This is a genomic window from Caulobacter sp. FV2ps19, assembly GCF_058681035.1.
Genome location: NZ_CM178729.1, coordinates 3,767,748 through 3,882,442 on the forward strand (window position 1 = coordinate 3,767,748; position 114,695 = coordinate 3,882,442).

100 protein-coding genes, 3 tRNA genes and 1 pseudogene (2 of these 104 cut by a window edge) are annotated in these 114,695 nt (G+C 66.2%); 53 read left to right on the forward strand and 51 right to left on the reverse strand.

Features of this window, described 5'->3' with window-relative positions:
• Both ACW18B_RS17930 and ACW18B_RS17935 read right to left on the reverse strand, forming a co-directional pair.
• A protein-coding gene (locus ACW18B_RS17930) for a methylglyoxal synthase (protein ID WP_492048367.1) crosses the window boundary here: on the reverse strand, positions 1-107 show its beginning. 286 nt of this gene lie to the left of the window's left edge; only the first 107 of its 393 coding nucleotides appear in the window; it begins with the start codon at positions 105-107; its stop codon lies beyond the left edge, outside the window.
• 105 nt (positions 108-212) lie between these two features.
• Positions 213-1,679 (reverse strand): alpha/beta hydrolase, encoded by a 1,467-nt coding sequence (locus tag ACW18B_RS17935; RefSeq protein WP_492048368.1) that lies wholly within the window; start codon positions 1,677-1,679, stop codon positions 213-215.
• A 111-nt stretch (positions 1,680-1,790) separates the two neighbouring features.
• Here ACW18B_RS17935 and ACW18B_RS17940 point away from each other — a divergent pair, with 111 nt between their 5' ends.
• Positions 1,791-3,233 carry a LytTR family DNA-binding domain-containing protein gene (locus tag ACW18B_RS17940; protein WP_492048369.1) on the forward strand — a complete coding sequence of 481 codons (1,443 nt, stop codon included), beginning with the start codon at positions 1,791-1,793 and terminating at the stop codon, positions 3,231-3,233.
• Positions 3,234-3,367: 134 nt separating this feature from the next.
• Here the strand turns inward: ACW18B_RS17940 and ACW18B_RS17945 are convergent, their stop codons facing one another.
• Positions 3,368-4,969, reverse strand: a complete 1,602-nt coding sequence (locus tag ACW18B_RS17945; RefSeq protein WP_492048370.1) for a peptide chain release factor 3 — start codon at positions 4,967-4,969, stop codon at positions 3,368-3,370.
• A gap of 89 nt (positions 4,970-5,058) precedes the next feature.
• Positions 5,059-7,458 carry a TonB-dependent receptor plug domain-containing protein gene (locus tag ACW18B_RS17950; RefSeq protein WP_492048371.1) on the reverse strand — a complete coding sequence of 800 codons (2,400 nt, stop codon included), beginning with the start codon at positions 7,456-7,458 and terminating at the stop codon, positions 5,059-5,061.
• A 249-nt stretch (positions 7,459-7,707) separates the two neighbouring features.
• On the opposite strand from ACW18B_RS17950, the gene ACW18B_RS17955 reads away from it, so the two are divergent.
• The gene (locus ACW18B_RS17955) at positions 7,708-7,839 is read left to right on the forward strand and encodes a hypothetical protein (RefSeq protein ID WP_492048372.1); all 132 of its coding nucleotides are present in this window, start codon (positions 7,708-7,710) and stop codon (positions 7,837-7,839) included.
• Between the two features lie 113 nt (positions 7,840-7,952).
• Here ACW18B_RS17955 and ACW18B_RS17960 read toward each other — a convergent pair whose 3' ends face one another.
• Both ACW18B_RS17960 and ACW18B_RS17965 read right to left on the reverse strand, forming a co-directional pair.
• Positions 7,953-8,333, reverse strand: a complete 381-nt coding sequence (locus ACW18B_RS17960) for a hypothetical protein (protein ID WP_492048373.1) — start codon at positions 8,331-8,333, stop codon at positions 7,953-7,955.
• A 145-nt stretch (positions 8,334-8,478) separates the two neighbouring features.
• A complete protein-coding gene (locus ACW18B_RS17965; protein WP_492048374.1) occupies positions 8,479-8,808 on the reverse strand; it encodes a DUF1491 family protein in 330 nt (109 codons plus the stop codon).
• A 224-nt stretch (positions 8,809-9,032) separates the two neighbouring features.
• On the opposite strand from ACW18B_RS17965, the gene ACW18B_RS17970 reads away from it, so the two are divergent.
• The gene (locus tag ACW18B_RS17970; RefSeq protein ID WP_492051775.1) at positions 9,033-9,854 is read left to right on the forward strand and encodes a hypothetical protein; all 822 of its coding nucleotides are present in this window, start codon (positions 9,033-9,035) and stop codon (positions 9,852-9,854) included.
• Between the two features lie 292 nt (positions 9,855-10,146).
• On the opposite strand, the gene ACW18B_RS17975 is transcribed toward ACW18B_RS17970, so the two are convergent.
• A complete protein-coding gene (locus ACW18B_RS17975; protein ID WP_492048375.1) occupies positions 10,147-10,368 on the reverse strand; it encodes a hypothetical protein in 222 nt (73 codons plus the stop codon).
• Positions 10,369-10,529: 161 nt separating this feature from the next.
• Positions 10,530-12,290 carry a sensor histidine kinase gene (locus tag ACW18B_RS17980; protein WP_492048376.1) on the reverse strand — a complete coding sequence of 587 codons (1,761 nt, stop codon included), beginning with the start codon at positions 12,288-12,290 and terminating at the stop codon, positions 10,530-10,532.
• Between the two features lie 199 nt (positions 12,291-12,489).
• Between ACW18B_RS17980 and ACW18B_RS17985 the strand changes: the two genes are divergently transcribed.
• Complete coding sequence (locus ACW18B_RS17985; protein ID WP_492048377.1) at positions 12,490-13,275, forward strand: sensor histidine kinase; 786 nt, start codon at positions 12,490-12,492, stop codon at positions 13,273-13,275.
• 39 nt (positions 13,276-13,314) lie between these two features.
• Positions 13,315-13,740 (forward strand): SufE family protein, encoded by a 426-nt coding sequence (locus ACW18B_RS17990; RefSeq protein WP_492048378.1) that lies wholly within the window; start codon positions 13,315-13,317, stop codon positions 13,738-13,740.
• Between the two features lie 23 nt (positions 13,741-13,763).
• On the opposite strand, the gene ACW18B_RS17995 is transcribed toward ACW18B_RS17990, so the two are convergent.
• Positions 13,764-13,925, reverse strand: coding sequence for a hypothetical protein (locus tag ACW18B_RS17995; RefSeq protein WP_492048379.1), 162 nt, complete (start codon positions 13,923-13,925; stop codon positions 13,764-13,766).
• A gap of 80 nt (positions 13,926-14,005) precedes the next feature.
• Here ACW18B_RS17995 and trhO point away from each other — a divergent pair, with 80 nt between their 5' ends.
• The 3 genes from trhO (at position 14,006) to ACW18B_RS18010 (ending at position 15,854) form a co-directional block, all read left to right on the forward strand.
• A complete protein-coding gene (gene trhO / locus ACW18B_RS18000; protein ID WP_492051777.1) occupies positions 14,006-14,968 on the forward strand; it encodes an oxygen-dependent tRNA uridine(34) hydroxylase TrhO in 963 nt (320 codons plus the stop codon).
• Between the two features lie 64 nt (positions 14,969-15,032).
• Positions 15,033-15,341, forward strand: a complete 309-nt coding sequence (locus ACW18B_RS18005) for a hypothetical protein (RefSeq protein ID WP_492048380.1) — start codon at positions 15,033-15,035, stop codon at positions 15,339-15,341.
• A 60-nt stretch (positions 15,342-15,401) separates the two neighbouring features.
• Complete coding sequence (locus ACW18B_RS18010) at positions 15,402-15,854, forward strand: PA2169 family four-helix-bundle protein (RefSeq protein ID WP_492048381.1); 453 nt, start codon at positions 15,402-15,404, stop codon at positions 15,852-15,854.
• A gap of 78 nt (positions 15,855-15,932) precedes the next feature.
• Here the strand turns inward: ACW18B_RS18010 and ACW18B_RS18015 are convergent, their stop codons facing one another.
• The 6 genes from ACW18B_RS18015 to ACW18B_RS18040 form a co-directional block, all read right to left on the reverse strand.
• Positions 15,933-16,682: a DUF6456 domain-containing protein gene (locus ACW18B_RS18015; RefSeq protein ID WP_492048382.1), complete on the reverse strand. Its 750-nt coding sequence runs from the start codon at positions 16,680-16,682 to the stop codon at positions 15,933-15,935.
• Positions 16,679-17,050 carry a helix-turn-helix domain-containing protein gene (locus ACW18B_RS18020; RefSeq protein WP_492048383.1) on the reverse strand — a complete coding sequence of 124 codons (372 nt, stop codon included), beginning with the start codon at positions 17,048-17,050 and terminating at the stop codon, positions 16,679-16,681. Before ACW18B_RS18020 ends, ACW18B_RS18015 begins: the two co-directional genes overlap by 4 nt.
• Positions 17,051-17,196: 146 nt before the next feature.
• On the reverse strand, positions 17,197-18,003 hold the full coding sequence (locus tag ACW18B_RS18025; RefSeq protein ID WP_492048384.1) for a hypothetical protein: 807 nt from the start codon (positions 18,001-18,003) through the stop codon (positions 17,197-17,199).
• 132 nt (positions 18,004-18,135) lie between these two features.
• A complete protein-coding gene (locus ACW18B_RS18030) occupies positions 18,136-19,068 on the reverse strand; it encodes a sugar kinase (protein WP_492048385.1) in 933 nt (310 codons plus the stop codon).
• A gap of 1,266 nt (positions 19,069-20,334) precedes the next feature.
• A tRNA-Gly gene (locus tag ACW18B_RS18035) sits at positions 20,335-20,409 on the reverse strand.
• Between the two features lie 45 nt (positions 20,410-20,454).
• Positions 20,455-20,529, reverse strand: a tRNA-Gly gene (locus ACW18B_RS18040).
• 149 nt (positions 20,530-20,678) lie between these two features.
• On the opposite strand from ACW18B_RS18040, the gene ACW18B_RS18045 reads away from it, so the two are divergent.
• On the forward strand, positions 20,679-21,539 hold the full coding sequence (locus ACW18B_RS18045; protein WP_492048386.1) for an SDR family oxidoreductase: 861 nt from the start codon (positions 20,679-20,681) through the stop codon (positions 21,537-21,539).
• A 3-nt stretch (positions 21,540-21,542) separates the two neighbouring features.
• Here ACW18B_RS18045 and ACW18B_RS18050 read toward each other — a convergent pair whose 3' ends face one another.
• Genes ACW18B_RS18050 through ACW18B_RS18060 form a run of 3 tightly spaced genes read right to left on the reverse strand, consistent with a single transcriptional unit; the run spans position 21,543 to position 23,023 of the window.
• Positions 21,543-21,827 (reverse strand): type II toxin-antitoxin system RelE/ParE family toxin, encoded by a 285-nt coding sequence (locus ACW18B_RS18050; RefSeq protein WP_492048387.1) that lies wholly within the window; start codon positions 21,825-21,827, stop codon positions 21,543-21,545.
• A 2-nt stretch (positions 21,828-21,829) separates the two neighbouring features.
• Complete coding sequence (locus tag ACW18B_RS18055) at positions 21,830-22,099, reverse strand: CopG family ribbon-helix-helix protein (protein WP_492048388.1); 270 nt, start codon at positions 22,097-22,099, stop codon at positions 21,830-21,832.
• Positions 22,100-22,153: 54 nt separating this feature from the next.
• Positions 22,154-23,023: an alpha/beta fold hydrolase gene (locus tag ACW18B_RS18060; RefSeq protein ID WP_492048389.1), complete on the reverse strand. Its 870-nt coding sequence runs from the start codon at positions 23,021-23,023 to the stop codon at positions 22,154-22,156.
• Between the two features lie 53 nt (positions 23,024-23,076).
• Between ACW18B_RS18060 and ACW18B_RS18065 the strand changes: the two genes are divergently transcribed.
• The gene (locus tag ACW18B_RS18065) at positions 23,077-24,258 is read left to right on the forward strand and encodes a glycosyltransferase family 4 protein (protein ID WP_492048390.1); all 1,182 of its coding nucleotides are present in this window, start codon (positions 23,077-23,079) and stop codon (positions 24,256-24,258) included.
• A complete protein-coding gene (locus ACW18B_RS18070) occupies positions 24,255-25,226 on the forward strand; it encodes a glycosyltransferase family 9 protein (RefSeq protein WP_492048391.1) in 972 nt (323 codons plus the stop codon). Before ACW18B_RS18065 ends, ACW18B_RS18070 begins: the two co-directional genes overlap by 4 nt.
• On the opposite strand, the gene ACW18B_RS18075 is transcribed toward ACW18B_RS18070, so the two are convergent.
• A complete protein-coding gene (locus ACW18B_RS18075) occupies positions 25,223-25,822 on the reverse strand; it encodes a YitT family protein (RefSeq protein ID WP_492048392.1) in 600 nt (199 codons plus the stop codon). The genes ACW18B_RS18070 and ACW18B_RS18075 overlap by 4 nt on opposite strands.
• 225 nt (positions 25,823-26,047) lie before the next feature.
• Between ACW18B_RS18075 and infC the strand changes: the two genes are divergently transcribed.
• The 12 genes from infC to ACW18B_RS18135 all read left to right on the forward strand — a co-directional run bounded on the left by infC (position 26,048) and on the right by ACW18B_RS18135 (position 39,546).
• Complete coding sequence (infC, locus tag ACW18B_RS18080) at positions 26,048-26,569, forward strand: translation initiation factor IF-3 (protein ID WP_492048393.1); 522 nt, start codon at positions 26,048-26,050, stop codon at positions 26,567-26,569.
• Between the two features lie 466 nt (positions 26,570-27,035).
• Complete coding sequence (locus ACW18B_RS18085; protein WP_492048394.1) at positions 27,036-28,970, forward strand: alpha/beta hydrolase family protein; 1,935 nt, start codon at positions 27,036-27,038, stop codon at positions 28,968-28,970.
• Between the two features lie 184 nt (positions 28,971-29,154).
• Positions 29,155-31,080, forward strand: a complete 1,926-nt coding sequence (locus ACW18B_RS18090) for an alpha/beta hydrolase family protein (protein WP_492048395.1) — start codon at positions 29,155-29,157, stop codon at positions 31,078-31,080.
• 74 nt (positions 31,081-31,154) lie between these two features.
• Entirely contained in the window at positions 31,155-31,883 is a 729-nt protein-coding gene (locus ACW18B_RS18095) for a 2OG-Fe(II) oxygenase (protein WP_492048396.1), read from the forward strand.
• Between the two features lie 129 nt (positions 31,884-32,012).
• Positions 32,013-32,213, forward strand: coding sequence for a 50S ribosomal protein L35 (gene rpmI / locus ACW18B_RS18100; protein ID WP_007672148.1), 201 nt, complete (start codon positions 32,013-32,015; stop codon positions 32,211-32,213).
• A gap of 13 nt (positions 32,214-32,226) precedes the next feature.
• Positions 32,227-32,586, forward strand: coding sequence for a 50S ribosomal protein L20 (gene rplT / locus ACW18B_RS18105; RefSeq protein WP_035042428.1), 360 nt, complete (start codon positions 32,227-32,229; stop codon positions 32,584-32,586).
• Positions 32,587-32,708: 122 nt separating this feature from the next.
• A complete protein-coding gene (pheS, locus tag ACW18B_RS18110; protein WP_492048397.1) occupies positions 32,709-33,797 on the forward strand; it encodes a phenylalanine--tRNA ligase subunit alpha in 1,089 nt (362 codons plus the stop codon).
• A 160-nt stretch (positions 33,798-33,957) separates the two neighbouring features.
• On the forward strand, positions 33,958-36,393 hold the full coding sequence (pheT, locus tag ACW18B_RS18115; RefSeq protein ID WP_492048398.1) for a phenylalanine--tRNA ligase subunit beta: 2,436 nt from the start codon (positions 33,958-33,960) through the stop codon (positions 36,391-36,393).
• A gap of 1,333 nt (positions 36,394-37,726) precedes the next feature.
• Complete coding sequence (locus tag ACW18B_RS18120; RefSeq protein WP_492048399.1) at positions 37,727-38,023, forward strand: hypothetical protein; 297 nt, start codon at positions 37,727-37,729, stop codon at positions 38,021-38,023.
• Positions 38,020-38,289 carry a hypothetical protein gene (locus ACW18B_RS18125; protein WP_492048400.1) on the forward strand — a complete coding sequence of 90 codons (270 nt, stop codon included), beginning with the start codon at positions 38,020-38,022 and terminating at the stop codon, positions 38,287-38,289. Before ACW18B_RS18120 ends, ACW18B_RS18125 begins: the two co-directional genes overlap by 4 nt.
• Positions 38,290-38,356: 67 nt before the next feature.
• Positions 38,357-38,959 carry a peptide-methionine (S)-S-oxide reductase MsrA gene (gene msrA / locus ACW18B_RS18130; protein WP_492048401.1) on the forward strand — a complete coding sequence of 201 codons (603 nt, stop codon included), beginning with the start codon at positions 38,357-38,359 and terminating at the stop codon, positions 38,957-38,959.
• Between the two features lie 59 nt (positions 38,960-39,018).
• Positions 39,019-39,546: a TIGR00645 family protein gene (locus ACW18B_RS18135; protein WP_492048402.1), complete on the forward strand. Its 528-nt coding sequence runs from the start codon at positions 39,019-39,021 to the stop codon at positions 39,544-39,546.
• Here the strand turns inward: ACW18B_RS18135 and ACW18B_RS18140 are convergent.
• Positions 39,543-40,151: a DUF1134 domain-containing protein gene (locus ACW18B_RS18140; protein ID WP_492048403.1), complete on the reverse strand. Its 609-nt coding sequence runs from the start codon at positions 40,149-40,151 to the stop codon at positions 39,543-39,545. The genes ACW18B_RS18135 and ACW18B_RS18140 overlap by 4 nt on opposite strands.
• A 162-nt stretch (positions 40,152-40,313) precedes the next feature.
• Here ACW18B_RS18140 and lepA point away from each other — a divergent pair, with 162 nt between their 5' ends.
• On the forward strand, positions 40,314-42,122 hold the full coding sequence (gene lepA / locus ACW18B_RS18145) for a translation elongation factor 4 (protein WP_492048404.1): 1,809 nt from the start codon (positions 40,314-40,316) through the stop codon (positions 42,120-42,122).
• 154 nt (positions 42,123-42,276) lie between these two features.
• On the opposite strand, the gene ACW18B_RS18150 is transcribed toward lepA, so the two are convergent.
• Positions 42,277-42,573: a nucleotidyltransferase family protein gene (locus ACW18B_RS18150; RefSeq protein ID WP_492048405.1), complete on the reverse strand. Its 297-nt coding sequence runs from the start codon at positions 42,571-42,573 to the stop codon at positions 42,277-42,279.
• 138 nt (positions 42,574-42,711) lie between these two features.
• Between ACW18B_RS18150 and ACW18B_RS18155 the strand changes: the two genes are divergently transcribed.
• The 3 genes from ACW18B_RS18155 (at position 42,712) to ACW18B_RS18165 (ending at position 46,588) form a co-directional block, all read left to right on the forward strand.
• On the forward strand, positions 42,712-42,909 hold the full coding sequence (locus tag ACW18B_RS18155) for a DUF2283 domain-containing protein (protein WP_492048406.1): 198 nt from the start codon (positions 42,712-42,714) through the stop codon (positions 42,907-42,909).
• Between the two features lie 287 nt (positions 42,910-43,196).
• Positions 43,197-45,188 (forward strand): type I restriction-modification system subunit M, encoded by a 1,992-nt coding sequence (locus ACW18B_RS18160; protein ID WP_492048407.1) that lies wholly within the window; start codon positions 43,197-43,199, stop codon positions 45,186-45,188.
• Positions 45,189-45,190: 2 nt separating this feature from the next.
• The gene (locus tag ACW18B_RS18165) at positions 45,191-46,588 is read left to right on the forward strand and encodes a restriction endonuclease subunit S (RefSeq protein WP_492048408.1); all 1,398 of its coding nucleotides are present in this window, start codon (positions 45,191-45,193) and stop codon (positions 46,586-46,588) included.
• A gap of 56 nt (positions 46,589-46,644) precedes the next feature.
• Here the strand turns inward: ACW18B_RS18165 and ACW18B_RS18170 are convergent, their stop codons facing one another.
• Complete coding sequence (locus ACW18B_RS18170; protein WP_492048409.1) at positions 46,645-46,980, reverse strand: hypothetical protein; 336 nt, start codon at positions 46,978-46,980, stop codon at positions 46,645-46,647.
• 764 nt (positions 46,981-47,744) lie between these two features.
• Here ACW18B_RS18170 and ACW18B_RS18175 point away from each other — a divergent pair.
• Positions 47,745-48,650 (forward strand): hypothetical protein, encoded by a 906-nt coding sequence (locus tag ACW18B_RS18175; RefSeq protein WP_492048410.1) that lies wholly within the window; start codon positions 47,745-47,747, stop codon positions 48,648-48,650.
• 162 nt (positions 48,651-48,812) lie between these two features.
• On the opposite strand, the gene ACW18B_RS18180 is transcribed toward ACW18B_RS18175, so the two are convergent.
• Both ACW18B_RS18180 and ACW18B_RS18185 read right to left on the reverse strand, forming a co-directional pair.
• On the reverse strand, positions 48,813-49,643 hold the full coding sequence (locus ACW18B_RS18180; RefSeq protein ID WP_492048411.1) for a protein NO VEIN domain-containing protein: 831 nt from the start codon (positions 49,641-49,643) through the stop codon (positions 48,813-48,815).
• Positions 49,644-49,716: 73 nt separating this feature from the next.
• Complete coding sequence (locus ACW18B_RS18185) at positions 49,717-50,256, reverse strand: hypothetical protein (RefSeq protein ID WP_492048412.1); 540 nt, start codon at positions 50,254-50,256, stop codon at positions 49,717-49,719.
• Positions 50,257-50,348: 92 nt separating this feature from the next.
• Here ACW18B_RS18185 and ACW18B_RS18190 point away from each other — a divergent pair, with 92 nt between their 5' ends.
• Positions 50,349-50,507, forward strand: coding sequence for a hypothetical protein (locus ACW18B_RS18190; RefSeq protein WP_492048413.1), 159 nt, complete (start codon positions 50,349-50,351; stop codon positions 50,505-50,507).
• Between the two features lie 6 nt (positions 50,508-50,513).
• On the opposite strand, the gene ACW18B_RS18195 is transcribed toward ACW18B_RS18190, so the two are convergent.
• Positions 50,514-51,269, reverse strand: coding sequence for a class I SAM-dependent methyltransferase (locus tag ACW18B_RS18195; protein ID WP_492048414.1), 756 nt, complete (start codon positions 51,267-51,269; stop codon positions 50,514-50,516).
• Positions 51,270-51,443: 174 nt separating this feature from the next.
• Here ACW18B_RS18195 and ACW18B_RS18200 point away from each other — a divergent pair, with 174 nt between their 5' ends.
• From ACW18B_RS18200 to ACW18B_RS18215, 4 genes and pseudogenes are all read left to right on the forward strand, one after another.
• Complete coding sequence (locus ACW18B_RS18200) at positions 51,444-53,546, forward strand: acylase (protein WP_492048415.1); 2,103 nt, start codon at positions 51,444-51,446, stop codon at positions 53,544-53,546.
• A 90-nt stretch (positions 53,547-53,636) separates the two neighbouring features.
• Positions 53,637-53,744 (forward strand): annotated as a pseudogene (locus tag ACW18B_RS18205) (hypothetical protein); the annotation flags it as partial.
• Positions 53,745-53,983: 239 nt separating this feature from the next.
• Positions 53,984-54,550, forward strand: a complete 567-nt coding sequence (locus tag ACW18B_RS18210; protein WP_492048416.1) for a beta/gamma crystallin-related protein — start codon at positions 53,984-53,986, stop codon at positions 54,548-54,550.
• Positions 54,551-54,646: 96 nt separating this feature from the next.
• The gene (locus tag ACW18B_RS18215; protein WP_492048417.1) at positions 54,647-54,784 is read left to right on the forward strand and encodes an entericidin A/B family lipoprotein; all 138 of its coding nucleotides are present in this window, start codon (positions 54,647-54,649) and stop codon (positions 54,782-54,784) included.
• Between the two features lie 7 nt (positions 54,785-54,791).
• Here the strand turns inward: ACW18B_RS18215 and ACW18B_RS18220 are convergent, their stop codons facing one another.
• Positions 54,792-54,956 (reverse strand): hypothetical protein, encoded by a 165-nt coding sequence (locus tag ACW18B_RS18220; RefSeq protein WP_492048418.1) that lies wholly within the window; start codon positions 54,954-54,956, stop codon positions 54,792-54,794.
• Between the two features lie 304 nt (positions 54,957-55,260).
• Between ACW18B_RS18220 and ACW18B_RS18225 the strand changes: the two genes are divergently transcribed.
• The 4 genes from ACW18B_RS18225 (at position 55,261) to ACW18B_RS18240 (ending at position 58,066) form a co-directional block, all read left to right on the forward strand.
• Entirely contained in the window at positions 55,261-55,593 is a 333-nt protein-coding gene (locus ACW18B_RS18225) for a DUF983 domain-containing protein (RefSeq protein ID WP_492048419.1), read from the forward strand.
• 114 nt (positions 55,594-55,707) lie between these two features.
• Positions 55,708-55,863, forward strand: coding sequence for a DUF3309 family protein (locus tag ACW18B_RS18230; protein ID WP_492048420.1), 156 nt, complete (start codon positions 55,708-55,710; stop codon positions 55,861-55,863).
• 113 nt (positions 55,864-55,976) lie between these two features.
• Positions 55,977-57,284, forward strand: coding sequence for an MFS transporter (locus ACW18B_RS18235; protein ID WP_492048421.1), 1,308 nt, complete (start codon positions 55,977-55,979; stop codon positions 57,282-57,284).
• 32 nt (positions 57,285-57,316) lie between these two features.
• Positions 57,317-58,066, forward strand: a complete 750-nt coding sequence (locus ACW18B_RS18240; protein ID WP_492048422.1) for a DUF599 domain-containing protein — start codon at positions 57,317-57,319, stop codon at positions 58,064-58,066.
• A 35-nt stretch (positions 58,067-58,101) separates the two neighbouring features.
• Here the strand turns inward: ACW18B_RS18240 and msrA (ACW18B_RS18245) are convergent, their stop codons facing one another.
• Positions 58,102-58,755 (reverse strand): peptide-methionine (S)-S-oxide reductase MsrA, encoded by a 654-nt coding sequence (gene msrA / locus ACW18B_RS18245; protein WP_492048423.1) that lies wholly within the window; start codon positions 58,753-58,755, stop codon positions 58,102-58,104.
• A gap of 152 nt (positions 58,756-58,907) precedes the next feature.
• Here msrA (ACW18B_RS18245) and ACW18B_RS18250 point away from each other — a divergent pair.
• A tRNA-Ser gene (locus ACW18B_RS18250) sits at positions 58,908-58,997 on the forward strand.
• A 154-nt stretch (positions 58,998-59,151) separates the two neighbouring features.
• Here ACW18B_RS18250 and ACW18B_RS18255 read toward each other — a convergent pair.
• The 13 genes from ACW18B_RS18255 to ACW18B_RS18315 form a co-directional block, all read right to left on the reverse strand.
• Positions 59,152-60,120, reverse strand: coding sequence for an aspartyl/asparaginyl beta-hydroxylase domain-containing protein (locus tag ACW18B_RS18255; protein WP_492048424.1), 969 nt, complete (start codon positions 60,118-60,120; stop codon positions 59,152-59,154).
• 3 nt (positions 60,121-60,123) lie between these two features.
• Positions 60,124-61,992 (reverse strand): sulfotransferase, encoded by a 1,869-nt coding sequence (locus tag ACW18B_RS18260; protein WP_492051779.1) that lies wholly within the window; start codon positions 61,990-61,992, stop codon positions 60,124-60,126.
• A 47-nt stretch (positions 61,993-62,039) separates the two neighbouring features.
• Positions 62,040-62,660: an aspartyl/asparaginyl beta-hydroxylase domain-containing protein gene (locus ACW18B_RS18265; RefSeq protein WP_492048425.1), complete on the reverse strand. Its 621-nt coding sequence runs from the start codon at positions 62,658-62,660 to the stop codon at positions 62,040-62,042.
• Entirely contained in the window at positions 62,657-63,295 is a 639-nt protein-coding gene (locus ACW18B_RS18270) for a sulfotransferase family 2 domain-containing protein (protein WP_492048426.1), read from the reverse strand. Before ACW18B_RS18270 ends, ACW18B_RS18265 begins: the two co-directional genes overlap by 4 nt.
• 75 nt (positions 63,296-63,370) lie before the next feature.
• Entirely contained in the window at positions 63,371-66,157 is a 2,787-nt protein-coding gene (locus ACW18B_RS18275; protein ID WP_492048427.1) for a TonB-dependent receptor, read from the reverse strand.
• A 311-nt stretch (positions 66,158-66,468) separates the two neighbouring features.
• Entirely contained in the window at positions 66,469-68,205 is a 1,737-nt protein-coding gene (gene ggt / locus ACW18B_RS18280; RefSeq protein WP_492048428.1) for a gamma-glutamyltransferase, read from the reverse strand.
• Between the two features lie 114 nt (positions 68,206-68,319).
• Positions 68,320-71,586: a TonB-dependent receptor gene (locus ACW18B_RS18285; protein WP_492048429.1), complete on the reverse strand. Its 3,267-nt coding sequence runs from the start codon at positions 71,584-71,586 to the stop codon at positions 68,320-68,322.
• A gap of 130 nt (positions 71,587-71,716) precedes the next feature.
• Positions 71,717-72,697 (reverse strand): FecR family protein, encoded by a 981-nt coding sequence (locus ACW18B_RS18290; protein ID WP_492048430.1) that lies wholly within the window; start codon positions 72,695-72,697, stop codon positions 71,717-71,719.
• A complete protein-coding gene (locus ACW18B_RS18295) occupies positions 72,661-73,251 on the reverse strand; it encodes an RNA polymerase sigma factor (protein ID WP_492048431.1) in 591 nt (196 codons plus the stop codon). The genes ACW18B_RS18290 and ACW18B_RS18295 overlap by 37 nt, the downstream gene beginning before the upstream one ends.
• 180 nt (positions 73,252-73,431) lie before the next feature.
• Positions 73,432-74,955: a CehA/McbA family metallohydrolase domain-containing protein gene (locus ACW18B_RS18300; protein ID WP_492051781.1), complete on the reverse strand. Its 1,524-nt coding sequence runs from the start codon at positions 74,953-74,955 to the stop codon at positions 73,432-73,434.
• 141 nt (positions 74,956-75,096) lie between these two features.
• Positions 75,097-78,009, reverse strand: coding sequence for a TonB-dependent receptor (locus tag ACW18B_RS18305; RefSeq protein ID WP_492048432.1), 2,913 nt, complete (start codon positions 78,007-78,009; stop codon positions 75,097-75,099).
• A gap of 115 nt (positions 78,010-78,124) precedes the next feature.
• Positions 78,125-79,057 carry a FecR family protein gene (locus tag ACW18B_RS18310; RefSeq protein WP_492048433.1) on the reverse strand — a complete coding sequence of 311 codons (933 nt, stop codon included), beginning with the start codon at positions 79,055-79,057 and terminating at the stop codon, positions 78,125-78,127.
• Positions 79,054-79,560 (reverse strand): RNA polymerase sigma factor, encoded by a 507-nt coding sequence (locus tag ACW18B_RS18315; RefSeq protein ID WP_492048434.1) that lies wholly within the window; start codon positions 79,558-79,560, stop codon positions 79,054-79,056. Before ACW18B_RS18315 ends, ACW18B_RS18310 begins: the two co-directional genes overlap by 4 nt.
• Positions 79,561-79,734: 174 nt before the next feature.
• Here ACW18B_RS18315 and ACW18B_RS18320 point away from each other — a divergent pair, with 174 nt between their 5' ends.
• The 9 genes from ACW18B_RS18320 (at position 79,735) to ACW18B_RS18360 (ending at position 90,874) form a co-directional block, all read left to right on the forward strand.
• Entirely contained in the window at positions 79,735-80,961 is a 1,227-nt protein-coding gene (locus ACW18B_RS18320) for a PQQ-dependent sugar dehydrogenase (RefSeq protein ID WP_492048435.1), read from the forward strand.
• Positions 80,962-81,054: 93 nt separating this feature from the next.
• Positions 81,055-81,402 (forward strand): hypothetical protein, encoded by a 348-nt coding sequence (locus tag ACW18B_RS18325; RefSeq protein WP_492048436.1) that lies wholly within the window; start codon positions 81,055-81,057, stop codon positions 81,400-81,402.
• 398 nt (positions 81,403-81,800) lie between these two features.
• Positions 81,801-82,010: a cold-shock protein gene (locus ACW18B_RS18330; RefSeq protein WP_062148160.1), complete on the forward strand. Its 210-nt coding sequence runs from the start codon at positions 81,801-81,803 to the stop codon at positions 82,008-82,010.
• A gap of 117 nt (positions 82,011-82,127) precedes the next feature.
• Positions 82,128-82,487 carry a DUF6481 family protein gene (locus tag ACW18B_RS18335; RefSeq protein ID WP_492048437.1) on the forward strand — a complete coding sequence of 120 codons (360 nt, stop codon included), beginning with the start codon at positions 82,128-82,130 and terminating at the stop codon, positions 82,485-82,487.
• A gap of 185 nt (positions 82,488-82,672) precedes the next feature.
• Positions 82,673-84,985, forward strand: coding sequence for a glycoside hydrolase family 3 N-terminal domain-containing protein (locus ACW18B_RS18340; protein ID WP_492048438.1), 2,313 nt, complete (start codon positions 82,673-82,675; stop codon positions 84,983-84,985).
• A complete protein-coding gene (locus ACW18B_RS18345; protein ID WP_492048439.1) occupies positions 84,985-86,325 on the forward strand; it encodes a GntP family permease in 1,341 nt (446 codons plus the stop codon). The genes ACW18B_RS18340 and ACW18B_RS18345 overlap by 1 nt, the downstream gene beginning before the upstream one ends.
• Positions 86,326-86,519: 194 nt before the next feature.
• Positions 86,520-87,254: a response regulator transcription factor gene (locus ACW18B_RS18350; protein WP_492048440.1), complete on the forward strand. Its 735-nt coding sequence runs from the start codon at positions 86,520-86,522 to the stop codon at positions 87,252-87,254.
• Complete coding sequence (locus ACW18B_RS18355) at positions 87,251-88,588, forward strand: FecR family protein (protein ID WP_492048441.1); 1,338 nt, start codon at positions 87,251-87,253, stop codon at positions 88,586-88,588. Before ACW18B_RS18350 ends, ACW18B_RS18355 begins: the two co-directional genes overlap by 4 nt.
• Before the next feature lie 57 nt (positions 88,589-88,645).
• A complete protein-coding gene (locus ACW18B_RS18360; protein WP_492048442.1) occupies positions 88,646-90,874 on the forward strand; it encodes a CHASE2 domain-containing protein in 2,229 nt (742 codons plus the stop codon).
• A 159-nt stretch (positions 90,875-91,033) separates the two neighbouring features.
• Here the strand turns inward: ACW18B_RS18360 and ACW18B_RS18365 are convergent, their stop codons facing one another.
• From ACW18B_RS18365 to ACW18B_RS18375, 3 genes are read right to left on the reverse strand one after another with little or no spacing between them, the layout of a single operon-like run.
• Positions 91,034-91,534, reverse strand: coding sequence for a hypothetical protein (locus ACW18B_RS18365; RefSeq protein WP_492048443.1), 501 nt, complete (start codon positions 91,532-91,534; stop codon positions 91,034-91,036).
• A 55-nt stretch (positions 91,535-91,589) separates the two neighbouring features.
• The gene (locus ACW18B_RS18370) at positions 91,590-91,784 is read right to left on the reverse strand and encodes a hypothetical protein (RefSeq protein WP_492048444.1); all 195 of its coding nucleotides are present in this window, start codon (positions 91,782-91,784) and stop codon (positions 91,590-91,592) included.
• On the reverse strand, positions 91,781-92,128 hold the full coding sequence (locus ACW18B_RS18375; protein ID WP_492048445.1) for a hypothetical protein: 348 nt from the start codon (positions 92,126-92,128) through the stop codon (positions 91,781-91,783). The genes ACW18B_RS18370 and ACW18B_RS18375 overlap by 4 nt, the downstream gene beginning before the upstream one ends.
• Before the next feature lie 267 nt (positions 92,129-92,395).
• Between ACW18B_RS18375 and ACW18B_RS18380 the strand changes: the two genes are divergently transcribed.
• Entirely contained in the window at positions 92,396-94,054 is a 1,659-nt protein-coding gene (locus ACW18B_RS18380) for a M10 family metallopeptidase C-terminal domain-containing protein (RefSeq protein WP_492048446.1), read from the forward strand.
• Between the two features lie 113 nt (positions 94,055-94,167).
• Positions 94,168-95,364, forward strand: coding sequence for an acetyl-CoA hydrolase/transferase family protein (locus ACW18B_RS18385; protein WP_492048447.1), 1,197 nt, complete (start codon positions 94,168-94,170; stop codon positions 95,362-95,364).
• Here ACW18B_RS18385 and ACW18B_RS18390 read toward each other — a convergent pair whose 3' ends face one another.
• Positions 95,365-96,642: a pentapeptide repeat-containing protein gene (locus tag ACW18B_RS18390; protein WP_492048448.1), complete on the reverse strand. Its 1,278-nt coding sequence runs from the start codon at positions 96,640-96,642 to the stop codon at positions 95,365-95,367.
• 222 nt (positions 96,643-96,864) lie between these two features.
• Here ACW18B_RS18390 and ACW18B_RS18395 point away from each other — a divergent pair, with 222 nt between their 5' ends.
• Positions 96,865-99,618, forward strand: coding sequence for a M14 family metallopeptidase (locus tag ACW18B_RS18395; RefSeq protein WP_492048449.1), 2,754 nt, complete (start codon positions 96,865-96,867; stop codon positions 99,616-99,618).
• 164 nt (positions 99,619-99,782) lie between these two features.
• Here ACW18B_RS18395 and ACW18B_RS18400 read toward each other — a convergent pair whose 3' ends face one another.
• The 4 genes from ACW18B_RS18400 to ACW18B_RS18415 all read right to left on the reverse strand — a co-directional run bounded on the left by ACW18B_RS18400 (position 99,783) and on the right by ACW18B_RS18415 (position 106,535).
• On the reverse strand, positions 99,783-101,312 hold the full coding sequence (locus ACW18B_RS18400) for a tryptophan halogenase family protein (RefSeq protein ID WP_492048450.1): 1,530 nt from the start codon (positions 101,310-101,312) through the stop codon (positions 99,783-99,785).
• Between the two features lie 36 nt (positions 101,313-101,348).
• On the reverse strand, positions 101,349-102,896 hold the full coding sequence (locus ACW18B_RS18405; RefSeq protein WP_492048451.1) for a tryptophan halogenase family protein: 1,548 nt from the start codon (positions 102,894-102,896) through the stop codon (positions 101,349-101,351).
• A 149-nt stretch (positions 102,897-103,045) separates the two neighbouring features.
• Entirely contained in the window at positions 103,046-106,120 is a 3,075-nt protein-coding gene (locus ACW18B_RS18410) for a TonB-dependent receptor (RefSeq protein ID WP_492048452.1), read from the reverse strand.
• 178 nt (positions 106,121-106,298) lie between these two features.
• Entirely contained in the window at positions 106,299-106,535 is a 237-nt protein-coding gene (locus tag ACW18B_RS18415; RefSeq protein WP_492048453.1) for a hypothetical protein, read from the reverse strand.
• Between the two features lie 249 nt (positions 106,536-106,784).
• Here ACW18B_RS18415 and ACW18B_RS18420 point away from each other — a divergent pair, with 249 nt between their 5' ends.
• The 3 genes from ACW18B_RS18420 (at position 106,785) to ACW18B_RS18430 (ending at position 111,281) form a co-directional block, all read left to right on the forward strand.
• The gene (locus tag ACW18B_RS18420) at positions 106,785-107,828 is read left to right on the forward strand and encodes a LacI family DNA-binding transcriptional regulator (RefSeq protein WP_492048454.1); all 1,044 of its coding nucleotides are present in this window, start codon (positions 106,785-106,787) and stop codon (positions 107,826-107,828) included.
• Between the two features lie 102 nt (positions 107,829-107,930).
• Entirely contained in the window at positions 107,931-110,186 is a 2,256-nt protein-coding gene (locus ACW18B_RS18425) for a beta-glucosidase family protein (RefSeq protein WP_492048455.1), read from the forward strand.
• Positions 110,187-110,360: 174 nt separating this feature from the next.
• Positions 110,361-111,281, forward strand: a complete 921-nt coding sequence (locus ACW18B_RS18430; protein WP_492051782.1) for a Gfo/Idh/MocA family protein — start codon at positions 110,361-110,363, stop codon at positions 111,279-111,281.
• Positions 111,282-111,400: 119 nt separating this feature from the next.
• Here the strand turns inward: ACW18B_RS18430 and ACW18B_RS18435 are convergent, their stop codons facing one another.
• From ACW18B_RS18435 to ACW18B_RS18445, 3 genes are all read right to left on the reverse strand, one after another.
• Positions 111,401-113,002, reverse strand: coding sequence for a fatty acid--CoA ligase (locus ACW18B_RS18435; protein ID WP_492048456.1), 1,602 nt, complete (start codon positions 113,000-113,002; stop codon positions 111,401-111,403).
• Positions 113,003-113,126: 124 nt separating this feature from the next.
• The gene (locus tag ACW18B_RS18440) at positions 113,127-113,993 is read right to left on the reverse strand and encodes a copper resistance protein B (protein WP_492048457.1); all 867 of its coding nucleotides are present in this window, start codon (positions 113,991-113,993) and stop codon (positions 113,127-113,129) included.
• Positions 113,990-114,695 carry the final stretch of a copper resistance system multicopper oxidase gene (locus ACW18B_RS18445; protein WP_492048458.1) on the reverse strand. The gene runs 986 nt beyond the window's last position, so 706 of the gene's 1,692 nt are visible here — the last part of the coding sequence; its start codon lies off the right edge, out of view — the gene reads right to left on this strand; the stop codon is at positions 113,990-113,992. The genes ACW18B_RS18440 and ACW18B_RS18445 overlap by 4 nt, the downstream gene beginning before the upstream one ends.

Consider the following 114,695-nt stretch of genomic DNA (forward strand, 5'->3'; position numbering starts at 1 on the left):
GCCAGGAACCTCGCATGGTTCAGGCACCAGGCGACCAGCGCCGCCTTGCGGTCGTCATGGGCGACGAGGCCGATCGTAAGGGGGCCGATCGTGAGGGGCGCGGTCATGGGCGGGTTCCGGGACGGAGAGGAGAACGCACTCATTTCGCGCCCGCGCGCCGATGACAAGGCGCCGGCCTCTCTCCCTGAAGCTTTAGGCGCAGGCGAGCCCCATCACGCCAGCTTGAACGTCGGCGGCGGCAGGGACAGCCGGGTGTCGGCCACGGCCTCGCCGCGGAAGAACCGCACCAGCAGGGTCTGCACGTCGGGATGGGCCTCGAAGACGTTGTGGCCGGCGTTCTCGACGATCACCCGCGACTTGTGCTGGAACTGCGCCGCCACCTCGTCCTGCTCGGACATCGGCGTGCGGCCGTCCAGCGTCCCGGCGACCAGCAGGGCCGGATGGTCGATACGGATCGGCGCCCGAAAGCCTTCGCCCAGGTCGACGCCCGGGACGGCGCCCAGCAACTGCGGCATCGGAAAGTTCAGCGCCTCGCCCAGCACGGCGGTCTTCGCCTCGCGTCGCACCAGGGCCAATCGGGCGGGCGAAATCCCCGACGCCAGGTCCGTGGCCTCGGGCATGCCGGCGATGCCCGGAATGTTCGCGAATTCGCCCACAAAGGGCTGCAGAACCTCCGTCTTGCCGGCGTCGAGCGCCAGATAGAGTCCCGGCAGCATGGCCAGGGTCTGGGGATTGGCGATCATCCCGCCCGCCATCAACTGAATGGCGAAGCCGCCCAGCTTCAGCTCGACTGGCGCGCCGTTCAGCGTCGCGGACATCGTCACCGGCGCCGCCTCCATCCGGGCGTGCACCCGCCGCATCAGGGCCGGCAGGTCGGGGATCGCCGCGCGGACGGCGGGGTCGGCGTCCAGCAGGCCGTCCACCTGGCGCAGAAGCGCGTCGACCGCCGCCGGCCGCTTCACGGTCTGGTCCTGGCCCTCCAGGCTGGCCAGGGCCACGCGGTTCACACGGTCGCCGTGCCGCTTGAGCATGCTCAGCGCCAGGTGCGTGCCGTAGCTGATGCCCCACAGAGAGACCTGTTCCGCGCCCAGGTGGCGGCGCAGATCGTCGATGTCGTCGGCGTTCTGTTCGGTGTTGTAGCCGCTCATGGCCACGCCGGCCCTGGTCCAGTCGAGCCAGGCCTCCTGGAAGTCCTGGCGGAAATAGGCCGTCAGCCCCGCCTGGGTGAAGTCCGGCAAAGGTCGCGTCGACACCGGCCGGTCCGGGATGTGGTTCGACAGGCCCGTGCCGCGCTGGTCGAAGGCGATGACGTCGGCCCCCTCGCGCAGGGCCATCATGATCGGAAAGCGCGGTCCGGCCAGCGCGCGGGTCGCCGTGCCGCCGGGGCCACCGGCCAGATAGACGATCGGCGGGCCAGGCTTGGCCGCCGTCGAGGCGAACCGAACATAGCTCAGCCGGATCTTTCGCGAGCGGGGATCGCGGCGATCCTCGGGAACCTCGAAGACGCCGCGCTCGGCCTCGACGTCCTGACCCTTCCAGCCCTTGAAGCGGAAGGGGCCGGGTTGCGGCGGCGCCGGAGCCGGGGCCTGGGCGAACGCCCCGCCGGAGAGGGCGAGACCAGGGAGGACGAGGCCGGCGGCGGCGAGCACGGCGCGGCGGTTGAGCGATGCGTGGGTCATGCCGACACCTGATCCCGCCGCCACGCCGTTCGCCACACCGCTTCGGTCAATGGCGCCGTCTGATCGGCGAGTGGTGGCGCTTCTCGGCGAACGACGCTCTAAAGTGGCGGCATGTGGCGAACCCTGTTCCTGACCCTCCTCCTGACGAGCCTTGCGACCCTGGCGCGGGCCCAGGATACCGCCTGGCAGGCCTGCCAGGGCGCGATCGGCCCCGCCGGTCCGGTGCTGAGCGACTGCCGCCCGATCCGCGATTTCGTTGATCCCCAGGGCCGCGAGCTCTGGATCCGTTCAACGCTCGACGCCCCAAACTTCGCCTTGGGTGACACTCGGCCCCGCGCCCTTTATGTGGCGGGCGTCGCCTCGTCGCAGGCTTGGCTCAACGGCCAGCCCCTCGGCGTCAACGGCCAACCCGGCGCCACGGCGCAGGAGGAAGTCCCCGGACGCTACCAGGCGATCTTTCCCATCCGCGAGACCGCCTGGCGGCCCGGCGGCAACAGCCTGGTGCTGCGTCTGTCGTCCTTCCATGGCGGCCTGCGCTTCGCCCGTCCGATGAGCGCCATGGTCGTCCTGCCCTACCCCTATCCGCAGCGCACCGCGCTGCTGGCGGTCACCTTCGTAGCCGCCGGAACGCTGCTGGCGGCGGCGTTCGGCTTCGGCGTGATCCACGCCATGCGGCGCACGGGCTCCAGCCTGGTCCTGGCCGGCATGGCCGGGGTCGCGGCCCTGCAGGCCATCGTCGAGAGCCTGCGGCCGGTGTTCAACTATGCCTATCCCCTGCACGCCTGGCGGATGGGCGCCATCTGGGGTCTGGCGGCGGCCTTCGCGGTCCTGCTGGCGGCCTATGTCACCAGCCGCTTCCTGCCCAAGGCGCGCCGGCTGATGATCGGGGTCGCCCTCGTCGGCGTCGGGGCCACGGTCCTGCTGCCGGGCTTCGACTACAAGACCGTCTGGGCGCTGATCCTCGGCGTGGCGCTCGCCGTTCTGCCGGCTGCCGCGGGCGTGCGACAACGGGTTCCCGGCGCGCGTCTGACCCTGGCCTATCTGGCGCTGTTCCTCGCCCTGGCTCTGGGGTTCCCCCAATGGCTGGCCGACTTCTCCTACTTCCTGCTCGCCGCCAGCCTGGTGCTGCCTTTGCTGATGGTCGAGGTGGTGCGACTGGGCCGCGACGACCGCGGCCGCGAAGCCGCCCTGACCCGCGCCGCCAGTCGCCCCGACCGCCTGACCGTCGCCTCGGCGCGCGGCGTCGAGCTGGTTCCGATCGCCGAGATCCTGGCCGTGGTGGGGGCCGACGACTATGTCGAACTGCGGCTGGTCGGCGGCCGAAGCCTGCTGCACGCCGCGCGCCTGGAGGGCCTGGCGACCCAGCTTCCGACGGGCTTTTTACGCATCCACCGGTCGGTGATCGCCAACCTGGCCCAGGCTCAGCGCCTTGAACGCGACGGCGACCGCTGGCGGCTGCATCTCAGCGAGGGCGCGCCCCTGCCCGTCAGCCGCTCGCGCCAGCCCGCCCTGCGCGAGGCTCTGGACGCGCCTCCCGTTGGGCTGTCGGCCTAGGGGGATCGTTAGCTCGATGCCTTCGCATGGGGCCCGCCCTCGTCCTTCGACAAGCTCAGGATGAGGGCTACTTCAGCGACGGCGTATTCGAAAACCTCATCCTGAGCTTGTCGAAGGACGAGGTTTTCGCACCCCTAGCCCCGCTCGCGCGTGCGCTCGAAGCGGATCTTGGGGAATTTCTCGGTGACGTAGCCGATCTCCCAGGACGACTTGCCCAGGAACACCGGCTGGTCGTCGATGTCGGTGGCCATGGCGGTCTTGTGCTTGTCCTGGAAGTCCTCGACGTCGACGCGCGTCCCGCTGATCCAGCGGGCCTCGGCATAGGGCGAGGGCTCGAACATCACGTCCAGCTGGTATTCGCCGCCCAGCCGGTCGGCCATGACCTCGAACTGCAGCTGGCCCACGGCGCCGACGATGAAGTCGGAACTGCCCAGCATCGGCCGGAACAGCTGGGTGACGCCTTCCTCGGCCAGGCCTTCCAGCGCCTTCTTCAGGTGCTTGGCCTTCAGCGGATCCTTGACCCGCACGCGGCGCAGGATTTCCGGCGCGAAGTTGGGCAGGCCGGCGAAGCGCAGGGTTCCGGTTTCCGACAGGCTGTCGCCCACCCGCAGCACGCCGTGGTTGGGAATGCCGATCACGTCGCCGGCGAAGGCGTCCTCGGCCAGTTCGCGGTCGCTGGCGAAGAACATCACCGGCGCATTGACGCTCATCGACTTGCCGGTGTTCTGGGCCTTCAGCTTCATGCCACGGGTAAAGCGGCCGCTGGTCAGGCGCAGAAAGGCGATCCGGTCGCGGTGATTGGGGTCCATATTGGCCTGGACCTTGAAGACAAAGCCCGACACCTCGGGATCGCCGGGCGCGACATGGGTCTCGACGCCGCTGCGCATCGCCCGGGCCGGATGCGGCGCCGGCGCATAGGCGCCGATGCCGGCCAGCAGTTCGGCCACGCCGAAATGGCGCAGAGCCGAGCCGAAGAACACCGGCGTCATGTGGCCTTCCAGGAAGCTCTGCACGTCGAACGGCTTGGCGGCTTCGGAGACCAGCATCGCGCCCTCCTCGACCTCGGCCTGCTCCTCGGGGTCGAGGAAGCGGCTGATGGCGTTGGAGTTCAGGGCCACCGGATCAGGATGACCCTCGTCGTCGTTCGAGCTCTTCTTGGCATAGGGGATGAAGGTCTGCTTGCGCAGATCCAGCATGCCCTTGAAGCGTCCGCCCGAGCCGGCGGGCCAGTACAGCGGCGCCGGATCCAGGGCCAGCTTGGACGACACCTCGTCCAGCAGCTCGAACGGGTCCTGGGCCTCGCGGTCCATCTTGTTGATGAAGGTGATGATCGGGATGTCGCGCAGGCGGCACACCTCGAACAGCTTCAGGGTCTGGGGCTCGATGCCCTTGGCGGCGTCCAGCACCATGATCGCCGCGTCGGCGGCCGTCAGGGTGCGATAGGTGTCTTCCGAGAAGTCCTCGTGGCCCGGGGTGTCGAGCAGGTTGAACATCAGACCGTCGTGGTCAAACGTCATCACCGAGGCCGACACCGAGATCCCGCGCTCGCGCTCGATCTTCATCCAGTCCGACTGGGTGCGGCGGGTTTGGCCTCGGGCGCGCACCGCGCCGGCCGCGCGGATAGCCCCGCCAGCCAGCAGCAGGTTTTCGGTCAGGGTCGTCTTGCCGGCGTCAGGGTGGCTGATGATGGCGAAGGTGCGCCGGCGGGCGGCCTGGGCGGCGGGGGAGGTGCTCATGGCGCGCAACTAGCGGTCCGGGCGCGATTTGTCACCTTCCGGCTTGGGGGACGAGCCGGACAGCCCGCCCCCCGCAGCAGAAAGGATCCTTAGAACGCCACCGCCACGCGGGCGTACCAGAGGCCGCCGTCCGTGTCGTAGGGCGCGTTGCGCGAATAGATCAGACCGCGTGACGCCTGGAAGGTGGCTTCGTCGGGATAGGTGTTGAACACGTTTTCCCCGCCCACCGTCAGCTTGACCGCATCGGTGACCTGCGCCGTCGCCGACAGGTCCAGGAAGGTCTTGGCCCCGAAGGTCTGGATCAGATTGGTCGTGCCGTTCAGCTGGGCGTCGGTCCATTCACCGCTGTAGCGGACGCGGGCCATCAGGCTGTAGCGGCCGCGGGCATAGTCCAGCGTCACATTGCCCGCATATTCCGGCAGACTGTCTTCGATATTGATCTTGGACAGGGTGCTGACCTGGGCCGGATCGGCGCGGCGCACCTTGGTGTCATTCCAGTTGACGGCGCCGGTCACGCCGACCTTGCCGCCCAGCCAGTCGCCCTTCCAGGCCGCCACGGCGTCCAGACCCTGGGTGCGGGTGTCAAAGGCGTTGGTGAAATAGGACACCGTGGTCAGGGAGTCCGCGCCCGCCACGCCCTGGGCCAGAAGCTGCGCCTTGATCGCCGCCGTCACCGTATAGCTCTGCGAGGAGGCGAAGCGGTTGTCGACGTCGATGCGGTAATAGTCGAGCGAGGCGGTGAAGCCGGCGTGACGATAGACGCCGCCGAACGACAGGTTGGTCGACTCTTCGGGCTTCAGGGGCTTGGCGCCGAAGAACACCGCCACCGGATTGGTCGTCGCCAGACGGCCCGACGTCTGGAGCAGCAGGGTCGTGGTGTTCAGGCCCTGCGAGGTGCGGGTGCTGTAGATCTGGCCCGGTGTCGGGGCGCGGAAGCCGGTCGAAGCCGCGCCGCGCAGGGCGAAGTTCGGCGTGAATTCGTAGCGCGCGGTGATCTTGCCGTCGGTGGTCGAGCCAAATTCCGAGAAGTCTTCATAACGGATGGCCACCGCCGTGGTCAGCTTGTCGGTGACGGGCATGTCCAGATCGACATAGGCGGCATAGCTGGTTTGATCCCACGACCCCGCCTGGGTGGGGCTGTAGCCCGGGAAGCCGTTGGAGCCGCTGGGCAGGCCGCTGGCCGCGCCGGGCCCGACATCCCAGGAATAGCGATCGCCGGCCGAGATCTCGTAGGTTTCCTTGCGGGCTTCCGCACCGAACGCCAGGTTGGCCGGCTGGGCCAGGAACGACCAGGCCAGGGGCCGGGTGACGTCAAGGTTCAGCGACTGCTCTTCCTGGGCCAGGGTCCCGGCGTCAAACGACGTGGGCGACTCGGGGCCGAACGAGGCGTTGATGCTGTTGTTCAGGACATAGTTGATCTCGTCGCGGCCAAAGCCGGCGCTCAGATCCCAGTGGTACGCGCCCACGTCGCCGCGAACCCCGCCATTGAGCTGATAGTCCTTCTCGTCCTGGCCGAACTTGGGCGAGAAGCCGGTCGGATAGACCGAGTTCAGGGTCCAGCCCGGGAAGGCCGTGCTGGTCTTGTAGGAACTGTCGGTCGACGGATTGCGCCAGTTGAAATCGGTCTCGCCCTGGCTGTCGGTATAGGTGGCGAAGCCATAGGCCTCGATCGCGTCGGTCAGCGGCAGGGCGGCGTTGAGGCTGGAGCGCCAGACCTTGCGGTCCGGCTGACCCCAGCGCTGCACGGGGTTGGGAACCTTCAGGGTCGGATTGGCGGCCTGGAAGGCGATGGCGTCCGGACGCTGACGGGTGCGCGAGGTGGCCTCGGCGTTGGTATAGTCGAGCGCGGCGACCAGATAGCCGGCCTCGCCCAGCTTGAAACCGTAGCGGCCGCCGATCTCGGTCTTGGCGCCGTCGCCTTCGAAATACTGGCCGGTCTGGGCATAGCCCGAAAAGCCGGCCCGGCTGCTGAGAATGACATTGATCACGCCGGCGATGGCGTCGGACCCGTATTGCGCCGAGGCGCCGTCGCGCAGGACCTCGATGCGTTCCATGCCGCCGGCCGAGAACTGGGCCATGTCGACGCCCTGCTGACCGCGACCGCCCAGGGCCGCCGAGCGGTGGCGGCGCTTGCCGTTGACCATCACCAGGGTCTGGTCGGGCGACAGGCCGCGAAGGGTCGCGGGACGCACAAAGGCCTGGCCATCGGCGGCCGGCAGGCGCTGAACATTGAACGACGGCGTCGTGGCCTGCAGCTTGTTCATGATCTCGTCGGACGCGATGCTCTCCAGAACATCATGCGAGATCACATCGACGGGCGCCGCCGACTCGAAGGCGGTGCGGTTCACCCGGCGCGTGCCGGTGACGATCACGGCCTCGACTTCGGCGACCGCCGCGCCAGGAGCCGCTGCTGCAGGCGCTTCCGCCAGGGCGGGCGACGCGATCGCCAAAGCCAGAACTGTCCAGGCCGTCGAAGTCATTAGGTTCATGAGTCCAGATCCCCGTTTCTCGTTGAGGCGGGGCATAGGCAGCACGCATGACGGAGACGCGACGGGGCCATGTTGCTTAAATGACGATCACCGTTATCCAAAACGGTGGCAGATAAATCACGGATTTGCGACAACGCGCCTCACCGCCGCCTGCAAATATCCCTTTTCGAAAAGAGGGATTAGAGTCATGCTTCGAACCTCAGATATGTGGCGCCCATTGAGAGCGTCCGGTCTGCAGAGGAAACGAAGATGGCTCTCTGGGATGAACCTCGCACTTCGAAGGCCCCGCGCGCGGAAGCGAGCTTCCTGTGCATGGGTGTAACCGTCGGTGGTCTTGTCGCCCTGGCTGTTGCGATCAAGTGGCTGATCGCCCTGATCTGAAGTCAGCCTGAAGCATTTTCGAACGAGCCGGATCCCGGCTCGCGCAAAGAACGTGCGTCAATACAGAGATCTGGAGCTCCAGCCCGATACCGTCTGGGCGGAGAAGGCTCTCGTCAGGCCGCCAGTCGGCGCCAGACTTGGCGGTCCGCCTCGACATTGGTCAGTGAGCCGGCCTTCTGGCGCTGCATCAGCGCGCCCATCACTTCGAGACCAATCTGCGCATAGCGGACCTGAACCTGATCCGCCAGGCACCCGCGGGCCGGCGCCACAAACAGCGCGGCGTTGATTTCCGGCGACTTGGTGATGATCAGCGCCGCCAGTCGCTTGGCGCGCTCAGGATCCTTCATCTGCAACAGCGGCTCTTCGGCATAGAGCTCGCGGCCCAGTTCGCTGACATAGCCCAGCGACAGCTTCGCGAAACGATCGCGCGCCATCGGCGGCGCCAGTTCGGCGGCGTCAAAGCTGAAAACGACATCGTTCATGAGGAAAAGCATGGCGGTTCGGGCAATAATCTCTGGAAGCGGTTACACGCCCAGACAATGCCGCAGCGAACTTTAGGTCCGGTTTAGGAGCGAGGTTAACGCCGCCGAAAACCGGTGTTTTCGGTCGTCGATTGGCCGCGACATCGCGCCAATCGCCCTACGCCTCGACGGCCTCGGTGAGGAAGTGACGTCCGTCTCGATCCTCGATCTCGATCACCCAGATGTCGGGATCGATTCGCGCCGCGCGCTCGGCATAGGCGTCCAGGTCGGGCTCGAAATCCGACTTGGTCGGCTGCATCCAGAACCGCTCGCCATCGCCGCGCGTCGCCTCGGCGAACAGCCGCGCGGTGTTCTGGCGACGGTCGACCACCTTGACCAGAACCGCGCCCGCCTTGGCGTCGCCCTTGCGGACCACCGTGGCGAAGGCGCCGCCCAGTTCGGCCCGGCGGATCAGCGCCCCGGCCCAGATATCCGTCGACAACAGCATGCTAACCGAACCGCAACCCTGAGGCGCCTAAGATGCCCCTTCATCTCGCAGCATACGAGAAAAAGACGCGCCCGAGCCTGTTCTTTCGAACCGGACCGGGGTCCAGGAGTAAAAACCCGATGGCCGTCGAGACCGGCTCCCCTCTTCGGCGATCGCGGGTCGCGACGTTCCGCCCCGCCCACAACTGGCGATGGGCGGGTTTCCTGGCGGGAGCGGTCTGCCTGATGTCGCCCAGCGTCCTGCTGGCCGCCAACGCCGCCGACCAACTCTATGAACGCACCCTGATGACGGCCGCGGACGCGCGCTGCCAGCTGTTCGCGCGCACCGTCGGCTCGGCGCTGGACGCCGCGCGGGCCCAGGCGCGCGGCGCGACCTTGCGGTCGGGCGCGTCCCAGGCCGATGTCGAAGCCCTGGAACAGCGGGCCCGCGCCAAGGCGGCCCAGGCCTCGTGCCGATCCAAGGACATGACCACCGCCGCCGATCGGGTGCGCTCGGCCTTCGAAGCCTATGCCACCCTGCAGCGCATGCACTATCCGGGCGATGTTTCGGCCTGGCAGGCCGAGCGCGGGGTTTCGGCGACCATCCCGCTGTGGCGACTGTCGCAACCCAGCAGCTTTGGCCCGGATCGGCTGATCTTTGGCCTGGTGGGCAAAAGCAACGCCGTCGCAACCGTGGCGACCTTCGCCGACGGCGCCCAGCCCTATGCGGCCCGGCTGGTGATGCGTGACACGGCCAGAACCCAGGGCCCCTACATCAATATGCGCGGCGGCGCGGGCCTGTCGTCCAAGGTGGCCCCGCGGTCGGCCAGCCAGGTGTTCAACGCCGAGACCCGCGAGGAGGCGCCCGTCACCCTGCTGCCGACCGGCGCCAAGACCGGCCTGGGCTTCCGCTTCCCGATCGCGGCGGCCGAGGCCATTTCAAAGCTGGATCCGCGCGAGGCGGTGACGATCGAGTTCACCTTCGCCGACAGGAGCGGCCGCGACGCGGTGCGCAAGGCCTATGTCGAGGTCGGCGACTTCGCGGCTGGGCGCGCGTTTTTGCGCTAGAGGCAGCCGGTCAGCGCCGGCGGCCAGGCTGGACAGGTGGGGCCGGACGGCGGCATGGGGTGGCGAGCGGGCGCCAGCCTACTGACCTCTGCGGTTCATGAAGACGACGATTAGCCCCCCACTGATCGCCAAGAAAATCGCGATCCAACTAGCGGGTGTGAAGTCGGACATCGGAGGCTCCAGCGTTGGTGGCGAGAACGTGCGGTCTTCTATCACGCTATGCAAGTGCGGAGGCCCCGCCCGACAGCGGACCTTCGGAACGTCTCTGAAGGGTGGTGAGCGGACCTAGCCGTCAATCGGTGAAGCGGCCGTCTCTCAGCGCCTTGGCGCTCTTGGCGCGTCGCATCTTCTCCATACGGAGGGCAGCCCACATCCCGATGAAACAAGCCAAACCCATGAACGGGTAGACGGCCAGAGCCGGTAGGCGAAAACCTGCCTTCAAGCCGCCCAAGATGACAATCAAGCAAAAACAGACGGCAAAAATAATCTTGGTAGTCTTGAGCGTGGCAGGCATGGGGCGGTTCCGTACAGCTAGGTCACACTACGGACGCATGAAAGGTCCGACTAGGGTCGCGCGCGGAAATTAGAGGCCGTCCAGAATTCAGACCTTGAGCTCACCACCCGTCGTTCTCAACCAGACCTGCCGATCGAAACCGCCGCCAAGCCCTCCTCTGCCTAGCGCGGCGAGAAGGCCACGACATTGTCGCCCAGATTGACGGGCGGCTCGGGCTCGGACGCCTCAGGCTCGGAGGCCTCTGGCGGCGGCGGCTCGGGCGGCGGGGTCTGGGCCTTCAGCGGGGCCAGCAGCACCGGCAGGCGCACCGAAACGCTGGTGCCCGCGCCCAGACGGCTCTCGATATGCATCTCGCCGCCATGCAGCTTGGCGAAGGCGCGCACCAGCGACAGGCCAAGCCCCGTGCCCATGGCGCGCTGGTCGACACCGCCGGCCTGCTCATAGGGGCGACCCAGACGTTCCAGGTCTTCGGGGCCGATGCCGACGCCGGTGTCGGCGACGATGATCTCCAGAACGCCGTCATAGCCGTCGGCGGTGACCGTCACCTGGCCGCCGCGCGGGGTGAATTTCAGGGCGTTGGAAATCAGGTTCAGCACGATCTGCTTGAGCGCCCGGCGGTCGGCGTCGACCTCCAGATCATTGGGCGGCAGCACGCCGCGCAGTTGCACCCCGGCGCCATCGGCCTGGACCCGCATCAGCCGCATGGCCGCCGTCATCGCCTCGCGGGCGTCGAACACCCCGCGCGACAGCTCGAACCGCTCGGCCTCGATCTTGGACATGTCCAGCACGTCATTGATCAGGTCCAGCAGATGACCGCCGCTTTCATGGATCAGCTCGGCATATTCGCCGTAGCGATCGGTCAGGGGGCCGAACATGCGCGAACGCATGATGTCGGAAAAACCCATGATGGCGTTTAGCGGCGTGCGCAGCTCGTGGCTCATATTGGCCAGGAAACGGGCGCGCCCCGCCGCCAGGGCCTCGGCGTCGGCGCGGGCGCGGTCCAGCTCGCTCTCCCGCGTGCGTTCAACGGTCACGTCGCGCAGAAGCCCGACCAGCAGCACCGGCGAGACCCGGCGCAGATCGAGGGCGACGATCCGCTCCACGCCCAGAGCGGGATTGAAGGTCAGGCTAGCCTGACCGTCGCGCAGGGCCTGCGTGATTGCTGCGCTCACCTTTTGCCGGTCGTTCGGCGCCGCGGCGCCGGTCAGGCCGCGATTGACGATGTCGGCGATGGTGACGCCCGGGGGCGGCGCGCCGCGCACGGCGCTGATCTTGCCCTTGGGGTTCACGGCCAGGGCCAGTTGCGGCAGACCGTCGAGCAAGAGGTCCAGCGACGCCATTTCCGCGCTGTGGCGCACATCGCGCACCCCAACCCGTCGGTGACTGATCAGCAGGCCCGTGGCCAGGCCAAGCCCGGTGGTGGTCAAGGCCAGAAAGCCCAGGATAAAGGCCAAAGCGCCGGTGGGCGCCGCCGGCGCCAGACCTGACAGCTGGATCAGCGCCGCAACGCAGCCGCCGATCAGGGACAGGGCCGCGCCTTCCGCGAGGCGGCGCGACGCGGTCAGGGTCGAGGCGGCGGCCACCGGGGCCAGGCACCAGGCGCTCATCGCGCCGGACACCCCGCCCGTCAGCACCGCTGCGGCAGATCCGCCCACAGCCCACAAAACCAGCATCAAGGACTGCATCCGATCGTCTTCGCGCGAGGTTTCACCCGCCAGAGGATAGGAGGCCAGAGCCGGCGCCGCGCCGGCGATAAACGCCGTCCAGATCGGCCAATCGACGGTTTGGTTCAGAAAAGCCGTCGCGCCCGCCGCCAGAAAGATCGCCGCCAACCAGCCCAGACGCCAGACGCGTGCAGCGTCCAGGCCACGCTTTGGGCGTGCGGGCCGCAAGAACGGGTCCGGAAGCAGTTCGAATTCCAAGAGCGGGCGACTTCCTTCAAACACGACGTCATCCGTCGCCGTCTTCAAACCTTAACGCGACTGAGGCCCTCGCTCCAGACCGCTCAATCATCAAGCGATCATTCGTCGTGGAGGGCTTGTGGACGGAAACGGAATGGTAAGCGCAATCCGCCTAGGTTCCGACTGTTAAATGCGGACAGAACGTCCGGGAGCCCACCCTATGCCTCAATCCGCGTCCCTCGACGCGCCACCCTGCCAGGACACATCGGCCGCGCGTCGCGCTGCGGCCCATGAACGTCGTCGCGCCGCGCTGGACGACCGCAAGCGCTCGTTCCTGCGCATGGTGAGCCATGAGTTGCGGACGCCGCTGAACGCCGTGCTGGGTTTTTCCGAAATCCTGTCGCGTGAACTCTACGGACCGCTGGGGGCGCCTCAGTACCGCGAATACGCCCAGATCGTGAATGACAGCGGCCTCAAGCTCCTGAAGCTGGTCAACCAGATCGTGGAAATCGCGCGCCTGGAGGGCCATGTCACCGACCTGGACCTGGCGCCCGAGTCCCTGGATGAGGCCCTCGAGGATGCGACCGAGCAGTTGAAGTCCGAGATCGACCAGCGCCAGATCGCCATCGAGATTCCCGGCGCGGGCGCCCTGCCCTCGGTCCTGGCCGACAGCCGCGGGTTGCGCACCATGCTGGGCAATCTGCTTCAGAACGCCATCACCCATTCGCCGGTCGGCGGCCGAATCTGTGTGTTCGTGCAGAGCCTGCCGGGGGGGCTGGCCGAGATCTCCATCGTCGATCAGGGACCCGGTGTGGCGCAGGAAGAGCTTCCGCGCCTGCTGCGCCCGTTCGAACAGGGCGGCTCAGCGCTGACGCGCACCGGCGAAGGGGCGGGCCTGGGCCTGCCGATCGTTGATCTGCTGGCCAGGGCGATGAACGGGTCCTTGCGCCTGACCTCGCGGCCGGGCTCAGGCCTGACGGCGCAACTGACCCTGCCAGAAGGCTGATCGCTTGCCAGCGGCCGACAGGCCTCTTAAGCAGCGGCCATGACACGCCCCATCGACGCCGCGCTCTCCGAACTGGCCGACGAGTTCGAACTGCTGGGGGACTGGGAAGAGCGCTATCGCTACGTGATCGAGCTGGGGCGCGACCTGGCCCCGCTCAGCGACGCCGAGCGCTCGCCCGCCAACAAGGTGCTGGGCTGCGCCAGCCAGGTGTGGCTGGTCACGGAGCCTCAGCCCGACGGGACGATCGCGTTTCGCGGTGACAGCGACGCCCACATTGTCAGCGGGCTGATCGCCATTCTGCTGCGGCTCTATTCGGGCCGGCCGGCCAAGGACATTGCGACCTTCGACGCCAAGGCGGCCCTCGACAGGCTGGGCCTGTCGGAGGCCCTGTCCTCGCAGCGCTCGAACGGACTCAAGGCGATGGTCGCCCGCATCCAGCGCGACGCCCAGGCGGTGCTGGGCTAGTCACGCCAGAGGCGTTTGACGGCCTAGAAGAAGCCCGCGCGATTGCCGATGAACAGGATCGCGATGACCACCAGAATGAGCTGGATCATCCAGTTCACAGGGGATGGGATCGGCGACCTCTGAACGACGTAGAGGGCGAGTCCGAGGAGGACGAGGGCGATTAGGATGACGATCAGGATGCTCATGTCAGCTAAACCGCCAAGCCAAAACTTGGTTCCGCCAGCGCTTGAGGCCCGGTTCAGAAACGCCTATGGCCTCGCCCGAGATGACGCCTGACCCCAAAGCCTTCCGCGTGGCCGCCCTTTACCGGTTCACGCTTTTCCCTGATCCGGCCGCCCTGCAGGGGCCGCTGGCCAAGACCTGCTGCGCCCAGGGGGCCAAGGGCACGCTGCTGCTGGCCCGCGAGGGGATCAACGGCACCATCGCCGGAACCGACGCCGCCATCGAGGCGGTGCTGAACCACATCCGCGCCCTGCCCGGTTGCGCCGACCTGACGCCCAAGACCGCCTGGGCGCCCGCCATGCCCTTCCACCGCATGAAGGTGCGGCTGAAGAAGGAGATCGTCACCCTGGGCCTGCCCGACCTGGATCCGGTCGCCAAGGCCGGGACCTATGTCGAGCCCGCCGACTGGAACGCCCTGATCGCCGATCCCGACGTGATCGTCATCGACACCCGCAACGACTACGAGGTGGCCATCGGCGCCTTTGAGCGCGCGGTCGATCCCAAGACCACAAGCTTCTCGGCCTTCCCCGACTGGTTTCGCCAATACCGGAGCGATCTGGAAGACCAGCGCGGCCCAGACGCCCCGCCGCTGAAAGTTGCCATGTACTGCACCGGCGGCATCCGCTGCGAGAAGTCGACGGCCTTCCTGAAGTCCGAGGGGGTGGAAGAGGTCTTCCACCTGAAGGGCGGCATCCTCGACTATCTGGAACAGGTGCCGCAATCACAGAGCCTGTGGCGCGGCGAATGCTTCGTGTTCGACGAGCGGGTGGCGGTGGGCCACGGCCTGTCCTTGGGCACCCACGTCCTGTGCCGGGCCTGCCGACGGCCGCTCAACCCCGCTGAACAGGCCTCGCCGCTGTATGTCGAGGGCGTCGCCTGCCCGGCCTGCCACGACACGCGCGACGACCACAGCAAGGCCCGCTATGCCGAGCGCCAGCGTCAGGTCGAGCGGGCCCGGGAACTGGGCATCTCGCATCTGGGGACCCCTGACCCGCAGCAGGACTGACAGCCCAGGGATCGCCTCGCGATCCGCCGCGTTGTTCGAGGCAACCCTAGCAAGGAGCCTCACGATGGTCGCTTACGACTCCATCCCCGGCGGCCCCGCCGCCGAACCCAAGCGGTCGCGCGCCGCCCGCAAACTCTCCAGCCTGTTGGGTCGCAAGGCCGAGGCCCCCGAGCCTGCGGCGCCCGCACCCGACTATGTCCTCACCCCTGACGGGGACGGCAAGGTCACCCTGGCCGGCCGCAAGATCCCCGTCGCCGTCGCCCTGCTGGGCGCCGGTGTCGTGGGCGTTCTGCTGATCAATCGCCGCACGCGCGGCCCGATGATCACCGCCGCCACGGCGGCCTGGGGTCTTGTCGGAAAGAAGTTCGCCTGACGGAAACCGATCGCGACTTAACGCGTTGATTCTACAAGGTTCAATTCTGAAGGAACACTCATGACCCATACGAACGAAGACCATATCAAGCTCGTCAACGGCCTGGTCGAAACCACCATCGACAGCGCTGACGGCTACGCCACCGCCGCCAAGGACGCCGAGGGCCAGCGCTTCAAGACCCTGTTCGAGCAGCGCGCCCAGGAACGTCGCACGATCGTGTCCGAACTCCAGGACGAGGTACGCCGCCTGGGTGGCGAGCCCAAGGACGACGGCACCGTTCTGGCCTCCGCCCACCGCGCCTTCGTCAATCTGCGCGACAGCCTCAGCAAGGGCGACGAGGCGGTGATCAACGAGGTCGAGTCCGGCGAAGACCACATCAAGGGCAAGTACGAGAAGGCCCTGAAAGACACCGATGTCGACGTCCAGACCCGCGCGGTGATCCAGAAGGCCTGGACCTCCGTGAAGGCCGGCCACGACCAGATGAGCGACATCAAGCACATGATGAAGCACTAGGCTTTCGACCCTCGCGGCCCCGGCCGCGAAGCTTGACGCTGTGAAGGGGCGGGACCGCGAAGTCCCGCCCTTTTGCCGTCAGCCCATGCGGTAGTGCGCCACCAACCGCTGCAGCGCCAGTTTCAGCACCGTCTTGCCGGCCCGGCGCGGCAGGCCCAGGGATCGCTCGGCGGCCGTCAGCGCCGTGCCCGCCAGACAGACATGTTCGAGGATCTCGCGCAGGCCGGGTCCCGCGGCTTCCAGGGCCCGAGCGATACGGTCCTTGGCCGCCCGGGCGCGCTCGGCAGGTTCCAGCCCCAGGCCGCGCCCGCCGTCGACGCGCGGGGCGCCGTCCCAGTTCATGGTCAGACGCCCCACCGTTCCCGCCCTCTGGAACTCCTCGCGCAGTCGCTCGCCGGCGGCGGCTTCAACCGGGGTCAGCCAGGGTCGCCCCTTGCCATCCCGACGCCGCGCCAGCCAGGCGATCGGCGACTCGCCCAGATTGGCCTTGAAGGCGACAAGGCCCAGGCCCGGTTCCTCGATGAGCCGCTCGCCCTCAATCACCCCGGGACAGCCCGCCGGCGGCGCGGGCTTGGGCGGCGGCGGCGCGGGGGCCAGCGACCAGCCGCCCTGGGCGCGCGGCTTCAGCCGGGCCATGCGGACCAGAACCTGAAAGGCGGCCTCGTCGAGCATCAGCATCGGCCGGCGGCGACGATGGGGTCCAAACCGCACCGCATAGCCCAGAGGCGCCGCCTCGATCACCGCGCCGGGACGGGCCAGCAGGCGCGCGGCGCGGGTGGCCCTGTGCTCGGTCTCCAGATCGGACGCCGGGTCCGCAGGCCCGCTCATCGCGCCCACTCCAGGATCTGGCGGGGCGCCTGGCGCATGCAGTCCTCCAGCGCCGCCATCCGACTGTCGAAGGCGGCGTCCTCTCGCAGGTCCTCCACCTTGTGACACGCATGGCCGCAGGTGGTGCGATCGCGCCCGAACGCGAAGGCCACCCGGGCCAGCGGCCAGTGGAAACTGACATGGGTCAGATAGATGGCGATCTGCCGGGCCCGCGCGGCCGCGCCCGAGGTGCGGCGATGCGCAGCGATCTCGCTGGGCGAGACATCGGTCGCCATGGCGACCAGGTGGGTGACGAAAGCGACCGTCAAACGGTCGCGACGGGGATCGGGCGTGATCGCCCAGATATCCTCTAAGGCTTGAACCAACATGGCGTCCTCTCATCGGGATCGCGATCCAGCGACCACACCCCGAATCTAGGTTGATTTTCCGCATATGAGGATAACTTTCCTATCGTGACGCTACAATAGGAATATAAGCCTTTGATTGAATTGCGACCCCAGGGGTCGAATTCCCGTCACGGGACGGGGATTGGCGGCTCTAAACGCTCCAGGTCCGCGATACGCGCCGTGCACCAGTCGGCGTTGAACGCCAGGCGCTCACTGCGCGCCCAGCGACAATGTTCAACGGCCGGCTTTCGCCCCGTCGAGGAATTGGCGGCGAGAAGATCTTCAGGACACCCTGCCCTGATGGCCTCGATGATCGAGAGCGGCGGCGGCGGTCCGCAGATGAGCCAGCTCTCGGAGTCGGCGAATTGATCCTTGCGAAGCATCTCGCTCATGCAGCGCATGGTGGGCTGCAAACAGACCTGACCGTTGGGCCAGACACCGATCATGGGAAACATCGGCGCCAATGACGGGAGCGCGTGGTTGGCGTAGACGCGCATGTCCCAGTAGCGCTCGGCAATCTGCCCAAAATGAGCCATGTCCCGGATCGGCTCGAACCCTGACTGATCGATCGGCAGGATCTCGACCTTGGGCTTGGCCACGTTCACCGTGTCATTGGCGACATCGATATACAGCCCGCCAAACTGCAGCGCGTTCTGAAAATACTGCTCGCGCAGGGCGCCCCATATCCGCTGCCCTGTGCCGCCGTGGTCAAGAAACACCTTGATCGCCCGTTCACCGGCGAGCTGCGGCTTAAGCACTCTTTGACGCAGTCGCGTCAGGACATCCTGAGTGATCTCCAGACAATAGCCGAGCGGATAGGGCTTGCCATAGCGCTGAGCTGCCCCTTGGCCGAGCGCCGCGTCGGTCTCCTGACGAATCTCGAGAAAGGTTTCCTCCAGCGCGGCCACCGCCGGCCGCAAGAAACGCGCGCTCAAGGCAACCTGCTGCCTGGCGCCCCTCATGACACAACTGGAAATGTAAAATTCACAAGGAAAATCAAAACTATAAGATCAAAAAACTGCGGCCATGGCCACGACTTTGATCTACGCTTCAGGAGATGACGGTGACTACGTCAATTCCCAAGTGGGCATCAAGTTCTTCGGCACGATCGCCCCGCGACATGACACCACAGTCGCCGCCAGCCGATGCGCGCGCTCCACCGCCGCCTCGATCGGCAGGCCGGCCAGGCGAGCCGACAGATAGGCGGCGTTGAAGCTGTCGCCCGCGCCGGTGGTGTCGATGGCCTTCACCCGGCCCGGGGCCGGCGTGGCGGATCGGCCTTCAGGGCGATGGACATTGACCGCGTGGCTCTCGTCGCGCGCCACCACCTCGGCGCCGCTCGCCGCCCACTGCGCGGCCAGCTCTTCGGCCTCCCGGCCATACAGCGGACGGGAGTCCTCGCTGCTCAGCGAGATGTAGCGACAGGACGGCACGACGCCGTCGAGGGCGGCGCGGGCCGCCTCCGGGCTGGGCCACAGCGCGGGCCGATAGTTGAAGTCCAGGGCCACGGCCACGCCCAGCGAATGGACATAGGCCAGGATGTCCTTCAGCCGCGCCCGGCCGATATCGCCGATCACCGCCAGGGTGACGCCGGACAGATAGATCAGGTCGCTGGCCTTGGCGGCCTCGATCAGCTGGTCGGCGGTATGTTCGGAAAACAGGTCGCGGATCGGCGCCCGCTCGCGCCAGTAGTGGAATTTCCGCTCGCCGCTGTCGTCCAGCACGATGGCGTACAGGCCCGGCAGGCGGTTTTGCGCCTCGCGCACCAGCCGGGTGTCCAGCCCCTCGCGGCGCATGGCGTCCAGCACGCCCTCGCTGAACGGATCCCCCTGCCCCAGCGCCGTGCAATAGGCCACCGCGTCGCCCAGACGGGCCATGTAGACAGCCGTGTTGAAGGTGTCGCCCGCAAAACCCATCCGATAGCGCGGCGCGCCGTCGTCCGAAACGCCGTCGGGCGACATCTCGACCATGCACTCGCCCAGCACCGTGATCCTGACCATGACACCGGTTTCCTCTTGCCGTTTGCGGCGGTGATAGTCGGTTTTGGCCCGCAGGGTTAGAGGGGGCGCGCCGCAATTGAGACCCGTCGCGAACGCCAGCCGTCCATCGCGGCGCGGCTCCGCCTTTCACCGGGGATGACAACTCTGCTGTCGCGCGGTGAGGTCCAAGGTCCGCATTCCGGACGAGGTCCAATTTCCGTTCCCGACCCTGAGCGGACGGTTGAAAGGTCCGCTTTCCCTTCGGCTCTGGACCAGGTCACCAAAAACCTTGTCATCCCGGCCGTAGCGCAGCGGAGCGCCGGGACCCAGGGGCCACCGCAGCGCGCCGGCTACGGCCTGCTGCCTTAAACGTCGCTCGACGCTATCTTATGTGATCAGGAGCTTGCGGATATCGCCCTATACCAAGAGCCAGCGCATCGCGGCTGCCCTGGGTCCCGGCGCTTCGCTGCGCTACGGCCGGGATGACAAGAGTGTGTTGCTGGTGGGGCTTTTGCTTTCAGCCCGCTCCCCACCCTCAACAGCCTCTCGCCATGTCCGTTGTCGGCGCCGGCGGCCGGGCTTGCCGGTCCCGGCGGCGGGACTGATGGCGAAGGGGTTGATGGAGGACTGGACGACGGGGATTGGGCGCAGTTTATCCCCGTCGTTTCCGTTGTGAAACACAGCAAAATCAACGCTCTACAAATAAAACGAGCGCGCCAATCCTCCGCGTTCAAACCGCCCGCATAATCAATCTCACCTGACAGCACGGGAAGGGCGCACGTACGGCGACCGTTGCGACTGGCAGGGGTGGTCGAGCGGGTAGCGCCCGTCGGCCGTCGTCGAAGGCCCGGCGGGGTATGGCTGAGCGTGGACACCCCTCGAGGACCGTCCCGTGTTGAGGCCAGGCCCGGACCGCCGGGAACTCCCTTTGCCGACGACCGATGACGCGCAACAGGCATGGGCTGAAATCGCCCATGCGGTCCAGGGTGCGCCAACACCCTGCCCGTCGGGGGCCTAGCTACCGGAGCGGGTTAAAACCCCGCCAATCCCGGCGATGCTCCCGAATAACGGCTGCGCGGAGCGTTCGTCTTCGTCGAAACGGTATTCACTACCCAATCCTCCGGGCGAGGCCCGGACGCTCCGCGGCCCTTCCCATCCCTTCAGCGGATTTCCGCGTGAGGTTGCGGCGCCGCGTCCGGCCAAGAGCCGTGAGACCGCGATCGGCGAAGCCCCGGGCGGGCGCTCGCTAAAGCGGCAAACAGGGCGTCTGGGACCTTGAGGAGAAATTGGAGCGGGCGAAGAGATTCGAACTCTCGACCCCAACCTTGGCAAGGTTGTGCTCTACCACTGAGCTACGCCCGCATCCGGATTTCTCGGGTCTCGTTCCACCCTCCGAGTGTGAAGGAATGGAGCGGGCGAAGAGATTCGAACTCTCGACCCCAACCTTGGCAAGGTTGTGCTCTACCACTGAGCTACGCCCGCATCGTGGAAGCGAAAGAACCGCCCCGCGACGAGGAGGCGGCTTATGGCAGAGCGATCTCGCCTTGGCAAGCGCCCTTTGAGGGGTTGGCAAGCGCGGTGTTTCGAGGGCTCATTCGGCCCCTGTTTGTTGAGACGACGGAGTTCTGATCTTGCGTCTGTTCGTGTTCGGTCTGGGCTATGTCGGCGAGGCGTTCGCCCGCGCCTTGCGGCCGCGCGGCTGGACGATCATCGCCTCGGCGCGCTCCCCGGAGCAAGCCGCGACGCTGCGCGCGGCGGGTGTCGAACCGGTCGATCCGAACGATCGCGCCGCCATGGCCAAGGCCCTGATCGGGGTGAAGGCGGTGCTGATCACCTCCCCGCCCGGTCCGGACGGCTGTTATGCGCTGCAGTCGGTGATTCCCGCCCTGGCCCAGGCCCAGGCCTTTCCCGACTGGATCGGCTATCTGTCCACGACCGGCGTCTATGGCGATTTCGACGGCCGCTGGGTGTTCGAAACCTCGCCCCTGAAGGCCCAATCCGTCGAGGGCGCCCGCCGGGTGGGAGCCGAGCGCGACTGGGCCCAGGTCGGCGGCGGCATGGGCCTGACCGTGACCACCTTCCGCCTGCCCGGCATCTATGGTCCCGGCCGCAGCGCCCTGGACCGCCTGCGGGCCGGCGAAGGCCGGCGGATCGTCAAGCCGGGCCAGGTGTTCAGCCGCGTCCATCTGGACGACATCGTCAGCGGCCTGCTGGCCTCGCTGGACCGCCCCCGGGCCGGCGGGATCTACAATCTGTGCGACGACGAACCCGCCCCGCCGCAGGACGTGATGGCCTACGCAGCGGGCCTTCTGGGCGTTCCGACCCCGCCCGACCTGCCGTTCAACGAACTGGGCCTGTCGCCCGCCACCCGTCGCTTCTATGCCGAGAACAAGCGGGTCTCCAACGCCCGGGCCAAGGCGGAGCTGGGCTGGCGGCCCAAGTATCCGACCTATCGGGAGGGCCTGAGGGCGATTTTGGCGGGGGGCGGCTAGCCGTTAAAAGCGCGTGGGCCATCGCCTGGCGCCGTGAAGCAGGCGCAGCACCTCGACCGCGTCCGGCTGAACGCGATAGGCGATCAGGAACGGCGTGCGAGGAATTGCGAGTTCCCGGGTTCCAGCACAACGTCCCGGTCGTCCGGCATGCGGAAAATCAGGGAGCTTGGCGACCGCCTCGACTACTCTCATCACCTGCCCCGCAGCAGCATGGGGACTGTCGGCGGCGATCCAGGCGCGCGCCGCAGCCAGGTCGCGCACCGCTGGCTCCGTCCAAACCAGACGCACGGCTAGCTCCGCTTGGGTATCGGCTTTTCGTTTGGACCGTCCCAGGATGCGACCCAATCGGCGACCTGCCCATGGTCAAAGACATGACCGGCGTCGGCAGCCCGCAAGCCCTCGTCTATGGCGGCGGTTTGCCAGTCACGCACGGCGACAAACTCCCGCACCGCCTGCTCGATCACCCAGGACTTGGGCCGATCCAGGCTCGCGGCAATCGCCGTCACCTGATCGTCGAGATCAGACTGCAACTCGATGATAGACGACGCCGGCGTGGTCATCGAACTCTCGCAATGATGAGATTGAACCCTATCACAAGGGGCCTAAAACCACACCTACTCCTCATCCGGCCCGATATCCGCCGCCGCCCAATGCTCGGCCGAAACGATCGCGGCGTTGCGGGCCCGGGCCGCGCGGGCCAGGCGGCGGGCCACCGGATCCTCATCCATCTCGATCAGCCCTTTCGCCTCCGAGACCACCGCCACCAGCCGCTCCAGATCTTGCGGCCGCGACAGGCGATGGTCGCCGTCCTTGATCAGGGTGAAGACGACATCCTGGCTCACCAGCGCGTTGGCCAGGGCCAGCGCATGGGTCCACGGCACGTCCGGATCGGCGCCGCCCTGCAGGACGCGCACCGGAACATCGATCGGCACGGGCCCCGGCAGGATCGACCACCGCGCGCCGTCCTCGAGAAGCTGGCGGGTGATCGCATAGCCGCCGTCGTCATACTCGGACGGCCGGATCCAGAAGCCGTCGCGGGCGATGGCCGCCCTGGCCTCGTTCGAGAGTTCGGGCTCCATCAGCTTTTCGGTGAAGTCCGGGGCCGGGGCGATCAGCACCAGGGCCTTGACCCGGTCGGGCCGGGCCAGCGCCGCCAGGCAGGCCAGCCAGCCACCCATCGACGAGCCCACCAGCACCAGCGGGCCTTCGGTCAGGTCGTCGAGCACCGCCAGGGCGTCCTCGCGCCAGCGGCTGATGGTGCCGTCGCGAAAAAGGCCGTCGGACTCGCCATGGCCGAAATAGTCAAAGCGCACAAAGGCGCCGCCAGTGGCTTCGGCCTGATCGGCCAGCACCTGGGCCTTGGTCCCGGTCATGTCGGAATGGAACCCGCCCAGCCAGACGACCGTCGGCCCCTCGCCAGCGACGCGGCGATAGGCCATGCGCTGATTGTCCGCACGAACCAGGAACTCAGGGCATTCGGTCATGGCGCGAGCCTGATCCTTTCGCTAACTAAACGGGTCCCCCAGCCGAGAGTCGCGTGTCCGCACTTCCCGCCGATTTCACCTTGCTGCAGGTCACCCCTGAACTGGAAACGGGGGGCGCCGAGCAGACGACGATAGATGTCGCCCACGCCGTCGTCGCGCAAGGCGGCAAGGCGTTGGTCGCGACAAAAGGCGGACGCATGGCCTCGCGGCTGGAAGCCGACGGCGGCCGTCTGGCCCAGATGCCGGCCCAGTCCAAGAATCCCCTGGTGATCCTGGGCAACGCCGCCCGGCTGGTCGACCTGATCCGCCGCGAGAAAGTCAGCCTGGTCCACGCCCGCTCCCGCGCGCCGGCCTTCAGCGCCCTGTGGGCCGCCCACTTCACCAACACCCCGTTCGTGGCCACCTATCACGGCGTCTATAACGCCCGCTCCAATCTCAAGCGCTGGTACAACGCCGTGATGACCAAGGGCGACCTGGTGATCGCCAACTCCGAATATACCCGCGCCCATGTCATCGCCGAACACGGGATCGATCCGTCCCGGGTGGTGGCCATCCCGCGCGGCGTGGATCTGACCCGCTTCGAACCGGGCCTGGTCAGCTGCGACAGGATCGAGGCCCTGCGCCGCGCCTGGGGCGTCGCGACCGAGGACCGGCGACTGAAGGTGGTGCTGGCCGGTCGCCTGACGCGCTGGAAGGGCCAGGCCCTGCTGATCGACGCCATGGCGCGGCTGAAAGCGCTCGGCGAGTCCGGCGTTCTGCTGCTGCTGGTCGGCGACGATCAGGGTCGCAAGGCCTACCGCGCCGAACTGGAAGCCCAGATCGCCGCCGCCGGCCTTGAGAACGACGTCAGGATCGTCGGCCATTGCGACGACATGCCCGCGGCCTATCTGCTGGCCGATCTGGCGATCGCGCCGTCGCTGGAGCCTGAGGCCTTTGGTCGCACCGCCGTGGAGCCTCAGGTGATGGGGCGACCGGTGCTGGCCGCCGACCACGGGGCGGCCCGCGAGACCGTTGCGCCCGGCGAGACGGGCTGGCTGGTGGCGCCCGGCGACGCCGAGGCCTGGGCCAACGCCCTGGCGGCGGCCCGCGACGCCGGGGCCGCGATGCGTCAAACCATGGGACAAGCGGCCCGCGCCCGCGCTCGGCGGTTGTATTCAGTGGACGCCATGTGCGAAGCCACGCTCCAAGTGTATGCGCGCGTGCTTGAAGCCAGAGTTTTGGAGCGGAGACCTTGAGTAAGGAGATCAAGAAGGTCCTGGTGATCAAACTGGGGGCCCTCGGCGATTTCGTGCTCGCGCTCGCGGCGATGAAGAAGATCCGCGAGGCGCACCCGAAGGCCAAGATCACCCTGCTGACCACCCCGCCCTTCGAGGCGCTGGCCAAGCTCAGCCCCTATTTCAACACGGTCGAGACCGACGGGCGTCCCGAGGACTTCGGCGATCTGAGCCGGATGCTCGGCCGCCTCCGCAAGGCGCGCTACGACCGCGTCTACGACCTGCAGACCAACAGCCGCACCAACTGGTACTTCCAGGCCCTGCGCCCGTTCGCGCCGCAATGGAGCGGCGTCGCCTGGGGCTGCGCCTTGCCTCAGCGCGGCGCAGCGCGCCTGCACATGCACACCCTGGAACGTCAGGCCGACCAGCTGAAGGCCGCAGGCATCTGGCCGGACGCGCCGACCGAACCCGGCAACGCCCCGCCGCCGGACCTGTCCTGGATTCTGCGGCGTCAAAAGGAAGCCCGCCCCGTGGCCGGCGCCGCGGCGCCACGGCCCTATGTGCTGTTCGTGCCTGGCGGCTCGGCCCATCGGCCCGAAAAGCGCTGGCCGGTCGAGGCCTTCGCGCAACTGGGCTCATTGCTGAAGGCCCGAGGCCTCGACATCGTGATCATCGGCGGTCCGCAGGAAAGCGCCATGGCCCGCCAGATCCAGAAGTCGGTCGGCCAGGCCCGTGACCTGACCGGTCGCACCGACTTCGCCCAACTGGCCGTGCTGGGCGCCAAGGCCGCCCTGGTGGTCGGCAACGATACAGGTCCGACCCATCTGCTGGCGGCCTCGGGCGCACCGACCATCGCCCTGTTCTCGGACGCCTCCAATCCCGACCTGTGCGGCCCGCGCGGCCACGTGGCGGTGATCAAGTCGCCCGACCTCAAGGCCCTGCCCGTCTCGACCGTGGCCAGCGCGGCGATGAGCCTGCTGCCACACTAATAGCCCGCGTACCGTCCTGGCCGGTGATTGGCGATGATCACCATGCTCAGCGCTACGGCGGAGAGAATCGATAGCAGCAGCTTGGCTGGGCTGATGACGGTGAAAGCCGCAATCACCACCAGACAGTCGGCTCCCATCTGCACCTTGCCGGCGCTGATCCCGCGCTTCTCGTGCAGATAGAGCGCCAGCACGCCGACGCCGCCGACGCTGGACCGGTGACGCGCCAGGGCCAGAATGCCCATGCCGATGATGGTGCCGCCGAACACGGCTGCAAACACGGGGTCAACACGGGTCAGCGTCAGCCAGTGCGGCATGCCGAACGCCAGGCCCGCCAGCAGCAGATTGGTGGCCAGGGTCTTGCCGGTAAAGGCCCAGCCCAGGGTCCGCTGAGCCAGAACGTAGAAGGGAATGTTGAGCAGCAGGAACACGGTGCCGACGGGCCAGTTGGTCAGATACGAGATGATCAGCGCCACCCCGGCGACGCCGCCGGTGACGAGTCCGGCGGCCTTCAGAAGGGTCAGGCCAACGGCGATGAAGCTGGAACCGATCAGAAGGGCGTGAACGTCTTCGATCAGGGTGTGACGATGCGGGGTCATAGCGTAGGGCGACAACTATCTGCAGGCAAAGAACAGGGTTCCCGCCGGACCGTTTCCAACCCCTTTGCCGCCTTGGGCCCGAAAGGATCGGGTTTGCGGACGTCTCATTATCTCGCGCCGCTTGATAGGGGGCGCCCGACAGGTCATATATCATTTTCTCGCAGCGCGCCGTCGCGCCGCGCGATGACCTTCAACTGTACCGGAGCCGCCCCTATTCGCCGTCCTATGCAAACGCCTCCCGTCAAAGACGGACCGCGTATCAACGATGAAATCCGCGTCCCGCGCGTCCTGCTGATCGACCAAAACGGCGAGAAGCAAGGCGAGATGCCGACCGCGTCCGCCCTTGAAGCGGCCGAGGAAGCCGGCCTGGACCTGGTGGAAATCGTTCCGAACGCCAATCCTCCCGTCTGCAAGATCCTGGACTACGGCAAGTTCAAGTTCCAGGAGCAGAAGAAGAAGAACGAGGCGCGCAAGCGGCAGAAGATCGTTGAGCTCAAGGAAATCAAGCTCCGGCCCAACATCGACATCCACGACTACGAGGTGAAGGTGAAAGCCATGCACCGGTTCTTCGAGGAGGGCGACAAGGTCAAGGTGACCCTGCGCTTCCGGGGCCGGGAAATGGCCCACCCGGAACTGGGCATGAAGCTGCTGATCAAGGTCAAGACCGACTTCGACGAAGTGGCCAAGGTCGAATACGAGCCGCGCATGGAAGGCCGGCAAATGATCATGATCCTGGCGCCGCGCTAAACGGCGACCTGCGATCCTGACCTAGCGATCAACGCCTCGGCTTCCGCCGGGGCGTTTTTCGTTTGAGTGCGGTACGCAACCGCTTCGCGGCGCGCAATACGCGGAATGAGCTTATGTCCAAATACGGCAAGTCGTTGCGCGATATCTATCGCACGCTCGGTCTTCCCGGCGATCAACTAGGCCGGCCTCAGGAACAAAGTCCTGAGCCCCCTCATCATCTCCAGCCGAGCGCGCCCCGGCCGGCCGGCCCTTGTTCCACAACCCGGCGTCCGCTTCAGGCCGGAACCGCGCGGAGCGCGGCCGGCTCTCTGGGAGATGGGCAAACTGCCCTCGCCGGCCAGGGCGGCGTGACAGCCGCACGCAGAAGCGTGACCTCCAGACCCAAACCGCCGAGCACAACCTCAGGAAACAGTCGACAGCGGCACTCTCTTTGATAGGCTCGGTCCGAATTCGGGGGAATTTGGACTTGATCAAGTTGAGTTTGGCCGCCGCTGCGGCATGGATAGCGTTGCTTACCGCCGGCGCACACGCCGGTGAATTGCCCGCCTTGGCCACCTATGGTCAGCTTCCCAATGTCGAGCGGATCGAGATTTCGCCGGATGGAAACCTGCTGGCCCTAACCCTCTCGGACGGCGAACAACGCGCCCTGGCGATCCGAAAAACCGACACTAAGCTGGTCACCGGCATCAACATGGGCGTGGTCAAGGTTCGCGGCGTGCAATGGGCTGGACCTGAACACGTGCTGATCATCACGTCTTCGACCGCCGAGGTGTTTGGCCTGTCTGGCCCCAAGCGCGAATATTACCAGGCTTTGGACTTCAACATCACCACCGGCAAGCAGACGCCGCTGTTGAAGAACCAGCAGGACGCCATGAACATAATCATCGGCCAGCCGATGGTGCGAACGGTCGATGGCGTGCTCCAAGTCTTTGTGGAGGGCGTGCACTTCGTCAACAATATAGGCGAGGACACCCTGTACCGCGCCAATCTGCGCACCGGCTTCACCAGCATGGTGAACGCCAATGGCGACCGTAATACCGATGGCTGGCTGGTCGACCTCGACGGCGCCCCGGTCGCGCAGTCCCTTTACAATCAGAAGACCGGCCAGTGGTCGCTGAAGCTCAAGATCAACAGGAACTGGAAAACGGTCGACACCGCGATCTCGCCGATGGGCTCCTACGGGATTTCCGGCTTTGGCCGCGATGGCAAGTCGGTGCTGGTCTGGAAACGCGACGAAGACGCCAACACGATCCTGCGCGAGTACAGTTTCGACGAAACCCAGCTTGATCTGCCCAAGGGCGTCGAACTGGACGGCCTGCTGCATGATCCGGCCGATCTGAGTTTGCTGGGCGGGGTCAGCCTTATCGGGGACGATCTGCGCTATACCTTTTTCGACCCCAAGAGCCAGGCGACCTGGAACGCTGTCACCAAGGCGTTCAAAGGCGAGCGGGTCAGGCTGGCGTCCTGGTCGGAAGACCGGCGCAAGGTGGTCGTGAACGTCGACTCGCCCACCGAAGGGCCCGCCTACGCCCTGGTCGACCTCGACGCCAAAACCGCCAGCTGGTTGGGCTCCGACTATAGCGGACTGACGCCCGAACATATCTCCCCGGTCCGCTCGATCCGCTACAAGGCCAAGGACGGCCTGGAGATCAGCGGCTACCTGACCCTGCCGCGCGGCAAGGCCGCCAAGTACCTGCCGCTGGTGGTTCTGCCGCATGGCGGACCGGAAGGCCGCGACACCCCAGGGTTCGACTGGTGGAGCCAGGCCCTGGCCTCGCGCGGCTACGCCGTGCTGCGACCCAATTTCCGCGGTTCGGAAGGCTTTGGCTGGGACTTCGTGAAAGCCGGGTTTGGCGAATGGGGCAAGGCCATGCAGACCGACCTTTCGGACGGCGTGCGCGACCTCGCGGCCCAGGGCCTGATCGACCCCAAGCGGGTCTGCATCGTCGGCGCCTCCTATGGCGGCTATGCGGCCCTGGCCGGCGCGACGCTCGACAAGGGCGTCTATCGCTGCGCCGTCTCGGTGGCGGGCCCTGCGGATCTCAAGCGCATGCTTGCCGACAATCAGAAACGCTTCCTCACCTCCAGCAATTCCGCCCTGCGCTACTGGCTGCGGTTCATGGGCGCCGAGGGCCTGAAAGACCCCGACCTGGCGGTGATCTCTCCCGCACAGCTCGCCGACACGGTGGATATTCCGATCCTGCTGATCCACGGCAAGGACGACACCGTGGTCCCCTATGTCCAAAGCCAGATCATGGAGAAGGCCTTGAAAAAGGCCGGAAAGCCCGTCGAATTCGTCACCCTGAAGGGCGAGGATCACTGGCTGTCCAGCGGCGCCACCCGCCTGACCATGCTGACCTCGACGGTCGAGTTCCTGGAAAAGCACAATCCGCCGAACTAGGACGCTACTTCAGCATGTGACCTGTCGCAGCCGTCAGCGGTCTTGCCTGTTGGTTGGCCTACTGGCGCTGTGTGCGGTCTGGATGGAGATAACAATCGTTCAACGCGCCATGCTTGAGACGTGAGAGTCTCGACAGGCCTAGACCGCTCCACTAGCCTCAGGGGTGTCGAGTTTGGGGAACTTCATGCTTAAGTTGCTGACGGGTGTTCTGGCGGCGCTGATAGTTGGGATAGGCGGCGTGAACGCTGCGCCCGTCGAAGCCTATGGCCGTTTGCCGGCTATGATGGGTGTCGACATTTCGGCCAGTGGCGAACAGCTGGCCTATATCATCCAAGAGGGCGGCTCTGCCCATATCGTGGTGCAGGGCGTGGATGGAACCGTCCATCACTCTCTCAACATGGGCGATCGCAAGGTGCGGAGCGTGTCGTGGATCGGCGACAGCCATGTCGTCATCCAGGTGTCCTCGACCGTCGGCATCTCGGGCGTCGCCTTTGTTGGCGAATATTTCCAGGCGCTCAGCCTCAACGCCAAGACCGGCGCGATCGTGCAATTGCCCAATGGCTCGGAGGAGAGTGTTCTCAATGTGATGTGGGAGCAGCCGTACGGCGGCGTGTGGGGCGGCAAACCGGTGATCTGGGCGGGCCTCTACGCCAAGGAAGCCTATGCCGATCAGGACGGCCACTACGACCTCTATCGCTTGGACCCCGACACCGGCATCGCCCGTCGCCAACAGATGGGCGACAAGGATACGCAGGGCTATCTGGCCAAGCCCGACGGGACACTTCTGGCCCGCACAAAGTTCCGGTCGCGTGATGGCCGCTGGAGCCTGGACCTGCGCCGCGACGGCGCCTGGAGCGAGGCCTATTCGGCGATCGCGCCGCTTGATCATCCCTATGTCTCGGGCCTGACCTATGACGAGACGGCGGTCATGCTGTCGATCTGGGATGACACGGCCAAAAAGTGGAACATGGCGCCGGTCTCCCTGGCCGACGGCAAGCTGGGCGCGGATATAACGCCCAAGGGCCTATACTCCATGGTGACTGACGGCGAGAACCGGATCATCGGCTCGACCTATGAAGACGTCTATCGCGAGTACGAGTTCACCGAACCCCGGATCAAGGCGGCCTGGCCCCAGGTGCGCCAGGTGTTCGCGGGCCGGCAGGTGCTGCTGTCGGCGCACACGCCCGATTTCGCCAAGCTGGTGGCCTATGTCGAGGGCACCGGCGAGCCCGGCGGATACTATCTGGTCGATCTGGGCGCCAAGAAGGTCAAGCGGATCGGCGCCGCCTATCCGGCCCTCACCGGCGCGGATATCGCTCAGGTTCAGGCGGTTCAGTACAAGGCGGCTGATGGCCTCGAGATCAACGGATATCTGACCCTGCCCAGCGGCAGGGCCGCCAAGGGGCTTCCCCTGATCGTCCTGCCCCATGGCGGCCCCGAGTACCGCGACAGCGCAGGGTTCGACTGGTGGGCCCAGGCCCTGGCTTCACGTGGTTACGCCGTGCTGCAACCCAACTTCCGCGGATCCAGCGGCTATGGCCGCACCTTCACCGAGGCAGGATATGGCGAGTGGGGCGGCAAGATGCAGACCGATCTGTCTGATGGTGTGCGGATGCTAGCCAAAGCCGGCACGATCGACCCCAGACGCGTCTGCATCGCCGGCGCCAGCTATGGCGGCTACGCCGCCCTAGCCGGGATCACCCTCGACAAGGGGGTCTATCGCTGCGCGGTGGCGGTAGCGGGGGTGTCCGACATGGCCAAAATGCTGGCCAAGGACGTCAGCCAGGGCGGCAACACCAGTTCGGCCGTGCGGTACTGGAAGCGCTATATGGGCGTGACGTCGCCGTCGGATCCCAAGCTTGCCGAAAGGTCGCCAGTGAACTTTGCCGCCCAGGCGGACGGTCCGGTGCTGCTGATCCACGGCAAGGATGACACTGTGGTCTATTACGATCAGAGCACAGACATGCGTCAGGCGCTGGAACAGGCCCGCAAGCCCGTGGAGTTCGTCACCCTGAAGGGCGAGGACCATTGGCTTTCCCGCGAAACAACCCGCCAGCAGATGCTGGCCGCGACCGTGACCTTCCTGGAAAAGCACAATCCGCCGAACTAGGACGCGGGGACGCCTCCGACGACGGAGCCACTTTCGATGTTGGGCGCTGACGCGCGCTGTACTACCAAGCCCCCATGCTGGCCGCCTCCGCCCTGTCCATCGACCCCGCCCTGACGCCGGAAGCCTGGCGCGCGGCCTTCAACACGGCTGGGCGCCTTCACATCCCCGGCTTTCTGACGGCGGATTCAGCGGTCCGCCTGCACAGGTCGCTGGATCAAGAGACGCCCTGGGACAATGTCCTGGGCCTGGGCAAGAAGGTCTGGAGCACGGCCCTGGATGGCGCGCGCCCCCTGCCCTCCGAACAGAGCCTGGCCCTGGACCGTCAGATCGCGCAGGAAACCCGCGACGGCTTCGGCTTTCGGTTCGACAACTGGCGGGTCAGTGACGAGGTCGATGCGGGCCGGCGTCGGGGGCTGCTGGTCGAGGCGGCCTATGACCTTCTCAACGGGCCGGCCTTTCTGGATTTCGTGCGGACACTGACCGGCGACAGCCGCCCCCGCTTCTGCGACTGCCAGGCCACGCGCTACCGATCCGGACACTTTCTGACCGAACACGACGACTACGTCGCGGGCAAGAATCGCCTCTACGCCTACGTGCTGAACCTGACGCCACACTGGCGGGCCGACTGGGGCGGCCTGCTGACCTTTCTGGACGAGGACGGCCATATCGCCGAGGGCTACACGCCCTGCTTCAACGCCCTGAATATCTTCCGCGTCCCGCAAAAACACGCTGTCACCTATGTGACGCCACAGGCCGCAACGCCGCGACTGGCTCTGACAGGGTGGATCCGGGCGCGCGACTGAACCGGCGCCCTTGCCTTCCCCGACTCTTTCCCGTACTAACCCCGCCTTTCCGGAACCGCCTGGCTTATTGGCATGCCATGGCGGTTCGTCTTGCTATCCCAGAGGACGGGGCGAAAGCTCCGACGCGAAATGCCTAAGTTGAAGACCAAGTCGGGCGCGAAGAAGCGCTTCAAGATCACGGCCACGGGCCTGCTGAAAGCCGGCGTCGCCGGCAAGCGTCACCGTCTGATCGGCCACAACGGCAAGTACATCCGCCAAAACCGCGGAACGAAGGTCATGAGCGAATCCGACGCCAAGACCATCCGTTCGTACCTGCCCTACGGCCTTTAAGGAGCGCTGACACATGGCTCGCGTCAAACGGGGCGTTACCGCCCACGCCAAGCACAAGAAGGTTCTTGAGCAGGCAAAAGGCTTCTACGGTCGCCGCAAGAACACCATCCGCACCGCCAAGGCCGCCGTCGATAAGGCCGGTCAATACGCGTACCGCGACCGCAAGGTGCGCAAGCGCGCCTTCCGCTCGCTGTGGATCCAACGCATCAACGCCGGCGCCCGCACCGAGGGCTTCACCTACTCGCAATTTATCCACGGCCTGGACGTGGCGGGTATCGTGATCGACCGTAAGGTCCTCTCGGATATCGCGGGTCAAGACCCGGTCGCGTTCAAGGCCATTGCTGACAAGGTCCGCACCGCCCTGGCCGCCTAAGGTCTTTTTCGGATCCCCGGATCCGATTGCGATCTGAAAAGCCCCCCGGTGCGAACCGGGGGGCTTTTTGCTGCGCGCTCCCCTACTCCGCCCCGCCCGAATGCTCTAGACGGATGCCCGTCATGACCGATCTCAAAACCCTCGAATCCGATGTGCTGGCGCAAGTCGCCGCCGCCGCCGACCTTTCCGCCCTCGACGCCGTGCGCGTCGCGGCCCTGGGCAAGACCGGCTCGATCTCCGGCCTGCTGAAAACCCTGGGCGCGATGAGCCCCGAGGAGCGCAAGACCCAGGGCGCGGCGATCAACGCCCTGCGCGATGTCGCTGCCGCCGCCATCGCCGAGAAAAAGGCCGCCCTCGAGGCCGCCGAGCTCGACGCGCGCCTGGCCAGCGAGACGCTGGATCTGACCCTGCCGGCGCCCTATCGCCGCAAGGGATCGGTCCACCCCACCATGCAGACCATGGACGAGATGGTCGCCATCTTCGCCGAGATGGGCTTCGCGGTGGCTGAAGGTCCGGACATCGACGACGACTTCCACAACTTCACGGCCCTGAACTTCCCGCCCAAGCACCCGGCGCGGGAGATGCACGACACCTTCTTCTTCAACCCGAAGATCAATGCGGACGGCTCGGAAGCCGAGCGCCTGCTGCTGCGCACCCACACCTCGACGGTGCAGGTGCGGACGATGATGTCGCAAAAGCCGCCGATCCGGATCATCGCCCCGGGCCGCACCTATCGCTGCGACAACGACGCCACCCACACGCCGGTGTTCCACCAGGTCGAGGGCCTGGTGATCGACAAGGGCATCCATATGGGCCACCTGAAATGGACCCTGGAAACCTTCCTGGCGCGGTTCTTCGAGACCGACGCGGTGACCACCCAGTTCCGTCCGCACCACTTCCCGTTCACCGAGCCCTCGGCCGAGATGGACGTCCAGTGCGACCGCAGCGGCGGCGAGATCAAGATCGGCCAGGGCACGTCGTGGCTCGAGATCCTGGGCTGCGGCATGGTGCATCCCAATGTCCTGCGCGCCTGCGGCATCGATCCCGACGAGTATCAGGGCTTCGCCTTCGGCCTGGGCGTCGACCGGCTGGGAATGCTGAAATACGGCATGCCCGACCTGCGCGACATGTGGTCCTCCGACAGTCGCTGGCTGGCCCATTACGGCTTCAGCGCCTTCGCCGCGCCGAACGCGGCTTCCGGTCTCAGCTGATGCGTCCATCGCGTCTCCTCTCTCCTTCTCCCCTTGCGGGAGAAGGTGGCCCGAAGGGCCGGATGAGGGGTGGCGCGGACGACGCCGAGAAACCCCTCATCCGTCCTGCTTCGCAGGCCACCTTCTCCCGCAAGGGGAGAAGGAACCGTGAGTTCCAACAATGAAATTCACCCTCTCCTGGCTCAAGGATCACCTCGATACCGAGGCCTCCGCCACCGACGTCGTCGCCGCCATGACCATGGCCGGGCTCGAGGTCGAGCACGTCACCGATCCGGCCACCAAGCTGGCCGCCTTCACGGTCGCGAAAATCATCGAGGCCGTGCAGCACCCCAACGCCGACCGCCTGCGGGTTTGTCAGGTAGAAACGGTGGATGGCATCAAGGAAATTGTCTGCGGCGCACCCAACGCTCGGGCGGGCCTGACCACGATCTACGCTCCGATCGGCGCCTATGTGCCGGGCCTGGGCGTCACCCTGGTCGAGAAGCCAGTGCGCGGCGTGGTCTCCAACGGCATGCTGTGCTCGGCCGCCGAGCTGGAAGCCGCCAGCGAGAGCGACGGCATCATGGAGCTTCCTGACTCCCTGGCCGTTGGTGCGCCCGCCGCGACAGCGCTGGGCCTGGAAGCCGTCATCGACTTCGAGGTCACCCCCAACCGCCCCGACTGGCTGGGCGTGGCCGGCATCGCCCGCGACCTCGCGGCCGCCGGCGTCGGGACGTTGAAGGATCAGTCGATCGCCCCCGTGGCCGGAACCTTCCCCTGCCCGATCAGCATCAAGGTCGACGGCGAGGCCTGCCCGGTGTTCGCCGGCCGCCTGATCCGCGGCGTCCGTAACGGTCCAAGTCCTGGGTGGCTGCAGGATCGTCTGTTGGCCATTGGCCTGCGCCCGATCAGCGCCCTGGTCGACATCACCAACCTGGTGTCCTACGACCGCGCCCGACCACTGCACGTCTATGACGCCGCCAAGCTGGTCGGGACCACGATCGAGGCCCGCCTGGGTCGCGGCAAGGCCGAAGCGACGCCGGGCGACAAGCCGTCGCCGGCCGAGCATCAGGACGAGCAGCTGATCGCCCTGGACGGCAAGACCTATGACATCACGCCCGACATGGGCGTGATCGCCGACGCCGACGGCAATCGCCCGATCGGCCTGGGCGGCGTGATGGGCGGCGAGAGCACCGGCTGCAGCGACGGGACCACCGACGTCTTCGTCGAGAGCGCCTGGTTCGAGCCGATCCGCATCGCCCAGACCGGCCGTACCACCGGCATCAACAGCGACGCCCAGTATCGCTTCGCCCGCACGGTCGACACAGGCTCGATGGTTCCGGGCCTGGAGCTGGCGACCAAGCTGATCCTGGAACTGTGCGGCGGCGAGCCGTCGGAGATCGTGGTGGCCGGCGAGGCTCCGGCTGCGCCGACCGCCTTCCCGTTCGAGCCCGACTATGTCGAACAGCTGTCGGGCCTGGCCGTGACGCCCGAACGCACCCGGCAAATCCTGGCCGACCTGGGCTTCGACATCGTTCTGGGCTCGCCCTGGACCGTGACCCCGCCGACCTTCCGGCGCGACGTGGCGGGCAAGGCCGATCTGGTCGAGGAAGTGGCGCGCATCGCCGGCTATGGCGCCCTGCCCTCGACGCCCCTGCCCGAGGTTCCGCGCGCCGTCGGCGGCGTGCTCACGGCCAAGCAGGCCCGAGTCCGTGTGGCCCGTCGCGCCCTGGCGGCGGCCGGCTATGCCGAGGCCCTGACCTGGAGCTTTACCAACCAGAAGACCGCGGCCCTGTTCGGCGGCGGCGCGGCCGAGCTGGTGCTGGCCAATCCGATCGCCTCGGAGCTGGACTGCATGCGCCCCTCCTTGCTGCCCAACCTGATCGAGGCGGCCGGCCGCAACGCCCGCAAGGGCTTCCCCGACGCGGCCCTGTTCGAGATCGGCCCCGTCTTCCTGGGCGACCGTCCAGAGGACCAGCGCACCACGGTCGCCGTGATCCTGGCCCCCCACGCCCCGCGCGGCTGGGACAAGGCGGCGCAGGACGACCTGTTCTCGGTCAAAGCCGACCTGCTGGCCCTGCTGGAGGAGCTGAACGCGCCGGTCGACAAGCTGCAGACCGTTCAGGGCTCGGCCTCGTCCTGGTGGCATCCCGGCCGCTCGGCCCGGCTGCAACTGGGCCCCAAGGCGGTGATGGCCGAGTTCGGCGAGCTGCATCCGGCGGTCCTCAAGGCCCTCGACGTGGCCGGCCCGGTCTATGGCTTCGAGATCACCCTGGAGGCGATCCCCGAACCCAAGAAGAAGGCCATCAAGTCCAGGCCCGCCTTCACGCCCTCGCCGCTGATGCCCCTGACCCGCGACTTCGCCTTCCTGGTCGACAAGACCAAGGCGGCGGGCGACCTGGTCCGGGCCGCGCTGGGCGCCGACAAGGCCCTGATCACCGCCGCCCGGGTGTTCGACGTCTATGAGGGCCCCGGCGTGCCGGAGGGCTTCAAGTCGATCGCCCTGGAAGTCGTGATCCAGCCCCGCGACGCCACCCTCACCGACGCCGACATCGAGGCCCTGTCGGCCAAGATCGTCGGCGCGGCCGAAAAGGCCGGCGGCAAGCTGCGGAGCTAGGGCCAGGCGCCTTCTCCTCTTCTCCCTTCCCCCATCCAAGGGGGAAGGGAGAAGACACGAGGTCTCGGCCTCACGCGGATCACCGCTGAAGGGATGGGAAGGGCTGCGGAGCGTCCGGACGACGTCCGGATGAGAGATAGAGATTACCGTTTCGACGAAGCCGTGCGCTCCGCGCGGCCGTTATCCGCAAGCGCTTCCGGCTGGGCGGTGTTATCGCCTGACCCTCGACGCCTGCGACGGGCGGACAGGAGCGCGACTCCCACCCGGACCGCGGACCTTTCAGCCCGCCTGCTGCTCGCCCGACCCTCGTGGCCACGTCGTTTTAGTGTTCCACGGCCGACCGCAGCCAGAGACCACGAGGTTGACGGCCCAGAGCGCAAAGCCCTCCTCCCGCCATCGATTGAGCTTCCCGCTCGACCACACCCCGCCGCCGCTTTGGTCGCTGGCCGCGCGCCCTTCCCAACGACGAGGTGGGTTTAGAATACGGCAGGTTTGAACGCCGGGGATTGGTGCGCTCGATTATTTTGTAGAGCGTTGAAAAGGTTGTATTTTGTCGCGGAAACGACGGGGATTGAGCGCGGCTTATCCCCCTTCTCCGCCGTCATTCCCGCCCTTGTGGCGGGAACCCCTCTATCGGCCGCAGGGGCGGGAGGGGCGAAGGGCGCGCGCCCTTCGCTGGCGTCTCACGCGTCAGCTGAACCAGGGGTTCCCGCCACAAGGGCGGGAATGACGATTGAAAGGTTGGGCCTGACCCTTACCCGTTCTCCCCGGCGAAGGCCGGGGAGACGGATGAAAAACGGGCCCGGCGTGGACTTTCTCAGCGTCCGCCCAGGCTTGTGAGCGGAAATTGGCCCTTGGCCCGGCATCGGACCTTCGACATGTCTCATGGCCTGACGCAGCCCAACCCTCCCCGGCCAGCGACAACGGCGTGATCGCCTAGAGATTAGGCGCCCACGCCCTTCCTTCGAACATTTTGCCCCCGGGCGCGACCGATTGCCTCCCGCAGAGGCAGGCCCTTGCGAAAAGCCCACGGCCGCGCTACCTCTAGACAGCTCGCAAGGAGTCACTGGGTCCCAATGGTTTCGCATCTCGCCATCAACATCGTTTTCGCGACCGGCTTTACCGCCGTCGTGGCGATGTCGTGCGCCGCGACCATGATGTGGAACCAAATTAAAACCGTTCCGGTACGGACGGGGCAACGGCGCGCGAGATAATCCAAAACGCAGCCGACGGATCGCAAGATCTTCAAAAGCCCCGCTTCCGAAAGGAGCGGGGTTTTTTGTTGCGCGTTTCGTCGGCCCTTCCAAACACCCAGAGGGGAATGAGAAAACCAATGAGCTACCTGCCTTCACCACCCGCCTTCCACAGTGACGACGACGGCGTCACCGTTCACCAGCTGCTGCTGGCCGCCCAGGACGCCCACAGCGCGCTGGACGCCGTGCGCCAGGGTCTGGCCGACAGCGGCGCCGAGCTGTGCAACCTGACCCTCAAGCCGGTCGGCCAGATCGTCGAGGCCTCGCTGCGCGTCCGCCACCTGGGCGACCAGGCCGCCCGCCTGCTGGCGCGTGATCTCGCCGCCTGGCCCGGCGTCAGCTCGGCCAGCGTCGAGCATCAGTGGTTTCGGCCGTGACACCGGAGCCTGACAAACGGGTCGAAGACCGTCGCCGCCTGTTCCTCGTCACCGCCGAAGACACGCCCGACGCCCTGATGCGGGTGTTGGGCGTGGCCAGCGTGCAGCAGACCCGCCTGCGCGCCCTGACCGCCGCGCCCGACGGCCAGATCCTGGCCATTCGCCTGGAGATCGACGACCAGGGCGAGGATCGCGCCCAGAGCCTGGCCGCGCGCCTGGCGGCCTGTCCATCGGTGCGCGGCGTCGGTTTTGGCTGGCGGGCGTAACCAAACGGCCCGGTCGTCCGTATCTACAAGAAGGACCCCACAACGGGTCGTTCCCGAAAGATCGTTCATGCGTCGCCTGCTGACCCTTATCGCCGCCCTGTTCGCCCTGGCCGCCGTCCCCGCCTTTGCGGCGGCGCCCGCAAAGCCCGCAAAGCCCGCCACCGCCGTATTCGCCGGCGGCTGCTTCTGGTGCATGGAGCACGACATGGGCGGCATTCCCGGCGTTCTGAAGGTGGAGTCCGGCTACACGGGCGGTCACGTCGACCACCCCACCTATCGCGATGTCACCAGCGAACGCAGCGGCCACTACGAGGCCGTGCGCGTCACCTATGACCCCGCCCAGCTCGACTACGGCTTTCTGCTCTACAAGTACTGGAAGCTGGTCGACCCCACCGACGACGACGGCCAATTCTGTGACCGGGGCCCGTCCTATCGCCCCGCCGTGTTCGTCAAAGGCCCCGAGCAGCGCCAGATCGCCGAGAAATCCCGCGCCGACGCCGCCAAGCGGCTGAAGACCGGCAAGATGGCCACGCCCATCCTCGACTTGAAGACCTTCTGGCCGGCCGAGGAATACCACCGCGACTACGCCAAGCGGCACGCCCTGAACTATCAGGCCTACCGCATGGGCTGCGGTCGCGACCAGCGGCTCAGGCAAGTCTGGGGCGGCTGAAGCCCATCGCGAGCCCCCGCCAAGTGTGGTGAAATGCCGCCTTAGCTCAGGGATTCGCTATGCTCAAACCTCGCCTGGAAGTGATGCTGGAACGCGGGCTCTTCGCCTCGCGCTGGCTGATGGCCCCGTTCTATGTGGGCCTGGTGATCGCCCTGGGCGCTCTGTTGGTGGTGTTCTTCCAGGAACTGATCCACGAACTGCCGCACATTCTGAGCATGAAGCCCGAGGATGCGATCCTTCTGGCCCTGTCCCTGATCGACCTGTCGCTGGCGGCCAACCTGTTGGTCATCGTCACCCTGTCGGGCTACGAGAACTTCGTCTCCAAGATCGACACCGGCGCGCACGAAGATCGGCCCGAATGGATGGGCACGGTCGATTTTTCGGGTCTGAAGATGAAGCTGATCGCCTCGATCGTGGCGATCTCGGCCATCGCCCTGCTCAAGGCGTTCCTGAAGCTCAGCGAGCTCAACACTCCGATCGACCAGCCGCGCCTGTACTGGCTGGTCGTGGTTCACCTGTCGTTCGTCGTCTCAGGCGTGCTGCTGGCCCTGATGGACTGGCTCAACAGCAAGGTCGCCAAGCACTAGAACGGCATATACCGCCGCTTACGGCTGTAGCCGAGATAGCCGATATTGGCCCCCAGCCGCAGACCGACGCCGGCCCGGATTGGGGCCAGGATGATGTCGTCGGCCTTCTGGTAATTCATGCCCAGGCCGCCGATCAGATAGGCGCTGCCCTCCACCCCCGGGAAGCGGCGGAAGATGGCGTCCGGGTACTGCAGATTATAGCACAGCGTGAAGACGCGGCTGGCGTTGCCGCCCCAGTCCCAGCCCACCGACGGCCCCTGCCAGAAGGTCTCGATCGTCGGGCGGCCCTTCATGTAGAGCAGGCCGCGACCGTAGCGCAGGCCGACGGCGATGGCGCCCGAGCCTTCCTCGCCGGCGATATAGCCCGTGGGCTGCCCCTTTTCGCGGAACACCTTCTCAATGGCGGCTCCGGCGCTCTCGGCCGTAACGCCCAGAAAGTCGGAGGTGGCGCGGATCATCTCGTCGGCGGAATAGGTCTGGACCGAGCCGGTGTCATAGGCCGGCGTGGTCGTGCCGTTGGCGGCGGCTTCCTGTGCCTGGGCTGCGGACGTCGCCGACACACCGGCTGCGGCCATGCCCGACAGGATCAACGTGCGACGGTCCATGCTTGTTGGCCTTTCAGAGATATCGTTGCGCCACTGTTGCAGCCCATTGGGACGGGTTTGCGGCGCATCGCTTTAAGGTTCGGTTAAGCATGAGGAAATGCGCCCCTCGACACGACCGATCGCCCTCTCGCGAAACGGCCCAAATGTGCTAGACGCGGGCGCATGACTTCGACGCCTCTCGACAAGATCCGTAATTTCTCGATCGTGGCCCATATCGACCACGGCAAGAGCACGCTGTCCGACCGCCTGATCCAGGAGACCGGCGGCCTGACCGCGCGCGAAATGACCGCCCAGGTTCTCGACAACATGGAGATCGAGAAGGAGCGCGGCATCACCATCAAGGCCCAGACCGTGCGTCTGGAGTACAAGGCCGACGACGGCGAGACCTATGTCCTCAACCTGATGGACACCCCCGGCCACGTCGACTTCGCCTATGAGGTCAGCCGCAGCCTGGCCGCCTGCGAAGGCTCGATCCTGGTCGTCGACGCCAGCCAGGGCGTCGAAGCCCAGACCCTGGCCAATGTCTATTCGGCCATCGACAACAATCACGAGATCGTCCCGGTCCTCAACAAGATCGACCTGCCCGCCGCCGAGCCCGAGCGGGTGCGCGCCCAGATCGAGGACCTGATCGGCCTGGACGCCAGCGACGCCGTCCTGGCCAGCGCCAAGTCGGGCATCGGCATCCACGACGTGCTGGAAGCCATCGTCACCCGCCTGCCGCCCCCCAAGGGCGACGAGAACGCCCCGCTCAAAGCCCTGCTGGTCGACGCCTGGTACGACGCCTATCTGGGCGTCGTGGTGCTGGTCCGCGTCATCGACGGCCGCCTGAAGGCCGGCATGAAGATCAAGATGATGCAGCACGGCTCGGTCCACCTGATCGACCGCGTCGGCGTCTTCAAGCCCAAAAATACCCCCGTCGAGAGCCTGGGCCCCGGCGAGATCGGCTTCATCACCGCCCAGATCAAGGAAGTGGCCGACGCCGCCGTCGGCGACACCATCACCGACGAGAAGAAGCCCACCGCCCACGCCCTGCCCGGCTTCAAGGACGTGCAGCCGGTGGTGTTCTGCGGCCTGTTCCCGGTCGACGCCGCCGACTTCGAGGACCTGCGCGCCGCCGTCGGCCGCCTGCGCCTGAACGACGGCAGCTTCACCTACGAGATGGAATCCAGCGCCGCCCTGGGCTTCGGCTTCCGCTGCGGGTTCCTGGGCCTCCTCCACCTGGAGATCATCCAGGAGCGCCTCTCGCGCGAGTTCGACCTCGACCTGATCGCCACCGCCCCCTCGGTGGTCTACAAGATCCACATGCGCGACGGCAGCGAGATCGAGCTGCACAACCCCGCCGACCTGCCCGACCCGATGCACATTGAGAGCATCAGCGAGCCGTGGATCAAGGCCACCATCTTCACCCCCGACGACTATCTGGGCGGCGTGATCAAGCTGTGCCAGGACCGTCGCGGCCAGCAGCGCGAGCTCTCCTATGTCGGCAGCCGCGCCATGGTGGTCTATGACCTGCCGCTGAACGAGGTGGTCTTCGACTTCTATGACCGCCTTAAATCGATCTCCAAGGGCTATGCCAGCTTCGACTACCAGGTCGAGGACTACCGCCAGGGCGACCTGGTCAAGATGTCGATCCTGGTCAATGCCGAGCCCGTCGACGCCCTTTCGATGCTGGTCCACCGCGACCGCGCCGAAAGCCGCGGCCGGGGCATGTGCGAAAAGATGAAGGAGCTCATCCCCCAGCACATGTTCGTCATCCCCATCCAGGCGGCGATCGGCGGCAAGATCATCGCCCGCGAAACCGTCCGCGCCCTGCGCAAGGACGTCACCGCCAAGTGCTACGGCGGCGACGCCAGCCGCAAGCGCAAGCTGCTGGACAAGCAAAAGGCCGGCAAGAAGCGCATGCGCCAGTTCGGCAAGGTCGAGATCCCGCAGGAAGCGTTTATTGCAGCGCTGAAGATGGACGAGGATTGATCGTCTTCCCTCTCCCCTTGCGGGAGAGGGTGGCCCCGGCGAAGGCCGGGGTCGGGTGAGGGGTCTCCCAGGCCTTTCTGGACAGGACGATCAACCCCTCATCCGTCAGCTGCGCTGACACCTTCTCCCGCAAGGGGAGAAGGGGGTGTCGCGCTCAGAAGGCATAGACCGCGTCGCGTTCGGCGGACGGCCGCACATGGGCCTTCAGGCCCGCACGGTCGACCACATCGACCGGCGCGGCGAACAGGCCGGCGATATAGTGGGTGATGCCGACATAGTCGTAGAGATCAATCTTCGCGGCAGGATCCAGCTCCACGAAGATGTCCAGATCGCTATCGGGCCGCGCCTCGCCCCGCGCAGTCGAGCCAAACAGCGCCGCCCGCGAGACGCCCATGGCGCGCAGGGCCGCCTCGGCGGCGCTCAGGATGGCGATGACGGCGTCACGGGTCATGGACGCATTGTAGCGGCAAAGCGATTGAGGCGCGAGTAGCGGGCGGGAAAGCCGCTTCGAACCCCGAGGACGGCGCCGGGCAATTACGGTAGTCTTGGACCGTAATGCTCGAAGGGCGATGCAACGGAAGGCGCGATCATGACCCAGCGCTACGACCCCGAAGCCGACGCGGCCTATATCAAGCTGGCCGACGGCGGCTATTATGAGAGCGAAGAGGTCTCGCCCGTCGTGATCCTCGACTTCACCCAGGACGGCAAGCTTCTCGGCATCGAGATCCTCAGCGCCAGCAAGACCCTGGCGCCGGGAGAATGGTCAAAATGGCCGGTGCCTCGCTAGGACACCGCCCGGATCGAGGCAGCAGAGTAGGCGGCGGCGGTGGGTACCGTCACCAGCGTCGCAGGGATGGGAATTCGTGCACTGTCACCGCAATCCCGTCACCGCAATCCCTAAATGCGGCGGTGGGCGCCGAGCGTGTCGGAATGCAGAACAGTTCATCTTCAACACGCTCTATGGAGCGTATCGGAATCGGTCTTTGTCAGACCTCCACGGTACTGACAATTTGTCACGACTAGTTGCGCAAACTAGCTCGCGTCGGTAACGACGCGGATCGTCAGGGGTGAATCATGAGTGCTGCGTTTCTCGAGGAGGTGTTCCGGCATTGTGAAGAGGGGCATGGGCTTAGCTTCTTTACCGCGGGCGAGCCGCAGCGGATCAAGTTTCAGGAAGCGGACGGCCGTATTGAGATTTGGTGCCCAGTGCGCAGTCGCTGGAAGAAAGCCACACCCGAGGAAGTTGTTAGGCAATGCTTTGTCCTCTGGATCCAAGAAACGCTGAAATACCCTATAGGCCGCATTAAGGTTGAGGACCGTCTTCAGCGAGGCAGTGATTCTGACCGTGAACGTATTGACATTACCGTCTTCTCCGACGAGGCCTGCACCGACAGGTTAATCGTTTTTGAACTTAAAAAGCCCGATCTAAAGGATGGAGCCGAGCAACTCCGTTCCTATTTAAGATGGACTGGCTGCTTCTTCGGGGTGTGGTCGAACGGGAACGATCACAGTTATCAGCTTCGCGAAGAAGACCCCGTCACCCAAAAGGCGCCGTACAAGTACCGGGATATCCCGCGGATACCCGCGTTCGGACAGGATCTGTCCGATGTCCTAGTGCCGTTGTCATTTGGTGAGCTTCGCCCCGTACATGACCTGCGCAGCCTTATACTCAGGCTAGAGCATGATGCTCTATCGAATGCGGGCGTTACAGCATTCGATGAGTTATTTAAACTTTTCTTCGCCAAGCTACATGACGAGTTGCGCCCAAGGCGGAAGGATACGGACCCAGTCGAGTTTCGGGTTACTACCGGCGACCCGGATCTGGTCTATGAACGTCTGAACGGCTTGTTTAGTGCGGCAAAGAGGCGATCGAACTGGGATAACATTTTCGACAAGGGTGACGAGCTTAAGCTTAAGGGTGAAGCGCTTAGACTATGCGCGTCTGCGCTAGAGCCATTGTCGCTTATGAAAACGGATCTGGAAGTAGTCGACGCCGCGTTCGAGTACCTCGTTAATCCAGAACAAAAGGGCCAGAAGGGCCAATATTTCACGCCGCGCCCTGTCGTTAAGATGGCGGTGGAGATGCTCAATCCGCGAGATGGCGAGCGGATTATAGATCCGGCTTGTGGTTCGTGCGGATTTCTCGTGCATACCATCAATTATGTTCGTCGAACGAACGGCTGGAGCGATGCCGAAATCTATAGGTTCGCCAACGAATTTCTTTTCGGCATAGATTTCGATGATCGCCTGATTAAAGTCGCCAAAACCATGATGATCATTGCTGGTGATGGCAAAGCAAATGTGTTCCGCGTTAACGCGCTAGACGTTCGAGACTGGCAGAACTCTGAAGCAACCTTCAAGGTTGGTGAAATGAGTCGCGATGCGGAAGATGGCAGTTTCGATCTCGTCTTGACGAACCCACCATTCGCCGGAAAAGTTTCCGGAAAACAGCGTCTCAACGTGTTTGAACTATACGACCTAGCTCGGTCCGGAGAGCTTGATGACTCAGACGACGCAGACGTTGATGATGGAGTTGCTATGGTCGATGGGTCGCCCCCGGCGGCCAGCGCGAGCCGCGAGCGCACTGTAAATTCTATGAAACGAGACGTACTCTTCATCGAGCGCGGTTTGAAGTTACTAAAGCCCGGCGGCCGAATGGCAATCGTGCTGCCACAGGGCATCTTGAATAATGTGGGAACAGAGAGCTTGAGGCGCTGGATCCGAAGCAAAGCGCGGATCCTTGGTGTTGTGGGGCTTCCTTATTTTACGTTTAGACCTTTCGCGAGCATCAAGACATCTGTTCTCTTGCTGCAAAAGTGGGGCGGAGAGGCAGGAGAACCTCTGGATGACTATGAAGTATTCCTTGGTATAAATGAAAAGAGTTGCAAGGATAACCGCGGCAACTACATCTATAAGCGCGACGAAGATGGAAACCTCATAGACGATGATGGCGTTCCCGTAATCGAGAGCAACAAACCTGCGGCTATTGACCATGATCTTCACGAGATCTCGTCGGCTTTCCGAGTTTGGTCTGCGCAGCAGAAACTGTCTTTTGCGGTCGAATAGACATGTCATATCATGTCACCTCATCGAGCGCTTTGGTTACTAGCCAAAGGTGGGACCCGGAGTTCTACACTGGCGGCTATAGTTCGCTACGAGATCGCCTGATTGAGATCGGCTCTCAGCCCCTGTCGCGCTACACCTCCAGCGCTGGGAGAGGGATTGGGCCGAACTACGACCCCACGGGAACCGTCAGGGTGATCAATAGTGTGAATGTCCGAGAGCTTCGGATTTCCCGGGATCGCGACGCCCGGGTTCTTGCAACGAACCTTACCGCATTTCCAGCCGCAGTCGTCTCGCCGGGAGACCTGATTATAACATCGACCGGCATCGGCACGCTGGGCCGCGTCTTTTGCAACCTCTCAAATGAAGAGTTTTTCGCTGACGGTCACATCACGATAGTGCGTTTAAAGGACCCAACCATGGGGCCGTTTATCTGCTCATTCCTCCAGTCTCCTCTCGGCCGGGCACAATTCATACAGCGCAGACGAGGCTCCTCCCGACAGGTAGAGATCTACCCCGAGGACATTCTATCGGTCCTTGTGCCTCCTCCAACGCCAGTGACCGAAGGACTTCGGGATCAATGGTTGGCTGCGGTCGCTGAGATGGAGACGGCCACTGCGCTGTATCCGGAGGCGGAGCGCGAATTGCTCTCTGCTATGGGATGGCAGGAGGTGGGGGCGAAGTCGCCTGTCAATAATTTCGTTGCGAGAGCGCAGGCTCTGAAAGCGGCATCCAGATATGACGCAGAGTTTTTTGACGTTCCGAATCGTCGGTTAGAGCAACATCTCGTATCCAGTCGTGCGATACGTTTTTCAGACTGCATTCGTGGATACGTTAAGGGTGTCCAGCCACCATCATACGACGCAGATGGCGATGTTTCAGTCATTAAAACCAAGGATGTAACACTTGCAGGCCTCAACGCAAAATCCTGCGACAGGATGCGTAGCGAGGATGTTGAAAGTAGCAAGAGTTACCTGTCCGATGGCATGCTCGTGATGAACATGACAGGTTTAGGAACACTAGGGCGCACGGCCGTTGTTCCTTGCATGGATGGCCGCGCCGTTGCTGCTGTTGACGTCTCGGCATGGAAAGTGAACGAGAACATCCTACCGCGCGAGTATCTTACCTTGTTTTTCAATTCCCCTGCCGGAACACGGCAGACGTTACGGCATCAAACCGGGTCTTCAGGCCAACTTCACATCTATCCGAATCAGGTCCGGGATTTCTGGGTTTTCGTAAGCCGCACCGCAGACGGGCACGTGGACCGGGACTGGCACGCTCATCTAGCTCGTAAAGTCTCCAATGCGGAAAGCGGACGGGTCAAAGCCTATGACCACTTAGCTGCGCTTCAGGAGCGATGGTTGGCGGTTGTCGGCATCCGTCCACGAATTGCTAGAGAGTAGATGGGCACTTGAGCGGCGGTTTTGATTGTTGTCAGTTTCGTAGGGTGGAAGGTTTGCTAGGGGGAAAATTGTTCTGAAACAGCGGCGGTGACGGGCAGGCTCAGGCGACGGGCCAACTCATCGTCGATGCAGTCGCCGCCCGCGCCGGTGTCGATCAGCGCCTTGACCTTCTTTTCCGGTAGGTTCGGGGTTTCGCCAGCAGGCGAAAGCGCCTTCAGGCCGATATCGACCCGGATCGTCGGCCCTAGCCTGACGAGCAGATCCGCCTGGCTCTCGCCGTTGCGGCCGGACTTAAAGCCCGCTTGTATCGAGCGCATGCGCCGGTCGGAAAACCATCCCGCCAGGAAGCTGAACAGGACCGGCCCCGACCTGACGAATGAGGTACGGACCATTGCCGAACCGTTCGACAGCCAGGGTCGCCGCCGCCTCGAAATCGGAGAAGGCGTCGATGAACCTACCGCAGTGGAAAACCACCCATTCATGGAAGTGCGAGGCTTCGAGCTCAGCCTTCATCTGGTCGAAGGCGGCGATATCTTCTCCAAGACTGGCCATCAGACGATTCCCCATGTTGGCTGTTGAACCACAGCCAGCGAGACACTGCCAATCACAACAAGTCTGTGGATAAAGTGTGGACCGAGTCGGGAAGATCAGGGTTAACGCTCGTTAGCCAATTCGCTACGGGTGTCGATGTTCCGCCTGCGGCGGATTACGGTGACGGAATTGCGGTGACAGTGCACTTATCTCAGCGACGGCTCTGAACCTGTGTCGGGTGCACAGACCGAGTTGACCTCTTGTGGCGCGGGGCGCTGGACGAGCGCACCGTCGCCACCGTGCCAGTTTGAGGACTGTCACCATCGTTCTGACGCTCAACCCGCCGGCAGCCCCGCAACCCGACCCCAAGGTCGGTGCGATCCTTCAATCTCCTGGAGGCTGCAGCGTGCAGGGCGGATCGCCGTGAGATGTAAGGATGGCTCTGCCCCGAGGGGCGGCGGCTTCGCCGAGCACTACGGCGCGCTTGAGTTCACATAGGGCGACGCAGGGCATCCCCCCGCTCCATCCCCGCCCTTCGCCAAAACTTCCCCAGCCCGCTCAACGCCTTACCCAAAAATCGATCGTACTTATCCCCGGCGCTCAGACCGGCCGCATACTTCTGGGCATGACCGATCACAGCTCAGAAACCCCGCCCACCTATTTCCGTCTCTCCGAGGCCTCGTGGGCCGAGATCGGCGAGGCCTATCGCAACGGCGCCTCCGCCAAGGAGCTGTCGGCGTTGTGGAAGGTGTCGCCCGGCAGCATCTATCGCCACGCCGGCGTCGAGGGCTGGACCAAGAAACACCATGCCGACGCCGTGGCGCGGGCCCATGTGGCGGCGCGGCGGGCCGAGGCGCAGGCGCGGCGGGAGACGGCTTCGGCCTCGCCCGCGCCGGCCCGGCGCGCCGACGGGGTGGCGGCGTCCGGTCCGCCGCCGTCGCCGGATCCGGCCGATCTGCGGGCGGCGGCCCTGACGCGGCTGGCCAGCGCCATCCATGACGGGCGCGACCACGAGGCGCTGCGGTTGTCGGCCCTGGCCCAGAGGCTGGAGAAGCTGGGCCTGCCGGGGGACGGCGCAGGGACGGCGATGGTCGATCCGGGTCCGTCATTTCCGCCCAACGGCGGCTGGCCCGACGACGGCGGCCACTTCGTCGACTGGCGGCCCACCCGGGCGGCGGTCGAGCGCGAGACGGAGTCGATGTTCCGCGACATCGTCCTGATCAGCCTGACGCTGCTGGTCTCGCCCGAGCGAGTGAACCCGATCTTCAAGCGGCGGGTCTATCGGTTCCGCCGTGACTTTCTGGGCCAGAACGAGCCCGAAGCCCTGGCGGAGGCCGAACGGACGACCGAGCGCATCCTGCGGGAATTCGATGTTGTGATCATGGACTTCAATGGCCCCACGCCCCGGCCCGCCGAGCGCCGGCCCTGCCGGACCTGGCCGCCGGCCCAGCCGCCCTTCCCGGATCCCGGCCACACGCCCCGGCGCTCGACCCCGCCACCGCCGCCGCTGGTGGACGGCCGCCGGGTCTGAGGCGGAGGCGCTCGCCCAGGCGTGCGCGCGCCATCAGGGGCCGCCCTCGTCCTTCGACAAGCTCAGGATGAGGGCCATTTCACCGCTGGTTCATTCGAAAACCTCGTCCTGAGCGTGTCGAAGGACGAGGTATTCGCGCCACGGCGCTACAGACGACTGGCCCTAAACCGCCGCGGCCTCCGCCGCGCCCGCCGCCGCCGCCCGGGGCGGGCGCAGGGTGTAGAAGCGCAGGTCGCGGCCCAGGTCGTAGAGGCGGTACAGGCGATAGATGTCGGGGCGGGTGGTCCACAGGGCGTCTTCGTCGTCGGTCAGCTGCATGGGCGTGCCGGCCCCGCCGGTGGTGGTCTTGACCACGATCAGCCGGCGCTCGCCGGTGGGCTTGAAGCTTTCCAGGTCATAGCCCGGCGGATCCTGGGCGGGCCTCGTCAGGCGCAGCCGGTCGGCCAGGTCGCCGCGGCCGCGCTCGCGCAGGCTGCGCTGCTCGAAGGCCAGGACGGCGGCGCGGCCGGCCTCGGTGAGCAGGGTGTCGTCGAAGTCGCGGCCCGCCGGGTTGAACTTGCCGATCAGCCGCTCGGCGCGAGGGCTGGGCGCGATCTGTTCGGGGGCGAAGGTGGGCGGCGGGGCCTCGGTCAGGACCAGGGGCTGGGTCTTGGAAAACAGCACGTCGGGCCGCAGGGCGGCGGTGATCAGGCTCGGCCGCGCCGAGAGCTGGCGGTCGACGGCGTCCAGCACGTCGTCGCCCAGGTTCCAGCGGGGGGCGACGCCGCGCAGGATCGGCAGGCCGATCAGGGTCAGGGCGGCCGAGACCTCGCACTGCTTCCAGTCGATGGCCGCGCCGGAGCGGCCGCAGACGAAGCGCAGGGCGCGCTGATGGCTGGCCGGATCGACGGGCTGACCGGCCAGATCCTTGGCCAGCATGACGAAATAGTCGCCGACGACGAGGTCCAGATCGGCCTCGGTCCAGTCGCTGTGGGGGGGAATGTCTACGCTCACGCCGCGACGATGCCTCAACCGCGCGGGGCGCGCCACCAAAGCTTGGTGACGGGCGGCGTTCGGGGCGCCCACTTCAGGGCGTCGAAGCGACCGCCGGGCCGGGCGCCGTCTCGATCGGCGTCTCATCGTCCTTCAGACCCGCGGCCTTCATGGCGCCGGCCAGCGAGGTGACGGGCTCGCCCCGCGCGACCTGGAAGGTCAGGACGTGCGCCTGGGCGGGATTGTCGGCCGCGTTGGCGAAGCCGTCCAGCCGCTGGGCGTTGAGGGCGATCTTGTAGGTGCGGTTCGACAGCACCCGGCACAGCAGCACAAAGGTCTTGCCGTCCCTGAGCAGGCGGGGCGTCTTGACGCATTCGGGCCGCTCGGCGTCCGGCGCGACGCCATAGTTCCAGACCCTGGGGTTCATCACCTGGTCGAAGCTCAGCTTCACGATCAGCACGCCCGGCGCGATGGCCTCGCCCTCGGCCGGATAGCTGGCCACCAGCCTGGGCGGCAGGGTCGGCGGCATGACGGTGACGGGTGAGACCTCGTTGGGCGCCTCTTGCGCCTGGGCGAACGCGCCGCCGGCGAGGCTGGCGAGGAGGACGGTCAGGAGGACGGCGCGAACGGTCATGGGCGCAGCTTGACCGGCAAGCGCGGCGTTCTCAAGGCGCATCGGCGCCCGACCCGCGTCCCCATCGACACAGAGTGTGCTATAGCGCCGTCATGACCGACGCTCCTGAAGAAACTCCGATCCAGCGCGCCCTGCGCCTGAAGAAGGCCGCCCTCGACGCCAAGCCCAAGCCGCCGCGCGGCGGCAAGTTCCAGCGCGAACAGGCCGCCGGCATCCAGACCGGCAAGTCCAAGCCCTGGATGAGCCGCTGATCTGAACTAGCGCGGCTTGCGGAACTTCAGGATGAACTGATCGGTCTTGCCGCGGATTGACGGGTCGAAGACGCTGGCGATGCGCGGGTCGTCCGGATCGCGCAGCAGGGGGCTTTCGGCCTCCAGCTTGAAACCGGCCGCCTCGACCTCGGCCTTGACGGCCTCGACGTCGATGCGGTGCAGGATGTCGGGCGCCGTGAACCCGGTGTCCTCGACGGCGGCGTGATCGATCACCAGGAAGACGCCGCCCGGCTTCAGGGACTTGAAGATCTCAGCGTCGGCCGCTCTGGCCAGGCCGGCCGGAAACGCCTTCAGATGCATGTCGTGATAGTTCTGCACGGTCATCACCAGGTCCAGACCGTCGGGCAGGTCCAGCCCGATCAGCGGGCCATCCAGCGGCGTGACATTGGGCAGGGCCGCCGAAACGGCCTTGAGGTTCTCGCCGTATTTGGGCTCGAACTTGATGAATTCGGCGGGCTGATAGGCATAGACCTTGCCGGTCGGCCCCACCGCGCCGGACAGCAGGCGGGTGAAATAGCCGCCGCCGATGACGAAATCGACCACGGCGCTCCCCGGCTTGACGCCGGCGAAGGCCAGGATCTGGTCCGGCTTGCGCGCCGCGTCGCGGGCGGTGTCCGCAGCCGGGCGCGACGGGTTGGCGACGGCGGCGGCGATATTGGCGGGAATCTGGGCCAGGGCCGCGCCGCCGAACGCGCACACGGCCAGGGCGGCCAAGGCTGGAACTCCGAACATCCGGATCATCGCGTCCAATCTCCCTTGCTGTGCTCAACCGGTAGCAGGTTTTAAATCCCTGGCGAACGCGGTTCTGATCAATTCCGGGTCATAGGCCCCTGGCGCCTTCCCCAAGGTCGCCCTTCCCTTGCCGGGCCCCTTGCGCCCATGGTGGCGGCAACGAGAAAAGTCGGGGAGGCTCAAATGCGGTGGATCCTGCGGGGGATCGGCGGACTTCTGGCGCTTGGCGTGCTGGCGGTCCTGGCCCTGATCGTCATCGACCGCGCCAGCCTGCCCAGGACGCCCAGCGACGCCTCCCTGATCGCCATCGGCGAACGCTATGACGTCCGCATTCGGCGCGACGAATGGGGCGTGCCGCACATCCTGGGCAAGACCGACGCCGACGCCGCCTATGGCCTGGCCTTCGCCCAGAGCGAGGACGACTTCGCCACCCTGCGCGACGTGGCCCTGGCCACCCGCGGCGTGCTGGCCCGCACCAAGGGCGCCTCGGCCGCCCCCACCGACTATGTGGTCTCGCTGCTGGGCGTGTGGCCGACGGTGGACGCCAATTACGACAAGCTGCCGCTTGAGCTGCGCAAGGTGCTGCAGGCCTATGCCGACGGGGTCAACCACTATGCCGCCCTGCATCCCGACCAGGTCACCCCCGGCCTGCTGCCGCTGACCGGCAAGGACATCGAGGCGGGCTTTGTGTTCAAGCAGCCGTTCTTCTATGGCCTGGACACCGAGCTGAAGGCGATCACCGCGCCCGGCGGCCTGCCCCCGCCGCCCAAGGGGTCCAACGGCCTGGCCATCGCCCCGTCGCGCAACGCCGACGGCGCCACGCGGCTGCTGGTCAATTCGCACCAGCCCTATACGGGCCCGGTGGCCTGGTACGAGGCCGTGGTCGAAAGCGGGCAAGGCTGGCACGTGGCCGGCGGCTTCTTCCCCGGCTCGCCGTTCATGCTGCATGGCCACAACGCCACCCTGGGCTGGGCCAATACCGTCTCCAAGCCCGACCTGGTCGACGTCTACAAACTGACGATCAACCCGCAGAACAGGAACCAGTACCGTCTGGACGGCGCCTGGCGCGACTTCGACAAAACCACCGCCACCCTGCGGGTCAAGCTGTGGGGCCCGATCGTGCTGCCGGTGCGCAAGGCGGTGCTGCGCTCGGTGCACGGCCCGGTGCTGGAGACCAAGAGCGGCGTCTTCGCCATCCGCTATGCGGGCATGGGCGAGTATCGCCAGTCCATCCAGTACTGGAAACTGGACAAGGCCCGGAACCTGGCCGAATGGCGCGCGGCCATCGCCACCCACGCCCTGCCCAGCCTGAACTACATCTATGGTGACGCGGCCGGGAACATCGGCTTTGTCCATAACGGCCAGTATCCCAACCGCACGGTCGCCGCCGACTGGACCCACGTCCTGCCCGGCGACCGCTCCGACGTGATCTGGCAGGGCTATCGCCCCGTCGGGCAGATCCCGCAGCTGTGGAATCCCGGGTCTGGCTATGTGTTCAACTCCAACAACGACCCGCTGCGCGCCAGCGCCCCGGCCGACAATCTGAAGGCTGAAGACTTCCCGGCCTCGATGGGTCTGCAGACCAACATGACCAACCGCGCCCTGAGGGTGGAGGAGACGGTCGGAACCGACCCGGCGATCACCGACGAGAGCTTCCGACGCTACAAGTACGACCTGACCGCCAGCGAGCGCTCGGGCCTGGAGACGATGATCGCCCAGCTGACGGCGATCGACCCCAAGGGCGACAAGGACCTGGCCGCCGCCCAGGCGATCCTGAAGGGCTGGGACCGCAAGGCCGACATCCATAATCGCGGCGCGGCCCTGGTCGCCCTGATGAGCCAGCCGATCCTGTTCGCCCGCACCAGCGGCGAGCCAGAACTGCAGCCGCTCGACACGCTGAGAGCGGCGATCGCCACGCTGAAAACCCACTTTGGCCGACTGGATCCCGAATGGGGCCAGGTCAACCGCATCCGCCGGGGCAAGGTCGACCTGCCGATCGACGGCATGGCCGACACCTATCGCTCGGTGTGGGGCATCCCGCAGAAGGACGGCACGCTGACGGCCGACGGCGGCGACACCTTCATCATGTTCGTCACCTGGGACCGCGACGGCGTGCTGAAGTCCGACAGCATCCATCAGTTCGGCTCGGCCACCCTGGACAAGGCCTCACCGCACTATGCCGACCAGACGCCGCTGTTCGTGGCCATGAAGACCAAGCCGGTGCTGTTCACCGAAGACCAGCTGAATGGCCATGTGCGCGAGGACTACCGGCCGGGGACGCGCTAGGGGGGGAACGGCGGCGGATACCGGACCTTCCGGTCGTGTGTTCGGGGTGGAGGGCGGTCATGCTCCCTCTCCCATAGGGAGAGGGTTGGGGTGAGGGGTTACAGTGTCAGACGGAGTGCCGGCACGCCGTCCAGCCTCGTAACCCCTCACCCTCCCACCGCTTCGCGGCGGGCCCCTCCCTCTCCCTTTGGAAGAGGGAATTGGAGTCCGCCCAGGCTCGAAAGCACGCCCTGGCCTCCCGCCCGAAAGCCGACGCCACGCGTCGCGCGTCCGGCGTTAAATGTCTTGGAGGCTGTAGCGCGCCGATCGTCTCGTCGCGCGATGTCAGGATGGCTTCATGCGACAGACTTGCAACCTGCGCCCTGTCGGCGTTCAGCTGCGGTTCAGCCGTGCGGCCTAGCTTGGCGTCATAAAGTTCAACGTGTGGGGAAACACAAATGCGCAAGACCATCAGCCTCATTGCCCTGGGCCTCGCGTCCATGACCAGCGCGGCCGCGTACGCCCAGGCGCCCAGCTGGAACGGGTCGTATGATGACCCGCCGCGCGGGTCCTACACCCGCTCCTGCCGCGAGATCACCGCCTTCAACGGCCAGGTCTGGGCCCTGTGCCGGTCGGGCGGCGGACGCTGGACCTGGAGCAGCGCCAGTTCGCGCGACTGCGGCGGCCAGGGGCTGGAGAACCGCGATGGACGTCTGGCCTGCGCGGGCGGCGGCTATCCCGGCGGCGGTCGCCCCGGCGGCGGCGGCGGGGTCTATCGCTCCGACGCGGTGCTGTTCGAGCACGCCGGCTATGACGGCCGCGCCTATGAGGTGCGCGGCGACATGCCCGACCTGACCGCCGTCAAGTTCAACGATCTGGCCTCCTCCATCAAGGTCACGCGCGGCGAATGGCAGGTTTGCGAGGACATCAACTATCAGGGCCGGTGCTGGGCCTTTTCGCGAGACGAAGGTCTGTTCGGGCGTGATCTGAACGACCGCATCAGCTCGATACGCCGCGTGCGCTGAGACCTTTCCGCACAGGCCCTATCAGAACGCGCGCCGCCCTTGATGGACGGCGCGCGTCATGGCTAAGGTCCCGGCGTTTTCTTCTGGAGCTCTACCATGCGCAAGATCGCCCTTCTCGCCGCCGCAGCGGCCGCCCTGCTGGTGTCAGCCTGCAACACGATCGAAGGTGTCGGTCGCGACGTCTCGGCAGCCGGCAAGGCCGTCGCCGACACCGCCAAGGACGCCAAGAAATAGCCCGATTTCAGGCGTCTTCTTGCCTGGACGTCTCGATGGCGATCGTCTGCTTTTCGTGCGGCGTGATTTCCTGATCGGTCGCCTGGCGAGCCGCCTGTTCAGCGCAAGAGGCGGCTGGCCAAGTCGCATCATCCGGTGGATCGGTGGGATCGGTTTTCGCGGCCATGATCAAACTCCGGTTCCAATACCAACAGGAAACGTTGCACCATAGGCGAGGTTGCAAGAATACCGATAGAAAGCCGTCCATTCACAAAACGACGAAATCGTCGCGCGACGGCTGCATTCAAAACGTCAATACAACATCCAATTCTCAGCCCAAATAACCTACAACTCACTCGATATACTGAAATTTAAACTACATTAACCAACACGTGCGGCGCTAGGTCACCCTTCTAAAGATCGTCGCGAAGGCCCATATCAACGTGATGTCGAGTTCCTCCCCCCCCAGCGTTCTGACCGGCCTCAAGCGAGGCGTCATGCACCGCTGCCCCAACTGCGGCGACGGCCGGCTCTATGTGCGCTATCTGAAGGTCGACGCCGACTGCGAAGTCTGTGGCCATCACCTGGCCGGATATCCGGCCGACGACGGCCCGGCCTATTTCACCATCCTGATCATCGGCCATCTGTTCGTGGGGCCGCTGCTGCTGTTCCCGTTCATCTGGAAGGCGCCGGTGGGCCTGGTCCTGCCCTTGACCGTGCTGCCCCTGGCGGCCTTGACCCTGCTGCTGCTGCCCCGCGTCAAGGGCGCGGTCATCGGCGCGTTGTGGGCGATCAGGCTGCGCAAGGCCGTCGACGTCACCGAGGCCTGAAGACCGGCGGCGCAACCGTCACCGGAACCGAACGGCGGCTTGCGACATTTCCCCTCCCGAACACCGTGATCCCGGCGCAGGCGCCGACGGTCCGGAAGCAACCGGAGAGCGGACATGCTCGGCACCATCCTCATCATCATCCTGATCCTGGCCCTCATCGGCGCTCTGCCCACCTGGGGTCACAGCCGTTCGTGGGGCTATTTCCCCAGCGGCGGCCTGGGCCTGATCCTCGTGATCCTGATCGTCCTGGTGCTGATGGGCCGTCTCTGATCCGCAGCCCTCGCCCGCCCTCCTGGCGGGCGAGGGCGCCTGACGACTTGCCGTCGGACCGGCTTCGCCTAAGGTGCCCTTCCAAGGGTGTTTGATCGGGCGGGGACCACGGGATGACGGGCAGCGCTGCAGCGCCGACGGCTGAACTGACGCCGCTGGCGCGGATGAGGGCCATTCTGGGCGGTTCGGCCGGCAATCTGGTCGAATGGTACGACTGGTTCGCCTACGCCGCCTTCACCCTCTATTTCGCACCCCAGTTCTTCCCCAAGGGCGACCAGACCGTTCAGCTGCTGCAGGCGGCGGCGGTGTTCTTCCTGGGGTTCGTGGCCCGGCCGATCGGGGCGTGGCTGATGGGACTGTACGCCGACCACGCCGGTCGCCGCGCCGCCCTGTCGATCTCGGTGGCCCTGATGTGCGCCGGGGCCCTGATCATCGCCATCACGCCGGGCTACGCGACCATCGGCCTGTGGGCCCCGGCCATCCTGCTGCTGGCGCGCGTCCTGCAAGGCCTGTCGGTCGGCGGCGAATACGGCGCCAGCGCCACCTATATGAGCGAGATGGCCGGCAAGACCCATCGCGGCTTCTGGTCCAGCTTCCATTATGTGACCCTGATCGCCGGCCAGCTCCTGGCCCTGGGCGTGCTGATCGTTCTGCAACGCACCCTGGACAAGGACGCGCTCAGCGACTGGGGCTGGCGCGTGCCCTTCGTGATCGGCGCGGCCCTGGCGGTCGTCGTGTTCTGGATCCGCTCTGGCCTGGAAGAAAGCGTCTCGTTCCGCAACGCCAAGGCCGCCGGCGCCGAGAAGGCCCGCACCCACATGCTGATCCTGCGCCACCCGCGCGAGACCCTGCTGATCATGGGCCTGACGGCGGGCGGGTCGCTGACCTTCTATGTCTACACCACCTACATGCAGAAGTTTCTGGTCAACACCTCGGGCTTCAGCAAGGCGGTCGCCTCGGAGATCAGCGCCATCAGCCTGATCGCCTTCCTGCTGCTGCAACCCCTGGCCGGCTGGCTGTCAGACCGGCTGGGTCGCAAGCCGATGCTGATCGCGGCCTTCGGCGGCGGCGTACTGACCATCTGGCCGATCATGAACGGCATCGCCCACACCACCTCGGCCGCCACGGCCCTGGTGCTGATCCTGGCCGGCGTCACCTTCCAGTCGGCCTATACCGCGATCAGCGCCGTGGTGAAGGCCGAGCTGTTCCCCGCCCATATCCGCGCCCTGGGCGTGGCCCTGCCCTACGCCCTGGCCAATGTGATTTTCGGCGGCACAGCCGAGATGACGGCCCTGGCGTTCAAGTCCTCCGGGATCGAGAGCGCCTTCTACCTCTATGTCGCCGGGGTGATGGCGCTGGGCCTGCTGTGCGCCATCCTGCTGAAGGACACCGGAAAGCACAGCCGGATCATCGAAGACTGACCCTTTCGCCGAATCCGCCTTAAGCTGTGACCATGCCGATCCTAGACATCTTCGCCCTGGCCCTCTTCGCGTTCAGCTGGCTGTTCTACGAACCGCTGCTGAGGCGGCTGGGCGAAAGCGACAAGCTGATCAATACCGACATGACGGTGATCCGGCGGCGCTGGATGCAGGAGATGGCGGTGCGCGAAATCGCCCTGCTGGACGGCCAGCTTCTGGGCCACGCCATCAACTCGGCCAGCTTCTTCGCCTCATCCAACCTGATCCTGATCGCCGCCGCCGGCGGCGTGCTGTTTGGCGGCGACAGCGCCTGGAAGAGCATCGAGGGCCTGGCCGTGCTGGCCCCGGCCTCGGAGCTGATGTTCCAGATCAAGCTGGGCATGGTGCTGCTGGCTCTGGCGCGCGGCCTGCTGGATTTCATCTGGGCGATCCGCCAGATGAACTATTGCCTGGCCGCGATCGGCGCGACGCCGATGTGGGCCTCGCCCGCCGTCCTGTCGGAATATGCAGAGGCCGCCGGCGGCATTCTCAACCCGGCCCTGTCGGCCTTCAACGCCGGGGTGCGCGGCTATTATTTCGCCCTGGCGGCGGCGGCCTGGCTGCTGGGCCCGTGGGCCTTTATGGCGGCCACTCTGGGAGCCCTGGCCCTGCTGGTCTGGCGTCAGCGCCACAGCCGCGCTTCGACGGCCGTGCGCAAGGTTCGCCAGATCCTTGAGCGCACGCCGGTGGCTTACGGCCCGCACATGACCCATAACCGCAAGGCGCCGCCGGAAGACGCGCTCTAGACGCTCATCGCGTCCCCGGCGTCAGGCGTCAGGCGTCAGGCCTCGACGCCGACCCCGATCGGGCAAGTCACGCCGGTGCCGCCGATGCCGCAATAGCCGCCCGGGTTCTTGGCCAGATACTGCTGGTGATAGTCCTCGGCGAAATAGAACGGGCCGGCGGCGGCGATCTCGGTGGTGACGGCGCCCAGCCCCTTGGCGGCCAGGGCCTGGCCATAGGCTTCCTTCGACGCCGCCGCGGCGGCGGCCTGGGCGTCGTTGGTCACATAGACGCCCGAGCGATACTGGGTGCCGATGTCATTGCCCTGGCGCATGCCCTGGGTGGGATCGTGGTTTTCCCAGAAGGTCTTGAGCAGGGTCTCGTAGCTGACCGCCTTGGGGTCGAACACCACCAGCACCACCTCGGTGTGGCCGGTCTGGCCGCTGCACACTTCCTGATAGGTCGGGTTGGGCGTGACGCCCGCCGCATAGCCGGCGGCCGTGACATAGACGCCCGGAACCTGCCAGAAAATCCGCTCCACGCCCCAGAAACAGCCCATGGCGAACACGGCCGTCTCCATCCCGTCGGGATAGGGCCCCTTCAGCGCATGGCCGTTGACGAAGTGGGTCTGGGCGGTCGGGATCGCGGCCGCGCGCCCCGGCAGAGCGCTGTCGGCGGTGGGCAGATCCAGGGATTTCTTGGCGAACAACATGGCTTGGCCTCAGCGGAAAACGTCTGGGAGGATATAAGTGCTCGATACCGACATTTCACCCCTCATCGGCGCTTGCCCCGAAGGGCTCCGTGAGTATATTGCGCGCCTTCCTGCGAAGGGGGGCCTCAACCGCTCCCGATTCACGTGCGCATGGTGAGGTGGCCGAGTGGTTGATGGCGCACGCTTGGAAAGCGTGTTTAGGTGAAAGCCTAACGAGGGTTCGAATCCCTCTCTCACCGCCACACGTCAAGCGTCTTTTATCGCAACATCAAAGACTTAGGCGCCCTAGACGGGTCCCGCCGGTCACCGTCACATGCTTTTGAGGCGCTCTTCGGGTAGGCCGGGATGCAGCGATCCCGCGACGGCGATCACGGCCGCGCCCTGAAAGCCTTCGCCCTAAACCGACAGCGCGGCAGGCGACGCCCCTTCGTCGGCCACCAGGTGCTGCAGCACCCGCTTTTCCAGCACCAGCAGAGCGCTGGCCTTGTTGGTGCGCATGACCAGCCCCTCGGCGAGCGGCCTGGCGGCCTCGTGCACCGCGTGCGCCAGGCGCAGGAAGTCCGGCCGCGCCCGGCCGCTGACGCCATGCAGCGCGCAGAGCTGGCGCCAGTCGAACACGAAGTCCTCCAGCAGCCGGCTGAACCGCGCGGCGCGGGTTCGAGCGTCCGGAGTGTCGGTGGTGATCGCCAGTTCCGCGCGCAGGTCGTTGATCAGCAGCTCCACCTCGGCGGCGGGCATCACCGGCGAGCGCTGGTCGTTCTCGGTCAGCAGTTGCGGCCGGCCGGCGGGGTCAAATGGGATGGTCCGCCACTGTGCGCGCGGCGGAGCCTCCCCGCAGGCGAACTGCCAGAACGCCGCCGTGCCGGTGGTGTCGGCGACCAGATGGATGCGCTCGGCGCTGGCCTTGTTCTCCACATGGTGGGCGCGCCAGTTGTCGAAGATCCAGGCCTCGCCGGCGGCCATGTGCACCGACTGCCCGTCGCAGTGGAAGCGCACCTGCGGCCAGGTGAAGACCGGGATGTGCAGCCGCACCCGCGTATGCCAGTGATAGTTGATATCGGCGTGCTCGGGCACGCCCGCGCCCGGCGCCAGGCGCATCAGCCGCGAGCGGCTCCACACCACGCCAAAGCCGGCCAGCACCTGGGACAGATAGGGCATGGCCGTCAGCCACGGGGTCGGCAGCATCTGGCCATGGACGGAGTCGGTCTCGGCCCCGCCGGCGCTGATCAGGCGCGCCGCGCTGTTGCCGGGCACGCCATCGGGGTGCGACACCCAGGCCTCGGCCGGCAAGGCCGCGACCTCGGCCTGCAAGCGGGCCACATCGAACAACACCGGGAGCTGGAAGAAGGGACGGGACAGTCGCATCGATCAGGCCCCCTCGCCTGCTAAAGCCTCGCCGAGCGCATCCCGCAGCGGCCCCAGCCAGGGCGCATAGTGGCGCCATTGGGTCAGCGCCTCCCTGTCGATGGGCTGGCGCACCTGTTCGGAGCTGGGCGTGCGGATGCTGCGCCGGGTTTCATGGAAAGCCAGGCAGGCCGGCTCGAAGGGCAGCCCGCAATGCCCCAGCAGGCCCCGCACGCTGGTTTCGAGATCCTCGACCACATCCTCGTAGGGCGTCGTCAGGACCCGCCCCGGCAGCACCGCGTTCCAGTGCCGCATAAGGTCGAGATAGGCGCGGTAGTGGCGACCGATAGCCTCGAGGCCATAGCTGAATTCCTGGTTGGCCCCGCCGAACAGCTGCTTGAGGTTGCTGAAACCGCAGGCCATGGGCTCGCGCCGCACATCGATGATCGTAGAGCCCGGCAGGATCAGGTGGATCAGGCCGATATGCCAGAAGTTGTTGGGCATCTTGTCGATGAAGAACGGTCGGCCCAGCTGGCGATAGGTGCGGGTGTCGGCCAGGAAACGCTCGCCCAGCGCCCTCACCTCCCCGGCCGTCAGCCGCTGCACGGCCTGGGGGTCCAGCGGCAGGCCGCAATCGGGATCGCGGCCGCAGAACTCGGCGACATAGCGATCGATTTCGGTCAGTTCCTGCGTGCCCTCGACGCGGGAATGGGAGGCCAGAATTTGTTCGATCAGGGTCGAGCCCGAACGCGGCAGGCCCAGAATGAAGATCGGCGCCGGATCAGCGACGCCCCAGCCGGCGCGCGCGGCGAAGAACTGCGCGGTGAAGACCTGCTTCAGGCGCTGGGCGCAGGCTTCCGCGACCTCGGGGCGATAGCGGCCGGCGGCGCGCCGCACCGCATTGCCACGCTCATAATATTGCCAGGACGCCGCGTAGTCGCCGCGATCCTCCAGCGCCTTGCCCAGGGCGAAACACAGATAGACGCGATCCATGTCCTGGAGGGCGGGCTGGGCTTCCGCCGCGCGCATCCGGGCGATGTCGTCGTCGGTGAAGCGATAGGTCTTGAGGTTGGAGAGGCTGAACCAGGCCACGCCATAGTCCGGCCGCGCCGCCAGGGCGGCGCGATAGTCGGCGATGGCTTCCGCCTGTCGGCCGGTGATCTTCAGGGCGTTGGCCCGCCACAGGCGCAGGTCGGCGACCTCCGCCGCCGACTGACCCTCGCCCGCCAGCAGCCGTGCATAGAGATCGATCACCGGCTCGTGGTCGCCCAGGCCGATACAGGCCGCGCCGTACTGCTTGAGGTACTCGCGATTGTCGGGGTCGTGCTTGAGCAGGCGCTCGGCTTCCCGCCTGGCCGGCAGGTGCTTCTGCTGCTGCAGCAGCGCCATGGCGTAGTCGAGACGGGCGGCATGATAGTCCGGCGCGCGGTCGAGGACCGATTTCAGCAAGGCCTCGGCCTCAGCCAGCGCGCCGCGCTCGGTGAGGATCCGGGCCAGCAGACGCAGGGCGCCCGCATTGTCGCCGTCCTTGTCCAGGTAGTCGCGGATGATGTCCTCGGCCGGGGCCAGGTCGCCATCGGCCAGCAGGCTGTTGGCCGCCACCACCTCGGCCGGAAGTTGCCTCAGCGCCGCCAGGTGCTGAGCCGCCGTGGCCGCCTGGGCGGCGTCGCCCAGCATGCGGTAAAGCTGCTCCAGCATGTCCCAGCTGGCCGGCAGGGTCGGGTTCAGACGCACCGCTTCCCGCAACGCATCGATGGCCGCCGGCGCATCGCCCAGCAGAACATGGCAGTGGCCGCGCTCCTGATGAAGACGGCTGAACTGGGGATCCAGCGCCTGCAGCCGCGCCAGGGCCGCCAGGGCTTCGGGGAGGCGCTGGGCGGCCCGCAATTGCATCGCTTCGCGCAACAGGGCGTCGCGATCCTCGAAGCGGGGAGTGAACGTCACCGCGCCGCGCCGGACAGCAGGAACGGCTCCAGCCAGTCGGGATCGGGCTGATCGGCGTCATAATATTCGAAGATCAGATGGATGCGGGCGGTAGCGCCGTCATTGCGCACCCAGTGGGGCCCCAGATTATTGACCTCAACCGCCTCGCCTGGCGGAAAAGCGTGTTCCTGGCCGCCGAAGAAGGACACCACACCGCTATTGGTCGAGATGGGCACATGGATCTTGTGCGGCCACTTGGCCGCCGGATTGGCGTCGATATGCGGGTGGATCACCCCGCCCGCCGGCATCCGGGCCAGCATGACCCTCGGGAACACGCCGCGCGCATAACCGTAGTCGCGGACGGTCTGGGCCAGCACCGGTTCCAGCAGGCGCCGCCATTGCGGCCACGCGGCGCGATCGTGCGAGCCGCGCCAGTCGCGGGGGCTGTCGATGAAGCGGAAGACGATGTGGCGGGTCTCGTCCAGCACCTCGAACTTGTTGGGCTTGGCCGCGTTCTCGGCGGCCCAGACGTCTTCCGGGATCGCCAGAACGGCGGCGCGCAGCGCGGTGATGTCGACGGGCCCCAGCTTACGCACGCCGGTCGTCTTGCGCGGGTTGGCGGCGGGGACGGCGCTCATCTCAGGCCTTCGAAGTTGTAGCCGAACAGATCCAGATCCTGAGCATAGCGCGCGGCGACGCCGTCGATCAGGGTCTTGTCGTAGTACTGGCGATAGTCCTGATGATGGGTGCCGTTGACGCGGTCGAGGGCGCGCGAGGCAATGCCGATCCGCGCGCAGATCGCATCATAGGAGCCCTGCATATCCTCGACATGGCCGACCTGGTCGGTCAGCAGGGTCTTGCCGTCCTCGCCCACCAGCAGCGCGGCCTGCGGCTGGAACAGGATGTGATTTTCCGGCGGCTCCACGAACAGGAAGTGACGCATCACGTCCCGCGGTTGCCGTTGAAAGACGTCGCCGCCCCGCAGCATGAAGGCGCAGTACGAGACGAAGCGATCGAAGGGATTGCGTACGAAGGCGAACTTGAAATAGCCGCTGAAGGCGTCTTCGCCGAGATAGGGACGCACCTGCTGCAGGGACAGGTGGCCGTGGCGGATGGCCGCCAGATCTTCCCACGGGAAGCGCTTGTCAACGAACAGTCCCACCTGTTCGACATCACCCTCGTCCAGGTGCTCGCGCAAGGCCTGGCGCACCGCATGGGTGCCGGTCTTGGGCACGGCGGCGAAGATGAAACGGTGGCGGTGGGAGACAATCACGTTTCACGACACACAGAAAAAAGCGCGTCCCTCCTCCCGGGAGGAGGGACGCGCAGCCTGCCCTAGACGGTCGACCTAGAACTTGTAGCTAAGACCGACCATGTAGGTCGAGCCGCTCTGGTTCTGGTTATAGAGATACTCGTTCTGACCCCAGAACTGCGTGTCCTTCTGGTTCGTCAGGTTGATCGCATTCAGCGAGAGCTGGAGTGCGTCGTTGACGTTGAAGAAGGCCGAGGCGTCCACATAGGTGGATCCCTCGAAGCCGCGTGTGCTGGCGCTCATCAGGCTGTCGCTGTTGCCGGTGTACCATTTGTTGCGGTGGCTCATGGAGCCCCGCATGCCCCAGCGGTCGGTTTCATAGTAGAGCGTGACGTTATAGCTGGTGTTGGAGATGCCGGTGAGCGCCTCGTCAGCGTCCACATAGGTGTAGTTGGCCACAGCGCCCAGCTTGTCGAACGGCGCCGGCAGGAACGAGAACTGTCCCTGCGCGGCCAGTTCCACGCCGGTCAGTTGCTTGGTGCCGGCGATATTGACCGGCATCGAGAACTCTTTGACGATCGTGCTGGCCGTTGCGCCCGGGATCGTGGCGTAGGGAACGCCCGTCTCGCTGAAGGGGACGTTCTCGAGCGTTTCGGTGCCAATGAAGTTCTTGATGCTCTTGTGGAACACACTGGCCGAAAGCAGACCGTCGGCGCCGAAATAGTACTCGGCCGCGAAGTCCAGCGTGTTGTCCTTGTAGGGCTCCAGGTTGGGATTGCCACGCGACGCCGAGATGTCGCCGCTGTCGCTGTCCTGGAACGCGCTGCCCTTGGCCGCCATCGAGCCCAGGCCCGGACGGTTCAGGTTCTGGGTGGCGGAGAAGCGCACCATCAGCTCAGGCGTCAGTTCCAGAACCGAGTTCATCGCCGGCAGGACACCCGAATAGCTGCCCTTCACGTCCGTCGTGCCCAGATAGGCGTAGCTGTCGCCCTGGATCCAGCCCGTCCCGTGGGTGTCGGTCTGGTAGCCGCGCAGGCCGATATTACCGCGGAAGCGCTTGCCCATGAGCTCGCTGTCCCAGTCCGCCTGCACATACTCGGAAATGGTCTTTTCCGAGGTTTCGTAGACGTTCTCGATGTCCTGGAGCGCGCCGCCGGTGCCGTCCTTGTTGGGACCGAACCGGTGATACTCGTTGTACTTGGCGAAGGCCTTGTCGTAGTCGCCGACCAGCCACGAGCCGAACTCATTGGTGAACACGGAGGTGACGTCGGCGACAGACGTGCCGCGCATCTTGGACCGGGTTCCATTGACGTTGTCGTCATAGAACAGGTCGCGGCCGCCTTGCGTGAACTTGTGATAGGCCGCGCCAGCGCGCAGGGTCCACACATCGTTCAGAGCGTACTTGGCGTTCAGAACGCCTTCCTGCAGCTCCGATTGATTGTTGAAGCCGCGATAGTAGAACGAGTCCATCGCGTAGTTGTTCGGGTCGGTGGCGTCGAAGTTCGGATACGAGAACGTCGCCGATTGGCCATCAGCGCCGTAGTTGGCGATCAGATTACCCTTGGCGCGCATATAGAGCTTGTCGTCATAAGGGGTCTTGTAGGTCGACTTCTCGTAGCCGACATGGCCGTCAATCGTAAGCCGATCCGACAGGTCCCACTTGCCGGTCAGCGCGACCTGGTCAAAGCGGTTTTCGTTCAACGATCGTCGGTGTTCGCTGCCGAAGGTCGCGCCGGTCACATCGGTCATGGTGACGTAGTTGCTGTCGTCCCACGCCAGGTTGTTGATGACCGAAGCCTGCTGGAACTTCGACGGCCAGACGCCGCCGGCCGGGGTGTCGAACGCCACCGAGCCCGTGGACGAAAGCGGACGCGTGGCCAGGTGATACTCGTCGCGGTGGGTGGTGAACTCGCCGTGCAACACGTCGAGGGTCAGCAGCATGTTGTCCACCGGCTTCCACTGCACGGCGCCCGTCAGGCCCAGACGTTCCGCCTTGGAGTTCCAGGAAGAGATCCGGTTACCGTCGGCGAAATACAGGTCGCCCGACAGGAACTTGGTCTGCTGGGCGGCGCTGAGCTTGGAGATGTCCAGACCCTTGGCGACCAGCGACGCCATGGTCGACGCGCTTGGATTGGAGTAGTTGTAGGTGTTGTGACCCTGCTCGGTCGTCTCGCGCTTGCTGTAGGCGACGGACACAGCGACGCCAAACTTGTTGTCCCAGTTCTGGCTGAACAGGGCGGCGATGCGCGGCTGCGTGTCCTTGGTGTATTCGTTGGTGCCCAGCTTCATGGACACCGCGCCCTTGCTGCCCGGCGCATAGTCGAAGGGCTTGCCGGTGAACAGGCCGACCGTGCCGGCCATGCCGCCCTCGTTCTGGGCCGCCTGGAAGGTCTTTTCGACCTCGACCTTCGAGAACAGTTCCGAAGCGAAAATGTTGAAGTCGAAGGCGCGGTCGCGTGAACGCTGGCCGCGGCTGTCCTGGGCGGAGTCGACATTGCCCAGCACTTCCATGCCGTTCAGTTGCACGCGAGCGAAATCCGGACCCAGGCCCCGCAGCGAAATGCGGCGACCTTCACCCGCTTCGCGGGTGATCTGCACGCCCGGAAGGTGTTGCAGGGATTCAGCCAGGTTCAGCTCCGGGAACTTCGCCATGTCTTCGGCGACGATCACGTCTTTCTGGATGACCGATTCCCGCTTGATGGCGCGCGCGTCGCTCAGCGACTTGCGGTAGCCGGTGACGACCACGGCGTCGACCGTGTCATCAGAAGCCTGCCGCGCGAACGCAGCCGACGAACTGGCGCCGACGGCAAGCGCCGCGACGGTGGCCAGCAAAAAGGTCTTTGAGTTCGGGCGCATGCCCCGAACGGAATGTTGCTTCGACATGACTGATCCCCGCCAAACTGGTCTAAACCAGTGCGCTTAAAGCAGCATACGACGACACCTGCGTGACAATGCCTCGGGCGAGGAACAAGAAATCGGCTCATTGCGCGCCTGACGCCCACAACCATAGGGGTGCTGGGCGATGCCTAGCCAGATCTGGCGCAAGGGCGCGAGGGGCTGAACCCTCAAAACGGGGCTATCTGGACTATACCAAAGAAGGGTGGATCAACGCCCGTCACGCGCCGCCCCGGCGCAGGCCGCCCGCCTTCGCGGTCCGAGTTCGGGAGCTGAATTCCGGGCGCAGCGCCTCACCCTTAAGGCGCGATGGCCGCCGCGCCGGGCCTGCGGGGATCCGCGCCCCCGAGGAACAGCCCCTTGTCGAGCATGATCGACTGGGCGCTGCCCATGGTCTCGTCGGACTTGATCGGGTGCCCCATGGCCTTCAGCGCCGCGACCGTGTCGGGATTGAAGTTGGGCTCGACCTCCAGGCCGTCGCTGGCGTTCTGGAAGATGCGCGGCTGATGGGTGGCCTCGGCGACATTGAGGTTGAAGTCCACCACATTGACGATCACCTGCAGCACCGTATCGATGATGGTGCTGCCGCCCGGCGTGCCGGTGATCAGCCACGGCTTGCCGTCCTTGAAGATCATGGTCGGCATCATGGTCGACAGAACCCGCTTGCCCGGCTCCATGCCGTTGGGCGGCACGGGACCGCCGCTCCGCCGCGCCTTCCAGGACGCCTCATGGGCGTAGTTGTTCATCTGGTTGTTCAGCACGAAGCCCGCGCCCGCCACCATGACGCCCGATCCGAAATCAGCCCCCAGGGTGAAGGTGTTGCTGACCGCATTGCCCTCGGCGTCGGCGACCGAGAAGTGGGTGGTGTTGGGGCTCTCGAACGCCCAGGGATCGCCCGCCCCCATCGCCTTGGCCGGCTTGGCGTGGTCGGGGTCGATCAGCTTGGCGCGCTCAACGCCGTAAGCCTTGGACGTGAACCCCTTCAGCGGCACCTTGGTGAAGTCAGTGTCGCCCAGATACTTGTAGCGGTCGGCGTAGCCCAGCTTCATGGCCTCGGCCATCAGGTGCAGTGTCTTGGCCGAGCCGGGCCCTGACGCCTTCAGATCGAACTGCTCAAGGATGTTGAGCATCTCGAGCAGGGTCGCGCCGCCGGCGCTGGCGGGCGGCGAGGTCAGCACCTTCAGGCCGCGATATTCGCCCTCGATCGGCTCGCGCACGACCGGCTTGTAGGCGGCCAGATCCGCCTCGGTGATCAGGCCGCCATGGGCCTTCATGTCAGCGGCCAGGCGCCTGGCGATCTCGCCCCGATAGAAGGCGTCGGCGCCGTGATCGGCGATCTGCCCCAGCGACCAGGCCAGGTCCTTTTGCTTGAGGGTCTCGCCGGCGACGTAGAGCGCGCCATCGGGCTTGTAGAAGGCGGCCTTGCCCGCCTCGCTGACCGACAGGCGCTGTCGCCCCCAGCTGAACACGAAGGCTTCGTCAGGCGTCAGGACCACACCGTCCCGGGCCAGACGGAAGGCGGGCTCGACCACGGCCTTCCACGGCAATTTTCCATAGGTCTTGTGCGCCAGATACAGCCCTGCGACCGTGCCCGGCACGGCGGGCGCCTGATAGCCGACAGAGGAGACATCATTGCGCTCCTTGCCCTGGGCGTCGACGAAGGTGTCCAGACGCGCGGCCGCCGGCGCGACGCCGCGATAGTCGATGAAGACGGTTTTCCCCGTCTTGGCCATGTGGACCATCATGAAGCCGTCGCCGCCGATATTGCCGGCGCGCGGCAGCGTCACGGCCAGGGCGAAGGCCGTCGCCACCGCGGCGTCCACGGCGTTGCCGCCCTGGCGCAGGATATCGACGCCGACCTGGGTGGCGATGACGTTCTGGCTGACCACCATCCCCTTCTGACCGACCACCGGCGAGTGGATGCTGGGATATTCCAGCAACTGCTTGCTCTGGGCCAGGCCCGAGGCCGGCAGGCAGATCGCCGCCGAGACCGAGAGGGCCGCAAGACCCAGGGCGACAAGTCGAAAGGGCTTCATGCGCGGCTCGCCAGAGAGGTGAAGGAGGGGGCAGGACGACGCTTCGGGGTGGAAGAAGCGTCGTCCTGCGATGTTCCCGGCCTTGGGGGGCAAGAACCGGGAACGGGGGGGCTCTTAGAAGCGCTTGCTGGCGTTGAGGTACCAGTAGCGTCCGGTCGCGTTATGGAGCGAGCCCATGTAGCCGAAGTTCGACGACGTCACGGGCGGATCCTTGTCGGCGACATTGCGAACGCCCAACCGGACGGTCGAACCGTCAAAGCGGCCTTCCTTGAACGCGTACTGGCCGTACAGGCTGACCGTGGTCCAGTCGTCGACCGGGAAGTACTGGCCGTTCACCTGCGCAACGCTGGTGTCATAGACCTCGCCGACATAGTTGACGAAAGCGCCTGCGCCCCAACCGTCCTTGCGCCAGGTCAGGCTGGCGCTGGCCCGGAACTCGGGAGACCCGCCGTTCTTGATCTGGTTTCCCGCCGAGGCGATCGTAACGCCGTTCAGCTTGCCTGCGGCGACCGCCTCCTGCAGCAACGCCTCGATCGGGCTGGCCGACTGGTCATACTTCAGCAGCTTGGCCACATTGAGCGTCAGGCCGAAATTGCCCCAAGGCGTGTCGTTCAGATCATAGTCGGCGGTGAAGTCGACGCCCTGGACAACGCGCGGCTGCAGGTTGGTGTAGACGTCGTTGATATGGTCGATGTTGCCGACCGTGTTGGTTCCGACCGGATCATTGCGCACGACGTTGGGGTTGGACGACCCGCTCTGGCGCAGCAGCCAGTCGTAGGCGATCTGGTTGGCCCCGCCCAGGATGCCGATCACGTTCTTCTCGCGGATCGACCAGAAGTCGGTGGTCAGGATGAGCCGGCCATAGTCGCGCGGGATGAAGGTGGGCTGATAGACGAAGCCGACCGTGGCGTTGTCGGCCTCTTCGGGCTTCAGCTTGTCATTGCCGCTACGCACTTCCAGCGTGCTGCCGCTGGAGCAGGTGGTCGCGGCCGGCGTGTTGATCCGGCAAGCCGCATAGTCGGTGCGGGTGTTCGAGACGGTCGAGCCGTCGCTGTAGAACTGCGGCAGGTTCGGCGCGCGGAAGCTTTGCGACACCGAGCCGCGGAAGGCGAAGCCGTAGCCGACCTTCCACAGGATCGCGCCCTTGGGCTTGAGCACATTGCCGAAGTCCGAATAGTGCTCGTCGCGGGCGGCGATCTGCAGGCTGATCTCTTCGACAAACGGGATGTTCATCTCGGGCGAGACGACCGGCACCGCGAATTCGAAGAAGGCCGAGCTGATCGACCGATGGGCCGAGACGTCGCCCGCGCCCGAAGCGCCCATTACATCGGTGTCGTAGGTCACGCCGGTGACAGAGTTGGTGTACTTGATCGTGCCGTCCAGTCGGTCGTCGCGGTCGTCCAGATAGGTCTCGCGGCGCCATTCGACGCCGGCCGCGAAGCCGACATCACCGGCGGGCAGCTGGAACAGGTCCTTCTTGGAGACCTTGAAATCGCCGAGCGCCAGCGAGGTCTTGCCCTTGCGATAGACGTTGATCAGGAACGAATTGATCGTGTCGCTGCTGTTGGGCGTCGCGTCGGCGCCCGAATAGTTGCTGACGTCGCCTCCGTTGAAGGGGTTGTAGGCGTCCGCCGTGGTGCGGTTCACCGCTTGCTGGAAGCGCGTGTTGCTGATCGCGTTGTGCGTGGTGTCCTTGGTGCGGGCTTCCGAATACAGCAGGGCGGAATCCCAGTTCCAGCCGTTCCATTCGCCCTTCAGGCCACCCAGCGCGCGGTAGCTGTCATCGGTCACCGTATAGGTGCGCGGACCAGCGTCGACCGGGCGATAGCTGGTGATGTTCATCGCCACGCCGGCCGCCGGCACGCCGGTCAGATTGGCCAGACGATTGGCGCTGCCGATCGGACCAAAGGGGTTCCAGTAGGCGTTGGCGGCGATGCTGATCGGCGCCGACGAGATCGGGGCCGACTGCTCGCGCGAGCCGGTGAACAGGGCGTGGTAATAGCCCAGTTCGCCATAGGCGGTGATGTCGCCGAAATCGTGCTCGACCGTCGAGAACAGGTTTGTCCGCTCAAGACCGCCCTTCAGCGTGCGGTCGGCGTTTTGGTCATAGCGCAGCGCGCGGTCGTTCGTGCCGGTGATGGTGCCGGACTTGATGCACAGATTGCCGGCGAGAACCGTGCTGGAGCAGCCGGCGTCCGTGTTGCTGGTCGGCTCGATATGGAAGACGCCCGACGTCGTCAGGCTCGCCGTGCCTTGCTTCACCGCAGTGGACGACGGGATCAGCGTGAACGAACCCCAGGGGCTGGAAGTCGAGCGGTTGTCGAAGCTGGTATTGCCGGCCCAGGGGGTGTCGGCGATCTGCGAGCGGTGATCTTCGCTGGCGGCGTAGTCGCGATCGCTGGCCATCATGCGGCTGTGGCCGGTGTAGGTGCCAAAGAAGGTCAGGCGGGTGCCGTCTTCAAGGCGCGTACCGGCCTTCACGTTGAAGGTGCCTTCGCGATAGCCCGTGCCTTCCGAGCCGCCCAGCTGGGTCTCGACGCGCAAGCCCTGGAACTTGGTGTCCAGCACCATATTGACCACGCCGGCCACGGCGTCGGTGCCGTAGATGGCCGCAGCGCCGTCGCGCAGCACTTCAAGCCGCTTCACGCCCGCCACCGGCAGGGCGTTGGTGTTGACCGTCTGCACCGGCACGAAGTTCTCGGTCTGGGTTCCGGGCGCCATGACGGCGCGGCGACCGTTCAGCAGGGCCAGGGTGTTACCCGTGCCGAGGCTGCGCAGGTTCAGCGAGGCGATATCGCCCCGGGCGTCATTCAGGTTGCCGGTCGTACGGGCTTCCTGGAATTGCACGTCGCCCGCCTGGGGGATCGAGCGGAACAGCTCGTCGCCCGAAACCGCGCCCGTCGCGATGATCTGCTTTTCGTCGATCAGCGTCACCGGCAGCGCTTCGTTGGTCTTGGCGCCCTGGATCTGCGAGCCCACCACGACGATGGTCTCGACGATGGCCATGTCCTCGTCAGCCTGGCCGCCCGACGCGGCCAGGGGCTGGGGGCGTGAGGCGGACGCCGGACGCAGGGTGATGGTCACGCCGTCGTTCGATGCGACTTCCAGGCCAGCAGCCGAGATCAAGCGCGCCAGGGCGTCGCTGTCCGCGATGTCACCAACGACGGCGGGGGTCTTGCGACCGGCCGCCGCGTCGAAGGGAAACAGCACCTGCTTGCCCGACTGTTTGGCATAGGCCTGCAGCGCGGGGACCGCGTCCTGGGCGGGGATATTGAAGCGGTGACGGGTTTCCTGCGCCAGGGCCGGACCGGCCAGCACCAGAATGGCGGCCGACGTCAGAAGGAGCCCTCGAACGTTACGAAGGCGATTGGAACTGCGCATGGTCTGAAAACTGCCCCTTGGCTACGCCCTGCCCCCTCGACATGACGTTCTCACTGGACACGACGGGCGATCATCGGCGTTCCGCTATGCGTGACAGAAATATTTGTTTCTGTGGTCGGAGGACCCGCTCTCAGTCGCGCGAGGTCAGATGAATGACGCCCTCGGCGTCGCGCGAGGCGCTCACCGGAAAGGCGCGTGTCACAGCGGAGACGAAACCTTCCGGTTCGGTGCTCTGGAAATAACCGGCCAGACGCAGACCCGAAACGGACGCGCCATCGACGGTGATGCGCTGGCGATTGTAGCGGTTGAACTCGGCGACGGCCTGTTCAAGGGTCTGTCCGTTGAGCGCAATGGCGCCCTGTCGCCAGGCCAGGGATCGATCGATCTCGGCGGTCGAGACGCGCAACACCCGTCCGCCGACGGGGCCATAGACCGCCTTGGCGCCGGCCGACAGCTGGGTCTGGGCGGTGGCGTGGTCACGTTCAACGGCCACGGCGCCCTCGCGCACGGTGATGGCGGCGCTGTCATCCTGCAGACGAACGGCGACCTGCGCCGCGCCCGTAGCCTCGAGTCGATTTCCGGCGGCCCGGACGACGAAGGGGCGCGCGGCGCGAACCGGCTCGAACACGGCCTCGCCGCGAACCAGACGAATCTCGCGCACGCCGCCGCGATAGCGGACCAAAACCTTGCTGTTGGTGTTCAGCTGGATGCGACTGTTGTCGCTGAGCACGATGACCCGCCGCTCGCCGATCCCCGTGGCATAGGCCGTGGAGGCCGTCGCCGAGATCACGCCAGCCGCGACCAGACCACAGGCCCCGACGACCGCCGCAGCCCGCGCCCACACGCCCGTCCGCCAAGCCATGGTGCGAGGCGGCCGCAGGAGGCCGACACGCGGCGCGGCCGCGTCCGGAGCAAGCGCCTGCAGGCGATCCAGCCGCTCCCAGGCGGCGAACTCGCGCTCGAAAGCGACCTCGTAATCGGCCCCCTGGCCGCGCCAGGCTTCAAAGGCGGCGCGATCGGCGGGGCTGCTAGCGGCGGAATCGAGCCGGACCACCCATTGGGCGGCCTCAAGCCTTATCGTTTCCCGCCGAGATCCCGCTTCGCGACCCATGTACGCCCTTCGTCAACCTTGCTGGCCCGGCCCTCGCCGCGACCCAGCCTATCCGAACAATATCGCAATCCCTTAACGAGATGCTTCTCTACAGTGGAGACGGACAGACCGAGCCGCTCCGCTATCTGCCGCGGCGAAAGATTGTAGACCTTTCGCAGCGTGAAGACATTCCGGCATTGCGGGGAAAGCTCCTGGATAGCGTCCCGCAGTTGCCGCAGTTCGTCTCGCCCGACAGCGACATCCTCTTGGGTCGGGATCTCGTCGACCAAGGATAGCTGTTCGAAATCGGCCACGGCCGTGATCGTCAAAATCTTGCGCCGCCTGAGGGCGTCCAGAGCGACATTGCGGACGATGCGGGCGGCGAAGGCGCCGGGATTGAGAACCTCTCGCCAGGCCTTGTAGGCAATGGCGCGCGCGAACGCGTCATGGACAAGGTCTTCCGGCTCAGCCTCGCCGTCGCGACAGAACTTGCGGGCATAGGCCAAAAGCTGGGGCTCGAGCGGCAAAATCTCGCGCCGAAACCAGGCGCGTCGCTCGTCGTCGTGTAGATCCATGCGCGCTCCCCTTCCCCAACCAAGCGTGATCCGCAAGCGATGGCAAGCCGGATTTAGGGTGCATCCGGCCGACATGCCGCAGGATCAGGCGCCGATGCTCAGAAGAAGGTCGCCAGCGCCCAGAGCAACCCCGTCCCGCCCCGGTCGGCCGAAACAGGGTTCTCCGGCCGACCGGCCGGCTCACTTCACCGCAATGAAGATCGGGTTGGCGTAGAACCACAGGTCCGCCCAGGGATCCTCGCCCAGCGGGTCGGGCTGGGGCTCCAGCTCGGCGCCATTGGTGCCGCGCACCCGGACATAGCGGGATTGGCGCACGTCCTTGAGCACATAGACCATCGACAGGCGCTCGCCGTCCCGCACCCAGGTGGCAGGGGTGAAGCGACGCACGACACGGGTGGTCGGGTTGGAATCCTGGGCGCGATCCGCCGCCGGACCCGTGACGTCGCCCTGGATCAGGTCGATGCGCGCGACGTCGGGCGAGCGTCCGCCGAAGTTCTTGCCGGCCGGGTCGCGAACCCGGATGACGATCGTGACGTCGCTGCCGGCCGGAACCTCCAGAAGCCCGCCGATCTCGGCCTGCTTTTGACCGTCGGCGGTCATGGCGGTGATGTCGACCTCGGAGACCAGATCACCCAGGGTCACAAACACCCGGCCATGGCGCAGGCCATCGAGGATGTCGTCATAGGTGCGGGCGGCCTTCACATAGGTCTTGGAATATTCGCCGGGCCAGAAGTCGCTGCCGCCCTCTGTATAGTGACGGTGCGAGTCCGAGGTCGAGGTGATCCACCAGTGGCGCCCCTCGCCCAGCATCGAGTCCCAGAAACCGCCCAGCTGGGCGGTCATGCGGTCAAAGCCGCCCAGGGTGGGCGCGCGCCCGTAGCCGCCCCGATCGCCATCGGGCTTGGCCGAGCCGTCCGGTTTCAGGGTCGAAGCCTGGTGTCCGGGCGCGCCTTCCATGCCGACGGCGACGTTGGGCGCGGTGTCATTCCAGTTGCGCAGCTCCGCCGGAGAAACCAGGCCATAGCTGCCGGGCGTCTCGGCGGTGCGCGAGGGATGGTTGGCGATCACCACCGGCGGCTGGGGCAGAGATTGCATGTGGCGCAGGGCGTCCAGCATGAAGGGCTCGGTGTCGCGGGCCGGGTCGGCGGGCCAGGGCTCACGCCGGTTGTAGCCCTTCTCGATCCCGAACAGCGCCTCGCGCTCCATCGCCGAGCGGGGCACGATGACGCTGGAATGCTCGGCCGCCGGGGTGTCCAGCTCCATGCCCCAGAACTGCAGCACGCCGGGGGTCAGGGTTCGGGACTTGAGCAACTCGGGATAGGCCTCGTCGCGGTTGAGCTTGGAATGGTTGGGGCCCCCATGATCGGTGGCGACCATCCAGCTCAGGCCATGGGCTGCGGCCTCGCGGGCGTTGACGGTGATCGGATTGACGGCGTCGCCGGCCTTGATCAGCACCGGCGGCTGGCCGGGAACATCAGACGGCTTGACCCCGGCGCTGAACCAGCTGTGGACGTGGTGATCCCCGGCCAGCCAGCGCCGCTCTGACGGCCTGGCGGGACCTGAGGCCTTATGCGCCGGGGCGACAGGCTGGACGGCGTGACCCGGGTGCGCTGATGCGGGGGTCTGGACCGCCGCGATGAGACCGACGGCTGCGGCGAGGGCGGCGTGAGAGACAAGGCCACGACGGGTCTTTGAAAGGAACATACACATGGGCGAATCCTAGTCCGGAACTGCGACGTTCCTATTGCGGTCATCGCGGTGAGCGTACAGCGCTCCAAAAAAAAGACGGCCCGCGCGGCGAACCGCGCGGGCCAGTTGAGGGGATTGAAAGGGTCGAGGGGAGCTTTAGAACTTGGCGCGCAGGCCAAAGCTCAGGGTGCGGCCATAGTGAGTGTAGCCGCCGAACCAGCCGCCCTTGACGAACTGCCACTGGGCCGCGTCGGTCAGGTTCTGGCCTTCGATCGCCGCCGTGATCTGCGGGGTGATCTTGTAGCTGACACTGGCGTCCAGCGAGCCGAAAGCGCTGTCGTTCAGCGCCGAAAGCCCTGCGCCGCCGACGTCCTGCAGTACGTCATCCACCCAGCTGTAGCTGGCGCGGGCGGCGAAGCGGTCCTTCTCGTAGAAGCCCGTCACGTTGAAGCTGTTCTTGGCGACATTGACCATCTGGTCTTTCAGGGTCGGGGAATAGGTCGCCTCGGTGTCGGTGTAGGTATAGTTGGCCAGGAACCCCAGGCCGTCGAACGGGGCCGGCAGCGCCTTGAACAGGTGCTGATAGGCCAGTTCCACCCCCTTGATCGTCGCCTGGCCGCCGTTGGTCGGCGAGGTCAGCACATAGGTCTGGCCGTCGACCACGAAATTGGTCTTCTGGCTGTAAACAAAGGTGGTGATGTCCTTGTAGAAGGCGCCCGCGATCAGGGCGCTGCCCGGCGCGAAATACCATTCCAGGGTGGCGTCATACTGCCAGGCCTCGAACGGGCGAAGCTCCGGATTGCCGCCGACGGCGGTCAGCACCGTACCCGACGAATTCAGCGTCAGGCGCGGCGCCAGGTCGGCCAGGGACGGCCGGGTGATCACCTTGGCCGCCGCGACGTGGGCCTGCAGGGTGTCGGACAGTTCCAGCACGAAGTTGGCGGTGGGCAGGACGTCGGTATAGGTCTTCTCATAGCGCACCGGGATCGCCGCCGAGCCGTTGTCGGCATAGCCGGCCGAGACCTGCTTGGTCTGGGCGGCGCGCACGCCGACCTCGCCGCGCAGCGGAACGCCCAACAGCGTGGTCTCGATGTCGGTCAGGGCATAGGCGGCGGCGATGTCTTCCGACACGTAGTAGGAATTGCGCTGGTCGGCGCGCGCCGTGCCCTTCTGGGTCTTGTCGGCCAGGGCCCAGAAAGCCGCCGGATCGGGCATGGCCCAGCTGGTCGGCAGGGTTCCAGACACATCGCCCAGGAAGTCGCTGACCGGGAACGCGTCGAAATAGTCGGCGCCGAAATATTTGCCGGCCAGGTTGGTCGTGTAGTTGATGTCCGCGCGGTTGTATTCGCGTTCCCGCTCACGGTACTTCACGCCGAACTGCACGCGGGTCAGAGGGCCCCAGGCCACCGGACGCTCAGCGTCGAACTGCAGGGCGGTTTCGTTGTCGGTGGAGTCACTCACCCGATATTCGATCCGGCGGAACGGCAGCAGCGACGGATTGTTCAGGTCGCTGGTCAGCAGCGTGACGCTGGGAACCGCCTCGTCGTCGGCCTTGGTCATGTTGAAGGTGGTTTGGCCGATCGAGCCCAGCAGGCGGGTGCGGGTGATCGGATTGGAGGTCTCCGAATAGGCCCTGGCATAGGCCAGGTCCGCCGTCAGGGTCCACGCGTCCAGCTTCTGGCGGATCTTGCCGGCCAGCATGATGTTGTCATGGGCCAGGTCGCTGACCTCGCGGCCGATCTGGGTGGTGGAGGTCACCGTGCCGCCGACCAGAACGCCGTCCTTGATCACCGCCGAGCCCGGAACCAGGGTCGCAACACTCTGATCCACCGAATAGGTCAGCTCGTCATAGTGGTCATCCAGCTTGGTGTAGCTGGCGTCGAAGATGATCTCGGTCTCGTCGGTCGGGCGGTACTGCGCCGACAACACCACGCCCTTGCGCTCGCGATCTTCGCGCTCGAGGGTCGGGCGGATGGCGGTCGGATAGAGATTGATGCCCTGGGCGATCAGGCTCTTGCCCAGGGTGGTGGTCGGATCCGAATAGCTCCAGCCCACGCCGGTGATGCGATCCTGGCGCAGGGTGCGTTGATCATAGACGACGGCGGCCAGCACGCCGAAGGTCTCGGCCTGGTTGGTCCAGCTGGCCAGGCCCGAGACGCGGGGATCCACGGCGTCTGCCAGTTGAGGCGCACTGGCGGTCGCCGACAGCGCCAGGGTGCTGCGACCCAGATCCAGCGGGCGGAAGGTCTTGACGTTGACCACGCCGCCGATCGCGCCCTCGTCCAGCGAGGCCAGCGGCGTCTTGCCGACCTCGACCCCGGCGACCAGCTCGGACGGCAGGGTGTCGAAACGGAACTGGCGGCCGCTCTGGCCGGAGTCGCGCATGTTCTCGTTCACGGCGGCGCTGCGGCCGTTGAGGGTGACGATCTGGAAGTTCGGACCCAGGCCGCGCACGCGAACAAACAGCCCTTCGCCGCGATCGCGGGTGATGGCGACGCCGGGCACCCGCTGCAGGGCTTCGGCGATATTGTTGGACGGGAACTTGCCGATGTCCTCGGCCGAGATCGCGTCAACCACATTGGTGGCCTTGCGCTTGTCGGCCAGGGCGCGGGCCAGCGAGTTGGCGAAGCCGCCGGTGACGACCAGTTCCTCGATCATGTTGTCTTCGGCCGTCACGGCGGGGGCCGTGGCCGCGGACGTCGCTTCAGCCGCCGGGGCGCGGGTCGAGATGGGCTGGGCGGCGGGTCGCAGGATGGCGCTGCCGCCGCTGCGCACGAAGGTCAGGCCGGTGCCGCGCAGCAACTGGGTCAGGGCGCGGTCAGTATCGATCGTTCCCTTCACGCCCGAGGTGCGCTTGCCCTGGATCAGAGCCGGGTCGGCCAGGACCTGCAGGCCGGTGGCCCGCGAAAAGGCCGGCAGAGCGGCCGACAGGTCGCTGGCCGGAATGGCCAGCGCGGCCTTGGCGGCTGCGGGCGCCGCCTGGGCCGCCGCAGGCGCGGCGAACGCGGCGCCCGCCACCAGCAGCGCTACGGCGGAGGCGGTGGAGCGCCAGATCATACGGTTGAACATCGGTGTAGGTCCCCAAGCTGTCGCGCGGCGCATTCGCCGGCTTCGGGGGGGAAGACGCTGGCGGCCGCCCTTTCAGGACAGCGATTTTTGTGAAGTTTCGAAGACGCCCGGCGCCCTAGCGGGTCAGCTCGAGCCGTCCCGGCGTCTCGCGCACCTTGAAGCCGTGCATCAAGGCGAGATTCCGCACCAGGGTGTCGGGCTCATCAAGCCGGAAGCGCCCCGCCACCCGCTGACGCCCCAGCACAGGATCGGCGATGACAATGGGCAGGTCCGTATGACGGTTCAGCCTTTCGACCAGGCGGGCAAGCGACACGCCGTCAGTTTCCAGCCAACCCGTCCGCCAGTCCTCGGCGGCCGGATCAAAGACGCGGATTGTCGACACGGCGCCGTCGGCCGCCGTCGCGCGCTGGCCGATGGTCAGGTCGGCGGAGTCCGTCACTAGCCCATGCGGCTTCAGCCGCACCTTGCCGCGATGCACCGACAAGACCAGCCGCTCGGCGCCGCGCTCCAGATCAAAGGCCGTGCCCAGCACCCGGGCCGAGCCTTCCGGCGTCGTGACCGTGAAAGGTCGCGCCTCATCGTGCGCCACATCGAAGAACGCTTCGCCGCGTGTGAGCGTCACCCGACGACGATGGGAGCCCAGCTGGACATCCACACCGGTCGCGCCATCCAGGGTGATCCGCGTCCCGTCAGCCAGGGCGACCTCGCGCTGCTCGCCCGGCGCCGTCTCCAGATGCAGAGGCGTGACCATCATCACCTGCAGGTCTGGCCAGACGAATACGCCGGCCAGGGCGCAGGCCGCCAGCGCCAGGCCGCCGATCAGCGCGGCGCGCGGCGCGCGGCGGCGCGCCGTCCGGCGCTGGGCGCTGAGACGCAGGGCCTCGACCAGAGCAGGATCCTGGGTCGTGCTCCAGACCTGTTCGAAGGCCCTGGCGTTGCCGGGGTCTGCCGCCTTCCAGGATTCGAAAGCCCCGTCGGACGCAGCGCCGGAATCGAGACGACGCGCCGCCCAAAGCGTGGCGTCGGCATTGGAGGAATCCCGCCTCATCCGCGTCGTCCCGCCTGACGCCGTTCGGCCTTGGCGATCTCGCGATGGAGTTGCTCCAGCGCGCGCACCACGTGTTTTTCGACGGCCGCCTCGTTCATGGCCAGATCCGCCGCGATCTGGCGACAGCTTTGCCCGTGCAGCCGTCGGCGGATGAACACGTCCCGCCGCAACGGCGGCATGGCGTCCAGCACCTTGCCGAACACCTCGACCTTCTGACGATGCATCAGGATCTGCTCCGGCGCGGGGGCTTCGCAGGGAATGTCGTCGTTCAGCGCTTCCACCGGCCGGCGCTGACGGGTGCGAAAATGGTCTCGGACAAGGTTGAGCGCGATGCTGTAGCCCAAGGCTGCGCGGTCAGCGACGGTCCGCGCCCGCTCATAGGTCAGCAGGCGCGCGAAGGTTTCCTGAACCAGATCCTCGGCCGCGGCGGGATCGCGGGTGCGCCGCACAATGAACAGATAGAGATCGTCGCGCTGGGCGCGGACGCTGGCGAAATCGGTCATCGGCGCGTCTCGCTCCGACGGCGTTTCGCGCCACGCTCACCTTGCTGCACCATAGCCATGGCCAGCGCTTAGCATCGGTATGTGACACTTCAGCCGCCCCGGCCCTGACCAGCGACCCGAGCGAGAGCAAAGAACGGCATTGCCCAGACCAGAGGCTGGTCTAAGGTTTCGATCATGCATACTCGCCTCGTCCCGCTCATCGCCCTGACTCTGTTCGCCTGCGGCCCCGCTCCGGATGCGATGGCCGTGCAAAGCGAAGCCGGCGCGCCGGTCGAAACCCAGGCCGCGAACGCTCCCGATCAAAAGCCCGCCTTCGCCGGTCAGACCCGCGCGCCCGGACAGGCGCTGGGCGTCGCCTACAGCGTCGAGGCCATCGCCATCGGTCTGGACCATCCCTGGGGCCTGGCCTTCCTGCCGGACGGATCCAAGCTGATCACAGAACGGTCAGGACGTCTGCGATTGCTCAGCGCCGATGGACGACTGTCGCCCCCCGTCGCGGGCCTGCCGGCGGTCGACGCCAGAGGACAGGGCGGTCTGCTCGATGTCGCCGCCGACCCTGACTTCGCGGCCAACGGCCTGATCTACTGGACCTACGCCCAGGCCGGAGACGGCGGCAATGGTACGGCGGCGGCGCGCGGCAAGCTGGTGACAGGCGCCGCGCCACGCCTCGAAGACGTCCAGGTCATCTGGAGCCAGACGCCCAGGCTGAGATCCGCGCTGCACTTTGGCAGCCGCCTGGCCTTCGCCAAGGACGGCAATCTGTTCATCACCACCGGCGAGCGCTCGATCGTCGAAGGCCGTATGCAGGCCCAGCGCCTGGACGGAACTCTTGGCAAGGTGATCCGCATCGCCCCCGATGGCGCGATCCCGGCCGACAACCCCTTTGTCGGCCAGGCGGGCGCCAAGCCGGAGATCTGGTCCCTCGGCCACCGCAACCTGCAGGGCGCGGCGATCGATCCGCGCACCGGGCGACTGTGGACCGTCGAGCATGGGCCCAAGGGCGGTGACGAACTGAACCATCCCGAGGCCGGCAAGGACTATGGCTGGCCAACCATCACCTATGGCGAGGAATATTCCGGTCAGCCGGTCGGCCAAGGCCTCACCGCCAAGGCCGGGATGGAACAGCCAGTCTATTACTGGGATCCGGTGATCGCGCCTTCGGGCCTGGCGTTTTACGACGCCGACCTGTTCCCGGCCTGGAAGGGCAGCCTTCTGGTCGGCGGACTGCGGGGCCACGTCACGCGCCTGACCCTGGACGGCGACAAGGTGGTCGGCGAAGAGCGCCTGTTCACCGAGCTGGATCAGCGCATCCGCGACGTCCGCGTCGGGCCGGACGGCGCCGTCTATCTGCTGACCGATGCGGACGACGGCAAACTGCTGCGGGTGACGCCAAAACCCTGAGCCTTCACAGTCTGCGGCGGCGACCCTCGCGGCGGCAGATGGCAAGATCCGATCAAGGTGCTAGACCGCGCGCCTTGGCGAGGAACCCCGAACATGGCCCGCAATCTTTCCGGCAAGCGGGTCGCCCCGCACGCTGACATCACAGCCCAGGCCGACAAGGCTTGGTTTGACGCCCACATCGAGCGCGACTTTCTGCTGCGCGATCCCGCCCCGCTGGAGTTCAAGGATCCCTTGGGCGACGCTGGAGACGGGTTCAGCTGGCGGGTGCTGGTGGTGCGACTGGACGGCGGGTCGCGCCTGCGCCTGCCGCTTTCACTGGCCTGGGACCTGCACAACGCCCACGCCAAGGACCAGCATCTGGCCGTCCTGTTCGAGCAGGTCGCTCCGGAACAGGCCAAGGCCATGCGCGCCCAAGCCCTGGCCAAGCTGGCCCGCGCCTGATCGCCGAGGCGGCGGTTTCGCGGGGCTCGGGGGCCACTCTCGGGACAAATACGACTCGACCTGCAGCAGATTTTCCGAAATTTCATGGCCAACAGTCGAAAACTTCACGCCTAGCGGCGAAGATCGAGACAGATTTTCCGAGCTGTTTTCCTGCATTTCCGTCCCCGGATATCTGAAATCGATCAGAATTATGGGCTGCCGCACGTCTCTCGCCACGAGAGTTGCGTCGATCTAATTTTACGCGTAAGATGTCTCCATTGAATATCGATTTGGTTCGATTGCTCTCCAACGCTTGCTCCCCGGATCGAGCTTCGAGCCCATCGCGATCCTTTCCGAAAATTTGATCACGCGGCTTACTCTTGAGCCGCGCGTCCCTTTTCACCTGAAAGGTGACCATCATGACGACCGGTACCGTGAAGTGGTTCAACTCCACCAAGGGCTTTGGCTTCATTCAACCTGACGACGGCGGCGCGGACGTGTTCGTGCACATCTCGGCGGTCGAGCGTTCGACCCTGGGTTCGCTGAACGAAGGCCAAAAGCTTTCCTACGAACTCGAGCGCGACCAGCGCAGCGGCAAGATGTCGGCCGGCCAGCTCCAAGCTGCCTAAGCCACTTCGGCGCGCGGGGCGGGTGGCGAAAGCCGCTCGCCCCGCGCGCCAGCCTGGCTTGCGGACTATCGACCTCGAATGACACGCGGGGTTATCCCCCTTCATTTTCGAGGCCCTATGAACGAGACACTTCGCACCAACTTCTCCACCCGACTTCAGACCGCCGCCGACGCCAAGAAGGCGCTGCTTGAGAAATTCAAGCCCAAGCCGGCCGTCGTCGACCCGAACTTCGAGAGCCGCGAAGCCGTCAAGGCCGCAGAACTCCAGCAGGTTCGCGCCGACCGCGCCGAAGAACGCGCCGCAGCCCGCCAGATCGTAGCCGACAAGATCGCCGCCGCTGAACAGGCCATCGCCGACAGCGCCGCCGAACTGCTCAGCCAGAAGCGCGGCGCCACCAAGGAACGCAAGGCCCTGTCCGCCGCCGAGGCCAAGGCCAAGCGCGACAGCAAGTACGCCGCCCGCAAGGCGCGCAACTAGCCTTCGCTTTTCTGCAAACACGACGAAGGCCGGGTCAGACCGGCCTTTTTTGCGTCGTTGCCTGACAGCGTTGTCAGGGCTGCGAACTTCTGTACTGTGTCTGGGCAGCCCGCCTCACGGCCTGGGCTGCGCCAATCTATAGAGCCCCGCCTATGCGCGCAGGGGCCGGTATGGGAGACCCAGGAATGTCCGCCAAGGCCCAAGGACCAAGCCGCCGCGCCCTGTTGGCCGGCGCGACCGCCCTCGCCTTCGCCGGCGCGGCGCCTGCCGCACTCGCGAGGACCTCCGGCGTTTCGGCCCGCCATCAGGCGCTGGTCCAGAACCTCATCGGCCAGATGACCCTGAACGAGAAGATCGGCCAGCTGAACCAGGCCCCTGGCGGCCGCCAGAAGGCGCTGAACTCCAAGATCGACGCGGCCCAGCTGGATCTGGTGCGCAAGGGCGGCATCGGCTCGTACCTGCACGTGGCCGGCGCCGACTTCCTGCGCGAACTGCAGCGCGTGGCGGTGGAGGAATCCCGCCTGAAGATCCCGCTGCTGTTCGGCATCGACGTGATCCACGGCTTTCGCACCATCTTCCCCGTGCCCCTGGCCATGGCCGCGACCTTCGATCCTGAGATCAACCGCGCCTGTTCGCGCGTGGCGGCGATCGAGACCGCGATCAGCGGCCTGCACTGGACCTTCACCCCGATGGTCGACATCGCCCGTGACCCGCGCTGGGGCCGCATTGTCGAGGGGGCCGGCGAAGATCCCTATCTGGGCTCACGCATGGCCGAGGCCCAGATCCTGGGTCTGCAGACCGAGAACCTGGCCGGCAAGGACGCCATCCTGGCCTGCGCCAAGCACTTTGGAGCCTATGGCGCAGTGATGGGCGGACGCGACTACGACACCGCCGACATCTCCGAGCGCACCCTGCACGAGGTCTGCCTACCGCCCTTCTACGCTTCGGCGAGGGCCGGTGTCGGCAGTTTCATGACCGCCTTCAACGACATCGCCGGCGTGCCCACCACCGCCAACCGGGCCCTGGTGCGCGGGCTGCTGCGCGAGCAGTGGGGCTATCAGGGTCTGGTGGTCAGCGACTGGAACGCCATCCTCGAGCTGATCAATCACGGCGTCGCTGAAACCCCGGCCCAGGCCGCCGCCCTGGCCCTGAAGGCCGGGGTCGACATGGACATGGCCGGCGGCGTCTATGCCGGCCACCTGCGCGAGGCGGTGGACGCCGATCCCGGCCTGCTGCCCTATGTCGACCAGGCGGTCGGCCGCGTGCTGATGACCAAGGCCAGGCTGGGCCTGTTCGACGATCCCTTCCGGTTCGGCGACGCCGCCCGCGAGAAGACCGAGCTCAATTCCCCCGCCCACCGCGCTGTCGCCGGCGAGGCGGCGCGCAAGGCGATCGTCCTGCTCAAGAACGACGACGGTCTGCTGCCCCTTGAGACGAAGGGTCGACGTATCGCCGTGATCGGCGCCCTGGCCGACGACGCCTCCTCGGCGCTGGGCTCCTGGCGGGCGCGCGGCCAGGTCGGCGACGTCAAGACGCTGCTGGCCGCCCTGCGCGAGACCGGCGCGACCCTCGACTATCAGCCCGGCGCCGCGCCCCGCGGCGAAGACGCCTCGGGTATCCCCGCCGCCGTCGTCGCAGCCCGAGCCGCCGACCTCGTGCTGCTGGTCATCGGCGAGGACTATGACCACAGCGCCGAGTCGCGCAGCCGCTCCGACATCACCCTGCCGGGCGTGCAGTCGCAGCTGGCCCAGGCGGTTCTGGCGACCGGTAAGCCCGTGGTCGTCGTGCTGATGAACGGCCGGCCGCTCGCCGTGGCCGAGATCCTGGGCAAGGCCGGCGCGGCGCTGGAAACCTGGTTCCTGGGCGTCGAGAGCGGGCCGGCGCTGGTCGACATCCTGACCGGCAAGGTCTCGCCCGCCGGTCGCCTGCCCGCCGGCCTGCCCCGCAACAGCGGGACCAGCCCCGGCTTCTACGCTCACAATCCGTCGGGCCGCCCGGCCGATCCGGACCTGACCAAGGACACCGCCCGCTATCATGATGTCGAGGTCGGGCCGCTCTATCCGTTCGGCCACGGGCTCAGCTATGCCAGCTTCGCCTATGCGGACCTGTCGATCGACAAACCTGCGATCGGCCCGAACGAGACGGTCGCCATCAGCCTGTCGGTGACCAACACCGGCAAGATGACCGCCGACGAGGTGGTGCAGCTCTATATCCGCGACCCCGTCGCTTCCGTGGCGCGGCCGGTCAAGGAACTGCGCGGCTTTGTCCGCCTCAACCTCAAGCCCGGCCAGACCCGCCGCGTCACCTTCCATCTGCACGCAAGCCAGACCGCGCTGTGGGCCGAAGGCCAAAGCTGGCGAGTCGAGGCCGGACGGATCGTGGTGATGGTCGGGGCCTCGTCGGACGACATCCGTCTGCGCGGGGACTTCTCCATCACGGCCGCCGCCGCGACCCTCCAGCCCGCCGCCGCCCTGCTCACCGCCGTGACGACCGCCTGATGAGCGCCCCGGCGATCTCGCTGTTGATCGTCGTCGCCTCGGTGGCGGCGGCGGTGCTGCTGGTGCTGAAGGCCCGCTTCCCTGCATTCCTGGCTCTGATGATCGTGGCGATGGGGGCCGGCCTGGCCTTCGGCGCGCCGCCCGACGCGGTGATCGCCTCGGTGCGCAAGGGCCTCGGCGACGCCCTGGGCTTCGTCGCCGTTGTGGTGGGTCTGGGCGCGATGTTCGGCGCCCTGCTGGAAGTCGGCGGCGGGGTCGAGGCCATCGCCAACCGCCTGCTCGCCCGGTTCGGCGAGGCCCGTGCGCCCTGGGCCCTGACCGTGATCGGGATCGTGGTCGGCGTGCCGCTGTTTTTTGATGTCGCCCTGATCATCCTGGCGCCGCTACTGTGCGCCCTGACCTTGCGCTCAAAGCGACCGATCGTGTGGTTCGCCCTACCCGTCCTGGCGGGCCTGGCGGTGATGCACGGCTTGCTGCCACCCCACCCCGGACCGGTCGCGGCCGCCGAGCTCCTGAACGCCGACTACGGCCAGATCGCCCTTTGGGGGCTGGTTTGCGGCGTCCCCGCGGTGCTGGTCGCCGGGCCGTTCTATGCCTGGGTCGCTTATCGCAACCAGAGCGCTGAAGATTTCGTCCTGCCGCACGGGTCCGACACTGCAACAGCCCCCACGGCCAGGATCGGCTTTGGCGTCGCCCTGACCGCCATGCTCGCGCCCCTGACCCTGATCATGATCGGCGCCCTGGCTCGCGGCTGGCCCGAGGGGCGCCTGCGCGACCTGGTGCTGTTCTTCGGCCATCCGTTCACCGCCCTGATCCTGGCCTGTGTGGGCGTCTGGATGCTGCTGGGTCTGAAGTACAAGATCCCCCGCGCCATCCTGCTCAAGATCACCAGCCGCGCGCTGGAACCGGCCGGCGCGATCACCCTGGTGGTCGGAGCCGGCGCAGCCTTCAAACAGGTGCTGATCGACTCTGGCGCTGGCGGGCACATCACCGCCCTGATGACCACCGCCCAGGTGACGCCGCTGATCTTCGCCTTTCTGGTCGCCGCCCTGGTCCGCATCGCCCAGGGTTCGGCCACGGTGGCCATGGTCACGGCGGCGGGGCTGGCCGCGCCGATGGTCGCCGCCGCCGGGCTCCCCCCCGCCCAGGTCGCACTGGTTCTGGTCGGGATCGGCGCGGGCGCGACGGTGGTTTCGCATGTCAACGACACCGGCTTCTGGCTGGTCAGCCAGTATCTGGGCCTGACAGAGGCCCAGACCTTCAAGGCCTGGACCATCGGATCGACCCTGGCCGGCCTGACCACTCTGGCCATGGCCGCAATCCTGTCATCCCTGCTCTGACGGATCTGGCGACAGCGCTCGACCGGACTGTAAACCATTGTAAAATCCCCGCCTGTCCTAGCGCGACGCCAGGGTGAAAAGGGTATGCCCCATGAGCGGACGGTCATCTGGATCCACCCCCACCGGACAGACGGACGCCCGCCGCGCGCCCTGTGACACGCAGGGCGCGCGCCTTAGCCAGCAAAAGTGAGCGCATGAAAGTCGCCCTTCTCGACGACGACGAGAGCCACAATGCGCTGGTCGCCGGCTTGCTGGGACCCGCAGGGTATGACTGCGCCAGCTTCACCCACCCCGAGCGCCTGCTGACCGAATTGCGTCGCCAGACCTTCGACCTGCTGATCATCGACTGGAACATGCCCGACCTCAGTGGCATCGAGACCCTGCGGCGGATCGAAGAGATGCTGCCGACCGCACCGCCCGTCCTGTTGCTGACCAGCCGGTCGGTCGAGGCTGATCTCGTCGAAGGCCTGAACGCCGGCGCCGACGACTACATCGTCAAGCCGCTGCAGCCGCCGGTGCTGATCGCCCGCGTCAATGCCTTGGCCCGCCGGATCTACCGCGCCCCGACCACACCGGAGGTCGAACAGCATGGCCCCTATCGCCTGGATCCCGGCGCCCAGACGGCGAGTTGGGAGGACCAGGTCGAGACCCTGACCCCCAAGGAATTCCAGCTGGCTTTGATCCTGTTCAATAACCTGGCCCGGCCGCTGTCGCGCGAATATCTGCTGCGCCGGGTCTGGGGCCAGCGACCGGATCTGGAGACCCGGACCCTGGACGCGCATGTTTCCCGTCTGCGCTCCAAACTTCAGCTTCGCCCCGCCAATGGCTTTCGCCTAACGACGGTCTATGGTTTTGGTTATCGTCTTGAGGCCTGTGACCCTCATGGCGGTCCCGAAGCGGACGCCGAAGCCGGAGCGACCCCAGCATGACCGCGTCAAAGCACGACCTGTTTCTTCTGACCGCCGCCTTGTGCCTGAGCGCCGCGACAGGCGCTCTCGCCGCACCGCCCGAGCCTCAGGTCCAGTATGTGGTCAGGCCTGGCGACACCCTGATCGGCCTCGGCTCGGCCTATCTGAACCGCCCCGGCGACTATCGGCAGGTGCAGCGCGCCAACCAGATCACCCGTCCCAGGGCGCTGCGGATCGGTTCGACCTTGCGGATCGACCCCAGCCTGCTGAAGACCACCCCGATCGATGCGCGACTCAGTTCTGTCAGCGGCCCGGTCCAGGTGGAGACCGGCGGCCAACGCGCGGCCGCCGTCGCAGGTATGGCTCTGGTCGAGGGACAGAGGATCATCACCGGCCCCGACGCCTTCGCCACCTTCGAGATGGCCGACGACTCGCGGGTCACCCTGCCGTCGAACACCAATTTGCGCATCGACCGCATGCGCCAGACCATTCTCAACAACGCCCCCCAGCGGATCTTCCGGATGGACCAGGGGCGCGGAACGATCTCGGCCACGCCCAACGCCGCGCCGGGCGCCAAGTTCGAGGTGCGGACGCCGGTGTCGATCGCGGCCGTGCGCGGCACCGAGTTCCGCGTCGGTCAGGATCCGAGCGGCGCCCGCGCCCAGACCGAGGTGCTGAAGGGCGCCGTGGCTGTGGATCTGGCCTCGGCCACGACCAGCACCGGAGAGCCCATCGCCGCCGGCTTCGGCGTCAGCGCCACACCTGCGGGCGTCAGTGCGCCTGTCGCCCTGCTGCCGGCTCCCAAGCTGGGCGAAGGCGGTCAGCGCCAGAGCGACAAGGTCGTACGCTTTGCCGTCGAGCCGGTGACCGGCGCGGCTGTTTATCGGCTGCTCCTGTCGCGAGACGCCGGCTTCGTCGAGGTCTTCGCTGAGCAGGACCGTCAAACGCCCGACGCCGAGTTCGGCGAGATCGCCAACGGCACCTATTTCGTTCGCCTGACCGCGCTGGACGCCGGCGGCCTTGAGGGCTTTCCGTCCGACTACAGCTTCGATCGCGATCTTGATGTTCTGGAGCCCGGCGCGCCGCCCAGCGCCGAGGTCTCGGGCAAGCACCGCAACTTCCTGTTCCGCTGGAGCGCGGCGGGCGACGGCGTGCGCGTCTATCGCTTCCAGCTGTTCGCCAGCGCCGATCCCGTATCGCCGATCATCGACCAGCCCGGCCTCTCGGAGCCACAGTTGACCCTCACCGACCTGCCGACGGGAACCTATGGCTGGCGGGTCAGCGCCGTGCGCTTCAAGGGCGGGACGTTCAGCGAAAAGGTCGGCCCCATCCAGACGCTGCAGATCGGTCGCTAGATCTTGAATTCGCCGTCAAGACTGTTCAACCGGGCCGCAGGCGCGCCTCGACGCCGATTGCTAAACTGGTTGCTGGTGGCGACCCTGACCAGCCTGGCCCTCGTCGTCCTGACCGCCAGTCCCCTGACGACGCGGCTGGACAACATCCTCTATGACGCCCTGCAGCGCGCCTCGTCGCGGCCGGTCGATCCGTCGATCCTGATCGTCGAGGTCGACGAGCAGAGCTTGCGCGACATGGGCAGTTGGCCCTGGCGCCGCACCGCCCATGCCCGCATGATCGACAGGCTGAGCCAGGCCGGCGCCAGGACCATCGTCTATGATGTGCTGTTCAGCCAGCCGGCTGCGGACCCGACAGACGACGACGCCCTGGCCCAGGCCATCGCCCGTTCAGGCCGGGTGTATCTGCCGCAATTCATCGAGCCTGGCGACACGGCGGGGCCACAGCGTCTGGTCGGCCCGACCGCCCAGATCGCCCAGGGCGCCGCCGGCCTGGGCTTGGTCCACGTCCTGTTCGACTCCGACGGGGTCGTGCGACGGATGTCGCCGTTCGAGGCCCTGGGCCCGGACCTCGCGCCCGACCTGATGACCGTCGTACATCGCGCCACCCGCGCTCCGGGGGCCGGCGACGCCACCCGGGCGGCCGACGCCACCCTGCTGATCCCCTTCGCCGGCGGACCCGATCGCTTTCCCCGGGTGTCCTTCTCCAGCGTTCTCGCCGGGGATGTCCCCTCCGAGTTGATCGCAGGCCGCACCGTCTTTGTCGGCATGACGGCGCCGGGGCTAGGCCCGGCCTTCCCAACCCCGGTCACACCCAATGCGGCCAGCATGACGGGCGTGCAGCTTCACGCCAGTATCCTGGACGGACTGCGGCACGGCGCCATGGTCCGCCCCGCAGGCCTGGTTAGCCGGATCGCCTTTGCCCTCAGTCTGTTGTGGCTGCTGCTGGCCGGGCTTCTGGTCCTGCCGCCCCGCGCCAACCTCCTTCTTGTTGTCGGCCTGTCGAGCCTGGCCCTGGCGGTGAGCGCCGCCTTTTTCTGGCGCGCCCAGCTATGGCTGTCGCCCATGGCCGCCATCATCGGCCTGGCGACCGTTTCCCTGGTTTGGGGTTGGGGCCAGTTGGGCCGGGTCAGCGATCTGTTGGGTCGCGAGCTTAGCCGCCTGCTACCAGTCACCCAGACGCGGCCCGCCGAGGGCTTCGAAAGCGACCTCGTCGCCCGTCAGGCCCTGAGCCTGGGCGCGGCGATCAACCGGATCGAAGACCTGCGGCGGTTCGCGGCCGACGCCCTGTTCAGCCTGCCCGACGCCACGGTGGTTCTGGACTCCCGGCGCTGGGTGATCGCCGCCAACGCCGCCGCCCAGACCCTGCTACGCGGCGTGGACATCCCCCTTTCCGGAAGTTCCGCCGCCAGCCTGCTCAATGCACTGCACCCCCTGGGGCGCACCTTCGATGAGTTCTGGCCGCCGGAAGCCGAGCAGATCGGGCCGGTCGATCTACATCTGGCCGATGGCCGCGCCTATCAGGCCCAGGCCGTATTCCGCCGCGACGAAGCCGGCGAAAGCGCCGGATGGATCGTGCGACTGGCCGACATCACCACCCTGACCGCCGCCATGCGCCAGCGCGAGCAGGCGCTGCAATTGCTGACTCACGACATGCGCTCACCGCAGACCTCGATCCTGGCCCTGCTGGCGACGACGTCGGATCTGCCGACGGACCTGTCGGACCGGCTGGGCGCCTGCGCTCGCCGCACCCTGGCCCTGGCCGACGGCTTCGTGCAACTGGCCCGCGCCGAGGTCACGCCCGTCGCCATGGAGCCGCTCGACCTGTGCGACGTGACAATTGAAGCGGTCGATGAGCTGTGGCCTCAATGCCGCCAGCGCCATATCCAGATCGACCAGGATGGCTGCGATACGCCGCTGATGGTGCTGGGTGATCGCAGCGTTCTGGCCCGCGCCCTGGTCAATCTGCTGGGCAACGCCGTCAAGTACAGTCCCGAGAACTCTCGGATCAAGGTTTCGGCTCGCGCCACCCTGGTCGAGGACCGGGCCTTCGTGGACGTGTCGATCAGCGATCAAGGTCCGGGCCTGTCGCCCGAGGAAGCGGCCGTGGCGTTCCGGGCCTTTCAGCGCTTCGACCGTCCCGGCGCCGAGGTCGCCGGAGGAGTCGGGCTGGGCCTGGCCTTTGTCGATGCGGCCGCCGCGCGGCATGGCGGCGGCGTGCTGTGCGCCAGCGCCCCCGGGGCCGGGGCGACCTTCACCTTGCGACTGCCCGCCTACCGCCCGACCTAGAGCAAGGCGCCTGAAACCGGACTCACGCGCCTTGCTCTAGGCTTTTGTTTTCGCATCGTTTTTGCGGAAAACCGGCGTCCACTTTTCCGCACGATGCTTTAGGTTTCGTTTTCGCATCGTTTTTGCGGAAAACCGGCGTCCACTTTTCCGCACGATGCTTTAGAGGTCCGCGGCCGACAACGCCGTCGCCAGGCTTTCGGCCATGGTTTCCGCGTCGGAACGACCGCCCCGCACCGTGGCCCAGGCGACAGGCTTGCCGGTCGAAACCTCAAGCACCACCGCCGTCGCGGTTTGAGCCGGACCGCGGCGCGACCAGAAATGTCGACGGGTCGGAGCGCTGCGCCAGGCGGTTTCCTTGAAAGACGGTCCAGCGACGCCAGAGACCCCGATCGCCGGCGCCGAAACACCGACCCCGACCTGCAGCAGATAGGCCGCCGGCTTGCCGCCGGAAACATCGGCGCCCTGCGCCGCCAGACGCTTGAGAAGGTTGGCCTGGATTGCGGCGGCGAGCGCCGCGTCGGAGGGCGAGGATTGACCGCTCAGCGGCGCCAGTTCCTGCCCCCGCAGGCCAGAGATGTTCCCCTGATGAACCACGGTGGGCGCGGAGGCGCAGCCGCCCACAAGCAGGACCGCCGCCAAGCTGATGACCAAGTTGCGCACGCTGTCACTCCCCATCCTTGACCTGCGATGAAACTAGCCGCCGCAAGGCGCGCGGTCACCCGCCGATCATCGCCAAAGGGGAAAGATCAAGTCCCAGGAGCCAATACAGCCCCCAAAGAAGCACCGCCCACAGCATCGCACTGGCAAGCCCCGCGATCGTGAACCCCAGCGCCCGGGAGGTCAGGCGGCGAAAGCTCAGCGGCGTCGCCTTGCTCGTCGTCTGATGTTGCAGGCGCGCCAGACCTTTCATCCTGCGCTGGAGCTCAGCTCAGCGGCCAGCAAATCGCGAGCCTGGTTGGTCAAGGCCCACCGTCGGCTGAAGGGGCCATAGGGCAGATGCAGCAGGCTCGACGCACCGGGGTCGCAGGCCCCGGCGCAATAGGTGGAAAAGGCCGCCTCCAACTCCTGCGCCATGGCGGCCGATGGACGAAAAACGCCGCGTTGCTTGGCGACATAGGACACGACCGCGTCGCGGTGCGCCGCGCCGCCCAGGTCCAGCAAGGCCTGGGTGATTTCCCGCACCAGCGGATTGAGGATCGCAACGCCCGCGCCCTCGCTCCGCTCTGTCGGAACCTCTAGGTTTCTCTGACTCATCATGGTCCTCACCCCGCACTAGGAGATGGTTAAAAAGCATGGCTAACGGCGCCGCCAGAGAAGGCGGTCGATTTTTACAATAGGTTACAAATACAACCGCATCTCCGCGACCGATCGTCCGAGGGCGTCGGTAATCCCCTCTTCACCGCCGAGGGCGTTCACTCTCCCTTCGCGTCCATTGGCCGCAAGGGTCGCCGATTGCGGCCATCGGGCGTGCGAACTAGATTCCCGACCGGGTCGGGGGACCTTTTTCCACGAGTTTCCGCCATGGCTTTTGACGTCACCGATAGCGAAGCGCGGGGCACGGCGGGATCCGAAGATCCGCATTTCTATCTGAACGCGGACGGCCGGACCGGCGTGACAGTGAACGGCAAACCCAGCCTGTCGGTCGAGCAGGCCGGGCTGACGCTCATAGGCTTTGGGCCCGGCTGGTCGTCGGCATTAGGCGAACCGTTCACCGTGACCTACGCGTTCCGCGCGACGGAACCCGACGCCATGCCCAGCGACACGGGGATGTTCTCGCGATTCAACGCCGCCCAGATCCAGCAGGCAGAACTGGCGCTGACCGCTTGGTCGGATGTCGCCAACATCACCTTTGTTCGCGTCGGCGCGGGCGAGACAGGCGACGCCGCCTATTCAGACCAGGCCACGATCCTGTTCAGCAACTATTCGAGCGGCGCCGCCGACAGCGCGGGCTTCGCCTATCTGCCGCGCGATACCGCGATCTCGTCGCCCTCAGGCGACATCTGGATCAACAGCACGCTGGGCTACAACGTCACGCCCACCGCCAACAACTATGGCGGCTCTGTTCTGGTTCATGAACTGGGCCACGCCATCGGTCTGGATCACCCCTCCGACTACAACGCCGGCGATGGCGTCGACATCACCTATGCCGCTGACGCGGACTATTACGAAGACTCTCGCCAGTACACGGTGATGAGCTACTTTAGCGAAGTCCGGACAGACGCATCCTACGGCGGTCGCTACGCCTCGACGCCCCAACTCGACGACATCTCCGCCGCGCAGCAGGAATATGGCGCGAACCTGACCACGCGGACGGGCGACACGACCTACGGCTTCAATTCGACCGCCGACCGCGCCTGGTTCGCGGCGACCTCGTCGACCAGCAAGGTGATCTTCGCGGTCTGGGACGCCGGCGGAACCGATACTTTTGACTTTTCGGGCTACGCCACCAGCCAGACCATCGACCTGCGCCAGGGCTATTTCTCCGACGTCGGCGGTCTGATCGGCAATGTGGCGATCGCCATGGGGGCCGATATCGAGGACGCCGTGGGCGGCTCAGGCGCCGATACGATCAATGGCAACGCCCTGGCCAACTGGCTGCGGGGCGAGGCCGGGTCCGACACCCTCAACGGATTGAACGGCGATGACCTCATCTGGGGCGGTGACGGCGCCGACGTCCTCTTCGGCGGAGAAGGCTTCGACCGGATCAACGGCAATGCCGGCGCTGACGTCGCCTATGGCGGCGCCGGCGGAGACTGGGTCGTCGGCGGCAAGGACAACGATCAGCTGTTTGGCGACACCGGGAACGACATCGTCAACGGCAACCTCGGCGATGACATCGCCTATGGCGGCGCAGGCAACGACATCCTCCGCGGCGGCCAGGGCGGCGACGTCCTGTCTGGCGACGAGGGCGATGACTGGTTGTCCGGCGACCGCGGCGATGACAACATCACCGGTGGCCCCGGCGCCGATATCTTCTACAGCTTCGCCGGCGCCGATCTGGACTTGATCACCGACTTCAACCGCGCCCAGGGCGACCGTATCCAGCTGGATGTCGGCCAAGCCTACAGCCTGTATCAAAGCGGTGCGCACACGATCATCGACCTGGGCGGCGGCAGCCAGATCATCCTGGCCGGGGTCAGTCTCTCGGCCCTGACCGGCGACTGGCTGATCGGCGGCTAGCCGATCACAGGCCCTTCGACCGGGGCGGTCAGCGCGCCTTCCCCAAGGGACGGGACCACACGGGCCGATGACCGGGCTATACCGGTCGCAACCTGTCCCCAGCCGTGAGCGTCATGTCGTCAGACACCCGGGTCTTTGTCAGCGCCTCGGCGGCCGAGCCGTTTGCAGCAGCGCCCCTGTCGCGAAGGCTGGAGCCGTTCCTGTCGTCGACGTTCGAGGGCGGCTTCATTCCGGGCGTCAACATGTTCGACTGGAGCGGTCTGGGTTCCGACGCCCGCATGGCCGGGCCCTTCATGTCGCCGGCCTGGCGCGCCGCCCAGGCGGCGGGACGGTTCGAACGCCTGCCGGTGACCCATCATGGCTTCGCGCGAAGGGTGGCCTCCGCGCGCTATGCAGCGGGCTTGTTCATGGTCACGCCGCCCGACGAGAACGGACTATGCTCCTTCGGCCCCACCAACGATTTCGCGCCTACAGCCCTGGAGCGATGCGCGGTGAAGATCGGGGTGGTCAACGCCGCCCTCCCCCGGCTCATCGGCGCGCAAACCGCATCCATCAGCGTCTTCGACGAGGTCATCGTGCATGACACGCCCCTGGTCGAATATGCGGTGCGCGCGCCTGGGTCCACCGAGACGCAGATCATTGATCATGTCGCCAGCCTGATCCCCAACGGAGCCGTGATCCAGGCCGGTATCGGCAGACTGGGTGACGCCCTGTGGGCGGCTCTGGCGGGCAAGGAGGGCTTGTCCCTGCACAGCGGGATGATCTGCGACCCGGTCGCCGACCTGATCCGACAGGGGCTCTTCAAGACCGTGACCACCGGCAGCCTGCTGGGGTCGCGCGCCTTCTATGCCGGCGCGGCCGACCTGCCCGGTCTTGTGATGGCGCCCGCGATCATCACTCATGACCCCGCTCGCCTGGCCACGCTGTCAAACTTCGTCGCAGTCAATTCGGCGATCGAGGTGGATCTTCTGGGTCAGGTGAACGCCGAATGGGTAGATGGTGAGGCCATTTCCGGCCCCGGCGGCCTGCCCGATTTCATTGAGGGCGCTCGCCGTTCCATCGGCGGATTGCCGATCATCGCGCTGGGGTCCTGCGCCAGGGGCGGCGCAATCAGCCGGATCACGCCGCGACTGACCGTTCCGGCGACCTTGACCGCGCGCGAGGTCGGGATTGTGGTGACGGAGCATGGCGTGGCCGACCTGCGGTCGCTCCGGGGCGAGGCCCGGGCGATGGCCCTGATAGAGATCGCCGCGCCCGACCATCGCGCGACGCTGCGTCAGGCCTGGCGACAGGGCGTCAGCCTGACCTGATCACATGTCCACAACGAAGGCCCCATCGTCGCCCTCAGCGACGACATCGACAACCGTCGGATCGGGGGTCGCAACAGGCGCCGGAGCGGGCGCTGTGCGTCTGGCGCCGTGCAGGTCGGCGGCGGACAGTTCGGTTCCGATCAGGTCCGCGTCACGAAGATCTGCATAGCGCAGATTGGCGCCGGTCAGATCGGTGACCTTCTCGCGATCGGCTTTGAACGGTAGTGGGCTCAACAAGGCTTGGCGCAAGTCGGCCTGGCCCAGGTTCGCGCCACACAGGTTGGCGCCTCGCAGGTCCGCGCCCCGCAAATTGACCCCGCGCAAGTCAGCGCCATCCAGCAGCGCGCCCTGCAGAGCAATCCGCCCCAGATTCATCCCCGCCAGGCAGGCGTTCCGAGCGCTGACGGCGGTCAGAAAAGCGCCCGCCATGTCGCCGATCGGCCGCAGATCCTCGCCGTCCAGCACGGCAGGTTCGCCCGATTTCCCGCCGGTCGTGACCCATTCACGGTGGGCGGCCAGCTTCGCAAAGAGGATCGCCGCGCGCTGGGTGACCGCCGTCGAGGGGTCACACAGACAGCCCTCCATCACCGCGTCCCTCATCCGGGTGTGAGACAGATCCACCCGAGTGAACACGGCATCGCTCAAATTGACGCTTTCGAGATTGGCCCCGCTGACGTCGACATTGTCGATCACTGCGCCACGCAGATTGGCGTTCTTGAGGTTGGCGCCGGCCAACTTGGTCCCGCGCATCGAACATTCCGAAAAGTCCGCCGCCGCCGCCGATACGTCGTCCAGGCGCGACTGATCGAGCACCGCGCCCGAGATATTGGCCCCGTCCAACTGACCGGCGGAAACCTTGTGGCGCAGAACCGCGAACTTGGTGTCCTCGTCCGAAATGGCGATGCGCCCGGCGCGCAGGTCGGCCTCGGTCAGATTGGCGTGAGAGAGATTGGCGCCCCTCAACCGCGCGCCGCGCAGGTCGGCCCGCTCCAGAGTGGCCCGGACGAAGCTGCTGCGCTGGAGGTCCGCGCCGAACAGACAGGCGCGCTCCAGATGCGCGCCATCGAACTTACAGTCCACCAGGGTGCACCCGGTCAGGTCAGCGTCGGTCAGCGACCGGCACGAAAAATCGACACCCTCCATGATCGCAAACCGCAGCACGAGCCGCCGTCCGCCCGGCTGGCGCCTGACAAATCGCTCGTGCAAAGCGACCAGCCGATCGGCGTCGCGCTGGTGAATACGGATCTGTTCCGGCGCGCTTGCCGCTCTCAGTGCCACGTCGATGAGGTCCTTGCGAAGGCGGGGCTGCTCGTCGGAAGATTATGCTTAAGCCCAAACCCTTTATTTTCGGTCCATGATCCGCGGCCTCGATGTGCATTTGCGGCGCTCACGAAAAAAGGACCTCGCCCCATTGCGTGGACTGCGGTTTGACGCTCTGGCTGCGTCTATCTCTATGAGCGCTGTGTTCGGCCGCTTGTTCTGGTTTGGGCGATTTCTCTGATGACAAAACACAAAGCACTGGCCGGCGCGGCACTGGCCCTGGTGATGACCCTTGGCGGCGCCGCGCACGCCTTCGCCGAGATCACTCCGCCGGCCCAGGCCTTCGCCCAGGAGCCCGGGAGCGACTACTTTCTGGCCGACTACACCGCCTATGAGGCCTATCTGAAGACCCTGGCCGGGCAGTCCGATCGCATGAAGCTGATCGACATCGGCAAGACCGAAGAAGGCCGCACCCAGTGGGTGGCGATCGTCTCCTCGCCCGCCAACCTGGCCAAGCTGGACCACTATCAAGAGATCTCCCGCAAGCTGGCCAAGGCGCAGGGCGTCAGCAAGGAGGAAGCGACAAAACTGGCCGCCGAGGGCAAGGCCGTCGTCTGGATCGATGCGGGCATGCACGCCACCGAGACGGTGACCTCGCAGGGCCAGATCCATGTGCTCTACCGGATGCTGACCCAGACCGATCCGGAAACGATGCGGCTGCTGGATGACGTGATCATCCTGTTTGGCCAGGACAATCCCGACGGCATGGAACTGGTCAGCGACTGGTACATGCGCAACGACGACCCCGTGAAGCGCGAGTTCAACTCGATCCCGCGCCTCTATCAAAAGTACATCGGCCACGACAATAATCGCGACAGCTTCATGTCCCAGATGGCCGAGACGACCAACGTCAACAAGGTCCTGTTCCGGGAGTGGTTCCCGCAGATCATCTACAACCAGCATCAGCCGGCGCCCAACGGGCTGGTGGTGTTCGTTCCGCCCTTCCGCGACCCGTTCAACTACAACTACGACCCGCTGGTCATGACCACACTGCAGGAGGTGGGCATGGCGATGCACAGCCGCCTGGTGGCCGAGGACAAGCCGGGCTCGGGCGCGCGCAGCTCCGCGCCCTACTCCACCTGGCACAATGGGATGGAGCGCTCGATCGCCTATTTCCATAACGCCGTGGGCCTGCTGACCGAGATCACCGGCGGTCCGACCCCGATGGCTCTGAACCTGTCCCCCGACGCCCAGCTGCCCAACAATGACCGGCCGATGCCGGCGCCGCCCCAGACCTGGCATCTGAAACAGACGGTCGAGTATCAATGGAGCCTGGACCGCGCCGTGCTGGACTATGCCTCGCGCAACCGCGAGCGCCTGCTGTTCAACATCTGGAAGATGGGCGCCAACAGCATCGCCCGCGGCAGCGAGGACAGCTGGACCATCACGCCGACGCGCATCGACGCCCTGAAGGAAGCCGGCAAGACCCATCCCGGACCCAACGCCGCCTCGGTGGATCCGACCCTCTACAAGACCATCCTGCAGGCGCCCGAACAGCGTGACCCGCGCGGCTATATCCTGCCGGCCGATCAGGCCGACATGCCGACCGTCGCGGCCTTCCTCAACGCCCTGATCAAGACCGGCGTCGAGGTGCAGAAAGCCACGAAAGCCTTCACCGTGGCCGGCAAGACCTATCCGGCCGGCTCCTATGTCGTGAAGACCGCCCAGGCCTATCGTCCGCATGTCATGGACATGTTCGAGCCGCAGGATCACCCGCACGACACCGAGTATCCGGGCGGCCCGCCCAAGGCGCCCTATGACGTCACCGGCTATACCCTGGCCTATCAGATGGGGATCAAGTTCGACCGCATCCTCGACGGCTTCGATGGTCCCCTCGAGCCTGTGCCGGACAGGGTCACCGCCACGCCGGGCGCCATCAAGGGTTCGGGTAGGGCGGGCTGGCTGATCAGCCACGAGACCAACAACAGCTTCACCCTGACCAACCGGCTGCTCAAGGCCGGCGCGACGGTCCAATGGCTGAAGGACGGCGCCAAGGCGGGCAAGACCAGCTTTGGACCTGGCGCGATCTGGGTTCCGGCCTCACCGGCCGCCCAGGGCGTACTGACCGCCAGCGTCAGGGATCTGGGGATCGACGCCTATGCGGTGGCCAGCAAGCCGGCGGGCCCGGCCCTGCCGCTCAAGCCGATCCGCGTCGGCCTGGTCGACGTCTATGGCGGCTCGATGCCCTCGGGCTGGAACCGCTGGATGTTCGAACAGTTCGAGGTTCCCTTCCAGGTCGTCTATCCGCAGCGCCTGGACGCCGGTGATCTGAACAAGGACTTCGACGTCCTGGTCTTCGCCGACGGCGTCGCCCCCGCCCCGGCCGGCGGCCCCTTCCGGACCGGCCGCAGCTATCCCCAACCCAAGCCCGAGGAGATCCCGGCCGAGTACCGCGCCTGGCTGGGCGCGGTCACCGACGACAAGACGCTCCCGCAGATCGCCGCCTTCGCCAAGGCGGGCGGATCGGTGGTGGCGATCGGCGCCTCCACGCGACTGGCCCTGGCCCTGGGCGCGCCGGTCGATGTGGCCACGGCCCGCACCCAGGACGGCGTGCTGAAAGCCCTGCCGACCAAGGAGCTCTACATCCCCGGCTCGGTGCTCAGCGCCAAGGTCGATCCGCGTCAGCCCCTGGCCTATGGCCTGCCTACGGACGTGAACGTGTTCTTCGACCGCAGCCCGACCTTCACCCTGAAATCCGATGCGACGGGCATCTCGCGCGTCGCCTGGTTCGACAGCGCGGCGCCGCTGCGCAGCGGCTGGGCCGTGGGTCAGGACAGGCTGAAGGGCTCGACGGCGATCCTGGATATCGACCTGGGCAAGGGCAAGCTGTTCGCCATGGGTCCCGAAGTCACCCAACGGGCCCAGTCGTACGGAACCTTCAAGTTCCTGTTCAACGGCCTGCTGTACGGGCCGGCGATCGCCGCAACGCGCTAGAGCCTTTTAGCCTCACATGGAATCATGTGAGGCGTCTAAAAAGGCTCTAAATCAAACATTTAGAGCGTGATAGCCGCCGAAACCGCGTACACTTTCGGCTATCACGCTCTGACGCAGGTTCGGACGGGGGCGCGCCACATGCGTCCCCGTCCGTCTCGCGCCGATCAGGCGCTGCGCTTGAACGGCGCGGCCGGACAATTCTGGGCCAGGAATTGGCCATGGCTGGGCAGGCCGGCGACCTGCGCCTTCAGCATCGGCGCGGATTGATCCAGGGTCCGCGCGATCACCGGATAGGGCACGGTGTCGACCAGTTGCTGGTAGCGCCGGGGCCGCACGCCCATCCCCTCCATCACCGACTGCCAGCTGGGCGCGCGGAACATGTCGTCGATCCCGTCAGGCAGCGTTGCCGTTTCGCGGAACAGTTCGATGCGCGCCTTCAGACTGTCAGGCAAGACCACCGCACGGGCCTCGCGCCAGAACGGCGTGTCGTCGCGCTGACTGGCGCAGTAGTGCAGCACGATGAAGTCGCGGATCTCTTCGTAGTCGCCGGTCATGCGCCGATTATATTCCGTCGCCAGGGCGGGCGCGAAATCGCGGTCGGGCAAGAAGCGCAGCAGGAAATCCATGCCCCGATAGATCAAGTGCAGGGCGGTGGACTCCAGGGGTTCGATAAAGCCGCCCGCCAGACCGATCGCGACGCAATTCTTGCTCCAGAACCGTTCGCGCCGTCCGGTCTTGAACGGGATGATCGTGGGCCCCAGCAAGACATCGCCCTGGATCTGCCCTAGCAGCGTCGTCACCGCCTGATCATCGCTCAGGTGACGGCTGCTATAGACATAGCCATTGCCCGCCCGGTGCTGCAGGGGAATACGCCAGCGCCAGCCGGCGTCCTGGGCCTGGGACAGGGTATAGGGGTGCGGATCGTCGCTGTTCTGGGTCTGGGCGGCGACGGCGCGGTCGCACAGCAACAGGTCCGACCAGTCGACGAAACCCTCGCCCAGGGCCTGGCCCACCAGCAGCGAGCGGAAACCCGAGCAGTCAATGAAGAGGTCGCCAGCGACCTCCCGCCCGTCCTTCAGGATGACCTTTTCGACAAAACCATCGGGCCGGGTGACCACGTCGGTGACGATGCCCTCGGTCCGCGTGACGCCCCGCGTCTCGGCGAAGTCACGCAGATAGGCGGCCACCAGCTTGGCGTCGATGTGCAACGCATAGGCCGCGCCGCTCAGCAGGGACCGCTGGGCGCTGACCGGCGGAATGAACTTGCCCTGGTCGGCCATCACCGTCGCCGGGGCGAAATCCTGCAGGCTGGAAGGATGCCCGTTGGCCTTGGCGCGCAGCCAGCACTGATAGAACTCGTGCGGGCCGATCGGGCCGCCGATCTGGCCGAACGGGTGATAATAGGCCTCGCCCTTTTCGCGCCAGTTCTCGAAGCGGATGGCCAGTTTGAAACTGGCCTGGGTCTTCTGGATGAAGTCCTGCTCGTCGATCCCCAGGCTGCGGATCAGCTGCAGGAACGGTGGAATGGTCGACTCGCCTACGCCGATCGTCCCGATCTCCTCGGACTCGATCAGCTCCACCGCGACGCCGGTCTTGTGGAAATAGTGGCTGGCCATGGCCGCGCAGATCCAGCCGGCGCTGCCGCCGCCGACGATGACGACCCTGCGGATCGCATTTGGATTGGTGTCCGTCATAGCTGAACCGGCCTCCCCTGGCCCATGGTCTGACTGTTATTGCGCCGCCATCGGCGCGGGCCGGGCATACTGATCAAGGAAAGCTTCGTGAGTCGGCGCGGCCTCCACGGCGTCCCGCACCGCCCCCCGCATTTCCCCCAGCGCCCGACCCAGCGCCGCAACGTCCACGCCGTCGAGGCTGGGATCCCAGGTCTTGGGCAGGATCTCGAAGCCGGCATAGATCGCCAGCCAGCTGGCCGGTTGGAACATCTCCCAGCGATAGCGAATGAAATGACCGCGCTCGCGGAACAGCTCGATCTTGTGCTTGAGCGTGTCGGGGATCTCGACCGCCTGGCATTCGCGCCAGAAAGGCGCGGCGTCCCGCCGGTTGGCCTTGTAGTGCAGGATGATGAAGTCGCGGACGCGCTCCATTTCCAGCCGCGACATGTCATTGAACTCGTTGATCACCGCCGGGTTGAAGCTGCGATCCGGGAAGAGCTGCTTGATCTTCTCGATGCCGGTTTCGATCAGGGCGATGCTGGTGCTCTCGAGCGGCTCGAGGAACCCCGCCGCCAGACCCAGGGCGATGCAGTTCTTGTTCCAGGCCTTGGCGCGGCGCCCCGGCGTGAAGCGGATCTGACGCGGCGCATGCAGCAGCCGGTCGGGCACAGCCTCCGTCAGTTCCGCCAAAGCCGCATCGTCGCTGATGTGGCGGCTGGAATAGACATAGCCGTTGCCGTAGCGAGTCTGCAGCGGAATGCGCCAACGCCACCCGGCTGTCTGGGCGGTGACGTCGGTATAGGGCGGCGGCGGCGGCCCGTGCCCTTCCAGGCTCTCGCTCTGAACGGCCAGAGCGCGGTCGCATAGCAGCCAGGGGGACCAGTCCTCATAGCCCGTCTTCAGGGCCTCTTCGATCAGCAGGCCGCGAAAGCCCGAGCAGTCGATGAACAGCTCCCCCTCGACCGTCGCGCCATTGTCCAGATCGACCGAGGCGATGAAGCCGTCCTCGGGGCGCAGATTGACCTGGGTGATCCGGGCGTCGATCCGCTTGACCCCGGCCTCCTCGGCGACCTTGCGCATCAGCCCTGCGAACAGACTGGCGTCGAGGTGTAGGGCCCAGTCGAACACCGACAGACTGGACGGCGGATTGCGCGACGGCAGGGTGAACTTGCCGCCCTTGGCCAAGGATGCGCCCAGTGAATAATCGCCAATCTCGGCGGTCTCGCCCTCAGCCCTGAGCCGCTGCCAGTAATTGTGGAAAGGCACGCCCTTCAGGTCCTGGCCGAACAGGCCGAACGGATGGATGAACGACGAGCCAGGCCTTAGCCAGTCGTTGAATCGGATACCCAGCTTGCAGGTGGCGTTGGCGCCCCGCAGCACATCGACGTCCGACAGGCCAAGCGACTGGTAGAAGCGGCGGATGGTCGGAATGGTCGCTTCGCCCACGCCGATCGTGCCGATCTCCGAAGACTCGATCAGGGTGATCGACAGGGGTGAGCCCTGGAAATGACGCTGCAGACTGGCGGCCGCCATCCAGCCGGCCGTGCCGCCGCCGACGATGACGGCTCTGCCAATCCGGTTGTCGTGCGAGGGCTGGTCCAACATGGCCTCCCGGATATCCTCCCAGGGCGCTTTTCAGTTCGGCCCATTGAGCGCGAGGCTATCGCCTGGCGCCCCGCTGGGACAGGCCCGCCTCCAAAAAAGACCGCCGTGACGCGGGGGGTCACGGCGGCTGCAGGAGGTGAGCTTAGAATTTACCAGCGAGCCCGCAGGCCGAGGGTGTAGCGGGGTTCGAATTCGTTCTGCTTGATGTACTGGGTCTTACCCTTCGCGAATTTCGCGTAGTAATCCTCAATCTCGCCCGTAACGTTCGAACCGTTGACGTACAGCGTGACGTTGTCACGCACGTTGTAGCTGACGTTCACATCAACATAGCCCGTACTGGCCTGATAGATCGGGATGTTGTTGCTCATCACCTCGGCCAGACGGTCAGTGCGATAGTTGTAGGCGACGCGCGCCTGCAGCTTGTCGTCCTGATACCAACCCACCAGGTTGAACTGGTGCTTGGAGTTGTCGACGAAGGTCAGCTTCTTGCCGTCCAGACCCGTCCGCGATTCCTTGCTGGGCGAGTAGGTGTAGTTGGTGTCGACGCCGAAGTTCGAGAAGATCCCGGCATCGGCGAAGACGTCGCTGACCGCCAGCTTGGCGCCCAGTTCCAGACCTTTGACCTCGCCGCCGTCACCCTGGATCGGCAGGGTGACATTGACGGTGCGACGGATCACGCCGTCCTGGTCGGGGTAGCGGCCCGTGGTCGTGCCGTTGGTCACGAAGCTGTCGATCTTCAGCTTGAAGGCCGAGATGTTCAGCATCGAGGCGCGACCGAAATAGTATTCGACGGCGCCGTCGAAGTTCTGCGACCGCCAGGGGTCCAGGTTCGGGTTACCGCTGGCTTCCGCGCTGGTGACGCAACGCACGTTGGGCAGGGCCGCGCCGCAGTCAGCGGTGTTGATCTTCAGACCGCCGCCATAACTGCCCAGGTCCAGCGGCTGCATGGTCTTCGAATAGGCGGCGCGCAACTTGAGGTTATCAGTCAGGTCATAGACCAGGTTCAGCGACGGCAACCAGTCCGTGTACTTGCGCTTGGTGACGTTGTCGCCCGCGTCGGCATTGGTGTCGCCGTAGTTCCGGGTGTCGCCGGTGAGGTTCTGCTTCACCGTTAGCGTGGTCTCGATCACGCGCAGGCCGGCATTACCCGACAGATGGCCGAGCTCGAAATTGGCCGCGCCGAAGGCGCTCTGCTCGCGCAGGCTGACATCATAGGTCTGGCCGGGCACCTGGACGCGGATCGCGCCGCCGAACACCTTTTTGTGGAAAGCTTCGGCATCGTCGAAGTCGCGCGGGTCGATGGCCCAGAAGCCGGGAATGCCGCTGGTGACGCCGCCCAGATCGTCAACCCAGACCGTGCGGTTGTAGGTTTCCAGTCCAGTCGGGGCGTTGACCGTATAGCCTTGGAACACCTGCAGGCCCGTCACCGGATCGGCTACGAACTCGCCGGCCTGACACTGGTTCTGGTTCATCACGACGTCGATGGCCTTCCACTGGGCCTCGCAGCCACCGGCCGGAACGGGCGAACCGTTGGCCTGCACGGCGCCGGGCGTGTCGCCGTAGAAGCCCGAGAACAGGTGGAACTGCTCGACCTCGACCGAACGCTCGCTCTGACGAACGCCGGCGTCGACCTTGGTGATGAAGCCCAGGAACTTGTCGTCGAACCGATAGTGACCGTCAGCACGGAACACGTTCATGTCCGAATTGACTTCGTTATTGCCCTCCGACGAGAAGGCCCCGATGGCGTAGCTGTCCTTGTTGGCCATATAGTCCTTGAGGGACTTGCCGGCGCCAAGGCCGCCCGCCAGCGGCGCGTCAAAGCCCGACCACACGGGATGATCGCCACCGATATTGTAATGCAGTTGCGGGTTGGCGCCGTAGCCCAGCGGGTTCGGATCCAGATAGCAACCGCCGGCGCTGCCGACGACGGCGTTCGTGCGGCGCGCGGCCCCGAACTTGTCGCAGATACTCTTGGGATAGAAGGTGCCGCGGGTCCGGTCGTTGGCGTCGCGGAACAGGTTGAAGCGTCCATCGGCATAGCGCCAGTTGCTCAGGTCGCCCTGGGCCTGACCGTTCATGCTCAGGCGGTGACCGTCGGCGCGGATGGCCCGCACCTCGCTGGTGAAGTTGCCGCCGTTGTCGTAGTTCAGTTCGAGGTTGTAGTTCTTGGTCTTGGACTTCGTGGTGCGGTTGACGGTGAAGGAATTCACCCACCAAGCATTGATGTCGTATTCGTCGACCGCCAACCAGTTGCCGATGCCCACGGGCGACGAGACCGTCGGCTGGTTCCAGGTGCCGAAGGCCCCGCCGTCCCAGCGGTTGGAAATGTTGATGCCGACCGCGCGGTTGTACTCTTGGAGCTCGGCGTAGAAGCCCTCGGCGATCAGGGTGAAGCCTTCACCCAGATCGGCCTCGAAGGCGGCGTTGACGCCCAGGCGATCGCGCTCGACCACCCGGTTGAAGCTCTCATAGCCGTGCGGCGAAATATAGCTGGTGGCGAAACCGCCGCCCCAGTCGTTGTTTCCAGACAGACCTACCGTGCCCGAATAGTTGTTGCCCAGGTTGGACTTGCTCTTGGCGGCCGAGACCATCATTCCTACGCGGTCATTGCGCCAGCTGAGGACGCCGTTGACCAGATAGTCGTTCTCTTTGGTGCGCTCGCCGCGCTGGGCCTCGGCGCCGCCGGCGAACGTCAGGCCTTCAGGCAGCATGAACGGGCGGCGGGTGCGCAGGTCGATGGTGCCCGAAATGCCGGAAAGCGCGTTCTTCGGATCCGTCGACTTGTAGACCAGAACCTGATTCATCAGCTGCGAGGGCACGTCCAGCAGGTCGGGCTGGGCGCTGCCCATATTGCCGGCGCTCAGATACTGCTCACCGTTGAGCAGGGTGATCACCTGCTTGAGGCCGCGGATATTGACGGTCTTGCCTTCGCCAGCGTCGCGCTGGATCTGGACGCCCGAGATGCGCTGCAACGAGTCAGCGATGGTGACGTCCGGCAGCTTGCCGATGTCTTCGGCCGAGATGGCGTCGACGATCGAGGCTTCGCGCCGCTTGACGTCCACCGATTTCATCTGGGATCCGCGAACACCCGTGACGACGATCTCTTCCACGGCGGTGTTGTCTTGCGCGAGTGCGCCGGTGGTCAGAGCCACCTGCGAGGCGCCGGCCAGCAAGGCCACCGCCAGGCCGCGCGTCAGCACGGCTTTCCGATGTTGATTGGTCAAATTCCTAGCTCCCCAACTACGTTTTTATTGATCGTTCGCCCCGTTCCCGGGCGCGCTGTCTACGCAACGCGATCCGGAACCGATTGAGCGTCTCCAAGCCCGGCGAGCCGGTTGTCCGCGATGTCCGTACTTGACGGCGAGCCCCGCCGCTCAGGCAATCGACTCCGGCCCAACGCCGTTATCGGTTGGCCCGAACATCATCAAATGTCCCGACCAAGTCAACAAGAATGTCAACGTTGTCATTTTCACGCGGCGACCGCTTTTTCTGCGCAATTCGTTCGACCTCAAATCCCGTGGCGCGAGGAAAATCAACGACGAGGTCCGAAAAATGGCACCAGAACGGCCCAATCAGCAGACATTTCACCACCATGGCGGCCAATTTTGACGCCACATAGTCAGAAATGGTAACGCTCACATAGAGCCACAACCGCGCACAAAGCTCTCACCTTTCGGGCCACAGGGGCAAGATCTGGGGTCGAAAAATCGCCCTTCACGACCCAAAAATGTCTCCACTAATGACCATAAATGTCTTTAATATTGTCCATTCTGATGACATAGGGGACAGCATAAGCTATGCCTCAAATGACGCGTCGCCTTGCCGTCGCCACCTTTGCCGTGGTGGTGTCCCAAGACAGAGAACGCGAAAACTGGGTGTAGAAACCGAATGGCGACGATCCACGATGTGGCTGCGCGAGCCGATGTGTCGGCCAAGACGGTCTCTCGCGTGCTCAATGACCACGAGAGCGTCAGCGCCAAGACGCGAGACCGCGTGCGCGCGGCCATGCAGGATCTCGGCTACCAACCCAGCGCCGTGGCCCGCAGCCTGCGGTCCCAGAGCTCCTCGTCGGTCGGCGTGCTGATGGGCGATCCCAGCGGCGGCTATCATACCCGGGTGCACCACGCCCTGCTGCTGGCCTGTGTCGAAACCGGTCGCCACCTGACCGTCGACCTCTTCGACGGCATGGTTCCGGGCTGGCAGGACCGCATCCGCGCCTTTGTCGCCGACGGCGGCGTCCGCGAGATGATTCTGCTGCCTTCTGAATGCGATTTGGGGCCCCTCAAGGCGCTGATGCGCGAGATGGAGGTCCGCTGCGTGCTGATCTCACCGACCAGCCCCGATCCCTATTTTCCGGCCATCGCCATGGATGACCGGGCCGCTGCGCGCGAGGTGGTCGATCATCTGCTGTCGCTGGGTCACACCCGCATCGGCCACATATCGGGCCATCCGGACCACGCGGCCAGCACCCATCGCCGCAACGGCTTCTTCGAGGCCTTTGCCGCGCGCGGACTGCCCCGACCGGCCCCGGAACTGATCGCGGACGGCGAATTCACCTTCAAGACCGGGATCGAGGCGGCCAAGGCCCTGCTCGATATCGACGACCCGCCGACGGCGATCTTCGCCGCCAATGATGACATGGCCGCGGCCACCTGCATGGAAGCCCAACGCCGTGGCCTGCGGATCCCCGACGATATCTCGGTGGTCGGTTTCGATGACGCGCCGATCGCCGGCGTCATCTGGCCGACCCTGACGACCATCCGCCAGCCTTTCGACCAGATGGCCTTGCGGGCGCTGCAGACCTTCAGCGCCTGGAACGCCAATGACGCAGCCGGCAGGGCCGCTGCGCCCTATCTGGCGCAGCATAGCCTGATCGTGCGGGAATCGACCGGCCCGGCCCGAAGCAGCGCGCCGCCGCGCCGAAAGACCTGATCCATCGCGCAAAGGTTTCGCCCCTGCGGACCCGATGCGCGCCCAACCCTCGCCCCCGCGCAAAGCGGCCGGCGGTTCCAGACAAGACGACGAGGAGGAAACATGAACCGGCAGACATTCCAGGGCTTGGCCCTGGCGCTGATGATCGGCGCGTCCGCGCCCGCGCTCAACACCCAGGCCCTGGCCCAGACGGCGCCTGCAACCTCGACGGCACAGCCCTGGCTGGACGCCAAGCGCGATCCCGACACCCGGGCCGATCTGGTGGTCAAGGCCATGACCCAGGACGAGAAGCTGACCCTGGTGTTCGGTTACTTCGGCGCCGATATGAAGCCCAAATATACCCGCATCGATGGGTCTCTCCCCGGCTCGGCCGGCTATGTGAAGGGCATTCCGCGCCTGGGCATCCCGGCCCAGTGGCAAACCGACGCCGGCGTCGGCGTAGCGACACAAGGCAGCGCCAAGGAATTTCGCGAACGCACCGCCCTGCCCTCGGGCATGGCCACCACCGCCACCTGGAACCCTGAGCTGGCCTATAAGGGCGGCGCGATGATCGGGTCAGAGGCCCGCAATTCCGGCTTCAACGTCATGCTGGCCGGCGGCGTCAACCTGGTCCGCGAACCGCGCAATGGCCGCAATTTCGAATATGGCGGCGAAGACCCGCTGCTGGCCGGTACGATGGTCGCCGCCCAGATCAAGGGCATCCAGTCCAACCACATCGTCTCGACCATCAAGCACTACGCGCTGAACAACCAGGAAACCGGCCGCTTCGTGCTCAGCGCCAATATCGGCGACGCCGAGGCTCGCACCTCCGACCTTCTGGCCTTCCAGATCGCCATCGAGCAGTCCGACCCGCACTCGGTGATGTGCGCCTATAACCGCATCAACAGCGTCTATGCCTGCGAGAACGACTGGCTGCTCAACACGGTCCTGAAGCGCGACTGGGGCTACAAGGGCTATGTGATGTCGGACTGGGGCGCGGTGCATTCCGGGTCCAAGGCGGTCAATGCCGGCCTTGATCAGCAATCGGCCGGTCATGCCTTCGACAAGCAGGATTTCCTGGGTGACGTGCTGAAGGCCGACCTGGCCAGCGGTGCGGTCAGCCCGGCGCGCCTGGACGATATGGCCCGCCGCATCACCCGCGCCCTGTTCGCCAGCGGAGCCGTGGATCATCCGGTCAAGATCGCGCCGATCGACTATGCCGCCAATGGCGCGGTGACCCAGGCCGACGCCGAGCAGGCGATGGTTCTGCTGAAGAACACGGGCGGTCTGCTGCCCCTGGCCAAGACCGCCAAGACCATCGCGGTGATCGGCGGCCATGCCGATGTCGGCGTGCTGTCAGGCGGCGGTTCGTCTCAGGTCTATCCGGTCGGCGGCCGAGCCGTGCAGGGCCTGCAGCCCGCGACCTGGCCGGGCCCGGTGATCTATTATCCCTCATCGCCGCTCAAGGCGCTGCAGGCGCGCTTCCCGAACGCCAAGATCACCTATCTGGACGGAACCGACGCCACGGCGGCGGCCAAGCTGGCGGCCGCCAGCGACCTGGCGATCGTCTTCGCCGACCAGTGGACCACGGAGTCTGAAGACGTCCCCGCCCTGACCCTGCCCAAGAACCAGGACGCCACGATCGCGGCGGTCGCGACGGCCAACGCCAAGACGGTCGTGGTGCTGGAAACCGGCGGCCCCGTGACCATGCCCTGGCTGGACAAGGTCGGCGCCGTGCTGATGGCCTGGTATCCAGGCACCAGCGGCGGCGAGGCTATCGCCCGCGTCCTGACCGGCGAGGTCGACGCCTCGGGCCGTCTGCCCGTCACCTTCCCCAGGAGCGAGGCGCAACTGCCGCGTCCCAAGCTGGACGGCGATCCCAAGACCCCGGACGTCAAGTTCGACGTCGACTATGCGATCGAGGGCGCGGCCGTCGGCTACAAGTGGTTCGACCTGAAGAAGATCGAGCCGCTGTTCCCGTTCGGCTACGGCCTGTCCTACACGCAGTTCGCCTATTCGAACCTCACGACCAAGGCGCAGGACGGCGTCCTGACGGTCAGCTTTACCGTCAAGAATATCGGCGACCGATCCGGCATGGACGTGCCGCAGATCTACGTCTCGCCCAAGGCCGGGGGCTGGGAAGCGCCCAAGCGTCTGGGCGGCTTCAAGAAGGTGGACCTGGCCCCCGGCGCCAGCACGACGGTCAGCCTGACCGTCGATCCCCGACTGTTGGCGGTCTGGGACGGCAAGGCGCACGGCTGGTCGATCACGGCCGGCGACTATGACGTGACCCTAGGCGCCTCGTCGCGCGCGACGGCGGAGACCACGACGGTGAGCCTGCAGGCCCAGGCCCTGCCCGTGTCGCCGATGGCCAAATAGTCAGCAGGGCGCGCGGTTCCGGAACACGGGAACCGCGCGCTCGCCTTGCAGACAGTCGCCTCAAGGATCGTCGGGCGCGCCCCTGGCCGGCCGAGCCGCCCGGAATGGTTTCACTTGCGCCATTTGTACGATAATGGCTGAGCCAACATCGATTGGGGAAGGCGCAGCGTGAGTATCATCAGGATCGGCATCGTCGGAGTCGGCAAGATCGCCCGGGATCAGCACATCCCCGCCATCGCGGCCGATCCGGGCCTGGAGCTGGTGGCCGTGGCCAGCCGCAGCCATGCCGATGTCGGCGTGCCAGCCTTCGAGACGGTCGAGGACATGCTGGCCAACGGCCCGGCCCTCGACGCCATCGCCCTGTGCACCCCGCCCCAGGCGCGCTGGGAAACCGCGGTCGCCGCCCTGAACGCCGGCAAGCATGTGTTCCTCGAAAAGCCTCCCGGCGCCACCGTGGGCGAGGTCGACGATCTGGCGGCCTTGGCCGCCAAACGTGGCGTGACCCTGTTCGCCAGCTGGCACTCACGCTTCGCCGCCGGGGTGCCCGCCGCAAAGGCCTGGATCGCCGACCGCGCGATCGCCTCCGTCGACATCCAGTGGCGTGAGGATGTGCGCCGCTGGCACCCCGGCCAGACCTGGATCTGGGAGGCCGGCGGCCTGGGCGTCTTCGACCCCGGCATCAACGCCCTGTCGATTCTGACCGAGATCATGCCGCGCACGGTGTTCGTCACCGGCGCCCGCCTGCAGGTGCCCGAAAACGTCCAGTCGCCGGTCGCCGCCCACATCGCGATGACGGACATCGCCGACACGACCATCACCGCCGATTTCGACTTCCTGCAGACCGGTCCCCAGACCTGGGACATCACGGTGACGGCCGAAGACGGCATGCTGCGCCTGTCCAGCGGCGGGGCCCTGATCGAGATTGACGGCAAGCCGGTGGTCCAGGCGCCGGACGCGGAATATCCTGGCCTCTATGCGCGGTTCAGCGAGCTGATCCGGGCCGGCAAGTCTGAAGCCGACGTACGGCCCCTGGCCCTGGTGGCCGATGCGTTCCTGATCGGGACGCGGGAACTGGTCGAGGCGTTTATCGAATAAGCTGGCGGCCCCGGCCGCTAGAGCAAGGCGCGTGAAACCGGACTCAAGCGCCTTGCTCTAGGTTTTTGTTTTCGCATCGTTTTTGCGGAAAACCGGCGTCCACTTTTCCGCACGATGCTCTAGTTCACCTGCCGCTCACGCCCCTCCCAGTAGGGCGCCCTAAGCTCACGCCGCAGGATCTTGCCTGAGGCGTTGCGGGGCAGGACGTCGATGAAGTCCACGCTCTTGGGCGCCTTGAATGCGGCGATCCGCGTGCGGGCGAAGGCGATGATGGCGTCCGGGTCGGGCGTCGCGCCGGGCTTCAGCGCCACCACCGCCTTGACCGCCTCGCCCCACTTGTCGTCGGGCACGCCGATCACCGCCACCTCGGCCACCGACGGGTGACCATAGACGGCGCTTTCCACCTCGGCCGGATAGATGTTCTCGCCGCCCGAGATGATCATGTCCTTCACCCGGTCGTGGATGAACAGATAGCCGTCCTCGTCCAGATAGCCGGCGTCGCCGGTGCGCAACCAGCCGTCGGCGTCGATGGTCTTGGCGGTGGCCTCGTCCAGCTTCCAGTAGCCGGCCATGTTGGACAGCCCCCGCGTAGCGATCTCGCCCACGGTGTTGGGCGGCAGGGCGTTGCCCGCCTCGTCCATCACCTTCAGCTCCACCCCCGGCAAGGGCAGGCCGGCCGAGCGCATGCGGGCGTTGCCTGCGGGATCGTGATCCTCGGGCGGCAGATAGACGATGGTGCCGGTGGTCTCGGTCATGCCGTACTGCTGGCAAAAGCCGCAGCCGAAGATCTCGATGCACTCGCGCAGCAGGTCCAGCGGAATGGGCGCGGCCCCGTACAGAATGTGGGTCAGGCGCGAATAGTCGACCTCCCGGGCCCGGGGCTGGCGCACCACGATCTGCAGGGCGGCCGGCACCATGAACATCTTCGAGATGCGGTCGTGCTCGATATAGTCCAGCACCTTGAACGGGTCGAACTCGCGCGCCACCACGCCCTTGGCCCCGTTCATCAGGCCCACCAGGCCCCAGCCGCTGCCGCCGATATGGGCCACGGGCATGGCCACCAGGCTGACATCGTCCGGCCCCCACTGGTTCCAGGCCATCGGCTGCTGGGCGGCTCTGCGGCGCGGCGCCAGCAGATTGTCGTGGGTCAGCATCGCGCCCTTGGGCCGGCCGGTAGTGCCGGAGGTATAGAGCTGGATGGCGATATCCGACGTGGCGATCGGCAACTTCGGATCGCCGCCCGGCTGAGCGTCGCGCCAGGCTTCGAAGGTCTGGTGTTCCCCGCCGCCCGCCGGATCCTGGGCCGGCTCCATGGCGATCACCTCCGGCCGCCAGCTGAGCTCGGCGGCGACGGTCTCGATATGATCGATCAGCTCAGGCCCGACAAACACCATCTTGGCGTCGCTGTCGGTGACGATATAGGCCATCTCGGGCGGGGCCAGTCGCCAGCCGATCGGCGCGGTGACCACCCCGGCCTTGGCCGCCCCGAACAGCAGTTCGAAATAGAGGTCGCTGTTCTTGCCGACATAGGCGACGCGGTCGCCGGTCTTCAGGCCCGCGGCGATCAGGGCGTTGGCGACCTGGTTGGTCTTGCGATCAAAGCCAGCGAAGGTCGTGTCGCGGCCTTCGAAGCTCAGGGCCCCGGACTCGGGCCGGACCTTGCCATGATAGCGGGCGACGTCGCCCAGGGTTTGCATCTGGTCGAAGTCGATGACTGACATGTGGCCGGATCTCCCTTTGCCCGACGCGCGGCGCGTGGTCCGCCGCTTCCGTTCAGGTCAAACAGATGTTGGGGCGCCCTTCCGCGCAGGTAAAGGCGTGCCGTTGGGGAACACGCGCTCTAAATCAGAACCAGGCTCGAATCCCGAACACCAGACTGGTCTCTCCGGTCCGCTCACCGGCCGCGCGAGCTAGGTCGGCGCCATCGCCAAAGGTCCGGTGACGCAGCACGCCGACATAGGGCGCGAACTCACGGCGGATCTCATAGCGCAACCGCAGGCCCAGTTCGGCGTCGCCGCTGTCGTCTGCCAGATTGGTCTCGACCTTGGTCTGCAGGATCAGCCGGGTCGTCACGCGCAGGTCATGCGCCGCCTCGATCCGGGCCGACAGGTCGCCGCGATTCGACAGGAAGGCAGTGGCCTTGATCTCGATCCAGTAGGGCGCGACGCCCTCGACGCCCAGGGCGGCATAGGTTCGCCCCTTGGGCTCGACGTCGGCGCGCAGCCCGGCCTGCAGGTCGAAATAGGGGCCGATCGGGCGCGCATACAGGCCCTGGACCTCGGCGCTGTCCCAGCCGGCGCCGTCGACATGCTCACCCCGCGCCTTGACCACCCATTTGGACGCGTCGTCGCCGATCCAGGCCTCGCCCTCGAAGGCTGCGGCGTCGGGGCCCTTGCGCACATGGGCCTCGGCCTGGTCGATCAGCACCATCCTGTAGGCGCCGCCGCCGTGCTCGCCCTGCAGAATGGCCCGAGCGGCGGCCATGCGGGCCGGATCATAGAAGCGCTCGGCGGCGTGATCGGTCGGGACAGGCGGCGCCGTCGCCATCCCCGTCATGTCGTGGCCAGCGTGAGGGTCGGCGGCCATCTTCGACATGTCGTGCCCGGCGTGAGGGTCGGCGGGCGCGGCCTGCTCCGCCGTGGCGGCCGGCGGCGCCATCTGGTGATGGTCGTGCTGCAGCAGGGCCAAGGCCATCAGCAGGGCGACGGTCATGCCGAAGCCCCGTCGAGCGGCCGGACGGTGACGACGTTGAACATCCCGGCATGCATATGCATCAGCATATGGCAGTGGAACGCCCAGTCGCCCGGCGCGTCGGCGGTCAGGTCGAAGGCCACCTTGCCGCCCGGGGCGACATTGACGGTGTGCTTGCGCGGATTGTGGCCGTCATGGCCGTTGACCACCTCAAAGAAGTGGCCGTGCAGATGGATCGGGTGGGCCATCATCGAGTCATTGACCAGCAGCACCCGCACCCGCTCGTCGCGCTGCAGGGCGATGGGCTTCTTGAGCGGACCAAAAGCCTGGCCGTCGAACGCCCACATGAAGCGCTCCATATTGCCGGTCAGATGGATCTCGAGGGTGCGGCCGGGCGGACGCGGATCGGGATTGGCGTCCAGGGCGATCAGATCGGTATAGAGCAGGACCCTGTGGCCGACGTCCTCAAGCCCCTGCGGCGGCTCACCCAGACGATCGGCGGGCATCGGGGCGATGCTCTGGACGCCGGGGCCCAGGGTCACCGTCGCCGGCGCATTGGCCGGATCGCGCATGGCCATGCTCATGCCCGGCATGTCATGGCCGGCCATGCCGCCCATATCCATGCCCATATCCTTCATGGTCGCCAGAGGCCGGCCGCGCAGGGCCGGGACCGGCGCGCTCATCCCCAGGCGCGGGGCCAGGGTGGCGCGCGCCATCCCTGAA

Bases quoted from the DNA above. Each gene is read 5' to 3' on its own strand.
- ACW18B_RS17935 (WP_492048368.1), bottom strand. From the start codon at position 1,679: ATGACCCACGCATCGCTCAACCGCCGCGCCGTGCTCGCCGCCGCCGGC.
- ACW18B_RS17940 (WP_492048369.1), top strand. From the start codon at position 1,791: ATGTGGCGAACCCTGTTCCTGACCCTCCTCCTGACGAGCCTTGCGACC.
- ACW18B_RS17945 (WP_492048370.1), bottom strand. From the start codon at position 4,969: ATGAGCACCTCCCCCGCCGCCCAGGCCGCCCGCCGGCGCACCTTCGCC.
- ACW18B_RS17950 (WP_492048371.1), bottom strand. From the start codon at position 7,458: ATGAACCTAATGACTTCGACGGCCTGGACAGTTCTGGCTTTGGCGATC.
- ACW18B_RS17955 (WP_492048372.1), top strand. From the start codon at position 7,708: ATGGCTCTCTGGGATGAACCTCGCACTTCGAAGGCCCCGCGCGCGGAA.
- ACW18B_RS17960 (WP_492048373.1), bottom strand. From the start codon at position 8,333: ATGCTTTTCCTCATGAACGATGTCGTTTTCAGCTTTGACGCCGCCGAA.
- ACW18B_RS17965 (WP_492048374.1), bottom strand. From the start codon at position 8,808: ATGCTGTTGTCGACGGATATCTGGGCCGGGGCGCTGATCCGCCGGGCC.
- ACW18B_RS17970 (WP_492051775.1), top strand. From the start codon at position 9,033: ATGTCGCCCAGCGTCCTGCTGGCCGCCAACGCCGCCGACCAACTCTAT.
- ACW18B_RS17975 (WP_492048375.1), bottom strand. From the start codon at position 10,368: ATGCCTGCCACGCTCAAGACTACCAAGATTATTTTTGCCGTCTGTTTT.
- ACW18B_RS17985 (WP_492048377.1), top strand. From the start codon at position 12,490: ATGCCTCAATCCGCGTCCCTCGACGCGCCACCCTGCCAGGACACATCG.
- ACW18B_RS17990 (WP_492048378.1), top strand. From the start codon at position 13,315: ATGACACGCCCCATCGACGCCGCGCTCTCCGAACTGGCCGACGAGTTC.
- ACW18B_RS17995 (WP_492048379.1), bottom strand. From the start codon at position 13,925: ATGAGCATCCTGATCGTCATCCTAATCGCCCTCGTCCTCCTCGGACTC.
- trhO (WP_492051777.1), top strand. From the start codon at position 14,006: ATGACGCCTGACCCCAAAGCCTTCCGCGTGGCCGCCCTTTACCGGTTC.
- ACW18B_RS18005 (WP_492048380.1), top strand. From the start codon at position 15,033: ATGGTCGCTTACGACTCCATCCCCGGCGGCCCCGCCGCCGAACCCAAG.
- ACW18B_RS18010 (WP_492048381.1), top strand. From the start codon at position 15,402: ATGACCCATACGAACGAAGACCATATCAAGCTCGTCAACGGCCTGGTC.
- ACW18B_RS18015 (WP_492048382.1), bottom strand. From the start codon at position 16,682: ATGAGCGGGCCTGCGGACCCGGCGTCCGATCTGGAGACCGAGCACAGG.
- ACW18B_RS18020 (WP_492048383.1), bottom strand. From the start codon at position 17,050: ATGTTGGTTCAAGCCTTAGAGGATATCTGGGCGATCACGCCCGATCCC.
- ACW18B_RS18030 (WP_492048385.1), bottom strand. From the start codon at position 19,068: ATGGTCAGGATCACGGTGCTGGGCGAGTGCATGGTCGAGATGTCGCCC.
- ACW18B_RS18055 (WP_492048388.1), bottom strand. From the start codon at position 22,099: ATGACCACGCCGGCGTCGTCTATCATCGAGTTGCAGTCTGATCTCGAC.
- ACW18B_RS18060 (WP_492048389.1), bottom strand. From the start codon at position 23,023: ATGACCGAATGCCCTGAGTTCCTGGTTCGTGCGGACAATCAGCGCATG.
- ACW18B_RS18075 (WP_492048392.1), bottom strand. From the start codon at position 25,822: ATGACCCCGCATCGTCACACCCTGATCGAAGACGTTCACGCCCTTCTG.
- infC (WP_492048393.1), top strand. From the start codon at position 26,048: ATGCAAACGCCTCCCGTCAAAGACGGACCGCGTATCAACGATGAAATC.
- ACW18B_RS18090 (WP_492048395.1), top strand. From the start codon at position 29,155: ATGCTTAAGTTGCTGACGGGTGTTCTGGCGGCGCTGATAGTTGGGATA.
- ACW18B_RS18095 (WP_492048396.1), top strand. From the start codon at position 31,155: ATGCTGGCCGCCTCCGCCCTGTCCATCGACCCCGCCCTGACGCCGGAA.
- rpmI (WP_007672148.1), top strand. From the start codon at position 32,013: ATGCCTAAGTTGAAGACCAAGTCGGGCGCGAAGAAGCGCTTCAAGATC.
- rplT (WP_035042428.1), top strand. From the start codon at position 32,227: ATGGCTCGCGTCAAACGGGGCGTTACCGCCCACGCCAAGCACAAGAAG.
- pheS (WP_492048397.1), top strand. From the start codon at position 32,709: ATGACCGATCTCAAAACCCTCGAATCCGATGTGCTGGCGCAAGTCGCC.
- pheT (WP_492048398.1), top strand. From the start codon at position 33,958: ATGAAATTCACCCTCTCCTGGCTCAAGGATCACCTCGATACCGAGGCC.
- ACW18B_RS18120 (WP_492048399.1), top strand. From the start codon at position 37,727: ATGAGCTACCTGCCTTCACCACCCGCCTTCCACAGTGACGACGACGGC.
- msrA (WP_492048401.1), top strand. From the start codon at position 38,357: ATGCGTCGCCTGCTGACCCTTATCGCCGCCCTGTTCGCCCTGGCCGCC.
- ACW18B_RS18135 (WP_492048402.1), top strand. From the start codon at position 39,019: ATGCTCAAACCTCGCCTGGAAGTGATGCTGGAACGCGGGCTCTTCGCC.
- ACW18B_RS18140 (WP_492048403.1), bottom strand. From the start codon at position 40,151: ATGGACCGTCGCACGTTGATCCTGTCGGGCATGGCCGCAGCCGGTGTG.
- lepA (WP_492048404.1), top strand. From the start codon at position 40,314: ATGACTTCGACGCCTCTCGACAAGATCCGTAATTTCTCGATCGTGGCC.
- ACW18B_RS18150 (WP_492048405.1), bottom strand. From the start codon at position 42,573: ATGACCCGTGACGCCGTCATCGCCATCCTGAGCGCCGCCGAGGCGGCC.
- ACW18B_RS18155 (WP_492048406.1), top strand. From the start codon at position 42,712: ATGACCCAGCGCTACGACCCCGAAGCCGACGCGGCCTATATCAAGCTG.
- ACW18B_RS18160 (WP_492048407.1), top strand. From the start codon at position 43,197: ATGAGTGCTGCGTTTCTCGAGGAGGTGTTCCGGCATTGTGAAGAGGGG.
- ACW18B_RS18165 (WP_492048408.1), top strand. From the start codon at position 45,191: ATGTCATATCATGTCACCTCATCGAGCGCTTTGGTTACTAGCCAAAGG.
- ACW18B_RS18170 (WP_492048409.1), bottom strand. From the start codon at position 46,980: ATGGTCCGTACCTCATTCGTCAGGTCGGGGCCGGTCCTGTTCAGCTTC.
- ACW18B_RS18175 (WP_492048410.1), top strand. From the start codon at position 47,745: ATGACCGATCACAGCTCAGAAACCCCGCCCACCTATTTCCGTCTCTCC.
- ACW18B_RS18185 (WP_492048412.1), bottom strand. From the start codon at position 50,256: ATGACCGTTCGCGCCGTCCTCCTGACCGTCCTCCTCGCCAGCCTCGCC.
- ACW18B_RS18190 (WP_492048413.1), top strand. From the start codon at position 50,349: ATGACCGACGCTCCTGAAGAAACTCCGATCCAGCGCGCCCTGCGCCTG.
- ACW18B_RS18195 (WP_492048414.1), bottom strand. From the start codon at position 51,269: ATGATCCGGATGTTCGGAGTTCCAGCCTTGGCCGCCCTGGCCGTGTGC.
- ACW18B_RS18200 (WP_492048415.1), top strand. From the start codon at position 51,444: ATGCGGTGGATCCTGCGGGGGATCGGCGGACTTCTGGCGCTTGGCGTG.
- ACW18B_RS18210 (WP_492048416.1), top strand. From the start codon at position 53,984: ATGCGCAAGACCATCAGCCTCATTGCCCTGGGCCTCGCGTCCATGACC.
- ACW18B_RS18215 (WP_492048417.1), top strand. From the start codon at position 54,647: ATGCGCAAGATCGCCCTTCTCGCCGCCGCAGCGGCCGCCCTGCTGGTG.
- ACW18B_RS18225 (WP_492048419.1), top strand. From the start codon at position 55,261: ATGCACCGCTGCCCCAACTGCGGCGACGGCCGGCTCTATGTGCGCTAT.
- ACW18B_RS18230 (WP_492048420.1), top strand. From the start codon at position 55,708: ATGCTCGGCACCATCCTCATCATCATCCTGATCCTGGCCCTCATCGGC.
- ACW18B_RS18235 (WP_492048421.1), top strand. From the start codon at position 55,977: ATGACGGGCAGCGCTGCAGCGCCGACGGCTGAACTGACGCCGCTGGCG.
- ACW18B_RS18240 (WP_492048422.1), top strand. From the start codon at position 57,317: ATGCCGATCCTAGACATCTTCGCCCTGGCCCTCTTCGCGTTCAGCTGG.
- msrA (WP_492048423.1), bottom strand. From the start codon at position 58,755: ATGTTGTTCGCCAAGAAATCCCTGGATCTGCCCACCGCCGACAGCGCT.
- ACW18B_RS18255 (WP_492048424.1), bottom strand. From the start codon at position 60,120: ATGCGACTGTCCCGTCCCTTCTTCCAGCTCCCGGTGTTGTTCGATGTG.
- ACW18B_RS18260 (WP_492051779.1), bottom strand. From the start codon at position 61,992: ATGCAATTGCGGGCCGCCCAGCGCCTCCCCGAAGCCCTGGCGGCCCTG.
- ACW18B_RS18265 (WP_492048425.1), bottom strand. From the start codon at position 62,660: ATGAGCGCCGTCCCCGCCGCCAACCCGCGCAAGACGACCGGCGTGCGT.
- ACW18B_RS18275 (WP_492048427.1), bottom strand. From the start codon at position 66,157: ATGTCGAAGCAACATTCCGTTCGGGGCATGCGCCCGAACTCAAAGACC.
- ggt (WP_492048428.1), bottom strand. From the start codon at position 68,205: ATGAAGCCCTTTCGACTTGTCGCCCTGGGTCTTGCGGCCCTCTCGGTC.
- ACW18B_RS18285 (WP_492048429.1), bottom strand. From the start codon at position 71,586: ATGCGCAGTTCCAATCGCCTTCGTAACGTTCGAGGGCTCCTTCTGACG.
- ACW18B_RS18290 (WP_492048430.1), bottom strand. From the start codon at position 72,697: ATGGGTCGCGAAGCGGGATCTCGGCGGGAAACGATAAGGCTTGAGGCC.
- ACW18B_RS18295 (WP_492048431.1), bottom strand. From the start codon at position 73,251: ATGGATCTACACGACGACGAGCGACGCGCCTGGTTTCGGCGCGAGATT.
- ACW18B_RS18300 (WP_492051781.1), bottom strand. From the start codon at position 74,955: ATGTTCCTTTCAAAGACCCGTCGTGGCCTTGTCTCTCACGCCGCCCTC.
- ACW18B_RS18305 (WP_492048432.1), bottom strand. From the start codon at position 78,009: ATGTTCAACCGTATGATCTGGCGCTCCACCGCCTCCGCCGTAGCGCTG.
- ACW18B_RS18310 (WP_492048433.1), bottom strand. From the start codon at position 79,057: ATGAGGCGGGATTCCTCCAATGCCGACGCCACGCTTTGGGCGGCGCGT.
- ACW18B_RS18315 (WP_492048434.1), bottom strand. From the start codon at position 79,560: ATGACCGATTTCGCCAGCGTCCGCGCCCAGCGCGACGATCTCTATCTG.
- ACW18B_RS18320 (WP_492048435.1), top strand. From the start codon at position 79,735: ATGCATACTCGCCTCGTCCCGCTCATCGCCCTGACTCTGTTCGCCTGC.
- ACW18B_RS18325 (WP_492048436.1), top strand. From the start codon at position 81,055: ATGGCCCGCAATCTTTCCGGCAAGCGGGTCGCCCCGCACGCTGACATC.
- ACW18B_RS18330 (WP_062148160.1), top strand. From the start codon at position 81,801: ATGACGACCGGTACCGTGAAGTGGTTCAACTCCACCAAGGGCTTTGGC.
- ACW18B_RS18335 (WP_492048437.1), top strand. From the start codon at position 82,128: ATGAACGAGACACTTCGCACCAACTTCTCCACCCGACTTCAGACCGCC.
- ACW18B_RS18340 (WP_492048438.1), top strand. From the start codon at position 82,673: ATGTCCGCCAAGGCCCAAGGACCAAGCCGCCGCGCCCTGTTGGCCGGC.
- ACW18B_RS18345 (WP_492048439.1), top strand. From the start codon at position 84,985: ATGAGCGCCCCGGCGATCTCGCTGTTGATCGTCGTCGCCTCGGTGGCG.
- ACW18B_RS18350 (WP_492048440.1), top strand. From the start codon at position 86,520: ATGAAAGTCGCCCTTCTCGACGACGACGAGAGCCACAATGCGCTGGTC.
- ACW18B_RS18355 (WP_492048441.1), top strand. From the start codon at position 87,251: ATGACCGCGTCAAAGCACGACCTGTTTCTTCTGACCGCCGCCTTGTGC.
- ACW18B_RS18370 (WP_492048444.1), bottom strand. From the start codon at position 91,784: ATGAAAGGTCTGGCGCGCCTGCAACATCAGACGACGAGCAAGGCGACG.
- ACW18B_RS18375 (WP_492048445.1), bottom strand. From the start codon at position 92,128: ATGAGTCAGAGAAACCTAGAGGTTCCGACAGAGCGGAGCGAGGGCGCG.
- ACW18B_RS18380 (WP_492048446.1), top strand. From the start codon at position 92,396: ATGGCTTTTGACGTCACCGATAGCGAAGCGCGGGGCACGGCGGGATCC.
- ACW18B_RS18385 (WP_492048447.1), top strand. From the start codon at position 94,168: ATGTCGTCAGACACCCGGGTCTTTGTCAGCGCCTCGGCGGCCGAGCCG.
- ACW18B_RS18395 (WP_492048449.1), top strand. From the start codon at position 96,865: ATGACAAAACACAAAGCACTGGCCGGCGCGGCACTGGCCCTGGTGATG.
- ACW18B_RS18400 (WP_492048450.1), bottom strand. From the start codon at position 101,312: ATGACGGACACCAATCCAAATGCGATCCGCAGGGTCGTCATCGTCGGC.
- ACW18B_RS18405 (WP_492048451.1), bottom strand. From the start codon at position 102,896: ATGTTGGACCAGCCCTCGCACGACAACCGGATTGGCAGAGCCGTCATC.
- ACW18B_RS18420 (WP_492048454.1), top strand. From the start codon at position 106,785: ATGGCGACGATCCACGATGTGGCTGCGCGAGCCGATGTGTCGGCCAAG.
- ACW18B_RS18425 (WP_492048455.1), top strand. From the start codon at position 107,931: ATGAACCGGCAGACATTCCAGGGCTTGGCCCTGGCGCTGATGATCGGC.
- ACW18B_RS18435 (WP_492048456.1), bottom strand. From the start codon at position 113,002: ATGTCAGTCATCGACTTCGACCAGATGCAAACCCTGGGCGACGTCGCC.
- ACW18B_RS18440 (WP_492048457.1), bottom strand. From the start codon at position 113,993: ATGACCGTCGCCCTGCTGATGGCCTTGGCCCTGCTGCAGCACGACCAT.